Origin of the sequence: Enterococcus sp. DIV1639a (assembly GCF_050530445.1) — a bacterium.
Taxonomy (GTDB): domain Bacteria; phylum Bacillota; class Bacilli; order Lactobacillales; family Enterococcaceae; genus Enterococcus_B; species Enterococcus_B hirae.
The window spans coordinates 2,795,344-2,881,539 of record NZ_CP172886.1; the positions used below are offsets into that span (position 1 = coordinate 2,795,344).

At 37.7% G+C, this 86,196-nt stretch carries 60 protein-coding genes, 9 tRNA genes, 3 rRNA genes and 1 other annotated feature (1 of these 73 only partly in view); of the genes, 12 read left to right on the top strand and 60 right to left on the bottom strand.

Translation table 11 applies throughout. From position 1 onward, the window contains the following. From IGJ32_RS12880 to IGJ32_RS12910, 7 genes are all read right to left on the bottom strand, one after another. On the bottom strand, window positions 1-315 hold the beginning of the coding sequence (locus IGJ32_RS12880; RefSeq protein WP_342081975.1) for a PTS galactitol transporter subunit IIC. It extends 1,032 nt beyond the left edge of the window; only the first 315 of its 1,347 coding nucleotides appear in the window; its start codon is at window positions 313-315; its stop codon lies beyond the left edge, outside the window. 23 nt (window positions 316-338) lie between these two features. After that, the gene (locus tag IGJ32_RS12885) at window positions 339-800 is read right to left on the bottom strand and encodes a PTS sugar transporter subunit IIA (RefSeq protein WP_342081976.1); all 462 of its coding nucleotides are present in this window, start codon (window positions 798-800) and stop codon (window positions 339-341) included. A gap of 1 nt (window position 801) precedes the next feature. Further along, window positions 802-2,745 (bottom strand): BglG family transcription antiterminator, encoded by a 1,944-nt coding sequence (locus IGJ32_RS12890; RefSeq protein ID WP_342081977.1) that lies wholly within the window; start codon window positions 2,743-2,745, stop codon window positions 802-804. Between the two features lie 1,095 nt (window positions 2,746-3,840). Beyond that, window positions 3,841-4,233 (bottom strand): 30S ribosomal protein S9, encoded by a 393-nt coding sequence (rpsI, locus tag IGJ32_RS12895; protein ID WP_002287505.1) that lies wholly within the window; start codon window positions 4,231-4,233, stop codon window positions 3,841-3,843. Between the two features lie 15 nt (window positions 4,234-4,248). Further along, window positions 4,249-4,677 (bottom strand): 50S ribosomal protein L13, encoded by a 429-nt coding sequence (gene rplM / locus IGJ32_RS12900; protein WP_034686358.1) that lies wholly within the window; start codon window positions 4,675-4,677, stop codon window positions 4,249-4,251. 304 nt (window positions 4,678-4,981) lie between these two features. Continuing rightward, window positions 4,982-5,449, bottom strand: a complete 468-nt coding sequence (locus tag IGJ32_RS12905; protein ID WP_010720679.1) for a Dps family protein — start codon at window positions 5,447-5,449, stop codon at window positions 4,982-4,984. A 192-nt stretch (window positions 5,450-5,641) separates the two neighbouring features. Further along, on the bottom strand, window positions 5,642-7,183 hold the full coding sequence (locus tag IGJ32_RS12910) for a gluconokinase (RefSeq protein WP_342081978.1): 1,542 nt from the start codon (window positions 7,181-7,183) through the stop codon (window positions 5,642-5,644). Window positions 7,184-7,255: 72 nt separating this feature from the next. Between IGJ32_RS12910 and IGJ32_RS12915 the strand changes: the two genes are divergently transcribed. Then, complete coding sequence (locus IGJ32_RS12915) at window positions 7,256-7,933, top strand: prepilin peptidase (RefSeq protein WP_342081979.1); 678 nt, start codon at window positions 7,256-7,258, stop codon at window positions 7,931-7,933. A gap of 311 nt (window positions 7,934-8,244) precedes the next feature. Here IGJ32_RS12915 and msrA read toward each other — a convergent pair whose 3' ends face one another. The 4 genes from msrA to IGJ32_RS12935 form a co-directional block, all read right to left on the bottom strand. Further along, window positions 8,245-8,769, bottom strand: coding sequence for a peptide-methionine (S)-S-oxide reductase MsrA (gene msrA, locus IGJ32_RS12920; RefSeq protein WP_010720682.1), 525 nt, complete (start codon window positions 8,767-8,769; stop codon window positions 8,245-8,247). 991 nt (window positions 8,770-9,760) lie between these two features. Continuing rightward, on the bottom strand, window positions 9,761-13,414 hold the full coding sequence (gene rpoC, locus IGJ32_RS12925) for a DNA-directed RNA polymerase subunit beta' (RefSeq protein WP_010720683.1): 3,654 nt from the start codon (window positions 13,412-13,414) through the stop codon (window positions 9,761-9,763). A gap of 79 nt (window positions 13,415-13,493) precedes the next feature. Then, window positions 13,494-17,111: a DNA-directed RNA polymerase subunit beta gene (rpoB, locus tag IGJ32_RS12930; protein WP_010720684.1), complete on the bottom strand. Its 3,618-nt coding sequence runs from the start codon at window positions 17,109-17,111 to the stop codon at window positions 13,494-13,496. A 5-nt stretch (window positions 17,112-17,116) separates the two neighbouring features. Beyond that, window positions 17,117-17,359, bottom strand: a complete 243-nt coding sequence (locus tag IGJ32_RS12935; RefSeq protein ID WP_010720685.1) for a hypothetical protein — start codon at window positions 17,357-17,359, stop codon at window positions 17,117-17,119. A 497-nt stretch (window positions 17,360-17,856) separates the two neighbouring features. Between IGJ32_RS12935 and IGJ32_RS12940 the strand changes: the two genes are divergently transcribed. The 4 genes from IGJ32_RS12940 to birA all read left to right on the top strand — a co-directional run bounded on the left by IGJ32_RS12940 (window position 17,857) and on the right by birA (window position 21,613). Continuing rightward, a complete protein-coding gene (locus IGJ32_RS12940; RefSeq protein ID WP_161652204.1) occupies window positions 17,857-18,825 on the top strand; it encodes an ABC transporter substrate-binding protein in 969 nt (322 codons plus the stop codon). A gap of 18 nt (window positions 18,826-18,843) precedes the next feature. Continuing rightward, window positions 18,844-19,758, top strand: a complete 915-nt coding sequence (locus IGJ32_RS12945) for an ABC transporter permease (RefSeq protein ID WP_096708629.1) — start codon at window positions 18,844-18,846, stop codon at window positions 19,756-19,758. Then, complete coding sequence (locus IGJ32_RS12950; RefSeq protein WP_010720688.1) at window positions 19,751-20,554, top strand: ABC transporter ATP-binding protein; 804 nt, start codon at window positions 19,751-19,753, stop codon at window positions 20,552-20,554. Before IGJ32_RS12945 ends, IGJ32_RS12950 begins: the two co-directional genes overlap by 8 nt. A gap of 96 nt (window positions 20,555-20,650) precedes the next feature. After that, the gene (gene birA / locus IGJ32_RS12955) at window positions 20,651-21,613 is read left to right on the top strand and encodes a bifunctional biotin--[acetyl-CoA-carboxylase] ligase/biotin operon repressor BirA (protein WP_178306291.1); all 963 of its coding nucleotides are present in this window, start codon (window positions 20,651-20,653) and stop codon (window positions 21,611-21,613) included. 537 nt (window positions 21,614-22,150) lie between these two features. Here the strand turns inward: birA and IGJ32_RS12960 are convergent. From IGJ32_RS12960 to IGJ32_RS12980, 5 genes are all read right to left on the bottom strand, one after another. Then, window positions 22,151-22,393: a hypothetical protein gene (locus IGJ32_RS12960; RefSeq protein WP_010737226.1), complete on the bottom strand. Its 243-nt coding sequence runs from the start codon at window positions 22,391-22,393 to the stop codon at window positions 22,151-22,153. A 749-nt stretch (window positions 22,394-23,142) separates the two neighbouring features. Then, entirely contained in the window at window positions 23,143-24,132 is a 990-nt protein-coding gene (locus IGJ32_RS12965) for a polyprenyl synthetase family protein (protein ID WP_010737225.1), read from the bottom strand. A gap of 22 nt (window positions 24,133-24,154) precedes the next feature. After that, the gene (locus IGJ32_RS12970) at window positions 24,155-24,721 is read right to left on the bottom strand and encodes a Gx transporter family protein (protein WP_010720692.1); all 567 of its coding nucleotides are present in this window, start codon (window positions 24,719-24,721) and stop codon (window positions 24,155-24,157) included. A 12-nt stretch (window positions 24,722-24,733) separates the two neighbouring features. After that, window positions 24,734-25,144 carry a NusG domain II-containing protein gene (locus IGJ32_RS12975; protein WP_010737224.1) on the bottom strand — a complete coding sequence of 137 codons (411 nt, stop codon included), beginning with the start codon at window positions 25,142-25,144 and terminating at the stop codon, window positions 24,734-24,736. A 135-nt stretch (window positions 25,145-25,279) separates the two neighbouring features. After that, window positions 25,280-27,217 (bottom strand): NAD(P)/FAD-dependent oxidoreductase, encoded by a 1,938-nt coding sequence (locus tag IGJ32_RS12980; protein ID WP_342081980.1) that lies wholly within the window; start codon window positions 27,215-27,217, stop codon window positions 25,280-25,282. Between the two features lie 300 nt (window positions 27,218-27,517). Between IGJ32_RS12980 and pplA the strand changes: the two genes are divergently transcribed. From pplA to menA, 3 genes are all read left to right on the top strand, one after another. Further along, window positions 27,518-28,447 (top strand): extracellular electron transfer flavoprotein PplA, encoded by a 930-nt coding sequence (gene pplA / locus IGJ32_RS12985; RefSeq protein WP_010720695.1) that lies wholly within the window; start codon window positions 27,518-27,520, stop codon window positions 28,445-28,447. A 175-nt stretch (window positions 28,448-28,622) separates the two neighbouring features. Next, entirely contained in the window at window positions 28,623-29,723 is a 1,101-nt protein-coding gene (locus IGJ32_RS12990; protein WP_010737222.1) for an FAD:protein FMN transferase, read from the top strand. A 12-nt stretch (window positions 29,724-29,735) separates the two neighbouring features. Further along, window positions 29,736-30,689, top strand: coding sequence for a 1,4-dihydroxy-2-naphthoate polyprenyltransferase (gene menA, locus IGJ32_RS12995; protein WP_010720697.1), 954 nt, complete (start codon window positions 29,736-29,738; stop codon window positions 30,687-30,689). A 98-nt stretch (window positions 30,690-30,787) separates the two neighbouring features. On the opposite strand, the gene IGJ32_RS13000 is transcribed toward menA, so the two are convergent. The 11 genes from IGJ32_RS13000 to IGJ32_RS13050 all read right to left on the bottom strand — a co-directional run bounded on the left by IGJ32_RS13000 (window position 30,788) and on the right by IGJ32_RS13050 (window position 48,763). Beyond that, the gene (locus IGJ32_RS13000) at window positions 30,788-31,840 is read right to left on the bottom strand and encodes a hypothetical protein (protein WP_342081981.1); all 1,053 of its coding nucleotides are present in this window, start codon (window positions 31,838-31,840) and stop codon (window positions 30,788-30,790) included. Window positions 31,841-31,873: 33 nt separating this feature from the next. After that, window positions 31,874-32,758: a hypothetical protein gene (locus IGJ32_RS13005; protein ID WP_010737219.1), complete on the bottom strand. Its 885-nt coding sequence runs from the start codon at window positions 32,756-32,758 to the stop codon at window positions 31,874-31,876. Between the two features lie 102 nt (window positions 32,759-32,860). Then, window positions 32,861-35,914 carry a lysozyme family protein gene (locus IGJ32_RS13010; RefSeq protein WP_240190389.1) on the bottom strand — a complete coding sequence of 1,018 codons (3,054 nt, stop codon included), beginning with the start codon at window positions 35,912-35,914 and terminating at the stop codon, window positions 32,861-32,863. Between the two features lie 32 nt (window positions 35,915-35,946). Then, the gene (locus IGJ32_RS13015) at window positions 35,947-38,283 is read right to left on the bottom strand and encodes a VirB4-like conjugal transfer ATPase, CD1110 family (protein WP_010737217.1); all 2,337 of its coding nucleotides are present in this window, start codon (window positions 38,281-38,283) and stop codon (window positions 35,947-35,949) included. Continuing rightward, window positions 38,280-38,642: a PrgI family protein gene (locus tag IGJ32_RS13020; RefSeq protein ID WP_010737216.1), complete on the bottom strand. Its 363-nt coding sequence runs from the start codon at window positions 38,640-38,642 to the stop codon at window positions 38,280-38,282. Before IGJ32_RS13020 ends, IGJ32_RS13015 begins: the two co-directional genes overlap by 4 nt. 11 nt (window positions 38,643-38,653) lie before the next feature. Beyond that, window positions 38,654-39,478 carry a hypothetical protein gene (locus tag IGJ32_RS13025; RefSeq protein WP_373169217.1) on the bottom strand — a complete coding sequence of 275 codons (825 nt, stop codon included), beginning with the start codon at window positions 39,476-39,478 and terminating at the stop codon, window positions 38,654-38,656. 24 nt (window positions 39,479-39,502) lie between these two features. Then, the gene (locus IGJ32_RS13030) at window positions 39,503-39,733 is read right to left on the bottom strand and encodes a hypothetical protein (protein WP_010720705.1); all 231 of its coding nucleotides are present in this window, start codon (window positions 39,731-39,733) and stop codon (window positions 39,503-39,505) included. 473 nt (window positions 39,734-40,206) lie between these two features. Beyond that, window positions 40,207-41,952: a VirD4-like conjugal transfer protein, CD1115 family gene (locus IGJ32_RS13035; protein ID WP_370566299.1), complete on the bottom strand. Its 1,746-nt coding sequence runs from the start codon at window positions 41,950-41,952 to the stop codon at window positions 40,207-40,209. A 160-nt stretch (window positions 41,953-42,112) separates the two neighbouring features. After that, the gene (locus IGJ32_RS13040; RefSeq protein WP_342081982.1) at window positions 42,113-46,678 is read right to left on the bottom strand and encodes a hypothetical protein; all 4,566 of its coding nucleotides are present in this window, start codon (window positions 46,676-46,678) and stop codon (window positions 42,113-42,115) included. Window positions 46,679-46,742: 64 nt separating this feature from the next. Continuing rightward, a complete protein-coding gene (locus tag IGJ32_RS13045; RefSeq protein WP_342081983.1) occupies window positions 46,743-47,219 on the bottom strand; it encodes a hypothetical protein in 477 nt (158 codons plus the stop codon). Window positions 47,220-47,341: 122 nt separating this feature from the next. Continuing rightward, entirely contained in the window at window positions 47,342-48,763 is a 1,422-nt protein-coding gene (locus tag IGJ32_RS13050; RefSeq protein WP_010737210.1) for a helix-turn-helix domain-containing protein, read from the bottom strand. A 371-nt stretch (window positions 48,764-49,134) separates the two neighbouring features. Between IGJ32_RS13050 and IGJ32_RS13055 the strand changes: the two genes are divergently transcribed. Then, window positions 49,135-50,568 carry a helix-turn-helix domain-containing protein gene (locus IGJ32_RS13055; RefSeq protein ID WP_063627736.1) on the top strand — a complete coding sequence of 478 codons (1,434 nt, stop codon included), beginning with the start codon at window positions 49,135-49,137 and terminating at the stop codon, window positions 50,566-50,568. A 108-nt stretch (window positions 50,569-50,676) separates the two neighbouring features. On the opposite strand, the gene gor is transcribed toward IGJ32_RS13055, so the two are convergent. From gor to IGJ32_RS13140, 17 genes are all read right to left on the bottom strand, one after another. Beyond that, entirely contained in the window at window positions 50,677-52,023 is a 1,347-nt protein-coding gene (gene gor, locus IGJ32_RS13060) for a glutathione-disulfide reductase (RefSeq protein ID WP_053765987.1), read from the bottom strand. A 171-nt stretch (window positions 52,024-52,194) separates the two neighbouring features. Beyond that, window positions 52,195-53,436 (bottom strand): peptidase U32 family protein, encoded by a 1,242-nt coding sequence (locus IGJ32_RS13065; protein ID WP_010720714.1) that lies wholly within the window; start codon window positions 53,434-53,436, stop codon window positions 52,195-52,197. An 18-nt stretch (window positions 53,437-53,454) separates the two neighbouring features. Beyond that, window positions 53,455-54,378 carry a peptidase U32 family protein gene (locus IGJ32_RS13070; RefSeq protein ID WP_081128994.1) on the bottom strand — a complete coding sequence of 308 codons (924 nt, stop codon included), beginning with the start codon at window positions 54,376-54,378 and terminating at the stop codon, window positions 53,455-53,457. 193 nt (window positions 54,379-54,571) lie between these two features. Further along, window positions 54,572-57,052, bottom strand: coding sequence for an ATP-dependent Clp protease ATP-binding subunit (locus IGJ32_RS13075; protein WP_010720716.1), 2,481 nt, complete (start codon window positions 57,050-57,052; stop codon window positions 54,572-54,574). 6 nt (window positions 57,053-57,058) lie between these two features. Next, on the bottom strand, window positions 57,059-57,529 hold the full coding sequence (locus IGJ32_RS13080; RefSeq protein WP_034700167.1) for a CtsR family transcriptional regulator: 471 nt from the start codon (window positions 57,527-57,529) through the stop codon (window positions 57,059-57,061). 130 nt (window positions 57,530-57,659) lie between these two features. Next, window positions 57,660-57,733: transfer RNA gene (locus tag IGJ32_RS13085), tRNA-Arg, on the bottom strand. A 59-nt stretch (window positions 57,734-57,792) separates the two neighbouring features. Beyond that, window positions 57,793-57,866, bottom strand: a tRNA-Pro gene (locus IGJ32_RS13090). An 18-nt stretch (window positions 57,867-57,884) separates the two neighbouring features. Beyond that, a tRNA-Arg gene (locus tag IGJ32_RS13095) sits at window positions 57,885-57,958 on the bottom strand. 10 nt (window positions 57,959-57,968) lie between these two features. Further along, window positions 57,969-58,054 (bottom strand) — tRNA-Leu (locus tag IGJ32_RS13100). A 16-nt stretch (window positions 58,055-58,070) separates the two neighbouring features. Further along, window positions 58,071-58,142, bottom strand: a tRNA-Gly gene (locus IGJ32_RS13105). Between the two features lie 10 nt (window positions 58,143-58,152). Then, window positions 58,153-58,225: transfer RNA gene (locus IGJ32_RS13110), tRNA-Thr, on the bottom strand. A gap of 23 nt (window positions 58,226-58,248) precedes the next feature. Further along, window positions 58,249-58,330: transfer RNA gene (locus IGJ32_RS13115), tRNA-Leu, on the bottom strand. 8 nt (window positions 58,331-58,338) lie between these two features. Then, window positions 58,339-58,411, bottom strand: a tRNA-Lys gene (locus IGJ32_RS13120). A 3-nt stretch (window positions 58,412-58,414) separates the two neighbouring features. After that, window positions 58,415-58,487, bottom strand: a tRNA-Val gene (locus IGJ32_RS13125). Window positions 58,488-58,500: 13 nt separating this feature from the next. Continuing rightward, window positions 58,501-58,616: ribosomal RNA gene (gene rrf, locus IGJ32_RS13130) — 5S ribosomal RNA — on the bottom strand. Window positions 58,617-58,708: 92 nt separating this feature from the next. Further along, a 23S ribosomal RNA gene (locus IGJ32_RS13135) occupies window positions 58,709-61,622 on the bottom strand. A 232-nt stretch (window positions 61,623-61,854) separates the two neighbouring features. Next, a 16S ribosomal RNA gene (locus IGJ32_RS13140) occupies window positions 61,855-63,414 on the bottom strand. The 16S, 23S and 5S rRNA genes sit together here with 9 tRNA genes alongside, the layout of an rRNA operon. Window positions 63,415-64,157: 743 nt before the next feature. Here IGJ32_RS13140 and IGJ32_RS13145 point away from each other — a divergent pair. The 3 genes from IGJ32_RS13145 (at window position 64,158) to serS (ending at window position 67,622) form a co-directional block, all read left to right on the top strand. Beyond that, window positions 64,158-64,847, top strand: a complete 690-nt coding sequence (locus tag IGJ32_RS13145) for a response regulator transcription factor (protein ID WP_010736768.1) — start codon at window positions 64,158-64,160, stop codon at window positions 64,845-64,847. Then, complete coding sequence (locus IGJ32_RS13150) at window positions 64,834-66,042, top strand: sensor histidine kinase (protein ID WP_025480278.1); 1,209 nt, start codon at window positions 64,834-64,836, stop codon at window positions 66,040-66,042. Before IGJ32_RS13145 ends, IGJ32_RS13150 begins: the two co-directional genes overlap by 14 nt. A gap of 44 nt (window positions 66,043-66,086) precedes the next feature. After that, window positions 66,087-66,299, top strand: a binding site (T-box leader). A gap of 51 nt (window positions 66,300-66,350) precedes the next feature. Beyond that, window positions 66,351-67,622 carry a serine--tRNA ligase gene (gene serS, locus IGJ32_RS13155; protein WP_010736769.1) on the top strand — a complete coding sequence of 424 codons (1,272 nt, stop codon included), beginning with the start codon at window positions 66,351-66,353 and terminating at the stop codon, window positions 67,620-67,622. A gap of 229 nt (window positions 67,623-67,851) precedes the next feature. Here the strand turns inward: serS and fabF are convergent, their stop codons facing one another. From fabF to rpmH, 16 genes are all read right to left on the bottom strand, one after another. Beyond that, window positions 67,852-69,081 (bottom strand): beta-ketoacyl-ACP synthase II, encoded by a 1,230-nt coding sequence (gene fabF / locus IGJ32_RS13160; protein WP_178306286.1) that lies wholly within the window; start codon window positions 69,079-69,081, stop codon window positions 67,852-67,854. A 416-nt stretch (window positions 69,082-69,497) separates the two neighbouring features. Next, window positions 69,498-70,982, bottom strand: a complete 1,485-nt coding sequence (gene guaB, locus IGJ32_RS13165; RefSeq protein ID WP_010720519.1) for an IMP dehydrogenase — start codon at window positions 70,980-70,982, stop codon at window positions 69,498-69,500. A 320-nt stretch (window positions 70,983-71,302) separates the two neighbouring features. Continuing rightward, window positions 71,303-71,998, bottom strand: coding sequence for a DUF1129 domain-containing protein (locus IGJ32_RS13170; RefSeq protein WP_010720518.1), 696 nt, complete (start codon window positions 71,996-71,998; stop codon window positions 71,303-71,305). Window positions 71,999-72,084: 86 nt separating this feature from the next. Continuing rightward, window positions 72,085-73,185: a redox-regulated ATPase YchF gene (gene ychF / locus IGJ32_RS13175; RefSeq protein WP_010720517.1), complete on the bottom strand. Its 1,101-nt coding sequence runs from the start codon at window positions 73,183-73,185 to the stop codon at window positions 72,085-72,087. A gap of 8 nt (window positions 73,186-73,193) precedes the next feature. Beyond that, complete coding sequence (locus IGJ32_RS13180; RefSeq protein WP_010720516.1) at window positions 73,194-73,385, bottom strand: DUF951 domain-containing protein; 192 nt, start codon at window positions 73,383-73,385, stop codon at window positions 73,194-73,196. Between the two features lie 119 nt (window positions 73,386-73,504). Then, on the bottom strand, window positions 73,505-74,395 hold the full coding sequence (locus IGJ32_RS13185; protein ID WP_010720515.1) for a ParB/RepB/Spo0J family partition protein: 891 nt from the start codon (window positions 74,393-74,395) through the stop codon (window positions 73,505-73,507). Further along, window positions 74,382-75,149: a ParA family protein gene (locus tag IGJ32_RS13190; protein ID WP_010736770.1), complete on the bottom strand. Its 768-nt coding sequence runs from the start codon at window positions 75,147-75,149 to the stop codon at window positions 74,382-74,384. The genes IGJ32_RS13185 and IGJ32_RS13190 overlap by 14 nt, the downstream gene beginning before the upstream one ends. A gap of 11 nt (window positions 75,150-75,160) precedes the next feature. Continuing rightward, window positions 75,161-75,874 (bottom strand): 16S rRNA (guanine(527)-N(7))-methyltransferase RsmG, encoded by a 714-nt coding sequence (rsmG, locus tag IGJ32_RS13195; protein WP_010720513.1) that lies wholly within the window; start codon window positions 75,872-75,874, stop codon window positions 75,161-75,163. 340 nt (window positions 75,875-76,214) lie between these two features. Further along, the gene (locus IGJ32_RS13200; RefSeq protein ID WP_373169119.1) at window positions 76,215-77,246 is read right to left on the bottom strand and encodes an FUSC family protein; all 1,032 of its coding nucleotides are present in this window, start codon (window positions 77,244-77,246) and stop codon (window positions 76,215-76,217) included. A 569-nt stretch (window positions 77,247-77,815) separates the two neighbouring features. Further along, window positions 77,816-79,714 carry a tRNA uridine-5-carboxymethylaminomethyl(34) synthesis enzyme MnmG gene (gene mnmG / locus IGJ32_RS13205; protein ID WP_010720510.1) on the bottom strand — a complete coding sequence of 633 codons (1,899 nt, stop codon included), beginning with the start codon at window positions 79,712-79,714 and terminating at the stop codon, window positions 77,816-77,818. Between the two features lie 15 nt (window positions 79,715-79,729). After that, complete coding sequence (gene mnmE / locus IGJ32_RS13210) at window positions 79,730-81,127, bottom strand: tRNA uridine-5-carboxymethylaminomethyl(34) synthesis GTPase MnmE (protein WP_063627679.1); 1,398 nt, start codon at window positions 81,125-81,127, stop codon at window positions 79,730-79,732. 605 nt (window positions 81,128-81,732) lie between these two features. Continuing rightward, window positions 81,733-83,223 carry a hypothetical protein gene (locus tag IGJ32_RS13215; protein WP_207427312.1) on the bottom strand — a complete coding sequence of 497 codons (1,491 nt, stop codon included), beginning with the start codon at window positions 83,221-83,223 and terminating at the stop codon, window positions 81,733-81,735. A gap of 233 nt (window positions 83,224-83,456) precedes the next feature. Further along, window positions 83,457-84,224: an RNA-binding cell elongation regulator Jag/EloR gene (gene jag / locus IGJ32_RS13220; RefSeq protein WP_053766571.1), complete on the bottom strand. Its 768-nt coding sequence runs from the start codon at window positions 84,222-84,224 to the stop codon at window positions 83,457-83,459. 14 nt (window positions 84,225-84,238) lie between these two features. Beyond that, window positions 84,239-85,060, bottom strand: a complete 822-nt coding sequence (locus IGJ32_RS13225) for a YidC/Oxa1 family membrane protein insertase (protein WP_010720506.1) — start codon at window positions 85,058-85,060, stop codon at window positions 84,239-84,241. Further along, window positions 85,057-85,413, bottom strand: a complete 357-nt coding sequence (rnpA, locus tag IGJ32_RS13230; RefSeq protein WP_010720505.1) for a ribonuclease P protein component — start codon at window positions 85,411-85,413, stop codon at window positions 85,057-85,059. Before rnpA ends, IGJ32_RS13225 begins: the two co-directional genes overlap by 4 nt. 117 nt (window positions 85,414-85,530) lie before the next feature. Continuing rightward, the gene (gene rpmH / locus IGJ32_RS13235; RefSeq protein WP_002293121.1) at window positions 85,531-85,665 is read right to left on the bottom strand and encodes a 50S ribosomal protein L34; all 135 of its coding nucleotides are present in this window, start codon (window positions 85,663-85,665) and stop codon (window positions 85,531-85,533) included. Window positions 85,666-86,196 lie beyond the last annotated feature (531 nt).

Sequence of the window (86,196 nt, forward strand, 5' to 3'; positions counted from 1 at the left end):
GACTACGATAGCTACTGGAATCGCCAAACTACCTAAAACGGTTCCATAAGAAATCGCAGCTGCTGCCGGCCAACCAACGTCAATGGTTGTTAAGTTTAGTCCAAAACGTTCAACCATCGCTTGTGCTGCTGGTCCTAAGCTATTGGTCAATAAATCGATAACTAAATTCAACCCGACAAATCCAACACCAACCGTTAATGCTGAAATAAAAGCCTTACTTGGTTTCGTTCCTAAAATCAAACCAAAAACAAAAATTAAGATTGGCAATACAACGATTGATCCGAGATCAACAAATTTTTGTAATAAATCTAACATAATGCTCCCCCTCAAAATGGTTATTAAACGAATCCTTCTTTTTCAATAATTTGATAATACTCCTCTGTATTATTTACAGCTTGAAGTTTTTGAACCACCTCTTTTTTTTGAAACATCGTAATTAACTTCTGTAACATTTCTAACTGTGCATGTGGTTCTTTCAACGCTAACATGAAGATCAAGCTGACTGAAATTTCCTTATCTGCAGTTCCCATTTCATAAAAAGTTACTGGTGTTTTCAATGACATAAATGCAATTTGAGAATCATTCACGTGTTCTGCATCCGTATGTGGTATAGCAATCCCAACATCATTGATTAATAAGCCAGTAGGAAACACTTCTTCTCTTTTCAGTACATTCTCTGCAAACGAATCCTTCACTAAACCTGTTTGATATAGACAAGTTGCAATAATTGATAAAGCTTCCTTCTGACTCTTTACCTCAGATTGAAATAATGCAATTTTCTTTCCAAAATAACTCGTCATCTTACTTCCTCTTTCCTATAATTTCGTTAATAATCTCATTCCTTGTTTCTTTACTTGCAATACTTTTTATTCTCTCAGGTGAGACAAAGACATCGTAAAGTAGTGCAATCATATTTTTCACTTGAATCATATCTTCTTCTGCAATCGCTAAGAATAAAACAACCCTTATATCCACATCTCCCCAAGTAATTTTGTTTTTTAGAGTGATAATAGAAATTTTTGTTTTGACTACATATTTAGGATTTGCATGTGGGATGGCTACGCCTGATGAAAGTCCGGTAGCTCCTAGTTTTTCTCTTTGAAGTACAACCTCAAGAAAATTATCCTTTACTAATTGTTCTTCTTTATATTTCTCAGTGATGAAAGAAAGTACAGATTCTCTACTATCAAAATCTTGATTCAAGAACATCCAACCATCCTTCAAATATTTCTTTAAAATCGTTTTATCCGGTGCAATGGATGGTAAAAATGTATTGTCTTGTTGATTCAAGGTAAGAAGATGACGATTAATCAATGCAATTTCTTCTTTCGTTGGTAATGGTCGAACATAAATAATCGGCGTTTGATACTCATTTTCCAATTTGACTGTTGAAATAATCAAATCGACACTATCTAAGTTGTAAGCCTGCAACTTTTGAACATCAATCACTTCATAGACTACGGTGCTAGGAGAACTATGACGAATACGCTGAAATAATAATTGCGAAGTTCCCAACCCCGTTGGACAAATAAGAAAAACATGCTTCGTATTCACAATTTTTTCAAAAGCTAACTGAAAATGAATAGTCAAAAAAGTAATTTCATCATCCGTTACTCTGATTCCCATTGCTTTTTCCAATTTTGGAATACAGTAAGTTGTTAGCGTATACATTGTGCTGTATTGTCGAATGATATCCTCTTTTAAAGGATTTTTAATGGTAATCCCCATTTGCAACCGATAAACCATTGGCTCAATATGGGCAAATAGAGATTGAAGCAGCTGACTATCTTGCTCCAAATCCTTCTCAACCAGTGTCGACATATCTTGAATGAATTGTTTGGTGGTCTCCATGATTTGTTGACTATGGGTTGCCAGATTCACAAACGGTCTCACTCCATGTCCCATAAACAACGAACAAATAAAGTAAAGATCATTTATCGTAAAGGAACAATTCAATTCATCTTTGACCCCATTTGAAAAATCTAGTGCCACCATATATAATTCCATTTTCTTTATTTCGACAAACAAAGGATTTTTATTTGTTTGTGAATGGTAGCCATGCTTTACTCGACCAATCAAAGTTAACAACGAAAGTTTGAGTGAATGGACAATATAATTTGTTGGTTGCTGCTTAGACTGTTGGTAAAAATTTTTTACAAAATCATCCACAAACTGAACCATCGCTTGATCAAAAACAAAGTGATATTGACACTTTTCATTCCCTACACCGATGTTTTTTTCAAAATAATTGACAAATGTCCGCTGGATCAACTCTTCAGGTGTTTTTTGTGTGTCTATTACATGATTTGAAGTAATCCTAATCCCAGCTAACCGACAATATTTGATGATTTCCTCATAGTCCTTACGTAAAGTTGCAATACTGACAAAAAACTTTTTTTCAAAATACTCATATCTTTTTTTATCCGTTTTAAAAATTAGATTGGCGAATAAGTACACTCTCCGATAATTTGAACTATACTTTACCTCTGTTGACATAGCTTCTTTACTAGTGATAAATATTTTGGCATCATTTTTTTTAGTTGATGTTCCAATTAGGTAAATCCCAATGCGAGGTTTTTTTTCAATTTTTAACTCAAAACGATTCAAGAACTGTCCAAGCTTCTGAATATCTTGATAAATTGTTTTATTCGAAACATTGAGTTTTTCACTAAAGAAACTTGCTGGTTGAAAATTCTCCTCCTCTAAAAGTAATTCAATTAACTGACTCTCGCGCTTTGATAACATCCATCATCACCTCAGAAAACGTTTTCCTTGTCTATATCATAGAGTTTTTCTCCCTAAAGATAAATACGTAATCTGTTCCACTTTAATGTGGAACAGATTATTATGACCCTATACTTTTTGATGTCAGTAAAACTCACGACAACTTTTTTATGATTCAAAATGAAAAAAGACACCTTCCAAAAATGGAAAGTGCCTTGAAACGATACAATGGACTGGTACCCGATTTCTCTCAAAATCTCCGTCCCATACTGTATTCGTAAGCGAATAAATTCGCAACGACTCCAGCAATTAACGTTTTGAGAACTGTGAAGCTTTAACCTGGTTCTGTGACAAAGATTTTGAAGACGTTGTGAAACCCTATAACAGCAATAGATTGAGCAACTTTTTAACAGGTACGGTTTTAATGGATTTCATCACAATTTAAGACTTTCATACATATAGATGTACCAAAAAATATGTTTAAATTAGAATAAGACTACTTCAATAACAATTCCTTCTACATAAACTTTAAGTTCACTTCCTATAATTTCTCACTGGTTAGATGAGAAAGACAATGACTAATAGCAAGTTGCTTCTAACCCACACATTCGAAGTCGCAACGATTGTAAAAGAAAACCACTCTATTCGCCGTAGAGTGGTTTTTGTGTTCCATTGGTAAAAATTAATATCGCTTCGCACCATCATCATATCAAGAATAATCCAAAAAATCAAATTGTCCTTACTAACTTATTTATTTTATATACTCTTCTGATTTTCTTCAGTGGTTAGATAATTTGTAAAATAATTAAACACTATTTATTGCACTGATAATATTCATTTTATTAAATAGATACTTTAAAAATACTATCTGCGTATACACTTATAGAAGCAAGTAATTACATCTATCATTACTTATATACTCCAAACATTCCTAAGATAACTACTAAATTATCAATCTATCCACTTATGAAAAATTTGAACAATGATTAGCAGAAGTAAAAAACGGAAAATGAATGGCAGGTTTAAAAAAATCATACCCATTTCTATACCTAAAAGTACAAAAAAGACACTCTCCAAAATTTGGAAAGTGTCTGAAACGTTGATATAATAGTAGTCTTAACGTTTTGAGAACTGTGAAGCTTTACGAGCTTTCTTAAGACCTGGTTTTTTACGTTCAACCATACGTGCGTCACGAGTAAGTAAGCCAGCACGTTTAAGAGCTAGACGGAAGTCAGGATCAACTTCTAGCAATGCACGAGCGATACCATGACGGATAGCTCCTGATTGTCCAGCGTAGCCTCCGCCGTTTACGTTAACAAATACGTCATAAGCGCCTTTTGTTTCAGTAACAGCGAAAGGTTGATTGATTACTTCACGCAAGTCAGCATGTGGAATGTATTCTTCAACATCTTTTTTGTTTACAGTAATTTTACCAGTTCCTGGTACTAAACGTACACGAGCAACTGCATTTTTACGACGGCCTGTGCCGATATATTGAACTTGTGCCAATGAAATTCCCTCCTATTAGATTAAGTTTGTAATGTCTAAAACTTCTGGTTGTTGTGCTGCATGTGGATGCTCAGCTCCAGCGTATACATTCAATTTTGTAAATTGTTTGCGGCCTAAAGTATTTTTAGGAAGCATTCCTTTTACAGAAGTTTCGATCAAACGACGAGAATTTTTAGCACGCAATTCACCAGCAGTGATTGATTTCAATCCTCCTGGGTAGTTGCTGTGACGGTAATAAATTTTATCAGTCGCTTTTTTACCTGTTAATTTCACTTTATCTGCATTGATTACGATGACGAAATCGCCAGTGTCCAAATGAGGTGTGAAAGTTGGTTTATTTTTACCACGTAGTACAGATGCAACAACTGTTGAAAGACGTCCCAATGGAACATCAGTTGCGTCTACTACATACCATTTACGTTCTACTTCGCCTGGTTTGGCCATATATGTTGTACGCACGTTAGTTTCCTCCAATTTAAGTTCTGATGTTTGACATACACTTCGAGTTTCCGGGGCTCTTTGTGGGGCAAACAATACCATTTAACATATTACCTGCTAATCCCCTTAATGTCAACGTTTTTTCTTAGCAATCCAAAACTTTCGTTTTTATTGCCCGTATCCTTGTGATGCACTCATTCTTTTTTAGAACGAAGAACGTTTCTTTCTCTTCTAAAATAAAAACTGCAAGGAAAATAACTTCCCTCGCAGTTTTTCTACTATTATATAATATCATCAGCTGATGATCATTTTACGCATCGATTTCTGGAGCTTTTCCTAAATGAGCTTGAATCATCCAGATTCGTTTTTCAGTCGCTGTTTTAAATTCGATAAAAATATCTTGTGTTGGGTCGTCGCCTTCCTCGCCAGCTACTTCAATTCCTTTTTGGTAAAGGTCTGCCAAATAGCGGTAGCCTTTCACAAGAATTTCCAAGCGTTCTGGAATAGTCCGATCCCAATTGCCTACTTCGTCAGGAATATTGGTGTTGTCTGCAAATTCACGTAAGGTTGAATAAGGAGAACCATCTAGTGTGATCAAACGCTCTGAGATTTCATCTAATTGTTCATTCAAGTCATCCATAAATTCATCCATCATTGGGTGCAATGTCAAGAAACCTGGTCCACGCATATACCAATGTGTTTGGTGAACAACAACAGACATTTGACTCAAGTCTGCAACTAATTGATTTAATACTTCTTTTGTTTGTGGAAATTTCATTTTCTTTTCTCCTCCTAACTTTTGTCTACAATAAAAGCATAGTAAACTTTGAGACAAAAGTACAATAAAACCAATTAGTTGAGAACGATTTTCATCCTATCATTTCTTAAAAGACTTTCTATTGCTTTAGCTGTTATCTCAGGATAGCTCTTACACTATTCCTCTCTTATTCCGTCATTCTACTTTTTCATCCTATTTTTCATTCATAGTACTTAAAGTTTGACGTAAATGTGCTAAAGGCTGATAAGTTGCCGCTACTTGTTTTTGTGTTTCAACAAAAATCGGAAAGATTTTTTGATATGTCTCTTTGACCGTTTGTTGAACTGGTACTTGTGAAGCAAGCTGTACTTTTTCTATAGCTTCGCTTAAGTCAGTGATCTTCCCGATACTTTGCCACCCTAAGAAAACGGCTCCTAAAGCGGAGGCTTCAGACACTGCTGGAAAAATGAGAGGATATCCCAAAACATCAGCCATTAATTGGCGAAAGACAGGCGATTGTGAGAATCCGCCTGTAGCCCTGATTTCTGTTAATTGATCTTCTGAACAAACTCCTGTCAAAATCCTTTTTAAATTGAAACAAATCCCTTCTAAAATGGCTCGCATCATTTCTTTTTCCGTGTGGTCTCTTTGCAAACCTAAAAAACTCCCAGAAGCTTCTGCCTCCCATAGAGGAGCTCGTTCTCCTAATAAATAGGGCTGAAAGAGTAATCCGTTCGCTCCTGGTGGGACAAACGTAATTGCTGAGAAAAGGGCATCGTAAGGATTTTCGCCTTGATCAATAGCCGATTGAGTTACTTCTTGCATCAAAGTTTGACTTGCCCAATCAAAAATCCCCGCACCATTACTTGTTGCGCCACCGACTACCCAGTGTGTACGATCCAGTACATAACAGAAGGTTTCCATCTCGGGATGTAGTTGTGGTTTGTCTGTAATAAATCTTAATGCCCCACTGGTTCCGACTGTTAACGCAGCTACCTTTTCGCCAAAAGCTCCCAGTCCTAAATTAGATAGCGGTCCATCTGCACCACCTAAAACAAATGATATATCATTTTCTAATCCTAATATTTCTTGCATTTCTTTTGATAATCCATTAAGTATGGTGGTTGACGGCATCACTGTAGGTAGTTGTTCTTGAGTGATTGATAAGTAATTTAACGCTTCTTCTACCCAGTTGAATTGATGGATATCAAAATAACCTGTGCCTGAAGCTGTACTGTAGTCACAGACTAATTGTCCAAACAAACGGAAAAAGATATATTCTTTTATACTCACATAATACGCCACTTGCTTCGTTAGTTCTGGTTGGGTTTCGTTTAACCAATGGATTTTAACTAGTGGCGTCATTGGATGGATTGGGGTGCCTGTTTGTTGATAAAAGTGAAACCCTAGTTGGCTGTTTTTTAGTTTTTCAGCTTGTGTTTTCGCACGATTATCTGCCCAAGTGATCATACGGGTCAAAGGGTGTTTATTATCATCTAACAGAATCAAACTGTGCATCGCTGATGAAAATGCAATCACTTCTATAGTTGTCGACTTCGGTAACTGTTTGACGACTTCTTTGATTACTGTACATACACCGTGGAAGATCAATTCTGGGTCTTGTTCTGCCATTCCTGGTGCTTCTTGGATCATCGGATTTAGAAAATAAGCTGAAGCGATGACTTCAGCTTGCTCGTTGAATGCCACTGCTTTTGTTTGTGTCGTACCGATATCGACTCCGATCGAAATCTTCATTTTGTCACCTCTACTAAAAATAAATAAAATGGTTGTTATTGGCGTATCTTTCTTTAAAAGGAGGCCCTCGCTATGTTTCTCTATTTTATCATTGGTTGTTGCATTGGTTCGTTCTTATGCTTAGTGGCACAACGCCTGCCACAAGGACACTCTATTATTTACCCACGGTCTCATTGTGTCAACTGTCAGCATGTATTGGCTTGGTATGAACTGGTCCCATTGCTTTCCATCTGTTACCAACGTTTTCGTTGTCGAAACTGTCGCAGCAAGCTTTCACCGATTTATTTTATAGCAGAATGTATCGGTGGTTGTTTATCTGTTTGGCTATTTTATTTTTCACAGCGCCCAGACGGGTTACTTATTTTTTGGTTTTTGTCAGCCTTTTTACTCTCGTTAATGGATAGTTTTTATTTGATGATCGAGGGAAGAACGCTTTATTTTATCTGGTTTATCTTATGGATGACTTGGTTGATCAAAGGAGAATTTCAATGGCTTAGTTTTGCTGTTTTATTCTTGATCAGTTTTTTCCTTACTCGTTACGGGAGTGAATTTTTAGGTTTAGGTGATGTTTTATTACTTTTAAGCTGGAGTGGCGGTCTAACTCTCAATCAACTGATGCAACTCCTCTTTCTTGCTAGTTTATTGGGATTACTTTTTTTCTTTATTTTTCTCTCTCACGATAAAAAATCTAAAAGAGTACCTTTTGTGCCTTTTTTGAGTGTCGCACTTTTTCTCCTTCATGTGTGGTAAATTAGTTGTCTACTTATTGGTTATCAACGGTCTTGATGCGAGCCTTTTAACTGATGATGATTAATAACTTGACGGACTTCGCTTATTTGCCTCATTACGTACGCTTTTGATAGCTTAGTATCTTTTCTGCTTGCTGTCATTCAACAAACGATAATGAACCTTGATTTATAAAAAAATGGATCAACCAGATGGCCGATCCATTGACACTTAGATAACTTTACCTAAAAATTATAAAAACCACTAAATTCACAGCAAGCCAAAGCATGACCAGCTTTTATCCCTAACTGAAATTCTTCAAAATGCAATGTGTCTTATTTTCCAGACCAATGTTTGCGTAAAAAACTCCCTCGTCCAGAGCCTTCTCGGTAAAGATTATAGTGGATTTTATTCTTCTTATAATAGTCTTGATGATACTCCTCAGCGGGATAAAACTCACTTCGGGGTTCGATTTTTGTGACAATCGGACGATCGAATCGACCACTTTCTTGTAGTTGTTTCTTTGATGCTTCAGCGATTTCACGTTCTTCTTCATTGCTATAATAAATGACCGGTCGATAAGAGTCTCCGCGATCAGCAAATTGACCGAAAGCATCCGTTGGGTCTGTTTGTTGCCAGTAGATTTCGACTAACTGTTCATAAGAAACCAGAGACGGATCATACTCGATTTCTACCGCTTCCGTATGACCTGTCGTACCTGTGGTTACTTGTTCATAGGTAGGATTTGGGACATGTCCCCCCGTATAGCCAGAGGTTACCGCTATGATTCCTGGCTGTGTTTCAAAAGGTTTGACCATGCACCAAAAACAACCACCTGCAAAAACTGCTTTTTTCGTCATATAAAATCCCCCTTTGTCTTTCATCATACCTTGATTTATAAAAGGGTGATACTGTTTTGCTTACCTTCGAAACGAATAAACAAAGAATCGATACTCCTATACTTACCTGCTTGCTTTATTAAGGTAGAGTATTGCAGCATTTTCTTTTTTACTAATCTTTCATTGATTTGATTTTTTTATCCATCTATTTAAAAGTATATACAATACTCCTAGGACTTAAACCTAAACGCCATTTATTGTTCTCACATTTTTTACATTTATTGAAAGAAATACTCATTTTACCCCCTCCCGGTATTTTTATCAATTTTCCCTATTTTCATTCTCTTTTGTGGATAACTTTCTTTTTCCTCTCAACTGTTTTTTCCACAAGAGAGAATAAACGGTTTTTCTTTTTCCTTGTGGATAGTTCTTTTATATTATACTTTTCCACAGATTTTGAATTAACAACCGCTAAAATTTTTAACTTCAGGGGGACACGTTATGCCTAAAAAAATAATTTCACTGATAAAATTCAACAAATTTTACCCAGTAAGTCAGTAAAGAATTCTGGTACGCTAGTAGATCAAGACAACCCAAAAAATCTACTTGAAAAATTGATTCTCAATACCACACATCCTTCGTCCTCACATTCCCAACTACAAGAAGAAGTTTTTATACTTCAAGCTCAACAAGCACTCGCATCACTTACTGAAACGTTTGGTTCAAACTCGATTATGTATCGCTTATTATCTGAAAAAATCTCAACCCATCCGCCCCTACATAGCAGTTTCACCTGAACGATGAACAAAAATGATCTAGCAAAGCAACCTTTAGCAAGTTTTGCTAAGCAATTCAATGATTCATGGACCTATTTTTCTAGAAGTACAAAAATAAGAAAAAATGCTCGTCCGTAATGAACAAATTCTCAAATTCGTTTGTTTCTATCAACTTTAGTACGACAAAAAAACAGAGCTAAGATGAATATCTTAGCTCTGTTTGGTGTCATCAGGTATTATTTTGTTTGTTCATTCATTGCATCTTCTGCAGCCATTTGTGCTTCGATGTCTGAAATGCTATAAACATTTTCACTTGCAACACCGACTTCTTTTGGTTCCATGTTACGGTAACGAGCCATACCAGTACCAGCTGGGATGATTTTACCGATGATAACATTTTCTTTCAAACCAAGAAGAGGATCTTTTTTGCCTCGGATCGCAGCATCAGTCAAGACACGAGTTGTTTCTTGGAAGGATGCAGCAGATAAGAAGCTGTTTGTTTCTAATGATGCTTTTGTAATACCTAGTAGGACTGGGCGAGATGTTGCAGGTACGCCTCCAGCTACCAATGTATTGTAGTTTTGGTCTTTGAAGTCAGCAATATCCATCAATGTACCTGGTAAGATATCCGTATCACCTGGATCCATTACACGGACTTTACGTAACATTTGTCGAACCATTACTTCGATATGTTTATCGCCGATTTCTACCCCTTGCATACGGTATACACGTTGTACTTCACGCAGCAAGTAGTTTTCAACTGATAATACATCACGAACTTGTAACAATTGTTTAGGATCGATTGAACCTTCCGTTAATGGTGCACCACGGTGGATCATATCGCCTTCAGCGACTTTCATACGTGCTGTATAAGGAACTGTATACGTACGTGTATCGGTTTTCCCTTTGATTGTTACTTCTTTTGTACGAGTTGAAGCATCTTCTGAGATATCGATGACGTCACCAGTAACTTCGGTGATCACTGCTTGCCCTTTAGGATTACGTGCTTCAAAAATTTCTTGGACACGAGGAAGACCTTGAGTGATATCGTCTCCGGCTACCCCACCGGTATGGAAGGTACGCATTGTCAACTGAGTACCTGGTTCTCCGATTGATTGAGCGGCGATCGTACCAACTGCTTCACCAACTTCAACGTCAGATCCAGTTGCCAAGTTACGTCCATAACAGTGTTTGCAGACACCATGTTTTGTGTTACATGTGAAGACAGAACGGATTGTGACAGTTTCCACACCTGCATCCACGATTTGTTTTGCAATATCTTCTGAAATCAATTGGTTACCAGCGATGATTAATTCGTTCGTTTCTGGATCACGTACTTCTTTACGTGTGTAACGACCGATCAAACGATCTTCTAATGATTCAATGATTTCGTTTCCTTCACGAATCGCTTGGATTTCAAGACCGCGGTCTGTTCCACAATCTTCTTCACGAATAATAACGTCTTGGGCAACGTCAACCAAACGACGAGTCAAGTAACCTGAATCGGCTGTCTTCAAGGCAGTATCGGTCATCCCTTTACGAGCCCCGTGAGTAGAGATAAACATTTCTAAGACAGAAAGTCCTTCACGGAAGTTTGAGATGATCGGTAATTCCATGATTCGACCATTCGGAGCAGCCATCAGTCCACGCATACCAGCAAGCTGAGTAAAGTTGGAGATGTTACCACGGGCTCCAGAGTCAGACATCATGAAGATTGGGTTTTTCGCTTCTAACCCTTCCATCAGTTTTTGTTGGATGCTATCTTTAGCAGCATTCCAAACAGCGATTACTCGTTCATAACGTTCGTCATCAGTAATCAATCCACGACGGAATTGTTTTGTAATTGTTTCAACTTGTTTATGGGCATTTTCGATGATTCCTTGTTTTTCATTCAGTACACTGATATCTGCGATACCTACTGTGATACCAGCATGTGTAGAATGTTTATACCCTAAGTCTTTCATTCGGTCAAGCATCTTAGAAGTTTCAGTTACTTTGAAACGTTTGAAGACTTCCGCAATGATATTTCCTAGATTTTTCTTCTTGAATGGTAAGACTAATTCTTGCTCTTTGATATGCGCAGGAATATCTGTACCTGCTTCAACAAAATATTTATCCGGTGTTTGTACCGTTAAGTTGAAGTCTGTTGGTTCATTCAAGTAAGGGAACTCTGGAGGCATGATCTCATTAAAGATGATCTTACCAACGGTTGTAATCATCGTACGTTCTTTTTGCCAGTCAGTAAATGGTTTTTCACCTAATGAATTAGGGTTCACACCGATACGTGAGTGTAAATGAACGTAGCCGTTACGCCATGCGATCACAGCTTCGTTTTGGTCACGGAAGACCATTCCTTCGCCTTCACGACCTTCTTCTTCCATTGTTAGGTAGTAGTTACCTAAAACCATATCTTGGGAAGGTGTTACAACTGGTTTACCGTCTTTTGGATTCAAGATGTTTTGAGCAGCTAGCATCAACATACGAGCTTCCGCTTGTGCTTCTTCGTTCAATGGTACGTGAACGGCCATTTGGTCTCCATCAAAGTCGGCATTATAAGCTTCACATACAAGTGGGTGCAAACGAATCGCACGACCTTGCACTAAAACAGGTTCAAATGCTTGGATACCAAGTCTGTGTAGCGTAGGTGCCCGGTTAAGTAATACTGGGTGTTCTTTGATTACGTCTTCCAAGACATCCCAAACTTCGTCTTCTTGACGTTCGATTTTACGTTTCGCATTTTTGATGTTAGAAGCTAGTTCACGTTGAACCAATTCACGCATCACAAATGGTTTAAATAGTTCGATCGCCATTTCTTTTGGCAACCCACATTGATACATTTTCAAGAAAGGTCCTACAACGATAACGGAACGGCCTGAATAGTCAACACGTTTACCAAGTAAGTTTTGACGGAAACGACCTTGTTTCCCTTTCAACATGTGAGAAAGAGATTTCAATGGACGGTTACCTGGTCCAGTAACTGGACGGCCACGACGACCATTATCGATCAACGCATCAACAGCTTCTTGTAACATCCGTTTTTCGTTTTGGACGATGATTCCTGGAGCATTCAAATCTAACAAGCGTTTCAAACGGTTATTACGGTTGATTACTCGACGGTAAAGATCATTCAAATCACTTGTTGCAAAACGTCCACCTTCTAATTGCACCATTGGTCGTAAATCTGGTGGAATAACTGGAATAACGTCCATAACCATCCAACTTGGTTCATTTCCTGAAGCACGGAAAGCTTCTAAAATGTCCAAACGGCGGATCGCACGAGTCCGTTTTTGCCCTTGAGCAGATTTCAATTCTTCTTTCAATTCAGCTGCTTCAGCATCTAAATCAACACTGTCTAGTAATTGTTTGATTGCTTCTGCACCCATTGCAGCTTGGAATTCTTGTCCATATTGTTCACGTTTTTCGCGGTATTCACGTTCTGTCAACAATTGTTTTTTCTCTAAGTTGGTATTTCCTGGTTCGATAACCACATATGAAGCAAAATAAATGATTTCTTCTAAGGCACGAGGACTCATGTCTAAAACAAGTCCCATACGAGAAGGAATTCCTTTAAAGTACCAGATATGTGAAACAGGTGCTGCTAATTCAATGTGACCCATACGTTCACGACGAACTTTTGAACGTGTCACTTCAACACCGCATCGGTCACAAACGATTCCTTTATAACGGATACGTTTATATTTTCCGCAGGCACATTCCCAGTCTTTCGTAGGACCAAAAATCCGCTCACAGAACAACCCTTCGCGTTCAGGTTTTAAGGTACGATAGTTAATCGTCTCAGGTTTTTTTACTTCACCATAAGACCAGCTTCTGATTTTTTCGGGAGAAGCCAAACCTATTTGCATACTTTCGAATTTATTTACATCGATCAAAAGGGGTTCCCTCCATTTCGTTTAATGGCAAAACCGCAAGGCGGCTGATCATCGACCGCCTTACAGCTCATAGACCGGATTAGTCTAAGTTATCTTCTGCGGTTTCAAAGTTTTGGATGATATCTTGTCTTTCATCTTCCACTTGTTCAGCAGCTTTCTTTTCTAATTCTTTGGCTGTTTGCTGTTCAGCAAATTTTGTCAAAGCATCTACAGTGATCAAATCATCATCTTCGTCATCCATATCACGGAGTTCGATTTCAGAATCTTTGATATCCAAGACACGCATGTCTAATCCTAGTGATTGTAATTCTTTTACTAATACTCGGAATGATTCTGGTACACCTGGTTTTGGAATTGGTTCGCCTTTGACGATCGCTTCATAAGTTTTCACACGACCAACTACATCATCTGATTTGTATGTCAAGATTTCTTGTAAGGTATAAGCGGCACCGTAAGCTTCCAAAGCCCAAACTTCCATTTCCCCAAAACGTTGTCCACCAAATTGTGCTTTACCACCCAATGGTTGTTGTGTAACCAATGAGTAAGGTCCGATTGAACGAGCATGCAATTTATCATCGACCATGTGAGCAAGTTTGATCATGTACATGACACCGACAGACACTCGGCCGTCAAATGGTTCACCTGTACGTCCGTCATAAAGGATGGTTTTCGCATCGCTGGCCATACCAGCTTCACGAACCGTTTCCCAAACGTCCTCATCACTTGCACCATCAAATACTGGTGTTGCAACATGGATACCTAACTGACGAGCAGCCATCCCTAAATGCAATTCCAATACTTGTCCGATATTCATCCGTGATGGCACCCCTAAAGGATTTAACATGATATCGATTGGTGTTCCATCTGGTAAGAATGGCATATCTTCTTCCGGCATGATACGGGATACAACCCCTTTATTACCATGACGTCCGGCCATCTTATCTCCTTCATGGATTTTACGTTTTTGAACGATATACACACGTACAAGCATGTTTACGCCTGGTGATAATTCATCGCCGGCTTCACGAGTAAAGATTTTTACGTCGTGGACGATCCCGCCACCACCGTGTGGTACACGTAATGAAGTATCACGGACTTCACGAGCTTTTTCACCAAAGATCGCATGTAAAAGACGTTCTTCAGCTGATAATTCGGTTACCCCTTTTGGTGTTACTTTACCAACTAGCAAGTCACCATCTTGGACTTCCGCACCGATACGGATAATACCCATCTCGTCTAGATCTTTCAAAGCATCTTCCCCAACGTTAGGGATTTCACGAGTGATTTCTTCAGGTCCTAATTTTGTATCACGAGCTTCTGATTCATATTCTTCGATGTGGATTGAAGTATAGACATCGTCTTTCACAAGACGACGGCTCATGATGATCGCATCTTCATAGTTGTAACCTTCCCAAGTCATGAAACCAACTAAAACGTTTTGTCCTAGCGCCATTTCACCTTGTTCCATTGAAGGTCCATCTGCTAAAGTATCACCTTTTTCAACTTTTTCGCCTAAATGAACGATTGGGCGTTGGTTGTAGCTTGTTCCTGAGTTTGAACGACGGAATTTTGTTACAGCGTATTTATCTAATGCACCGTTGTCACGACGAACACGAATCTCAGAGGCATCCACAAATTCAACGACCCCATCATGTTTACATAGCAAAGCAGCTCCTGAGTCATGAGCTGATTTATATTCCATACCAGTACCAACCCATGGTGCTTGTGGATTAATCAATGGCACTGCTTGACGCTGCATGTTGGCACCCATCAAGGCACGGTTGGAGTCATCGTTTTCCAAGAAAGGAATACATGCTGTCGCTACCGCAACTACTTGTTTAGGTGATACGTCCATATAATCGACTTTATCGATTGAAACTTCTAAGTTTTCACTTTGCGCACGAGCCATAACAACGTCTTGTGCAAAAGTACCATCTTCATTTAATGGGCTATTTGCTTGGGCAACGATGTAGTGGTCTTCGATGTCAGCTGTTAGATAGTCGATTTGATCCGTTACACGACCAGTTTCACGATCAACACGACGGTAAGGAGTTTCGATAAATCCAAATTTATTAACTTTCGCATAGCTAGATAAACTATTGATCAACCCGATATTTGGTCCTTCAGGCGTTTCAATCGGACACATACGGCCATAGTGAGAATAGTGAACGTCACGAACTTCATAACCAGCTCGGTCACGAGTCAAACCACCAGGTCCTAAGGCTGAAAGACGACGTTTGTGTGTCAATTCCCCAAGTGGGTTCGTTTGATCCATGAACTGAGACAACTGAGAAGAACCGAAGAATTCTTTGATACTTGCAACCACTGGACGGATGTTGATCAATTGTTGTGGTGTCAAAGTTTCTGTATCTTGGATCGACATTCTTTCACGTACGACACGTTCCATCCGAGCTAATCCGATACGGAATTGGTTTTGCAGTAATTCACCGACTGAACGGATACGACGATTTCCTAAGTGGTCGATATCGTCCACGTTGCCGATCCCTTCCATCAAGTTTAAGAAATAACTCATTGATGCGATGATGTCTGCCGGACGAACAGTTTTCACAGCTGATTCTGGATAACCGTTACCGATCACATTCACTTCACGTTCTGGATCTTTTGGTGAAAAGACTTTGATCACTTGAACAGTCATTGGATCAGTCACAACACCATCTTCTGATGGATAGTAAGTCACTGAATTCAATCCATTATCAATGAAAGGTGCTAATGTTTCCATCACTTGGTGAGTCAACACAGTTCCTTTTTCAACGATGATTTCACCAGTTTCTGGATCAACCAATGTTTCTGCTAATGTTAAGTTCAATAGACGTGTTTTCAAGTCTAATTTTTTATTTACTTTATAACGACCAACGTTGGCTAAGTCGTAGCGTTTTGGATCGAAGAAACGAGCATTCAATAAATTCCGAGAACTATCGGCTGTCTTAGGCTCGCCTGGACGTAGACGTTCGTAAACGTCTTTTAATCCTTCTTCTGTTCTTGAATCACTTGCATTTTTGTGCAAGTCTTTTTCAACTGTATTGCGTAACGTTTCACTGTCACCAAAGATTTCAAAGATGGTATCATCTGATCCAAATCCTAGGGCACGAACTAACACAGTCAAAGGAATCTTACGGGTACGATCAATACGTACGTAAGAAATATCTTTTGCATCAGTTTCCATTTCTAACCATGCACCACGGTTCGGGATCACAGTTGAACCGAAACCTTCTTTTCCGTTTTTGTCTACTTTTCCATGGAAGTACACACCAGGTGAACGCACTAACTGAGAAACGATTACCCGTTCTGCTCCGTTGATAATGAATGTTCCTTGTTCAGTCATTAATGGGAAATCACCGAAGAAGACTTCTTGCGCTTTGATTTCACCTGTCTCACGGTTTGTTAGACGTAACGTTACGTGTAATGGTGCAGAGTAATTTGCATCATGTGCGCGTGCTTCTGCTACCGTATACTTAGGTTCTTTCAATTCATAATCCACAAATTCCAAAGATAGATTGCCATTGAAGTCATCAATTGGCAAAATGTCTTCAAACATTTCTCTTAGTCCTTCATCTAGGAACCATTGGTAAGAGTCTGTTTGAATTTCGATCAAATTTGGTAATTCCAACACTTCACTGATTCGTGCGAAACTTCTACGTTCGCGATGTTTTCCGTACTTTACTACGTGTCCAGCCAAGCTCTTCACCCCTCTAAAATGTCATTCAAAAAGACTACCCGATCAATTGTTACAATAATATTAAAAATATTATATTTAGATAACAATAGACATTTTTTGCGGCTTTTAGGCAAAAAAAAACCAAAAATAGAGCATTCTTTTGAAACCATTTCTTCATGCGCTTCTATTTTTGTTTCCTTATTATAAAGCCGAAACGGACAATATTTCGTTTCTGCCTTTACTTCATCAGATAGTTTTTGCAACTTCATATATTACACTCTTTTTTCATAAAAGTCAACACTTCCTGGCGTTTCCCTCCTCTTTTCATCATTTTTTCTTAAACTTTTCTTACTATAATATATCGAATAAACATTCACGGATTTTGAGAATTTTCTGAATGTTCGTCTTGACAATCCCCTTACATCTCCGCTATACTTAGGAAAATTTATTATTTGTGGAGGATTTATTTATGCAAAAACCGAATATACAACTTATCCCGACACAATTGAATAACTTTTACTTTAGCTACTTTAGATAGGTTTGTATTCATGAATTATGGATACAAACACCAAACAACTGGTTTGTATCTATGATGGCTAAAGAACTTTGTATTACGCAAAAGCCACGTAGACATTACGTTAAGTGGCTAAGCGAAAAGTACAAAGTAATCACGATTTCTTACTTACATACTCTTTCGATACTCAATCCATTTAGACGTTTTGTCTAAATGGATTTTTTGTTTTCAAAATTGAAGGAGGAAAAAGAAATGAAAAAAAATTTATTGATCGGATTAGGCGCAACATTATTACTAGCACTTGGTGGATGTGGAACTGCAAATAGTTCCGCAGCAAAATCGGATGACTCGAAAACAATCGGTGTTTTACAACTGGTTCAACACAATTCATTAGATGCTACATATAAAGGGTTCAAAGAAGGGCTGGCAGAAAATGGCTATAAAGAAGGCGACAATTTAACAATCAACTATCAAAATGCGCAAAACAATCAAGACAATCTAAAAAGTATGAGTGAAAAATTAGTGAAAGACCAACCCGACTTATTATTAGGGATTGCAACTCCAGCTGCGCAATCACTCCTTAATGAAACAACTACGATTCCTATTACAGTGACAGCAGTTACCGACTTAGAAAAAGCACACTTAGTTTCTTCTAATGACAAACCTGGTGGAAATGTGACTGGTACAACGGATATGGTACCGATCGAAAAACAAATTGAGCTATTATTACAGATCGTGCCAAAAGCAAAAACGATCGGGATCATGTACAACAACGGGGAAGCAAATTCCAAAATCCAAGGAGACTTAGCCGAGAAAACATTGAAAAAAGCCGGAGTAAAAGTCAAAGTATTGACGGCAAACTCCACCAATGATGTTCAACAAGTGACAAAAAGTTTAGCCAAAGATGTCGACGGTATCTACATCCCAACGGATAATACATTCGCCAGTGCTGCTAGCGTTATCGGTGAAGTAGCCAAAGAAACAAAAACACCGATCGTTGCTGGTTCCGTGGATCAAGTCAAAGAAGGTGGCTTAGCGACTGTTGGGATTGATTATGAAGAATTAGGGCGACAAACAGGCGAAATGGCTGCCAAGATCTTAGATGGCAAAAAACCGAGTGAATTACCGGTTGAATCAGCAGATGATCTTTCCTTATATGTCAATAAAGACATGGCAAAAGCCCTTGGGATCGATCCAACAACAATCAAAGAGACTGAATAATTTTACAGGAGGACAATCATGACTAATTTAATAAGTATCTTTTTATCTTCTGCTTCACAAGGCGTGCTTTGGGCACTGCTGGCAATCGGTGTCTTCCTGACTTTTCGTATCCTGGATATCGCTGATTTAACAGCTGAAGGCAGTTTCCCTTTAGGTGCTGGGATTGCTGCCGTCAGTATCACTAATGGACTTTCCCCAATCGTTGCTTGCCTCTTAGGATTTTTAGGAGGCGCAGCAGCTGGCTTAGTTTCAGGACTGCTTCATACCAAACTTAAAATTCCGGCACTTCTAGCTGGAATCATCACGATGACCGGACTTTATTCGATCACCTCGCGAATCATGGGCGCACCTAATCTTTCATTGTTAGGACAAAAAAACGTCTTTACATGGGCAGAATCACTCGGTGTTTCAAAAGAAAATGCTGTATTGATTGCTGGCTTACTTGTCGCATTGATCGTTGTCACGTTGCTTGTTTTATTTTTACGGACAGAAACGGGGTTGGCGATTCGAGCGACTGGCGATAATTTAGCAATGAGTGAAGCAAACGGCATCAACACCGATACGATGAAAATCATTGGGTATATGATCTCAAATGGCTGTATTGCTCTATCTGGTTCGTTGCTTGCACAAAACAATGGCTTTGCTGATTTAAACTCTGGGATCGGTACGATCGTGATTGGCTTGGCTTCAATCATCATCGCTGAAGTCCTCTTTCGAAACCAACCATTGCTTCTTCGATTATTGACAATTATTTTAGGCGCCGTGATCTATCGTTTTATCTTAGCGTTAGTTTTTGAGTTGAACGTTCAACCAAGCGATTCAAAATTAGCTTCTGCACTTGTTCTGGTTATCTGTTTATCTTTTCCACAAATCCAACAAAAATTAAAGTTACCTAAGCGTACGAAAGCAAAAGGAGGATCTATCAATGACTGATGTTTTAACACTTCAATCTATCCACCATACGTTTGAAAAAGGAACCATCAATGAAAACCATGTGCTAAAAGGAGTTAATCTCTCGTTGAAACAAGGTGATTTCGTAACAATTATTGGCGGAAATGGTGCAGGTAAATCGACACTATTGAACAGTATTGCTGGTTCTTTTCCAGTGGATCAAGGGAAAATTTTATTGAATGGCAAAGATATCACCAAAAAGTCAGTGGTTGCTCGCTCCAAAGAAATCAGTCGTGTCTTTCAAGACCCTAAATTAGGCACTGCTGTCCGATTGACGGTGGAAGAAAATTTAGCACTAGCAATGAAACGTGGTAAAAAACGTGGCTTTTTCCGAGGAGTCAAGCCGCAAGATCGTTCCTTCTTCAAGGAACATCTCGCACGCTTGAATCTTGGGTTAGAAAATCGTTTGACCACTGAAATCGGCTTGCTTTCTGGAGGACAGCGTCAAGCGATCACGTTATTAATGGCTACTTTACAACGTCCTGAATTGATTTTATTAGACGAACATACTGCAGCCCTCGACCCGGCAACTTCAAAAACAGTGATGGAACTAACGGACAAATTAATTAGCGAACAGCATTTGACGGCTTTCATGGTCACCCATGATATGGAAGATGCCATCCGCTACGGAAATCGATTGATCATGCTACACCAAGGGCAAATCGTCGTGGATATCCAACAGGCAGAAAAACAACATTTGACTGTCCCTCAGCTACTAGAAATGTTCAAACAAAATAGTGGCGCTGCATTGAAAGACGACCAAGTACTTTTAAGTTAGCAATCATCTGCTGTCGCTTCCATAACAACTGACAAATTTCTCATTTGTTTTCTGCTTTCTTATTGATACAATACTACATGAAAGGAGTTGCAATGGATGACGACAAAAGACAAAGTACTCCAACTATTAAAAGAATCTCCTGATTTTTTATCAGGTGAAAAAATGGCACAGCAATTACAAGTGTCACGTACCAGTATTTGGAAAGCAATCAAAGAATTAGAAAAAACAGGTTATCATTTTGAGCATCAAGCTAAGGGGTACCGTTATCTTCCTTCTGATGTGTTAGATGCCCAAGAAATTCGCCAAGCATTAGAACCTTGGATACCAGATTTGACGGTGTCGGTACAAGAACGATCAGAATCTACGATGAAAGATGCTAAGCTTGCGGCAACCAAAGAAATCGGACCCGCTCTTTTTATCGCCGATACCCAAGAACAGGCACACGGCCGATTTGGACGCCCTTTTTTTGCAGCCCCTGGACAAGGCATTTATATGAGCTTATTGATCCATCCCAATCAACGATTTGATGAATTGCCCCAATATACAGTTATTGCAGCAAGTGCATGCGTGAAAGCCATTCAAGAATTGACTAAAAAAGATCCTTCGATCAAATGGGTCAATGATCTTTATTTAAATGGAAAAAAAATTAGCGGGATTTTATCTGAAGCAATCAGTGACATGGAAACTGGCGGGATCAGTTCGATCATTATTGGCATTGGTCTAAATTTTTCCATCCCGCAAAAACAGTTTCCTGAAGCCATTCAAAAGAAAGCAACATCTCTTTTCCCTGATGGTCAGAAATCCATCACACGGAATCAATTGATTAGTCAAATTTGGAAAAATTTCTTTCACTATCTTTCAGAACCCACAGACGAATACTTAACACTTTATCGTGAAAAGTCTTTCGTTCTTGGAAAAAAAGTACAATTTACCCAAAAAGGGCAGCATTATACTGGGATTGCTAAAGAAATCGGAGAACATGGAGAGTTGATCGTGCAAGTAGGGGATCAAGCCCTCACTCTTTTTTCTGGCGAAATTAGTTTAACCTCCATTGAGTAAGTCAAAAAGAAAGGGATGGGCAAAAATGCCCATCCCTTTCTTCATCAATGGTGGTTCCTTTTTTATGTGATCTCGCAGAATACTTCATAGCCCCTTCATTTAGCGAGTTGTAAAATGAAGTTGTTATTCTATGTGCTATTGCTGTTCATAACAAAAATGCTACACAATTTTTAAACCTCTATGTGCTTTTTTATACAACTGCAATATCATTGATCTGATGTATCGAATGTTTCAATCAAAAGCCACAGACAAACTTCCACCTATAAAAGGTTTGTTTTTCTGATGCTATTCTGTCATATAAGTATGACTTCTACTTACTATTTGTCGCTTCCCCAATATATAATGTTTCATTAAACGGATTTCCCCAAAATCTTGTTCAATCAAACATGCTGCTTCTTGATCCATACACAACAACACTTTTTCTTTCCCAGCTCTCCTCCTTTTCTCTTTCTGGTTCTATCTTACCTTATTCTTTAAGGTCTGTGTTATTTTGTATGGTATTGCAACATTTTTAATTTTATTATGTACAAAAAGGACTTACAAACACGCTTCTTTGTTTACACGATAAAATTTTAACTGATTAGATGAAAGATATTCTACATTCAGCTTAAATTTTTTGACAACAAGTGTCCTAATTAGAAATTTATCCGCCGTGGTTAACGGTTTTTGACATTCTTTTTCAATATCTTCAAATGAGAAATGATTTTTTTTACTGATCATTCGGGTTAAAATCTTATTTACATCTACTCTGGTTAAATCCGTTGTTAATCGTTTTTTCACTCAACATCTTCCTTTCTAATTGTATTTCTTCACTAGTGAATATAACATATTTTTAGTCTTGGTCCAGAACAATTATTTTCAAAATTAGGAAAGATTGTTTCGCAAAATAGTTGTTTTAATGAATAATACACGTTAAAATTTCTTTTTTTCACTCTTATCTTTTGGATTTGTCATCCAGTTATAAAAAAACCGATTTCCCAAATAGAAAACCGGCTGAATGTTATTTAAAATTCTATTCGTCGTTTCCCCCAAAACTACGAATAGTCAGTTAAAGATTGTAACCTATAGTCTGATCCCTCCTTTTATACAGATAGCGACTTTCTGTGTATACAAAGTCTCACTTATAAGTACATGCCTAAAGTTAAGTAAATTTCAGACTGCAACAGCAAAGTCCTCTGATTTCACTGGCATCTATTATTAGCATACTTTCTTCTCAATACTCTTTGACAACTATTTTTTCTAAAAATAAAAAAAATTGGTAAAATTAAAGAATAAACTTTAGACCGATCTTCCAAATAAAGAAGTAAAGTGATTGAAATAGATCCAATATTTTTCTAAAATAAAAAAGAGACTGAGCCAAAACTTTCCTCAATCTCTTCTGGTATATCTAAAAACGAATAAACGGCGTTCAAGAAGCAATTCCTCAACAATAAGGTTCTCAAGTTCAACCATTACATGCCTACTCTTTTTACTTCTTGATTCTTGAAATAGAATATGCCATTGTAGCGGCTGATTTATGGTATTTTTCTTTAATTTTCCCTATCTAAAATCAACTCAGTAACTGACAAAAGAATCTCACGTGTATCAAAGGCTGTATCAGGGAGCTTACTAATTTCCTTTAAGGCTTTTTTTGTGTAATCTTCCGCTAATTTTTTGGCTTTTGTCACACCATTGACTTCTCTGACAATCTGACGAACACTTTCTGCTTCCTCTTGTGTCAACTCAGTTTTTTTATCCAAGTATGCAATCAATTCTGCTTTTTTATCTGTTTGTAATGCGTAAATCAATGGTAGAGAATACACGCCTTGACGCATATCTTCTAATACTGGTTTACCGATATCGACCGCATCTTTCGTGTAATCCAGGATATCGTCAATGATCTGAAACGCCATCCCGACAGCTAAACCGATTGAACCTGCTTTTCGAGCAAACCGTTCATTCATTCCACTTTCATAAGCTCCGACTGAACAACTTAATTGAAAGAGTTCGGCCGTTTTCCCTGAGATGTTTTCTAAATACTCCGGCACAGTTAAATGATAATTGTAACGGTCGTCCATTTGTCCAAGCTCACCATCTAATACTTTTTCCATACTCCGAGAATTAGATTGTAAGCTCTTTAGCGAATTAGAATAATTTGAAAGTAATTTGAAACAGCAAACAAATAAATAGTCTCCTGCATAAACGGCTACCGTATTCCCAAATCGACCACGTAAATTAGGCTGACCACGTCGAACATCTGCCTCATCAACGATATCATCATGGATCAATGTAGCGGTATGAAGCATTTCGATCGAAGCAGCTAGCGCAATCGCCTTTTCACGATCTTGTTCTGGACCAAATTGAGAAAAGAGCAATTGATAGGCAGGTCTTAGCAGTTTACCTCCCGCATGAATCGTCTCTTTGATTGCTTGTTCGACTGGCTTGTTCTTTAAGCGGACAACATCTTCCATCTTTTTCAACGTCTCGTTTAATTCGTTTTTCAAAGTTGGATACTCACTCCACATTGGATGTAGCTTCATAAAAAAACTCCTTGTATAACCATTATTTTTTCAAAAAAAGCGGTTGCCATTTCTCTTTTTGTTCTTTCTCATAGTCTCTTTGAAAAAGTTGTAATGTACGTACATGTTGCAACAAATAATTGGCTGCAATCCCGATCGCAATTCCAGACAGAATACCTAAGAAAGATAGAATCGGCAGATATAACATGACTGTCCATGATTGAGCAATGAACGAAGCCATCACTAGTTGTCCGACATTATGCATAAAGCCACCTGTTGCACTGATTCCAATAATGCTGACTCGCTTAGGACCTAACTGTTTCACTAACAGCATTCCTACATAGCTGAGTAACGCGCCGCTCATACTATAAAGAAAGGTAGAGATCGTCCCACCTAACAAAGTTGTTAAAAATAGGCGAAGCCATAACAATAAAAAACTATCCCGTTTTTTCATCGTAAAAATCGCTACAATGGTAATCAAATTAGCAAGTCCTAACTTTGCTCCAGGAGCAAATGAAAAAGGATATGGGATCATGTTCTCAATTAATCCAATGATGACTCCTTGCGCCACTAGTAAAGATATATAAATCATTTTTTGTAATTTTGTCATGGTGTGGATAGCCTAATAGATCAGACCATCTTTGTCACTCCCATCTGTTGACCGAACCTCGATCACTAATTTATGAGGCAAGCAAACAATCGTTTCGCCATTCTTAGAAGCCCACCCTCGTCTCACACAAATCTGATCGCCACAATCTGCTTCCTTTATGCGTATCTTGTCGCCATCAACTTCGATTAAATTATAATCACCATGTGGATCTTCATAAGTATACGTATATTTTTTACTCCCAGCTACTAATGGGAAGGTTTTGATTTCATCACCATCAACGCGTAGTACAGCTTCTTTATCAGGAGCTACATTGTCTTGTTGATAACTAAATACGATGATGGGTAAAAAAGAAAGAGCAATCAAAAGAACGATAATGAAAATATCCCAAGGTTTAAGCAAACTTTTCTTGATAAATTCTTTCATCTTTTCGCACGCCTCCTCTTGCTGAACTGTTCTCCAATTTTAGCATGAAACAAAAGAAAGTCCTAGGTTTCCCTAGAACTTTCTTCAATCAGCCATTATTCTCAAATTGTTCAGTTTAAGCTCTAGGCTAATTTTTTATTTTGATCCATATCGGGATTTAGGTCTCCCATACCACCAATTGCCTAGTGTTTTTTGTAACCATGGAATCACCCAGCGATCAAGACCAATTGCACGACCTGAACCGTTCATCAATGCAAAAGCAACAAAGATAAACCAGATGTTTACCCAATAGAACATTCCAGATAAACAGAAAGTAATCACTAAAACAATGGTCGTTGCACTACATAACCAGGTAAATAAACCAGCAATCAAAGCGAGTGCTAAAGCAATTTCAAAGAATACCATGAATTTTTGGAAAAACATTGCTACATCATTATTTGGCATGATTACTTGCATCATTTTCGTGAACCAGTCTGGTGATTTTTCAATCACGGCCATAGGCTGTTCACCATAAGCATAACTTAGACCAAAGTGAGTAGCTTGTGTCGCAGCTTCTCCTGCACCACTGGTTGCTGCACCAGTAGCTGCTGTTGTTGCATCGCCAGCAGCGGAAGCCCCACTTGCTACATCGGTCACATTGTATTCCCAAGTCCAAGGGAACACGCTGTTACCTGTAAACCATGAACCTTCACCAAACCAAGTACCTGGTTTCAACACTTGCCCATCACCAACAATTTTTTTGAAGGCTTCGATAAACCAAACCAGACCATAGAACACTCGTAAAGGCACACTCCATAAGACATTTCCATAACGGGAAGAATGGCCACGTGTCACATTACGATCGTCTTTGATATGGAAGAATTCGTGCATCATGTATTGGAACATATAATAGCCAGAACGAATATCAAAGAAATATTTCAAATTGACGATGTGTTTCATCACAATTGCTAAGAAACCACTTAAATGGATCTTATCAAATAAATTGGCAACGCCCCATTTGGCACCGATCGATACCATGAAACCTTGATAGTTTCCTTTAAACTTATGCTTTTCGCCGCCTTTGATGGCAGCTACGATATTGGCTGCTGCTGTATGACCTGTTTGTTCAGCCGCTTGAACGATTTGTGGCGTTGGTGTTCCAGGAAATTCTTCATAGAAAACCAAGTCTCCGATAATATAGATGTTTTTATCTTCATATCCTTTTGCCTGCATATATTCATTCGCTACCAAACGTTGACCACGAGCGGACTCTAAGCCGAAATCAGCAGCATCAGAAGTTCCTTTGACACCAGCTGTCCAGATCAATGTGTGAGTAGGAATCTGACGACCATCTTTTAACTTGATATGGTCTATCGCTACTTCCACGATTGGTGCATTCAATAGTAGTTCTACTTTATGTTTCTTTAAATAGCGCTCTGCTTTGGCTGCATCATTACGATCCAGCATATTTAAAATCGTCGGCATTGCTTCTACAACCATCAGTGTAATTTCACTTGGGTCTAATTTGTAGTCTTTTGCCAAACGGTTTTTCCAATCAATCAATTCACCAATCATTTCGATTCCGGTGAATCCTGAACCACAGACCACAAACGTCAGCATTGCTTTACGTAACGCATCGTTAGGTTCTAAAGCTGCTTTTGCCACGGTACGTTCAATGTGTTCACGTATTTTAACTGAATCTTCAAATGACCATAAGGTAAAGCCGTTTTCTTTTACTCCAGGAGTCCCAAAGTCATTTGGTTCTCCCCCCATTCCCAAGATCAACTGATCGAATGGGTAAGTGCCTAATTTTGTTTTCACAACTTTTTGTTCTTTATCGATACCAGTGACCGTATCTGTCACTAATTGAACATTTTTTTGTCGAGCAAACAAGTGCTGTAGATCATATTGGATTGCTTCTGGTTCAACCCGTCCACCTGCAACTTCGTGTAATTCTGTCATCATCGTGTGGTACGAATGACGATCAATCAAAGTGATTGTCACATCTTCTTTTTTAAGTTTTTTTGCCAAGTATTTTGTTGCTGATACCCCGGCATAACCTGCACCCACAACGACAATATTTTGCTTTGTCATTGTTCATCCGCTCCTTATTGGTAATCCTTTATTTGAAATGATTAACATTTGTATTAGTTTGCTACCTATTACACAATCTTTATACATTATATAGATGTTATTCCCTTTTGTCTAACTCATTTTCATTATTTTTAAAAATTTGTGGTTAAGCTCTTTTTCACGAAATTTACAGAAAGAAAACGGTTTAAAGATTACACTAGTTATTTGACGAAAACGGTTGACTTATGGCTGATTTTCATTAGAATGTATAATGAATCACAAAGAATATTGTGTACTAAAAAAGGAAACGGTGGGAGTAAAATGAAGAAAAAACGTTTTATTACTGGATTTGCTGTATTAGCTTTTTCAGCTTTAATGTTAGGTGCTTGTGGTGCGGATGATAACGGAAGCTCTAACAGCTCAACAGAAGCTTCAACTGCTAAGACATCAGAAACAAAAACAACTGAAAGCTCAGCACAAATCGTTGCTGGCGGCGAGTTACAAGATGGTACTTATAAATTAGAAGAAAAAAATTACTCTAACGGTTATCGTGCAGTCTTCGAAATGGTTGTCAAAGATGGCAAAATCACTGAATCTAAATATGACAACATCAATGAAAATGGCGAGTCTAAAACCAAAGATACAGAATACAACAAAAACATGGAAGCAAAAGCTGGTACTAGCCCAGAAAAATTCATTCCACAATTGAATGAACAATTAGTCGAAGCACAAAGCGCAAGTGGAGTTGAAGTTGTTACTGGTGCAACTCATTCTTCAGAAAGTTTCCAAAACTATGCACAACAATTGATCCAAGCTGCTCAAGCTGGTAATACTGATACAATTGAAATCAATAACGGTGCAGATCTTCAAGATGGCACATACAAATTAGAAGAGAAAAACTATTCTAATGGTTACCGTGTCCAATTTGAAATGACAGTCGCTGATGGTAAAGTATCTGAATCTAAATTTGACTATGTCGACAAAGACGGCAACTCAAAACAAGACGATGCTGACTACAACAAAAATATGAAAGCAAAAAGTGGTACGTCTCCAGAGACTTACATCCCTGAATTGAACGATGAACTTGTCAAAGCAATGGGCGAAGAAGATGGCTCACCTGCAGATGTTGAAGTTGTTACTGGTGCGACTCACAGCTCACATTCATTTGTAATGTATGCACAACAATTAGTGAATGCTGCTGAAAAAGGCGACACTCAAACAATTCAAGTTGACAATATCGTAACAAAATAAATTTTCTATAATTATCCGTGGAAGAGACGATTGCACAAGTTGTTTCTTTGAGAGCCAAGCCGAGATGTCCAAAATTTTTCTTTGAAAAATTTTTGTGATGTTTCGGCTTATTTCTCAAAGTACACTTTTTGATTTCTCAACAACCGTCCCTTCCACTAATGAAATGAGGAAACACATGTTAAAGAAACGATTACTCTCTTTCGTAGCCTTTTTAAGTTTGTTCACGTTAGCAGCTTGCAGCACAGCGACGAAACAAACGACCTCTGAGAGCAAAACGACCACCAAAATTTTACAAGAACCTTATTCTGATGAACAGTTCTTATTAGGGACTTATGTTCGGATTCGAATCTATGATGAAGGCAAAGAAGCAGCATTAAAACCTGCCTTTGCTCGGGTCAAAGAACTAGGTGATAAAATCACGATCAATCAGGAGGGTTCCGAAATCGACGCAGTGAACCAACAAGCGGGTATCAAGCCAGTAAAGGTTTCTGATGATATCTACACGTTACTAAAACGTGCTTATGAATATAGTCAAGATTCACAAGGTGGTTTTGACATGGCAATCGGTGCTGTTACTCAATTATGGCGTATTGGGTTTGACGATGCGAGAAAACCGGCCCAAGAAGAAATCGATCAAGCATTAAAGCTGGTTGATTACCATAAAATTGAGCTGAACGATAAAGACAAAACTGTTTATCTGAAAGAAAAAGGCATGATCATCGATCTTGGAGCCATTGCTAAAGGCTATATCACAGATGAAGTTGTCAAAGTGTTAAAACAGCAAGGTGTAACGACTGCTATCGTTGACTTAGGTGGAAATGTCTATGTTTTAGGTCATAGCCCACGTGGTGAAGATCAAGACTGGACAGTTGGTATCCAAGATCCGAATCTAGCACGTGGTTCTGTTTTAGGGACGATCAAAGAACGGAACAAAACATTAGTGACTTCTGGCATCTATGAGCGTTATTTAGAAGTAGATGGTAAAAAATATCATCATCTATTTGATCCAGATACTGGTTATCCTTTTGATAATGATATTGCTAGTGTTACAATCATCACAGATAAATCAATTGATGGTGATGGCTTGTCGACAGCTGTCTTTTCAATGGGTGTGAAAAAAGGATTGGAATACGTCGAAAGTGAACTGAATGATGGAACGGAAGCCATTTTTGTTACCAAAGAAAACAAAGTATACGTGACCGATCCGATCAAAGATACTTTCGTTTTGGACAAAGATTCTAAATATACGATGGGCAATCGTTCTGAATTGAAATAAGGAGTATGAACTATGACACTAAAGATCTTTTTAGAAGTAGTAGAACTACGAACAAAGGTGGCTAGTGTATTTCCTTTTGCGATAGGGGTTTTATTCTCTATCGCTTTTTTTCATGAAATACATTGGCTTAATACAGGGTTGTTTTTTATTGGTATGTTGGTTTTTGATTTAGCAACAACAGCAATCAACAACTATATGGACTACCAAAAAGCCCATTCGAAAACTTATAAATACCAAGAAAACGTAATTGGACGAACTGGCATCTCACCAAAACTGATCCAAAAAATGATCCTAGGAATGATTTTCTTTGTCTTACTGATTGGTGTAATCCTAACCGCTAGAACTGGGATTTTATTATTATTGATGGGCGCTACTTGTTGCTTCATTGGCATTTTTTATACCTTTGGGCCCATTCCCTTATCACGAATGCCTTTAGGGGAAATTTTCAGCGGTGTAACAATGGGGTTGGGAATTTTTGCCATGGTCATTTACATCAATACTTACAGTACGAAAGTATTTGATCTGATTCTTTCTTTTCAGACAGGAACCTTCCGTTTAGAAGGAAACATTTGGAGTATCCTGACGATCATCCTAGCTTCACTCCCCTTGATTTTTACGATTGCCAATATCATGTTAGCTAATAACCTACGGGACTTAGAAAGAGATATCGAAAATCATCGCTATACTTTAGTTTTTTATATTGGGCGTCCCATTGGACAATTGTTGTTCCAGTTATTGATGTATGCTTGTTATCTGGTCGTCTTGATTGGACTATTGAGCCATGTCTACCAGTGGCCAATCTTGTTGACTTTTCTCACATTACCAACGATCTATCGTAACTTGCAACAATTCAAACAATCCTTGCCTCACCCCATCAGTTTTAGCTATGCCATCAAAAATATGATCTTGTTCAACAGTAGTTATGCATTGGGCTTACTTTGCAGTATTCTGTTGTCTTATGTTTAGAGATCCATTGATTTTTCAAATAAAAATAAGACCCATGAAGTCAATGAAAAGCTGTGACTTCATGGGTTAATTTTAAGTTATCTTAGAATGCTAATCTTTTACCTTACAGGTGCTTGCAAAAGCTGTCCCTGTAAACCTTTCGTTAGTGTATTGCCGCCGATTGTTCGTTGGTTTTCTGCAGTTAGTCTTGCAGCCTTTGGTATTGCATGTTTCGTAAGATCTGTAAGCTTACTTAGTTCTCCTTTACGAGACATGGTATTACCGACGTCAAGTGCGTTCACTCCCTTTTTAGCATTTTGAGCCTGTATCTTTGCATCTATTAAATGATTTTTATACTCTACTCTTGAAACTGGATCAATCGAACTCTTGAATTTGATATGACTATTGACTCGATCTTCAATTACCTTAGTAGTATCTCTAGTTATGAGGTCTTCTAATGCTAACTTATTAAATGTTTTTAGTGGTCGTTGGAGCAATTCTCTTTGCCTAGCTTCTGGCGTAATACCTCTCGCTTTATCAATCATTCGCCCAACCCAGCCTCTTTTTTTCGGACCGTTTAATTTAAGTAATGGAGAGTTTTGGTTTTTTAGTGCCTCTACTACCGCTGGATTCCCTGCACATAGTTGCGTAACGAAAGCTCTCTGATTAGTTGTATCTTTTAGAGTGGCTTGATAAACTTTTCTTGCATTTGGATCAATCGAACCCAAGAATCTGTTCTCACTTAGGACTTTATCGCGAATGACCTCATTCTCATTCATGAGTGGTTTTAATAGGTTCTTATCAAATTTATGAAGTGGTTGTTGAAGTAGTTTATCTTTCCATTTATTTTGCCTAGCTTCTGGCGTAATACCTCTCACTTTATCAATTATTCGCCCAATCAACCCTCTCTTTTTCGGTTCGATTAATTTAGCTAGTTTAGGATCTGCTTTTATTATTTTTTCTATTTCACTACCGTTTTTTCCTTCACATAGTTGAGTAAGAAAAGCTCGTTGTTGATTCTCTTTCCGTTTATTCCATAATTTTTTCCCAGCTCGACCTGCGCGTATTAGCATTCTTCCAATAAAAAGTGTCGCAGTAACAGCCCATCCTGGCATCTTTTTAAAGAGTCTTTCGGTATAATCTAGTTCTCTTTCCGTTCCCGGTTCCATCATATATTTTCACCTCCTTCTTATTTTTCATCTGAATCAGACATTCTTTTTCGTTGCTTCTTCACGTGTGGTCCCATCTTGAGTGGGAGATACCGCTTCGTATTCTTTCTCGTATATCGTAATCCAATTAAATGAACCAGGGTCACCTCTTAGGGCATATTTCGAGCCTTTTTCTCCAATAGAGAAAGAAACTTCTTCTTTTCTACCGTTATCGTCGATTTTCGTGATGACAAATACTGCACCGTCTTGATCTGGGTTGACGGTGACAACACGATAATCATAAGTGAGCTCATTGACCGTTTTGTCTTCTTCGATTTTTTTCTGGATTAACTTACCGTCTTTAAATTCTAATGTAAATGTTCGATCGGTATTCGTATTTTCCCATGCGCCTTGTTGTAAGACGTCTAACCAAGCTTGTGAAATCACTTGTTGGGCTGCTTCTGCTTGTTCGGTGATTTCTTCTTCCATTTTGACTTTAACTTCTTCATTTGGATAGAAGTAGATTTCTTCTTTATCTTCTTTTAAATAAAAGATTGTACTTCCCATACGTGATTGTAATTTGAGTTTTTTCATGGTTCCTTCTTTATCTTCTAGCACTAAATACCCGTTATCGACTAAGTAATATTTACCAGCTGCTAGCCAAGAAGAAGCACGATAGGTCCCGTCGGTTTTTAATTCTAGTACCATTTCGTCACTTCGATTGGAGTACCATTTACCACTATAAGTAGTGGCACTGTATTCTCCTAATCGTTCCTTACTTTCCGCTGTTTCTTCTGTCTGACCTTTTTTAGTCGTCTCTTCCCGATTGGCTGTGTTTGAGAACAATGAATAGCTTGTCAAACCCAAGACCACAACGAAAAAAACTGTTACCCCTATTAAAAAATTTCTACCTGTTTTGGTTTCTAAAAAATTTTTGATCATATTTTTTCCTAAAAATAAAGATTTTCGTTATTTTTAGGAATTACTCACCACCTTTACTTTTCACGAATTGACTAATGAATCATTAACTAGCTAGTCGAAAGATTAAGGCACCCCATATCCAGAGATTGCTGAATGATCGAGTGTATAGGTTCTTCTTCGAACCATATTTTCTGAATTACCTTCAATTACTTGAATCGTATTTCCACCTGTAAATTCGACGATCCCCACTTGGTCTTTCCCCGTTTTATTACCTTTCCAATCAAAGAAAATCAAATCCCCTGGTTGCGGGATATAGCCTATATCAGTGGCTTTGAATTTATTATTCTTTTTGTACCAATTGAACATATCTAACGGTCTTACAGTATTCGGTACACGACCTTGACTGAGATATCCTGCTTGTTCTGCTACCCAAGTAACAAAGATCGCAGACCATTCCATTCGGCTCTCATAGCCAGCCCACTCCCAATATTTATTGCCATTTAACGTACCGATTTCTTTAGTTGCCACCTCTACCAACTTGCCAGTAGAGTTTGAGAGGTTGTAAGAAATTAAGCGTGCATAGAACATATCACCAAATGCGTAACGCCAGTTATAGCCAAGATCTAAAGCCACGCCCTTATTATAAGAAACAACTTCCCCATTACTTCTTTCTTGCGCATAAGCTTTGCTATGCTCAAATGTATATTTACTATCTGTACGGATCAACTCGTCCAAATAGTCTTCCCCATAATTGTAAGCTTGGATCGCTGCTAAGTTACCTAATTGATACATTTGTGCTTTTCTTATTAAATTTGCAAAATAAGCTACACCTAATTCAATTGACTTTTCTGGGTTGATCGTTTGATTCAAATTTTGTGCTTTCGCAATTCCCATAATATCCGGAACGGTTTCACCATCCCCACCACTTTCTACCCAGATTATGGATAGTATGACATTGGTAAATGATTCAATGTTCTGTTTTTTTGCTTCTGTTACTACTTTTTCTCGCCATTGAACCACTTTTTCAGGTGGATAAATAAGCTCACCTTGCGATTGTTCTCGATCATACTGACTTAATTTCGTACGATTTCCATAAACCAAATTTTCAATAAAAATTGTCGGATTGATTTCTGGATTGCGGTAGAGGAAGATTCGTTTTTCTTTCATGATCATCAATAAATTACCGTCAAATTTGTCACTTGTGTAACCAATCAAATCTCCGCTTTCTAAAGAAGCTCCTTCACGTATGATCGGCGTCACATTAATATAATAAGCTTGGTATTTCCCTGTTTCCGTTTTGATACTTGTTGTCGTTTGCTTTTTCCCATTTAGATCTCGAGCCGTACGCGTACTGATCTCTGTTACCTTCTCGTTTGATGTGGCATAGACAGGCGTTTGTGGTTTCGCATCAATGATTATTTCATCATTCATATTGGCATCGTCCCGACCGCGATAACCATAATTACCAATAACAGAAGCATACGAAACTTTCCCTAAAGGATTATCCATAAAAATCTTATCCTGAAAACGATCGATTTCTAACACAGGATAATATTTATCGATTTCATCTTGTGAGAATGCTGAGATCGTTCCTATCACTTTATTGTTTGAATAGAGTTCGATTTGAGGATCTAAATCAAGAAATTCAGCAATCGTTTGTACTTTGACATTCAGCGTGACGCTGTCTTTGTCTTTTTCTTCTTTATCTTCTTCTTCTTTGTCTTTATCTTTTTCTTCTTTATCTTTTTCTTCTTCAAATTCGACTTTGTATGTAAAAGTGCCATCATGGATTGCGCGAAGTTCATCTTCTACTTTTGCAATCTTAACTGGCTCTTCCTCCATTGGCGAATACTTATCTTTAAACTGGGCATAAAAAGACATATATAATGGAGGACTCATGGATGTTTGGTCTTTTAGTCGTTTCAGATAATTAGGAAGCGCACTATTTTTAATATTATAATTTTCATATTTGGCATTTAAGTAATAGATATAGTTATCCCCATTTGAAGCAAACGAAAATTGTTCCGGATCGGCAACCATTCCATTCACTTCAAAATAAACTTCATCATGTTCTTCAACTAATTGATTGTAACGATTATAAACATCTCTATTTTTAGAGGCATCCAAATAGGAAATATACTCAAATGCTTCAGCGATCGCCATATCTTCTGTTTTCAATGTGAACAAGGCGACAATAAAAGTCCAAATCGCTAAAACAACCGAGATTACCACGAGAATGATCGCCAGTATAACGATAACTATCGCGATGATCAATAGCGCCTTGATTGTAATCACTAAAAAAATCAGCGTAATGAGGATCCCGATAATCGTTAGATCGCCCTTTTCATCTCGCCCACCAAGCATTTTCATAGCCGCTTCTTTTGCTTGCCCTTTTGGTGACAGCTTTTGAGCCATATCTAAAAATTTTGGCGCTGATTTTGCTTTACCTAGAAAATTCTTGAAGAAACCACCCTTTTTACCAACGCCTTTTGTAGGATTTACATAGACAACTTCCGTGTTTTTACCCTTACCAAAAATATTGTACCATTTTTTTTTGGTGGATTTCACTGAATCTTGAGGTGCAAATCCTTTTTGATCTTTGTAAGCAGTGTAGCTGTAAGGGGTACTATCCTTAGAAGAACGAGCAACCAAATTGCCTTTTTTTGTTTCTTCTGCTACTTTTTTTAACTGTTCTTTTTTTAGCTGTTTCTTTTGCACATTCACTTTTGGTTGATCTGTCGACTGTTTTGTTCCCAGGATATTATTCTGACTTTTTGAATCAGCACGTAATTCCTGTCGCACTTTTTTTTGATCATTTTTGCGTTTTAGGCCTAAAACTTTACGGAACCTATTTTTAGCTAATACGACGGTTTTATTTCCAAATTCTTCAACGTCTCGTTTTATTTTTGAAATTTGTTTCTTAGTCAGTTTAATCTTTTGTTTCCCTTGTTTAATGACTCTTTTTAAACGAGATTTTTTTTTAATGATTGGTAGTTTATCATTTTTATGAACGATTATCGTTACTTTAATTGTCTGATTGTTTTTAAGGATCGCTTTTGTTAGTTCTGAACTTTTTTTTTGGTCTTTGATGAGACCTTTGGTTTTTTCTAATCCTGTGCTGATAATACTATTTTGTGATTCCTGCTGTTCGTTATTGGGTTCATTCAAATCGGGCACTGTGACGTATCCTTTCTGATTCCATTTTCGTTTTAGTCTTCACCAGGTTTGGTTGACATCATCTTATACAACTGCGTATCTTTCGGAAAATGATCATAAAAAGGTAAAGTTGTATCGCCAAATACCATCAGTCCATAACCTTCTGGTGAATTCACAACAAATTTTTCTTGTTCTTCTGAGATATCAAATAACCGGACTAATTGTGAACGGTCAGATTTTGCTTGATTGAGCATCATGACGAAATCACTATTTGAAAGCATCCGCCGCGCAAGGTCCGAAAGTAAAAGTGTCTCCACATTCTGTGTAATCCCAGTTGGAATTGCCCCCCACTTTCTGGCACGACTCCATAATTCAAAGAAATAATTTTCAGAATACTCATTTGTAAACAGTAATTGCATTTCGTCGATATACAACCAGGTCCGAACGCCTCTTTCCCGGTTGGTAGTGATCCGATTCCAGACTTGGTCCAACACGATCAACATCCCCATTGTTTTGAGCTGTTTCCCTAAATCTTTGATATCATAAACAACGAGCCGTTTGGTAATATCGACATTTGTTTCAGAGGAGAATACTGACAAACTTCCTTCGATATAAATTTCCAAGTCCGTCCTCAATTGGTGCGCTTCTTCTTCCTCTTGCTCTTGTAAGATGTGGTAGAAATCTACAAAAGTTGGCATCCGATCGCTAACCGTTTCATACGTTCGACGACATACACGGTCGATCAACGTTTTCTGGGTAGAGGTTAGCCCCAATGCGCCGCCAATGATCAAGTCGAACAATGAAATCAAAAACTCCGACTTTAAAACAACCGGGTCACTGTCATCTCCATAGTTTTCGTTGATATCCATTGGATTGATCGTGGTAGCGGAATCACTAGCGATCTTGATAATCTCACCATTGAAATTTTTACCGATAACGGAATACTCACGTTCAGGATCAATAATGATGACTTCATCTTCGGCATCACGCAATAGTACATTTACGATCTCACGCTTCACCGAGAAACTTTTACCAGAACCAGGAGTTCCTAGAACAAATCCATTGGGTGCTTTTAATAATTTCCGGTCAAGAGATAAAATATTCTTTGAAATAGCATTTACGCCATAATATTTCCCATTTTCTTGAATTAGATCTGAAATAGTAAACGGCACAAATATCGCAGTGCTGGCAGTCGTTAGTGTTCGATCCAATGGCAATATATTATTTCCTAAAGGTAAGGTTGCGTTCAGCCCAGCCTCTTGCATAAATTCTAACTCGATGATCTTAAATCCAAATTGTCGACCAATAGAAGATACCTCGTCATGTACTTCTGTTAATTTTTCAACTGTTGGGGCATGGAAATGGATACTTCCAGTCATCGAATAAAGCTTCTGACCCTTGTTCTGTAAATCATCAACTAAATTTTTCGCTTCTGTTAGCGAATAAGTCAAATCATAGGAAAGCATTTCAAAATCGTAGCCGTTTTGTAGGGCTTTTTTCTGTTCATCCACTTTTTGTTGTTCCATAAAAGCTAATTTGGTCTTCACTAAGTCAAATGCTTCATCTTGCTCAAGTGGCTTGATATGTAATGTAATCACCAACTCTTGAGGGATTTCTAACAGTTCAAAAATAAAAGTATCTGCTAGTTCCGATGGATATTCTTGCAAATAAACGGTTTTGGCATAATGATCATCCATTTTCAAGTAGTTTTTGTTTTGTTTCAGTTCAATCACTTCTGGTAGGATATCCTCAATTTCTGGTTCTTCCTTATCGCTTTTTGTTAATAAAATATCAGACAAAATTGTCAACATCTGTTTTTTCTCAAGACGGTTGATCCTACTACCTAATCGACTCGCAAACATTGCAAAGCGATCTACAACCATTTCCAGCTCTTTATGAGCAAGTTTTTCTGTTTGATGTTGCTGGATGAAGGTAAACAAAATCCGTTTCTTATAGCCATTTTTTTCTTCATCCAGTTTTCTGGAAATAACATCATTCATTTCTACGCGATAAGGGTCTAAAAAATCATTCTTTTCTTGGTAGTAGAGAATTGATTGCAATTCACTCAACGGTCGTTTCTTTTTGTAGACAGTTAACTGTAGCTGGGTTTTACTACTTAAAGAATTAAGGAAATCACAATATTGCGAGAAAATCTCAATCTGATTCTCTTCTGATGAAAGCTGATAGTTGATATCTTCTAATTCGACTGTGATGGAGTACGTATTATCATCCAGTTGACAAACACCGCTGGGAAAAATTGATTTAAAGTAAAAAGTATCGCGCAAAAAATCCACATCTTGTGGATTTTTTTTCTGTTGTTTCTTTATATTTTTAGAAGTCTTCTTTAAATTTTTATGATTATTCTTTATTTTTGACTTTAATTTCATCATCGTTCTTGTCCGCCTAATTCTTTACTTTCTGACATGTCTTGCTGACCATCATTCTTTTTTCGTTTCTTTTTTCTAGTTCCTGTCGAAATATGGTATTTAAAAAATTGCTTAACATAAACTTCAAATGATAAGCCATTTCGTTTGAACCATCCAAAAGACACGATTGGAATAGAGGCAATGATCATCAACCAACTGATGATTTCGATTGGCATTTTTAACCATGCAATGAATATCAGTGCGATCGCGACATTTACCCCGCCAGCAATACAAAGACACAATAATTGTTTTAGATTCATTCCTGCTATTACTTTTTCTTTGTATTCTTTGATATCTTTTGGAACTTTTACTTCTATTGCCATATCTCCCCTCCTTATGATGCAGATATTAGTGTTTTGGCCCATCCTTTAGTTTTATTGATGGCTAGTAAGATTCCAATCATATAGATCGTTAATCCTAAAATAATCCCAAACATATTGGTGCCAACGTCTTCCATTATTCTCATGAATAGCATTGGATATGTAACTAAAACCAGGGCGATAAAGGTTGACTGCAACCCCGTGGCGGCAAAATTTTTAAAGAAGCCTTTGGTCATAGCAGAAAATTCTTGGCTTGGCAGAGCCCCCATCGGAATTGGTGCCATCGCGCTAAAAATATAAAGCTCCATAAATCGTAAATAAATCGTTACCTGAATCAACGTCCGTACAACAAGTGACACTAAAAATAGAATGAACATAATTAATAGCACAGCGATTTGTGACCAGAAATCTAGATCATTTACCGCCTGTTCTACTCTTGCTGCTACATTCGCTACAGTTTTTTCGTCACCTACTTGTAAAATTTTATACGTTAAATTAGAAGTAATCACTATGATTCCGTCTAACAAAACTTGGATTTTTAAAATAACCACATAACAAATCGCAAATTTAATAAATGATTTGATGATCATTTCAAACCCAAGCATTGGTGCTCCTCCAGCTCCCTCAACCTTAAGTGAAATTTTTTGAAATTCCAAAAGAATAAAGATGGCTAAAATAGACAATGAAAGCGGAATAACAACTAGTTCCTGTAAATCTACTACTAATTTATATGCATCATACATGTATCCTGATAGATTCTTACTCAGAGTGTATTTTAAATCATCTCCATTCAAATAAAACATGATTTGATTAAAGAGCCACATTATCGCTGATGTCATAAATTAAATCCTGCTTTCAGTGTATTATTGTAAAAGTGAAGAGAAATCAAATTGAGTTGCGAACCAGCCTGCAGCAACTAAAATCAATCCACCACCGACAATTTGCCAAATTCCTTGCTGTAATTGCGGACCATTTTTATCTTTTAATGCACCAGCTAAAATGACCGTTCCCCAAATTAGCCAAAGACCTCCACCTACTAAAGTGAAGTTTGATACTAAACTAAAAACTTTTTCTAATAAAGCTGCATCTTTCATTTAAACATTTCCCCTTTTTTGAGTTATTTATTATTTGTTACTACTTTTAGTATATGGTAATTTTTCAACCGATGTTTGCCAGTTATTTCTAAGTTGAGAAATTTTAGAAACTCCCTCTCTCAAATTTTATAATTGACTAATTTAGTCAATATATGTAAGAGGTCCTTATCAAAAAGCAGACTAGCTGAGAAGAATAGTTACTCTAAAAAATTTTAAAATTCGTTATTTTGGACACAATAGATTGATTCATCTACAAAACTTGGAACATCTATCCATTTTTTTCAAATAAATGCACAGCGCTTAAGAATTGATTCCTGAAAATAAGTCGAAAAATCAAAAATGCTCAAAATAACAAGAAGTCAATTTTGGATTTCCCATGATTTCCGAGTGCCAGACAGTCCTTATATCATCTTCTACTAGTTTCACTCAGCATCATTGACAAGGATTAAATTCCTGATAATTACATATGTATGTTACGTAGTGGAAGGTGTAGAGAGATTACGTTCATACATATATGAGTCTGTCACATCCCCTAATTTTTTATAGTTTTTATGTTTGACAATGTCATATTTTTCAGACAGGAAAGGATTTGCTCCACGTATTTTTAAAATACATTGTTGCCCTTTCAAACTGGCTACTTCATCGGGGTCCATCAAATTACGCCCCAACTTTTGGAAACTTTCATTGAATGATCCATTTGAGCCTTTAGTGACACTGATATTTCTTTGTTCGATCGTTTCTTTACCTAAAAGTTTAGAAATATATTCATGCGTACTTTGTTCCATCCCACCTAAATATAAAAAGACGTCACTCGTACCAATAATGGTTTCCCAAGTGTCTTTATACAACGTTTTTAACTGACTAATATTTTGTAAGATCACATTTGTTGAGATTTCTCGACTTCGAATAACCGAAATAACTTTCTCAAAATCCGGAATTTGACCAATATTGGCAAATTCATCTAGAATACAGCGAACATGACATGGTAAGCGTCCTTTATAAATATTATCTGCTTTGTAGACCAGCATATCAAAGAGCTGTTGGTACATCATACTGGCTAAGAAGTTAAAACTGGTATCTGTATCTGGCAGTAAGATGTACAAAATCGTTTTCCGATCCCCAATGGTGTCCAATTCTAATGTATCTTTAGAGACCAAGTCTTTGATACTAGGAATATCAAACGGAGACAATCTTACCCCTAAACTAACTAAAATACTCTTGGTCGTCTTATCCCCTGATAGTTTGAAAATTTTATATTGCGCAACCGCGAAGTTTGTTGGATCTTTCTCTTCTAACTCATTGAACAGCACGTCTAAAGGACTGACGAATCCAGGAACATTTTCGTCAATATCTGCTAGACGTACCAATTCAATCACATTTCCTAATGTGCGATCTTCTTCAACGACTTCTTGGATCAAATAGCTAAAAATCGCCATTAATAAAGCAGTCTCTGCCTTTTCCCAGAAATCATCGCCACCTTTTTTATCAGGGTTTGAAGTGTTTTTAATCAAATTATTTACGATTTTTAGAATATCGTCTTCCGTTCTTATGTATTTAAATGGATTGTAGTGATGGGTGTCACGCCGATTGATCAAATCAAAGACTTTGATATTGTAACCCGCTTCCTCAAACATTTTTCCTGTTTCCATCAATAACAATCCTTTGGAATCACTGACTACATAGGAAGAATGCATTTGCATCAGATTCGGTTTTACATAAAATCGCGTCTTACCACTACCGGCTCCTCCAACCACAACGACATTTTTGTTACGGTTAAAATTATCTTTACCAGTAATTTTCATTCGTCCTGACAGGGATAAACTCTCTGTTTTAGTCAATATGATATTAAAACTCTTTTTCTTCGCCAAAAATGGTTTGATATCTCGAAATTTCCCCCATTTTGCACTTCCATATTCTTCATTTGGGCGTACTTTTTTTTCATCAAACGTTTTGTATAATACTAGTAATCCATAAGAAAGAACAAAAGCGAGCCCTCCCAGTAATGACTTTACGTTAAATGAGAATTGGAAGGAAAAACTAGCTATTTCATCAACTGCGTGAAGAAAAGATCTAGCTATTTTTTCCACAAATGTTACGGTTGTATTTTGATCAATCGTAAATAAAAAAAATGTACGATTCCCTATATACATTAATGTACTCACCACAACTACGTGGACTACCCATAAAACATATTGAGACTTTTTCAAGTGGTTGTTCATCCCTTTCGTTACTTAATTTGAATATAGCGTTTATGTGATATTATCACTAACGTCCGTAGCCCTCCGAGCGCTGGTGATCATTTTTACTGCTCACTGATGCTCGTCCACTAGATTGTTTTGCATTAGTTGGATTATTCAGCACTCTACTAACAGAATCCCTTTATCTTACTTTGTCAGTTTCTGTCTGTTTATTCAAAGTAGAAATGGAAGATATACTCGTCCGATTTAATTCTTGTTCTTTCGTTTTTTGGCTCGTCTGCGTTTTCTGTTTTTCAGCTGTTTGCTTTTCATTGTCTATCTGAGCCACTCGTGCTACTCGCGTATTAAAATCAGGGGTAAGAGAGTGGTGCTGTCCTAGTTCTTGCACTTTAGCTGAGCGTTCGGTAAATAACTGTTCACGCTTCGCATTTTCTCGATTAGCTAATCGATTTTGCAGGGGTTTCAATAAGTATTTATCAGCAACCCACACACCTAGCAACGTAAAAAGGGCAGGAACTGCTATAGCTGCTACTGAAGCAATAAGTGTACCAGAAATCGCTGGAAGAGCTGCGGTTAACAGTAAAGGTAAGCCGAAAGTAGCTAACCCAACAAATAGGGCGACTCCAATTAACGTTTTCACTTTATTTCTCCATAAACGTTTGGCGAAATTGGTTGTCGTCATCAATGCCGCATTTTTTACTCGAGTAGCAAACGGCAACCGCTGTCCGTTAGCATCCAACCCTTTTTTCAGATTTTGGTTTTCTTCTGATGAACGCTTTTCAGAATGGGCAATATCGAATGTTTCTTTTATTTTCTTTCCGATTGGAACAAAGGTTTTAGCGTTAAGATTACTTAATTTTTCCTTACCAAATTTATATGGTCTAGCCACTACTTTACCGACTGGTTTTAAAGGTCGACCAATTGTTCTAGCTGTCGAGCGCACAGATTTTCCGATGGATTTAAAAGGTCTAGCAATTGTTTTTGATCCTTTTTCTAGCGCTGCCACTGTCTTAGGAAATCTTTCCTTAGCAAATCGCTGGACTCTCTTGGAAGTACGTGGAATGATTTTAGGTACGGCATTTACTAAACGTTGACCGACATAACTACCAATAATCACGCCTCTTAACCAGTTGACTACAGCGGATCCGTGTAATATTTGTGTGCCAGTAGGCATTAGCGGAAGAGCGCCAGCCATCGCACTAAAAAACGCCATCGGTGCAACCCACAGTACTTGTCTTGCTAAAAACAAATAAAATGAAGGGCGGGTCAGCACCTGATACCATTTCTTTTTAAGATCTTTATAAGTAATTTCTTTTAACTCTTCGGCTTTTCCTTTCAATTCTGCCGTATCTTGCTTAACATTTTCGAGTTCCTTAGCTAGCACCTGAGGATCCTTTGGCTGTATCTCTTCTAAAAATTCAGCTAATTTTTTTTCATCGCCAAGAATTGTCTTTAAACCTTCACATAGTGTTTTATTTTTAGTAAGATCGATTTCTATCTTAGATCTTGCTGCTTTAGACTTCTTCGATTGATCAAGGAAAAAATTATTGTACGGTCCATATTTTTTTAATTCTTCATCGTGCTTTATCTTTTGTTCGACAAACGCGACCTGAGATCGTAATCTTTCTACGTATGCTAACTTTAGATCCTCAACCGAAACTGATTTTTTCACACTATCTATTTCATCTAATGTACTGTTGACGTTTTCCGGCATAGAAGTTTGGTTTATGTCACCTTCTGATACTGAACGTAAATCTGTGGAATCCTTTGGTAGTGGAACTTGATTTGTAAGATTATTTATTTCTGAATCGCTATTGGGTGTAGACGGTTGGTCTAAGGAATCTCCTGGTGTTAAAACTTGGTTTGTAAAACTGCTTAATTCTGGAAATTTATTGAGTTCAGCAGTTTGATTTGTAATTTCCTTTGATAAACTAACTTTACCATTAACATAACGCAATTTAACTCTTGGTATAAGAATTCGGTCAAATTGGTCAAAACTGTGACTTGGTATAGACTGTTCCGTCATTACTCCGGGAGCCGAATTTCTACGAACTAACTTGTCATGATTCTTTAAATCTTGAGTTGTAGATAATGATGATAGTACACGTTCTGAATTGGTTAAATTCCGTAACTTTCCAATGTAACGCAATGGAATATCATTTTCAAACCTTTGAAATTTGTCAAATTGTGTATCATCAAATGGTTTTTTCTCTGGATCTAACTCAAAATCTGATAATTTTAAATGCCGTTCATGAAGACTGTCATCATACATGGGTGAAGATGTTTCTCGATCTTCTGAACGTAATGGAGATTCAGATGGCATAGTGAGTTCTGGTGCACTATTTCGGCGACCTTTATCTGTTTGTTCTCTATGTACTTCATGTAATGTGTGACTAACTGATCTAGATCTTGCTATTCTATTTGGTCTACGCTCCTCTTGTTGGCTAAGTCCATGAATAAAATTTGCTTTAGGACCTTTCCGGAGCACGAGGGAGTCTTTTTCTTCTATATTATTAAATTTATGGATTAGATTTTTCACATGGCCAGGGCCAGGTCTATTATTTGCCGAATCCTTTTCTGATGCACTATTTGCGAGACTATTAGTAGCTTGAATTTCAGGCTTAGCTTGCTTTCGCAAATCGTCTTCTGATCGATTGAAAGAATTATTCGTTTGTTGCTTGTTTCCTTGTGGTAGATTACTTACATTTTTATTAGGTGTTTTTACTGATACTGTTTGGTCGGGTTTTGACTCTCCATTCTTTTCAAACGTCGAAACTATTTCTGATACATTACTTAGGCGATTGATAGATTTAGTTTCAGATTCAGGATCAGGTTTTGCTTGATCTCGCAAATCGTCTTCTGATCGATTGAAAGAATTATTCGTTTGCTGCTTATTTCCGTTTGGGTTAGACACTTCTTGTTGGCTATGTCCTTGAGCGAATGTTATTCTAGGACCTTTCTGGAGCTCGGGAGAGGTTTCTTTGTTGCTATTAAATTGATTGATTATACTTTGCACATCGCCACTGACAGGTCTATTATTTGCCGAATCCTTTTCTGATGCACCATTTGAGAGACTATTAGTAGCTTGAATTTCAGGCTTAGCTTGTTTTCGCAAACCAACTTCTGATTCATCGAGAGAATGATTCGTTTGCTGCTCGTTCTCTTTTGATAGATTACTATTACTTAGGTGATTGATAGGTTCAGGTTTTACTTGTTCTCGTAAATCGTCTTCTGATCGATTAAAAGAATTATTCGTTTGCTGCTTATTTCCGTTTGGGTTAGACACTTCTTGTTGGCTATGTCCTTGAGCGAATGTTATTCTAGGACCTTTCTGAAGCTCGTGAGAGTCTTTTTTTTCGCTATTAAATTTATCGATTAGCCCTCGCACATTGCCACTGTAAGGTCTAGCATTTGCCGAATCCTTTTCTGATGCACCATTTGGGAGACTATTAGTAGCTTGAATTTCAGGCTTAGCTTGCTTTCGCAAACCGACTTCTGGTTCATCGAGAGAATGATTCGTTTGCTGCTCGTTCTCTTTTGATAGATTACTATTACTTAGGCGATTGATAGATTTAGGTTCAGGTTCAGGTTTTACTTGATCTCGCAAATCGTCTTCTGATCGATTGAAAGAATTATTCGTTTGCTGCTTGTTTCCTTTTGATAGATTACTTCCATTTTTATTAGGTGTTTTTACTGATACTGTTTGGTCGGGTTTTGACTCTCCATTCTTTTCAAACGCTGCAACCCTTTCTGATACATTCATTTGGTCTTGATTTTGTTCTAATACACTCCCCCTATCCTGTCTTTTTTTCCTCCTTATAGTGCCTGTCTCTACGAGAACTTTTTTCGCCTTGTCCTTTCTGTTTTCTACTTCCTCCCTCGTAATATCAACTGCAGTAGCTTTTGCATACATCTCTTCCAAAGTATCCGTTTTTATTATTTCAAAATTCTCAGTTCTCATGAATTCTTTAACAAGCTTCTTAATTTTATCAACAATCACAGCATCTGTTATTGTTTGGCCTCTAACCTTATCTAGCGCATTTGGCGCATTTGGCGTATTTAGCGTATTTGGCGTATTTGACATCTCTTGCATCATTTTTTGATTTTTCTGACTAACATTATTTAATTCATTTAATTTTTTGTTACAATCTGCTACTTCGTTTCGTTTGTGCTGCTTAAGCCCAGTAAGTTTTTGTTTCGATTGACTGATCTCACTAGCTAATATTTCGGCCAGATCTTTATTCTCAAAGTACTTCGTTTTTTCATCTATTACGATGGCTCCAAGATAATCATTACTTTCATGACTATTATTAGATAAAAAAACGTCCTTTGTTTCTAATTTTTCTATTGTGGCCTTATCCCTTTCATGCTTTACGATCTTCGTTTCTTGTTCCTTTTCTAATACATTAATTTTTTGTTGAAGTTGCTCCCCACTGATTTTTCCCTCGGCGTGTTCGATTCTTGCTTCATACTCAGTTTTTTCACTTTGTAATTCAAACACTTTACGATCCCCAGCCATCCGTCGAAGTACTTCAAATTTAAAGTCATCTAACATATCTTGCACTTTTAAAAGTGCAGTCTTTTCTCCATGATTCTCTTGGATTGACTTTTCACAAAGAGTAAAGACATTTTCTTTTTTGACAGAAAACGACGATGCTTCTTTGATAAACTCTGACTTTAAATTAGATTTATTTTGCCATTCACCGGTTTCGTTCTCCAATATATTCTTTCTTACCAAGTAGTTCATTCCTCCTCCATCCTTCTTGGATCATTCTACTAGATCTATTCTAATTGCATAATAGCGCAATTTATTAAATCTGATGTGCAATTTCACTACGACCGTTGTTTATTTGGAAACCATTTGTTAGACTATTTTTAGTATCTATACTGGTTTTTACTGCTCCCGTAATGGCATCTTTCATACTCTTTTTGTCATCTACTTGTTTATCTGATACACCCACAGAATTTTGTTGTTGCGCTACTAACCAAATTGGTTGTAATTCTGGAACTTGTTCATCTTTAAGTAATGGGACCTTATCTGTTTCTTGGTTTAGGTCTGGTTTTTCTTTGGCTAATAACTTTCTTTCTTGCCGTTTATTCCATTTTTTCTTAAGAACTTTATATCCTTTTCGAAGGTTAACTCCAGTCCATTTTACTCCTATCCAAAGCTTATCCCCAGTCCACTTCGCTACTTCCCAAGTCAATTTTAATAATTTCACAGTCAAAAATCCCAAGCCCCCAAATAGACAACATAAAAGAAACAACATACTACGATCTTCAGAATCCATCACTTTTTCCTCCTTTAAATTTTTTTATTTTTTTGTTTATTTTAATCATACCTGACTTTCTTGCTAGCTCTATCCTATTTTTTCCAAAAAATAAAAAAAGATGGCACTCGTAAAAGTTGTCCTTAGGAAGAATATAAACACGCCTCAAAATTCGACCAAAAAATTGGCGTTGGCACTTTTGAAATTTTTAAAATATCCGCATTGATTCGTTCAAAATTCAGGGAGAGATCTGTTAGTATCAAGTCATATTGATTCAACACCTGGTAATCAATTGAAAAGACATCTTGTTCATAAATATCAATCTGCTTAAAAAAAGGATACTTGTTTAAAATAATATTTTTATAAAGTAAAGCGACACCAATTTCCTGTGTACTTAAAACCAAAATTGACTTTTCTTTCACTTGTGGTTCGATCATATGTACTAATTGATTGGAAGAAATAAGTAATTCCAAAAATAAGTCTTTATGTAATAATTCACTTTTTTCAATAAAGCTCAGTTCTGCAACTTCTAGCGAATGATGATACGCTTGCCAAATCTTAGGATTGTTTTGCATCACTTTTTGATAAAATATATCCGCATAACTGACTTTAAAGATCATTAATTCTTTATAAAAATTGATAAAGTCAGATAAGTAGTCGATTGTCCTTTTACTGACCGATCCTTCAATATTAAGTAAATAATAAAAATGAGTAAGAAAAGTTTCAATTTTCTTAGGCATGATTGTCTGGCGATTAGTATCTGTTGTAAAGAGCAAACCGAAATAGGAACTTAAGACATTTGCTACATTATTTCTAGTTACATTAAACTTATATTTTTGACTCATCAACGTTGTAAAGACTGTATCTTTTTGAATTACTGTTAAAAGCTCAGTGACAACCATTTCTTTATTCTCCAACTCATCTTCCGGTACAAAGTGTTTGTGACCTATACGAATGATCGAAAGAAAAATGTAATACACCGAATAAATAATTTTAGGAGCACTAGCCGTTTTATTTTGTGCTTTGAGACACCTACGTATTAATTGATAGATAGAATCAAAATAAGCAAACTCTTGTATTCGATACATCTCTTTAAACATACATGCAAATAAACGTCTAATTTCCGTTTCATTGCCAACTACCATTAATTTTGCTTGTAAATCGATCTGAATATTTATGGTCTCTGTATAAAAATAATTGTTTATTTTTGACACAATCCTGCGAATACTTGTTTTACTCAAAAATAAAGATTGAGAAATTTCAGTTAGTGTTGGTTCGTATATGACTATGTATTTTAGTATTTTGACATTAATTGAATTATTCAGTATTTTAACAAAAATATCATCTAAATTGACATTGTTCGGTATCGTCAAACTCACTTCTTTGTGATTATTTACCTCAATATGAACAGGAAAATAGGAATCATTGAAGTGTTCAATATCAGCAATTAGTGTTTTATCGGTAATTGTCAGCTTCCTTGCTAGTTTGTTAAGATTGGAAGATCTAGTATTTAACAAATAAAGTAAGGTAACTTGTCTTTCTAATTGCTTTTCAAGTAACCCCATAAGTACAAAACTCCCTTCTATTAAACATCATGTAAGAGTATCGTACAGTCAATTCCTTTAATTTCCCGTATGTTTTTTTCTAGTTTTAGAAATTTAAGTTCTCAAAAATATTTGAATTGTGTTAAAATATAAAATTTAAAAATCCACACATATAGAATATATTTATTTCATTTTTTAAATAACAATAACTAAATACAATAATAACCAATGTAACAAATAACCATGAACGATTTACTATAAAGTTAATAAAAAACAAGTATAGAAATTTATAAAAAAAACACTAACATAACAAAAATATATGATAAAATAATTTATATACCATAAGAGAAAGGTGGGAGGAAGCGATTTCTAAGATTTTGAAATCCAAAATGATGATGAAAGAACTTAATATACTGGAAAAAACTTCAGAAAGACAAGTCAAGTTAGCATTACTTCTGGGTATGTCATCAATTGAGTGCAACACGCTAACAAAGCAATTAAATGTGACAAAAAAAACATTATTAAGTGACATTGTTTTTTTTAACCACACCTATTCACCTGTTGTCGTTAAAATTGATCAGTATCAAATCATAACATTAAAAATGCCTAATGATATGAATCTGGAAGACTTAATCAAAAAAATACTAAATCATTCTACGAACGTTCAAATCTTAAAAACGATTTTTATCAATGAACCTGTTTTGTCAAAACTCGCTGAAACATTATTTTTAAGTGAAACCAGTATTCGGCGAATTATTTTTAAAATCAATGAATATTTTTCTGAAAGAAACTGGCCAATCATGATCAAAGTTGCTTCTCAGTTACAAATTACAGGTGACGAAAGTTTTATACGGCATTTTTTTTGTAGCATGTTTCGTGAAATTTATACCCCGCAGCAACTACCACATTTTGACTATATATTTGACTTGTTACAACGTTATCATAATAAAAACCATACGTTTTCTTCAGTAAGTACATATAAGTTAATTTTAAATAGTTACTATTTTTATACGTCCATTATTCGTATCGGACAACGACACATAATTGATTACCCTTTAAAAAAAGAAACCGAAAGTGAACGATTATTTTTTGACTTATTGACAAAAAGTACCGTTCTTTGTTCGATCATTGAAAAGAAATATAATTTTAGTATTACAAAGTCAAATGTCCATAACCTATTAAGTTCATATAGTCATTTATATTTTTTTAATTCAAAAAATGATGAATTAATGGAGCAAAAGAAATTACAAAATTTAGTTCATAGTTTTTATCATTATATGGGCATAGATATTACCTTATCTCCTAATGACATACAAAGACTAAATGACTTTATCCATTTTAATGAACGATTGCAATCCTTTAAGACGACATACATAGATCTTTTGTCACAAACATTTATCAAAGAATCAGAAAAACTATTATCAGCTTATGAAAAGTCAATCGAACAAGCCGGTTTGACTGAAATCAAAGAAAACCAATTACTTTATGAAGAATTATTTTTAGAACTGATTACATTATCTCCACAATTATTATCAACACTCCTTCCTTATAAAAAACATTTATCCATCGTCATTGTTTCTTATCAGGAAGAACGGATTTTGTCTTTCTATAAACAACTGCTGTTAAAAAAATTTCCGTCGTTATATAAAATTGATATGTATCAAGAAAATATTTTCTCTGTTGATTATGTGAAAATCAATCAATATGACCTAATTTTAACTGATATCGAACTAAATCAAACGAAGATCTCGACTAATATGTTAAAAATATCAAAAATTCCCACTTCTGCTTTTTGGAGCAACCTAAAAGAACTTCTTTATGCATAAGGGAGTTACATCATTGCTCGTTTAACATCGGTATCACAGCATAAAAATATAGTGCGACCTGAAGTTAGTCTAAAAACTAACTTTGGACTCGCACTATAGTTATACTTTCTATCGCATAGTAACAAACTCTTCTGCACCAGTTGGATGGATAGCGACCGTATCATCAAAATCTGCTTTTGTCGCGCCCATTTTAATTGCAACAGCAAAACCTTGTAACATTTCATCGACACCAATACCAATTGCATGTAAGCCAATGATTTTTTCTTCTTCTCCTACGCAAATCAATTTCATCTCACATTTTTGTCGATAGTCATTCAATGCAAAATACATAGGTGTAAATCGTGAACGATAAACTTTGATCTGATCACTTCCATAGGTAGCCAATGCTTCATCTTCTGTTACACCGATCGTTGCAATTGGTGGATGGGTAAATACAACTGTTGGTACTAAGTGATAGTCTAGATAAGAATTTTCTTTCCCATTAAATAGCCGTTCAGATAAACGGCGACCTGCAGCAATTGCCACTGGTGTCAAATCAATTTTACCGATCACATCTCCCACCGCAAAAATATGTGGATCTGTGGTATTTTGATATTTATCAACTTTTATAAAACCACGTTCATCTAATTTTACTTGGGTATTTTCTAATCCTAATTGATCGGTATTAGGCACTCGACCACCTGCGAACAATACACAATCACCAGAGAGTCGTTCACCATTTTCAAATACAACTGTATACTCATTGTCGTTTTTGATGATTTCTTTAGCTATATGTCCAGCGTAAGTTTTGATCCCAGCTTCTTGATACATCTCAACTAAGTTATCAGATAGCATTTTATCAAAAGTTCGTAATGGACGTTCTTTTCGATACGCCCACATTACCTCACTACCTAGCCCGTGTAAAACACCAGAAAGTTCTGCGGCAATATAACCTGCTCCTAAAACAATTGTCCGTTTTGGCAATTCTGTCATCTCAAAGAAGCCATTTGAATCAATTGCATATTCGCCACCAGGGATCGTCATTTTGCTAGGCTTACCACCAGTTGCAATCAGAATTTTTGTTGCTTGATAGGTTTCCCCATTTACTTCCACGGTTTGACTGTCTATAAAGGTAGCATATCCTTTAATTGCATCCACTTGATTACTATCCAAGCCACGTTGATACGCACCATGTAAAAAGTCAATATATTTCTCACGCTTTTCAACTAACTCTCTAAAATCTACTTTTTTTACATCTGCTTGAATCCCATAACTTGAAGCATCTCGTTCCATTGTTTCTAAAATCGTGCTGGCTTGCCACATCACCTTTTTGGGTACACAACCAACATTCACACAAGTCCCACCAAGTTCATTTCCTTCAATTAATAAAACTTTTGCACCGTGCATTCCGGCACGATTCGCAGAGGCGATCCCTCCAGAACCACCACCGACAACTATATAATCATACGTTTTCATGCTATGCCTCCTAATTTAAGAAGATGCTTGCTTTTCTTCTTACTTTGGATAAATTTTCAAGAAAAATTTCTTCTCTACTCTTTTTATCCTTACAAAAAATAAGTTTAACACGTTTAAACAGATAATATAACTTTGATGCTTTATTTTTATTGGATTGATTAGCGTATGCTTTTATTTTCTTTTCCGAATCATATCTCCTGGTTTTACAGGTTGTGTCACTGGCATAGTTAAAATCATCATCGGATTTGGTGCCCGGTCAATGGATTCATCTTCTTCATTGTACATTACCTCAACCGTTTGGCTAAAATGAGTGAATCCTGGACCATAAAATTCGATCTCATCTCCCACAGAAAATAGATTTCGTTGACGGATCGTTGCAATTTTGGTTTTTTCATCATAAGACATTACTTCACCTACAAATTTATAAACAGGGATCTTACGACGTTCCCCAAATAATTGTTCATTTTCTGTTGGTGTATTGTAATAAAATCCTGTAGCAAGTTCCCGTTGTGCCACTTTCCATAACTCATCAATCCACTCTTGCTTGCAGACATAATTTTCAGGGTCTTCCATATAACTGTCGACCGCAGCTTTATAAACATTAGAAACTGTAGATACATAGTGAATTGATTTCATTCTTCCTTCAATCTTAAAGCTATCTACCCCATTTTCAATCAATTCCGGGATATGCTCGATCATCGACATATCTACTGCACTCATTGAAAATTCTTCTTCTATTTCGCCGTTTTCTGTCAGATGATTTCTTTCTTGGCCAAAAGGCATATCAAATAATCCATATTTCCAACGACAAGATTGTGAACAGCCCCCACGATTAGCATCACGCATTGACATGTGATTAGATAAGGTACAACGGCCAGAATAAGAAATACACATCGCACCATGGATAAAGGCTTCAATTTCCACATCCGTATTTTTACGAATCTCAGCCACTTCTTCCATAGAAACTTCACGAGCTAAAACGACACGCTCTAATCCTTCTTCTTTCCAAAATTCAAGAGTTTCAAAGTTAGTGGCAGATGCTTGTGTCGATAAATGGATCGGTAAGCCCGGTGCTTCTGTCGCACATATTTCAATCAGCGCTGGATCTGAAACAATTACGGCAGAAATTCCGACATCACGTAATTGACGGAAAAATTCTCCAGCACCTTCTTCATTTCCTTCATGTGTCACCATATTTGCAGCAACATATACTTTTGCGTTATGTGCTTTTGCAAAAGCTACGCCTTCAGCCATCTCTTCATAGGTAAAGTTACCTGCGCGACTTCTTAGTCCATAAGCATTTCCGCCAATATAGACTGCATCTGCGCCATAATGAATCGCTGTCTTTAATTTTTCAAGTGTCCCAGCTGGAGCTAAGACTTCGGGTCGTTTCAATTTTCTTTTTGTTGTCATTTTTTCTCGTCATACTCCTTACTTGATGGCTTCAGGATCAATATAGAAGAAGCCAGTATCTAATTCACGATTTTGAGGATGTAATTCACTTATCTTTTTGCTTAATTTTTCAGCACTTTCCTCATTCCAAGTACCTGCAAGGATTTGTTCTTTCGCTTCCACAAATGCTTTGGTAATTTTTACAAAATTTTCTCCTGGGGTAAATAAACCATCAAGTTTCCATGTACGGAACTGATGTTGATACAATAACCCTAATTCTTTTGACAGGTTGATGTCATTGCTGGCAAAAATATGGGTCCCATGAGTGTCTTCATAGATGGAATAATGTGTGTCGTCTTTCTTAGGTTCTGAAATAAACAATCCCCGATCACGATCTACTCGCTCTTCTTGTTTGGTAAAATGATAATAATTTTGCAATAAAGGACGTTTTGATTGATGAATGCAAGTAGCACCATACACTAGAATTTCTACCGGAACATTTAGTTTTTCTTCCATGGCTTTCATTTCTTCAAAAGGAACTTCTCTAGCTAAAACAGCTCCAACAGCTCCTCTTTTCGCCCAAAAATTGATTTGTCTAGCACTAGTAACTAACGTTTCTGCATCAAAAATGTAGGGAATACGCCATTCTGGATGTTTCTTCATGGTGTATATGATACCTGTATCACCTACTGTCAGTTGATCTACCCCAATTTCTTTCAGGAATTGTAGATATTCAGGTACTTTTTTCATTTTTTCAGGATGAATAATCCCATTCATCGCAATATTTACTTTTTTACCATATGTGTGCGCCAATTCAACTAATTGACGTTGTTCTTCTCTTGTAAACGACGCAGGTAATCGCAAACCAAATAGTTCCTCGCCAAAATACAAAGTATCTGTTCCTGCTTCAAGTAATTCTTTTGCTTGTTCAAAAGTTTCTACCGTAGTTATGATTTCGATCATCATTTCCTCCTCCTACAACTCCATAATAGTAGCATAGCTTAAAAAAGTTGCCAACACTTCTTACATTTATTGGTGGATTTTTGAATTTAAATTCACAAGAAAAAAAGTTAAAAAAAATAAAAAAGTGAGAGCCTTTTGCCCATAACCTTCAATCGTTATGTGGAACAAAATTCTCTCACTTCTTTTTTAACTCCTATGATTCAACTACATACTTTTTTGGAAGACGTACATTCAAAGTGATTTTTCCTTTGGAGGCTCCCACTGTCACTTGATCGCCTAAATGGATTTCTCCACCTAATAATGCTTCACTTAAGCGATCTTCTATTTCTTTTTGCAACGCTCTTCGTATTGGACGAGCGCCATATTCAGGATCAAAACCAGCTTTTCCGATCACATCTATTGCTGCCGGAGTGATCTTCACTTGGATATCCTGTTCTTTCAAACGTTTGACGATTGCTCGACTCATAATTTGAACAATGGAGTGGATTTCATCCTTGCTTAATGAATGGAAGACAACTGTTTCATCTATCCGGTTCAAGAACTCTGGGCGGAATGTTTTCTTTAATTCTTCTAAAATACGCTTTTGCATGGCTTTATGATCTTTGGTAATGTCTTGGACATTGAAGCCAACGTTTTTTTCTTCTCGAATTTGGGTTGCACCAATATTGGAAGTCATAATCATGATCGTATTTCTAAAATCAACTTTCCGACCTTTAGAGTCTGTTAAATGGCCATCGTCTAGTACTTGTAATAACAGATTAAATACATCTGGATGGGCTTTTTCTACTTCATCTAATAAGATGACAGAGTAGGGCTTTTGTCGAATTTTTTCTGTTAATTGTCCACCTTCATCATACCCAACATAGCCCGGAGGTGACCCAATCAACCGACTCGTACTGTATTTTTCCATAAACTCAGACATATCAACCCGAATCAAGGAGTTTTCATCCCCGAACATCACTTCAGATAAAGCTTTGGCAAGTTCCGTTTTACCAACTCCTGTCGGTCCTAAGAACATAAAGGAGCCAATTGGTCGATTTGGATCTTTTAACCCACTACGAGCCCGACGAATCGCTCGTGATACTGCTTTGACAGCTTCATCTTGTCCAACAACACGTTCATGTAAAAGTGCTTCTAATTCCAATAAACGCTGACTTTCTTTCTTTTCCAGTTGTTGTAATGGAACACCTGTCCATTCAGAAACGACTGTGGCTACATCTTCTTCAGTCACACGATCGGCATAACCATTTTCCTGCTTTTCTTCTAGTATCAATAGTTTTACTAATTTTTTGTGTAATGCTTTTTCTTGTCTTCGCAATTGTGCTGCTATTTCAAAGTCTTGTTTTTGGATTGCTCGTTCTTTTTCTTTGACTAATTGTTCGATTTCCAACTTAATTACTGTAGATTCCGAAAGATCATCTGTTTGATCTAAGCGTACCTTAGCAGCTGACTCATCAATCAAGTCGATCGCTTTGTCAGGTAATTGACGAGAAGTGATATAGCGTACAGAAAGATGAACCGCAGCTCTTATCGCATCATCAGTGATTTCTACACCATGATGCTCTTCATATCTTGAACGAAGACCACGTAAAATCTCTTCTGCTTCTTCAGGTGTCGGTTCATCTACTTGAATTCGAGCAAAGCGGCGTTCAAGGGCAGAATCTTTTTCAATGTACTTTTGATATTCATCTAACGTTGTAGCACCAATCGTCTGTAATTCTCCACGAGCTAAAGCAGGTTTCAAAATATTAGATGCATCAATTGCCCCTTCTGCACCACCGGCACCGATCAAGGTATGCAACTCATCAATGAATAAAATGACTTGACCGTCGTTATAGATTTCGTCAATCACCTTTTTCATACGGTCTTCAAATTCTCCACGGTATTTTGTTCCCGCTACTAAAGACCCCATGTCTAACATCATCAAGCGTTTTTCTTGCATCTCTTCAGGAACTTCACCCATCACGATTTTTTGGGCTAAACCTTCAGCAATCGCTGTCTTACCAACACCAGGTTCCCCTACTAATACAGGATTGTTTTTGGTTCGGCGACTAAGTATTTGAATCAAGCGTTTTACTTCTCTTGAACGCCCAACAACTGGGTCAAGTTTTCCGTCTCTCGCTAACTTCGTCAAATCTCTTGCTAAAGAATCTAACGTTGGAGTACCTTTTACCATTTGACGCTTTTCTTGTGGGTTTTTACGACGGATACTATTATTACGACTATCATTTTTTATGCCCATTTTTTGTTTCAAAGATTGTCGGACTTTCGTTAAACTGATTCCCAAATTGATCATCATCCGAGTAGCCATGATACTTTCATCTCTTAGCATACTCAATAAGATATGTTCCGTTCCCACTTTTTGAGCACCCATTTTTCTTACTTCACTATTTGCCAATGCAAAAATTTGTTTCATGCGTGGCGAATAAGGTAAAAAGGTTCCTTGAGGATATGAAGTCATTGTACCGTAGCCAATCAAATGCTCAATCTCTTCGTAGATGTCTGTTTCAGTTAATCCAACTTCACGTAGTACTTTCCCAGCAATTCCATTCGGTTCAATAACCAATGACAACAAAATATGCTCAGAACTAACAGACTGATGCTTAAACTTTTTTGCTTCATCTTGTGCAATTTCTAATACTAATTGTGCTCTTTGCGTAAAAAGTTCTTCCATTCATCTTCACTTCCCATCTTCATAGCTTAATCGTTCAAGAAATGCTCGAAGAATTCGAGCACGAACATAATCTTCTAGCCCACCATCTACATTCAGTGTATTTTTGGCAATTGCGCTCAGCATTAAATTGCCTTCTTTTTTAGTAACAATTTGATCCTCATATAATTTTTGGATGATTGCAAAAGCATTTTTTTCACTAATCGTTTCATTGAATAGCTGATTCACTTGTTCCAACATATGCCTTTTATCAGAAATTCTTACTTTGGCAATCCGTATGTAGCCACCACCGCCACGTTTACTCTCAACCAAATAACCTCGCTGAATCGTAAAACGAGTATTAATCACATAATTAATTTGAGAAGGTACACAATTAAAGAGGTCGGCCAGTTCAATCCTGCGAATCTCAATCATTTCATTCTTTTCTAAAAACTTTTTTATATATGATTCAATTAAATCCGAGGTATTCTGATGCGCCATCTTACTCATTCCTTTGACTAATATTGACCTTAATTATAGCGAATTTAATATCAGAAAGAAAGAAGAAAGACTTTTCCCTTAGAAATCATTAAAAATATAAAAAAATACGGAATGCAGGATTCCGTATTAACGCGCCCAAGAGGAGTCGAACCCCTAACCTTTTGATCCGTAGTCAAACACTCTATCCAGTTGAGCTATGGGCGCATATTCAGTTCATTTAAATTATAAAATACATTTCTAGAAAAATCAATAAAAATAAAAAATCGGGAAGACAGGATTCGAACCTGCGACCCCTTGGTCCCAAACCAAGTGCTCTACCAAGCTGAGCTACTTCCCGAAAATATAAAAAAGACTACGCGCCCAAGAGGAGTCGAACCCCTAACCTTTTGATCCGTAGTCAAACACTCTATCCAGTTGAGCTATGGGCGCATATTTGTAATGCCGAGGACCGGAATCGAACCGGTACGGTGATCACTCACCGCAGGATTTTAAGTCCTGTGCGTCTGCCAGTTCCGCCACCCCGGCGTTGTTACTTTGGCAAAGCGGAAAACGGGGTTCGAACCCGCGACCCCCACCTTGGCAAGGTGGTGCTCTACCACTGAGCTATTTCCGCGTGTTTATGATGCCGGCTAAAGGACTTGAACCCTCGACCCTCTGATTACAAATCAGATGCTCTACCAACTGAGCTAAGCCGGCATGTCATTAAAAAAATCATATTATGCGGGTGAAGGGACTTGAACCCCCACGCCGTAAGGCGCTAGATCCTAAATCTAGTGCGTCTGCCAATTCCGCCACACCCGCAAAAAATATGAGCCGTACAGGGCTCGAACCTGTGACCCTCTGATTAAAAGTCAGATGCTCTACCAACTGAGCTAACGGCTCATATGGAGGTTAACGGGATCGAACCGCTGACCCTCTGCTTGTAAGGCAGATGCTCTCCCAGCTGAGCTAAACCTCCATGGATAACTTAAGCGTGGCGACGTCCTACTCTCACAAGGGGCAACCCCTCACTACAATCGGCGCTAAGAAGCTTAACTTCTGTGTTCGGCATGGTTACAGGTGTATCCTTCTCGCTATCGCCACCACACTGTGGTGTTATCATTATTGAGTTTGCTTTTGCTCACTCAAAACTGGATTTGAAGTATTTCGTAAACTCTACCGAGTTTTTTCTTTACCAATGTGGTTAAGTCCTCGATCGATTAGTATCAGTCCGCTCCATACATCACTGTACTTCCACTCCTGACCTATCTACCTGATCATCTCTCAGGGATCTTACTTTCTTAAAGAAATGGGAAATCTCATCTTGAGGTGGGCTTCACACTTAGATGCTTTCAGCGTTTATCCCTTCCCTACATAGCTACCCAGCAATGCCCTTGGCAGAACAACTGGTACACCAGCGGTAAGTCCATCCCGGTCCTCTCGTACTAAGGACAGCTCCTCTCAAATTTCCAACGCCCGCGACGGATAGGGACCGAACTGTCTCACGACGTTCTGAACCCAGCTCGCGTGCCGCTTTAATGGGCGAACAGCCCAACCCTTGGGACCGACTACAGCCCCAGGATGCGACGAGCCGACATCGAGGTGCCAAACCTCCCCGTCGATGTGGACTCTTGGGGGAGATAAGCCTGTTATCCCCAGGGTAGCTTTTATCCGTTGAGCGATGGCCCTTCCATGCGGAACCACCGGATCACTAAGCCCGACTTTCGTCCCTGCTCGACTTGTTGGTCTCGCAGTCAAGCTCCCTTCTGCCTTTACACTCTTCGAATGATTTCCAACCATTCTGAGGGAACCTTTGGGCGCCTCCGTTACCTTTTAGGAGGCGACCGCCCCAGTCAAACTGCCCATCTGACACTGTCTCCCACCACGATCAGTGGTGCGGGTTAGAGTGGCCATAACGCAGGGGTAGTATCCCACCAGCGCCTCCATCGAAACTAGCGTTCCGATTTCTACGGCTCCTACCTATCCTGTACATGCGGTACAGACACTCAATATCAAACTACAGTAAAGCTCCATGGGGTCTTTCCGTCCTGTCGCGGGTAACCTGCATCTTCACAGGTACTAAAATTTCACCGAGTCTCTCGTTGAGACAGTGCCCAAATCGTTACGCCTTTCGTGCGGGTCGGAACTTACCCGACAAGGAATTTCGCTACCTTAGGACCGTTATAGTTACGGCCGCCGTTTACTGGGGCTTCAATTCGTACCTTCGCATACGCTAAGCACTCCTCTTAACCTTCCAGCACCGGGCAGGCGTCAGCCCCTATACTTCATCTTACGATTTTGCAGAGACCTGTGTTTTTGATAAACAGTCGCTTGGGCCTATTCACTGCGGCTGATCTTAGATCAGCACCCCTTCTCCCGAAGTTACGGGGTCATTTTGCCGAGTTCCTTAACGAGAGTTCTCTCGCTCACCTTAGGATTCTCTCCTCGACTACCTGTGTCGGTTTGCGGTACGGGTCGTTGTTTTCTCACTAGAAGCTTTTCTCGGCAGTGTGACATCAGGAACTTCGGTACTATTATTTCCCTCCCCATCACAGCTTGTCCGTACAGACAGAAGCATTTGACTCCTATCAAGACTTACTGCTTAGACAGACATTTCCAATCGTCTGCATTCCTTAGCCTCCTGCGTCCCTCCATTGCTCAAACAAAAACAACGAGTACAGGAATATCAACCTGTTGTCCATCGCCTACGCCTGTCGGCCTCGGCTTAGGTCCCGACTAACCCTGGGCGGACGAGCCTTCCCCAGGAAACCTTAGTCATTCGGTGGACAGGATTCTCACCTGTCTTTCGCTACTCATACCGGCATTCTCACTTCTAAGCGCTCCAGCAGTCCTCACGATCTGCCTTCAACGCCCTTAGAACGCTCTCCTACCAATACACCTAAAGGTGTACTCCACAGCTTCGGTAATATGTTTAGCCCCGGTACATTTTCGGCGCAGGGTCACTCGACTAGTGAGCTATTACGCACTCTTTAAATGATGGCTGCTTCTAAGCCAACATCCTAGTTGTCTGTGCAACCCCACATCCTTTTCCACTTAACATATATTTTGGGACCTTAGCTGGTGGTCTGGGCTGTTTCCCTTTCGACTATGGATCTTATCACTCACAGTCTGACTCCCGGATATGAATGAATGGCATTCGGAGTTTATCTGAATTCGGTAACCCGAGATGGGCCCCTAGTCCAAACAGTGCTCTACCTCCATCATTCTCAATTCCGAGGCTAGCCCTAAAGCTATTTCGGAGAGAACCAGCTATCTCCAAGTTCGTTTGGAATTTCTCCGCTACCCACACCTCATCCCCGCACTTTTCAACGTACGTGGGTTCGGTCCTCCAGTGCGTTTTACCGCACCTTCAACCTGGACATGGGTAGATCACATGGTTTCGGGTCTACGACTACATACTCAAACGCCCTATTCAGACTCGCTTTCGCTGCGGCTCCGTCTCTTCAACTTAACCTCGCATGCAATCGTAACTCGCCGGTTCATTCTACAAAAGGCACGCCATCACCCATTAACGGGCTTTGACTTGTTGTAGGCACACGGTTTCAGGTTCTATTTCACTCCCCTTCCGGGGTGCTTTTCACCTTTCCCTCACGGTACTGGTTCACTATCGGTCACTAGGGAGTATTTAGCCTTGGGAGATGGTCCTCCCGGATTCCGACGGAATTCCTCGTGTTCCGCCGTACTCAGGATCCTCCTAGGTGCCTTCCAAATTTCATCTACGGGGTTTTTACCCTCTTTGACTGACTTTTCCAAGTCATTCGACTATCTGAAAGAACTACCATATTGGAGTCCTACAACCCCAATGAGCAAGCTCATTGGTTTGGGCTTTTCCCGTTTCGCTCGCCGCTACTCAGGGAATCGAATTTTCTTTCTCTTCCTGCAGGTACTTAGATGTTTCAGTTCTCTGCGTCTACCTCGAATGCGCTATGTATTCACGCAAACGTAACATCCTATAAAAGATGCTGGGTTCCCCCATTCGGAAATCTCTGGATCATAGCTTACGTACAGCTCCCCAAAGCATATCGGTGTTAGTCCCGTCCTTCATCGGCTCCTAGTGCCAAGGCATCCACCGTGCGCCCTTATTCACTTAACCTTATCAACCTTGCGGTTGGGTTTTGATCTTTCTTCTAGCGATAGAAGTCCGATCAAGAAAATAAGCAATTGAACTTATTAAAAAACTCATTCAACGCGGTGTTCTCGGTTTGTATTACTAATTTACTTCAAATATCCAGTTTTCAATGAACAAAAATATATCTTTGAGAGTAAACCTCTCAAAACTGAACAAAGTGAAAAACAAACAGTGTAGTCTCCGTAATATTCCTTAGAAAGGAGGTGATCCAGCCGCACCTTCCGATACGGCTACCTTGTTACGACTTCACCCCAATCATCTATCCCACCTTAGGCGGCTGGCTCCAAAAGGTTACCTCACCGACTTCGGGTGTTACAAACTCTCGTGGTGTGACGGGCGGTGTGTACAAGGCCCGGGAACGTATTCACCGCGGCGTGCTGATCCGCGATTACTAGCGATTCCGGCTTCATGTAGGCGAGTTGCAGCCTACAATCCGAACTGAGAGAAGCTTTAAGAGATTAGCTTAGCCTCGCGACTTTGCGACTCGTTGTACTTCCCATTGTAGCACGTGTGTAGCCCAGGTCATAAGGGGCATGATGATTTGACGTCATCCCCACCTTCCTCCGGTTTGTCACCGGCAGTCTTGCTAGAGTGCCCAACTAAATGATGGCAACTAACAATAAGGGTTGCGCTCGTTGCGGGACTTAACCCAACATCTCACGACACGAGCTGACGACAACCATGCACCACCTGTCACTTTGCCCCCGAAGGGGAAGCTCTATCTCTAGAGTGGTCAAAGGATGTCAAGACCTGGTAAGGTTCTTCGCGTTGCTTCGAATTAAACCACATGCTCCACCGCTTGTGCGGGCCCCCGTCAATTCCTTTGAGTTTCAACCTTGCGGTCGTACTCCCCAGGCGGAGTGCTTAATGCGTTAGCTGCAGCACTGAAGGGCGGAAACCCTCCAACACTTAGCACTCATCGTTTACGGCGTGGACTACCAGGGTATCTAATCCTGTTTGCTCCCCACGCTTTCGAGCCTCAGCGTCAGTTACAGACCAGAGAGCCGCCTTCGCCACTGGTGTTCCTCCATATATCTACGCATTTCACCGCTACACATGGAATTCCACTCTCCTCTTCTGCACTCAAGTCTCCCAGTTTCCAATGACCCTCCCCGGTTGAGCCGGGGGCTTTCACATCAGACTTAAGAAACCGCCTGCGCTCGCTTTACGCCCAATAAATCCGGACAACGCTTGCCACCTACGTATTACCGCGGCTGCTGGCACGTAGTTAGCCGTGGCTTTCTGGTTAGATACCGTCAAGGGATGAACAGTTACTCTCATCCTTGTTCTTCTCTAACAACAGAGTTTTACGATCCGAAAACCTTCTTCACTCACGCGGCGTTGCTCGGTCAGACTTTCGTCCATTGCCGAAGATTCCCTACTGCTGCCTCCCGTAGGAGTTTGGGCCGTGTCTCAGTCCCAATGTGGCCGATCACCCTCTCAGGTCGGCTATGCATCGTCGCCTTGGTGAGCCGTTACCTCACCAACTAGCTAATGCACCGCGGGTCCATCCATCAGCGACACCCGAAAGCGCCTTTCAAATCAAAACCATGCGGTTTCGATTGTTATACGGTATTAGCACCTGTTTCCAAGTGTTATCCCCTTCTGATGGGCAGGTTACCCACGTGTTACTCACCCGTTCGCCACTCCTCTTTTTCCGGTGGAGCAAGCTCCGGTGGAAAAAGAAGCGTTCGACTTGCATGTATTAGGCACGCCGCCAGCGTTCGTCCTGAGCCAGGATCAAACTCTCATAAAAAGTTCGAACAATCTTACGATTGTTAAGCTCAATTGTTTGCTAGCATATTGCTTGCTTGTTAAAAATGTTTGTTGTCTTGAATCAATCAAGACGCCCTACACATTTGGTTTGTCTTTGCTTTGTTCAGTTTTCAAAGGTCTACTTGATTAAATGCTAATCAGTTGAGATTGCCGTAGCAACTTTTATATTATATCAGAGTGACGTTTATTTGTCAACTCTTTTTTAAAAAGTTTTTTTGACTTCGTTTTTTAGAAGTGTTTCAGCAACTCATTTATCATAACTCGTCGCTTGTTATTTGTCAACAACTTTTTTGAAGTTTTTTTCGATAGAATCAAGCTTCGTAAGCTGTCGTTTTTTTACGACTCAGTTATCTTATCATGGTGCGATCCCTCTGTCAACAGTTTATTTCAACTATTTTCACTAGCGATCTTTGCTCTTTCGAACAAATAATAATATACCAACAGCAAAAATAAAAGTCAATAAGAAAAAAGCTGTTTTATCAACATTTTTAGCGTAATCGATCGTTCTAATCCTATAAGTGAAAAACGTTCGCTTTTAACCTGTTTTTCATTAATGATAGCCTTCTCAGCACTGCGATTGTTCAGTTTTCTATTAATGAGCCACTTCACTTAGCTCTTACCTTCTAAAATTTTCCTTAACAAAGTGTTGCTTTTATCTATTTAGACATTTTTTTGCTAGAATGAATAGTAAATAGTATCATTCTAACTCTGGAGGAACAATCTATGAAAATATTAATTGCTGATGATGATAAAGAAATTGTTGAATTACTAAGTATTTATGTTCACAATGAAGGATATGAAGCTGTTAAGGCTTATGATGGGAAAGAAGCATTATCAAAGATTCGAACGATACCTGATATTGAGTTATTGATTTTGGATATTATGATGCCTGAAATGGATGGCATGCAGGTCGTTAAAGAATTACGAAAGGAATCGCAAATCCCGATTATCATGTTGACAGCAAAAACAACCGATATGGATAAAATTAAAGGGCTTGTTGCTGGTGCTGATGATTATGTTACAAAACCATTTAATCCTTTAGAAGTTATGGCACGCGTAAAATCTTTGCTTCGTCGAACAAAAATGCAAATCACACCGGATCAACCGGATATATTAGAAGTAAACTCTTTGATTATTAACAAAGATTCCCATGAAGTAAAAACAATTGATGGGAAAGAGATTCAGCTTACAGCATTAGAATTTGGGATTCTATACTTATTAGCAAGTCATCCTAATCGTGTGTTCAGTGCAGATGAAATCTTTGAGCGTGTATGGAAACAAGAAAGTATTGTTTCCGCAAAAACTGTTATGGTCCATGTTAGTCATTTGAGAGATAAGATCGAAGAAGCAACTGGTGGAGAAAAAGTCATTCAAACCGTTTGGGGAGTGGGCTATAAAATTGATGCAAGATAAAAAAAGAGGAACAGAAAAACGGCGGCGAATCAATCTAACTTCTAAGGAAATCAGTGAGTTATTAGCAGAAGGTATTATCACCGTGATTCTCCTTCTACTATTAAATGTTGCGATTTTGGTTGTCCTTACTTCAATAATTAGTAGTTCCCCTTCATTGACTAATGCGATTTGGGATTCAAAAAATATTTTTGCTCAACGATTGAATAGTGATTTATTTTGGAACGGCCGAAATTTTCTGATTCCCCTTTTCTTTCTTTTAGATATCGGCGTATTATACTGGCGGTTGATCCGTCGCTACCGACAAATGCAACTACGTCATATTATTAGCGAGCTTCACTATATCGCTAATGGTAATTATGACCATCGAATCCCTTTTGAATTAACAGGTGATCTTAGTCGTGTAGTAACAAGCATTAATGGTTTAGTCGATAGTACAGTAGCTGCGATCGAAGATGAACGGAAAATTGAAAAATCAAAAGATGAATTGATTACTAATGTGAGTCACGATATCCGTACCCCTTTAACCTCTATTATTGGTTACTTAGGATTAATCGAAGATGGCCAGTATCAAACAAAAGAGGATCTTTTGAAGTATACCCATACAGCTTATATCAAAGCAAAACAAATGAAATTACTAGTGGATGATCTTTTTGAGTATACTAAAGTCAGACAACCAGCTGTTCCGGTCAATTTTTCGGCTTTTGATCTGATCCAGCTAATTGAACAACTAGCTGCTGATTTTGAATTAGAAGCATCAAAAAAGCATATCCAAATCCTTGTATCATCACAGGTTCCATCATTAACTATGGATGGGGACACTGAAAAACTAGTTCGTGTCTTTAATAATTTACTGACGAATGCTTTAAAATACGGCAAAGGCGCTACAAAAATTGTCATTGAAGTCGAAAAAGTTGGCTCAGAAGTCGTTGCGACAGTAAAAAACAATGGAGCTATGATTCCTCGAGAATCAATTGATAATCTTTTTGACCGCTTTTACCGAGTAGAAGAGTCTCGTTCACAAGAAACCGGTGGGACAGGTTTAGGTTTAGCCATTGCTCAAAGTATCGTTGCTTTACATGGTGGTTATATTTATGCTAAATCTGATAAACACTGGACTTCATTCATCATGCATCTTCCAATAAAAAGAAATGAAAAATTACCAATCAAAAGTCAGGAACATATTGACGAAAATTAAAATATCCGATATTCTTATTACAATCATTTCTATATATCATATCTATATAGCACAGAACCCAGTACATTTTATTTTTTTCAAGAGAGCTGATGGATGGTGTAAATCAGCAAAAAATAAGTTGGAAGTTCCAGTTCTTTGATGTGTACCTTTCGAAATAAGAAAGGTCGGTAAAACAGCCGTTATCTGTTAACAAGAGCAGCATATTTATATGTTGAACTCGGGTGGTACCGCGAATGTCAGACCGATTCGTCCCAAGATAATTGAGGGATGGATTGGTCTTTTTTTATTATATTTAAGGAGGAATTGCAATGTTAGATGTAAAAATGATGCGTCAAAATTTTGATTATGTTCAAGAAAAATTAATGACTCGTGGGGTCAAAAAAGAAACCTTAGCTGAATTTATGGAATTAGATGAAAGTCGTCGAAAATTACTTGTTAAAACGGAAGAATTAAAAAAATATCGTAATGATGTTTCAGCAGAAATTGCACAATTAAAACGGAACAAAGAAGATGCAACAGCTAAAATCAATGAAATGAAAGAAGTTGGGGGCAACATTAAAGCCCTTGATGAAGAAGTAGCGCAAGTAGATGAAAAGTTACATCAAATTGCGACTACCCTACCAAATTTACCAGATGATTCTGTACCTGTTGGAAAAGACGAAGAGGACAACGTGGAAGTTCGTCGTTGGAACACGCCTCGTAATTTTTCATTTGAACCGAAACCACATTGGGAAATCGCTGAAAACTTAGGTATCTTAGACTTTGAAAGAGGGGCAAAAGTTTCTGGAAGTCGTTTTGTTTACTATAAAGGATTAGGTGCTCGCTTAGAACGTGCCGTTTATAACTTTATGCTAGATCAACACATCTATGAACATGACTATACAGAAATGATTACTCCTTATATCGTAAATAGTCGGGCTATGTTCGGAACTGGGCAATTTCCTAAGTTTAAAGAAGATGTTTTCCAATTAGAAGATACAGATTTGACATTGATCCCAACAGCGGAAGTTCCATTAACAAACTATTACAACGATGAGATCTTAGATGGACAAGATTTACCGATTTATTTCACTGCTCTTAGTCCCGCATTTCGTTCGGAAGCAGGGAGTGCCGGCCGTGATACTCGAGGATTGATTCGTTTACACCAATTTAATAAAGTAGAAATGGTCAAATTCTCTGATGCAGAACATTCTTATGATGAGCTAGAAAAAATGACAGCCGATGCTGAAGATATTCTACAAAAATTACATTTACCTTACCGTGTAGTAGCATTATCTACTGGAGATATGGGCTTCTCTGCTGCCAAAACATATGACTTAGAAGTATGGATCCCTGCACAAGAAACATATCGTGAAATCAGCTCATGTTCAAACTGTGAAGATTTCCAAGCACGACGCGCAATGATCCGTTACCGTGATGCAGACGGAAAAATCCACTATGCTCATACACTGAATGGTTCAGGACTTGCAGTCGGCCGAACTGTCGCAGCGATTCTTGAAAACTACCAAAATGAAGATGGATCAGTGACTGTTCCAGAAGTATTAGTTCCTTACATGGGAAATTTAAAAGTGATAAAGTAGACCACCTTGTCTTATTTATATAAAGAGGTCATGAAATAAGCGGTCAGCTCCTCGCTTATTGTTGAGGAGTTGCTTATTGAACGCCGTTTATTCGTTTTTAGAGATACTAGAAGAGCCTGAGACAAGTTTTGTCCCAGGCTCACTAATCTTAATATGTTTATTTTCTTTTTAAAAAGGACTATTGCCCCACTCTCTTCTTGTTCAGAAGTTCTGTAATTTACCGGCTTTTTTATAATTTTCTTATAATTATAGAGGTATTATGCCCACCAAAGCCAAAACCATTTGAAAGAATAATATTTGCTTGATGATGAATTTTATTATTGGGAATATAATTCAAATCACAATCTTCATCGGGTTCTGTCAGGTTAATAGTTGGTGGTAAAATATTATACTCCATCGCTTTCAAGCTAATCACTGCTTCAATGCCTCCTGCTGCACCTAATAGATGTCCTGTTGAGGACTTTGTAGAGCTAATCAATAATTGTTCAGCATGCTTTCCAAAAACCTTTTTGATTGCTCGACTTTCACTAATATCTCCAACTTTAGTACCTGTTGCATGCGCATTTATATAATCAATTTCATTCGCACTAATTTTCCCCATTTCAAGTGCTTTTTGGATGGCACGACTGGCTCCTTCTGAATGAGGTGTAGTCATATGATAAGCATCTGAAGTCATCCCGTATCCGATAATTTCACCTAAAATTTTCGCTCCTCGTGATCTTGCATGTTCGAATTCTTCTAAAAAAACGATCCCAGCTCCTTCTGACATGACAAAGCCATCCCTATTTTTGTCAAAAGGTTTCGAAGCTAAATTCGGTTGCTCATTCCTCGTAGATAAAGCTTGCATTTGGTTGTACCCAGCAAAAGCAATAGGTACAATCGAAGCTTCTGCTCCACCTGCAAGTATTGCTTCACTTAGCCCATATTTAATTCTAAGAAATGCTTCTCCTATCGCTTGATTTCCCGAAGCACAAGCTGAAATAGGACACAAAGTCACATCTTTAAATCCAGTCTTAATTGATACGAAACCTCCCGCTATATTGCCTATTGACTTAGGAACTACTAAAGGAGAAACACGATTACTTCCTTTCTTTTCCATAATGTTTTGATTTTCAATTAAAGAGTGAATACCACCTATTCCTGTACCAATCATAACGCCACATTTTTCCAAATCAAAATCCTTATGATCAAAACCCGCTTCAGATAGCGCTTGCATAGAACTGATTACTGAAAAATGAGTGAAACGATCTGTTCTCTTGATCTCTTTTTGATTAAGATACTGGTCAATCGCATAATCAGAAATAACTCCACCAATCCTTGTTTCTAAATTACTAAATTCCTCTGCTTCTATTTTTTTTATCCCAGAAATACCATTACTCACATTTGTCCATAACTCTTCTGCATTTTTTCCAGAAGAAGAGATAGTTCCCCTTCCAGTTATAACTACTCTTTTTATCATCTTATAAACTCCTTACTATCATAAAATAACAAAATATAAATATAACTCAGATATATTCTAACATATTAAAAAATCTTAACTATATAGTAATTTAACTAAAAAAAACAAAAATTTGTTATTAAAACATAATTTTTTTAATAAATTTATCGTAAAAAATGCTTATTAGCTCCTTAACCGCTCAACTTCACAGTGGTTTAAATTTATACAACAGCGGCTTAGTGGTCACTCTTATTTGGATATTGAGCAAAAACAACATAGTCAGACGAAAAAAAGTCATCAATCTTAAAATTTAGAAAAACAAATTTTAAGATTGACGACTTTTTTACTTTAAAAACAATGCTCTAAGTATTCTACTTATTTCGAATATTCACTTGACTCCTAAAGCAGAATATGTTGAGTCTTTTTCCCTTAATTGATTAAGATTCTACTGAATAGTTAGGTGCTTCTTTTGTGATTTGGACATCATGTGGATGGGATTCTTTCAACCCATTGCCACTCATTTGGATGAATTGTGCTTCGTCACGCAATTGTTTCAAGTTGCCTGCCCCAACATAACCCATACCAGATTTTAATCCACCGATCATTTGGAAGATAATATCCGCAACGCTTCCTTTGTAGGCCACACGTCCTTCGATTCCTTCTGGTACTAATTTATTCGCTTCATTGACGCTACCTTGGAAATAACGATCTTTTGAACCTTTTTCCATTGCGCCCAATGAACCCATACCACGATAAGTTTTAAAACGTCGGCCTTGGAAAATCTCAAATTCACCTGGAGATTCATCTGTACCGGCCAACATACTACCTAACATGACGGCATGTCCTCCAGCAGCTAATGCTTTGACGATATCACCTGAATATTTGATTCCGCCATCAGCAATAATTGCTTTGCCATATTGTCGTGCGACAGAAGCAGCATCATAAATTGCTGTTAATTGTGGTACACCTACACCGGCAACCACACGTGTTGTACAAATTGATCCTGGTCCGATACCGACTTTTACGACATCCACACCCGCATCATATAATGCTTTTGTTGCTTCCGCTGTCGCTACGTTACCGGCAATCAAAGTAGCATCTTTAAAGGTAGAACGAATTTCTTGGATTTTACGAATCACTCCAGCACTATGACCATGTGCTGTATCAATAACGATCGCATCTGCTCCTGCTTCCAACAAGGCACCTGCACGCTCAAATGTATCACTTGTAACACCGACAGCAGCAGCTACAAGTAGACGTCCATGTTCATCTTTGGCAGCATTCGGAAATTCAATTACTTTTTCAATATCTTTGATTGTGATCAATCCACTTAAACAACCATCATTGTCAACGATTGGTAATTTTTCAATTTTATGTTTTTGCAATATTTTTTCTGCGTCTTTTAGAGAAGTACCGACTGGGGCTGTTACTAAGTTTTCTTTGGTCATCACATCATTGATTTCCATATGATAATCAGTTACAAAGCGCATGTCACGGTTCGTAATAATACCAACAAGTTTTCTGTTTTCTAAAGTCTCAACGATCGGTACACCGCTAATTCGATATTTGCTCATCAATTCTTCTGCATCTGCTACAAGATGTTGCGGTGTTAAGAAAAATGGATCAATGATCACACCACTTTCAGAACGTTTGACTTTGCGCACTTCGTCTGCTTGTTGACTAATTGTCATATTTTTATGAATAACACCTAATCCACCTTGTCTAGCCATCGCAATAGCCATCTTACTATCAGTTACAGTGTCCATACTTGCACTGATGATCGGGATATTCAACTTAATATTTTTTGCTAATTGTACACTCATATCCACTTCGTTTGGTAACACGTGACTTTCTGCTGGTATCAGTAAGACATCATCGAAAGTAAACCCTTTTTTCGTGAACTTTGTTTCCCAGTTGGACATTTTTAGTACCACTCCTCTAGTTTTTAGTTTATCTATTAAAATAATCGATTTTTTCTATTAAGTCAACCGTCTTCCCATAATCCGGACTGTTTCTAAGAATATCCTTATTATAAGCGTTTCCATCACAAGTCATATATGGTTAATAACGAGAAACTCTTTTAAGAGAAGCTACTGATTAAATTTACCAAGTTTCTCAAATTTTTGTTCTTTCTGTTTTAACCATTTCTCCATAAAAAATAAGAGACCACTATTCAAAACAAACAACTGTTTCAAATAATGATCCCTCATCATTGATATACATCGAATCGTTCTTTAACGAATTATCTTCTAGGTACAGATAAACTTCCAACGATTCCATATTTTTTCTTCATGTAATAACGCAAAGCTAGTGCAGCAGCCCCAATAATGATGATAACTACTGGATCTAACAACGGATTCAGTACTGGAGGAAGAAGTGTGGTAGCGGAAAAGGCAACCACCCAGACCAATGTAGTTCCAGTTAAGATCAACAATGTTTTACCCATACCTGGCTTTTTACTACGATCTGCTCCCGGATACTCATATTGATAAATGTATTTATACATCAGGTAAAATACCCAACCACCAACAGCTGATCCAAAGACCAAAGTTGTGATTCCATAAGCTGGCGTTGTTCCACGTGAAAACAATCCGGTAATAGCAATCATGATACTCAACAAACCTAATAACAGGAATGTATTGTCTAGCCACATCAATAGTGGTTTAGAATTTACCTTTGCTTCAACTGGTTTGTTGATAATTGCTTCAGTTCTTTCAGAGACAGTTCCAAATAATTGTCTGGCTGTTTTTCCACCTTTTTGTTCAGACACTAAGGTTGGAAGGATGTCATGAAGTGCTTTTACCTTTTCCTCTTCGGATAGATTAGCTGCTTCTAAAGATTTTTTTAAGTCAAAAATATATTGTTGGTTTCTTTTAGTTAATTTTTCTTCTAATTGATTGTTTTCTTTTACAATTTCACGTAATTGTTCTGATTCCATGATCTAAATAGTCCTCCTTAGCCGCTACTTTAACGGTTGTCACAAAAGACATTCTAACATACTATACGTATCGTTTGATAGCCCTTTTATACATTAAAACGGAATAACATAACGTCGCCATCTTGGACTACATAGTCTTTACCTTCTAGACGAACACGGCCAGCTTCTTTGGCAGCATGCATATTTCCATAATGATCTAGATCTTCAAAAGAAACAGTTTCCGCACGGATAAATCCACGCTCAAAGTCTGAATGGATAATCCCAGCTGCTTGAGGTGCTTTGATGCCTTTTTTAAATGTCCAAGCCCGAACTTCTTGTTCTCCTGCTGTAAAGTACGTAGCTAATCCTAGCAAATCATAAGCTGCACGAATTAATTGATCTAATCCAGACTCTTCAATTCCTAAAGCTTCTAAGAATTCTGCTTTATCTTCTTCGTCTAGTTCAGCAATTTCTTCCTCTGCACGTGCGCTGACTACGATAACTTCTGCATTTTCTTCGGCAGCAAAATTACGTACAGCTTGAACGTAGTGATTCGTATCGCTATCTGCTACTTCATCTTCTGCAACGTTTGCTACATATAAGATTGGTTTGGTAGTCAATAAAAACAATGATTTAACGATTTTTTGTTCTTCGTCCGTAAATTCGATAGAGCGAGCTGAACGGCCTTCTTCTAAGACTGGCTTGATTTTATCTAAAACAGCTAATTCAGCAACTGCATCTTTGTCTTTCGTTTTTGCGATTTTTGCTACTCGAGTATAGCGTTTAGTGATCGATTCCAGATCTGCCAATACTAATTCTAGATTGATCGTATCAATATCCGCTAATGGGTCAACTCGTCCTTCAACATGTGTGATGTTGTCATCATCGAAACAACGGACCACATGACAAATCGCATCAACTTGGCGGATATGACTTAGAAATTGATTTCCCAAGCCTTCCCCTTTACTTGCACCTTTAACGATTCCTGCAATATCCGTAAATTCAAATGTTGTTGGCACGGTTTTTTTAGGATGAACAAGTTCAGTTAAGCGTTGTAAACGCCAATCGGGAACTTCTACCATTCCTACATTCGGATCAATGGTTGCAAAAGGATAGTTCGCTGCTTCTGCTCCAGCTTTGGTGATTGCGTTAAATAAAGTTGATTTACCAACATTGGGTAATCCAACAATTCCAGCAGTTAATGCCATAGATTTATTCACTCTTTCTCTGCATTTTTTTCAAGTACTTTTTTTAATTTTTTCTCAAATTCTCGACGAGTCATCATAACGATGTGCCCGCAATTGACGCATTTGATTTTGATGTCCGCTCCCATGCGGATGATTTCCCAACGGTTGGTCTGACAAGCATGAGGTTTTTTCATTTCAACAATATCATGTAAGTCGTACATAAAAGTCCCCTCCTTTAGTCATTTCTCTTAAGAACGGTTCCCACGTCTTTTTGATATTCATATAGTGATCGTAAAAATTAAGGTTGATTGGTCTGAATTGAACGCTTCTTTCCTATTACTTATTCTTCATCGAATTGAATATTAAGGATATCAAGGATTCTTGTCAAATCATTTTGCGAAAGGTACTCAATTTCAATCTTTCCTTTACCGTCTTTTTCTTGGATAGCAACACTTGTACCAAACTTATCCATCAAGCGGTCTTCACTTTCACGTATATAATAAGGCTTTTCTTTTGCTAGTCGAGGGATTTTCTTTTTTTCTTTCCCATCGTTTTGATTTAATTGCGAAACAATTTGTTCCAACTGACGAACCGTTAGATTTTCCATAACTGCTCGATTCGCTAATTTTAGAATTAAACTTTTGTTTTTTAGACCTAATAAGGTACGAGCTTGTCCCATCGATAATCGTTGATCTTGGACCATTTCCTTCACTAAATCAGGTAACGTTAACAGACGGAGATAGTTTGCGATATATGGACGACTTTTACCTAAGCGTTTCGCCACTTCTGCTTGCGTAAGTTTAAGATTTTTCATCAGCATATCATAGGCTTCAGCTTCTTCTAATGGATTCAAGTCTTCACGTTGCAAGTTTTCCAAAACAGCGACTTGCATCATTGCTTCTTCATCAAAGTCACGAACAATTGCAGGGATGGTCGCTTTTTCTGCTAACTTAGAAGCTCGGAAACGACGTTCACCAGCAATGATTTCATATCCTTTTACTGCCGAACGACGGACGATAATCGGTTGAAACACGCCTGATTGCTCAATGGAGTTTGCCAATTCTTGAAGCGAGACTTCTTCAAATGTTTTACGTGGTTGATAAGGGTTAGGGCGTAATTCGTTTAGTGGTAATTGCACAACTGTTTCATCTTCAACATCCACAGTTTCTAAATTCTCTAAATCTTGAAATAACGCATCGATCCCTCGTCCTAATCCTTTACTTTTCTTCACGGTTAACCACTTCCTTTGCCAATGCTTGGTAAACTTCAGCTCCTCTAGAACGTGGATCATAATCAATGATCGGCATTCCATGACTTGGTGCTTCTGAAAGACGAATATTTCTTGGAATAATCGTTTCATAGACCTTCTCACGGAAATACTTTCGGACTTCTTCCACGACTTCATTTCCTAAGTTCGTACGTGCATCATACATTGTAAGTAAGACGCCTTCAATCTCCAATTCTGGATTGAAATGCTTTTGAACTAAACGAACTGTATTGAGTAATTGACTCAATCCTTCCAATGCATAATATTCACATTGCACTGGGATCAGAATAGAATCGCTAGCTGTAAATGAATTAATAGTCAAATGACCTAATGAAGGTGGGCAATCAATCAGAATATAATCATATTGATCGTTCACTTCGGCTAAAGAACCTTTCAAGCGAGACTCTCTGGCCATCATTGAAGTTAATTCGATTTCTGCTCCTGCTAATTGAAGAGTGGCAGGCACAATACTCAAATTTTCATGTTCGGTAACAAGAGTTGCTTCGGCAATCGGTAGCTCATTGACTAAGACATCATAAATATCTTGAGTAACATCTGGTTTTCGAATACCGACACCACTTGTGGCATTGCCTTGTGCATCCATATCCACTAACAAGACTCTTTTACCAAGACTAGCTAAGCAAGCACCTAAGTTAACAGTGGTCGTCGTTTTACCTACGCCACCTTTTTGGTTTGCAACAGATATTATTTGTGCCATCTCTTCTCCTCCTACTTGATTGGTTGCTTATTTGGCATACCAGGTTTTCTTGGGTATTTTTTTGGGGTGACTTTCTTCTTTTGGATTACCAAAATATGTCGCTTGTCAGATATTTTCGGTAATTCTATCGCATCTTCTTTGATAAACTTTCCCCCTAAGATTGCGATCGCATGCTTGGCTTCTATTAGTTCTTCTTCGCTTTTTGCAGCTTTCAGCGCATAAAAGTATCCTTCTTGTTTCACTAGAGGCAAACATAGTTCTGCTAAAACATTCAATCTTGCCACAGCGCGAGCAGTCACTAAGTCAAATGAAGCTCGGAATTGAGGATTTTGACCAAATGTCTCGGCACGATCGTGATGAAGTGCCGCTGTGATACCAAGTTCTTTTGTTAATTCCGTTAAGAAGTTGATTCGTTTATTCAGTGAATCAACGATCGTGATCTGTAAGTTAGGAAACGCAATTTTCAGTGGGATACTCGGAAAACCTGCGCCTGAACCTACGTCACAAAGTGAAAGAGGCTGAGAAAAGTCCACCTCAAAAGCTAACGTTAATGAATCATAGAAATGCTTCAAATAAACGTCATTTTTTTCCGTGATGGCTGTTAAATTCATTTTTTCGTTCCACTCAACTAACCACTGATAGTAACGTTCAAATTGACTCATTTGTTGATCAGATAAATGGATGTCTTTATCTGCCAATGCTTGACGAAATTCTTCTGGTGTCATAATTAATCCTTTCATTGTGAAACAGCAATTGTTTCACGAAATCTCTTTTTACTTTAACGCAAAATGAACCGAGTTGCAATCTTTCTACCGGTAAATTTATAGGAGGTTTTAAAAAATTAAAAAGGAAGCACTAGGAAGTACACATCCTTCTATATGTAAGTAATTAAAAATAATAAATGCCTTAACTAGGTTATCTCTAATTTTTAACGCTAGTTGATTTTTTATTCAAATTTAAACAAAAAATGAACACATATCAAATGTATGGGTTAAAAAAATCAGCTCGTCTTTGATCCTCACTTCAAAAACGAACTGGCTTTTTTTTTGTATATAATTTTACTTATTATTTTGTCTCTAATTTTCTTCGCACAACATTGAGATAGTGCTGTAACCCAACGGTCATGACCCATGCAGCACCTAAACCAATAAAACTTCCGATAACGATTCCCAAAAAGCGATATTCGATCAAGGATATCAAGTATGCCCCACGAATTAGTGTCGATAACATCAGTGCCATCGGATTAAGAAAAATGTTGGCAACCGCATAATTTCTAGCAACCAAAAATTGTGAGATACCGTAAAGAAAAGTGATCAGAAAAATCGTTTGTAACTGAGTAAATGGTACAAAGGATAAAACAGCCGACACACATAAGCCCCCCATGGAACCAATCAAATATTGTACTTGCCGATGTTTCATTGCATCCAAATTCTCAGCTAAAAGAATAGAAGCACAAGAAAGAGTTAACCAGTAAGGATTGTGCAACTGCAATCCGTGACTAATATAGACGGAAAGAAATAAAGCAACACTGTAGAAAACAGAATCAATAATCACTAACGGTTCTTCTTGGAATCTCTCTTTTAAAGAGATTTGTTCAATGACTTGTTCTGGACGTGAATCAAGTAACTTGGTGATAACTGCAGCGATCAATGAAAACATGATCCCCATGAAAAAATAAAGAGAAACCATTGGCAAATGATCAATCGGTAACTGCATACTTGTTCCCATCGCCGAAAGCATCGCAAAAAATAAGCCACCTGGTTTTGAAATATGGAACAACCGCAAAATAAACCGGCTGGCAAAAGCCACTACAGCTACAGCAAAAGGTTCCAACCATAAAACATAGGTTGATAACATTCCTAATACAAAGGCAAATAAAAGTCCACAACCAATGAAAAACATGCGCTTAATTAAATGTTTCATGGGTATATTTTGATAATAGAAAAAAGTAAAGATCCCTAATGAAGAAAAACTTGAAATCAAGAAATTCTGGTTTATGTATCCTAACCATAGTACGATAAAAATCAATAGCATAAGGTTCATGATACGAAATGGGTTATCTTGAATCTTATTAAAACGAAAATAAGTTTTGAACAACCAATCGCTCCTTTCTTCTATCTTTATTTAGATGTTGAGGCTCCAATGTTTCGCTCTCGTTTCTATCAACATCATTTAGTATAACAACAATTTCTTTATTTTTCATAAAAAATTAAGTGGGGGTTGAGACAAAAGTGTTTAACATCGAGAAATAAGAAAGAATTTCCAGAAATTGACAGAAAACACAAACACTAGTTTTTGCTGTTGATTGTTACCTACTTGATGCTTCTCAAATTTTTGGCTCAATCTATAAATAGGAGGGACTCGAGAATTACGAGGTAATTTCCTATCAATTCTAGCTCAACCTATCCAATTGAATTGTGTCCTGAAAAAAGTAGATTTACGCCATCAAAAAATGGACAAAAAGCAAAATACTTCCTATCCATTGATGGTGCTAAGATTTCTCTTTACTGGTATCGTTGCTAAAAAGACGAAAAAACTATCTTCTAGAGATTCCAACAGGAGTATCTAGCTCTAAGAAATAAGCCGGAGAATCCAAAAATAGTTCCTCCTATTTTTGGAAATCTTCGGCTAATTTTCCAATGGAGCTACTTCTGGAACACCGTGAATCAGAGGTTTTCCACTTTCGCAATCTTCCCTTGTTCGATGTAGACCATCAAAATACTTAGATCAGCGGGGTTTACACCACTGATACGGCTAGCTTGAGCAATGGTTTCTGGTTGGATTTTTTGTAGTTTTTGTTTTGCTTCTGTAGCCAATCCATTAATTGCTGCGTAGTCGATATTTTCTGGTATTTTTTTGGCTTCCATTCGTTTTAATTTTTCTACTTTTTCAAGTGCTTTTTTAATGTATCCTTCGTACTTGATCTGAATTTCAACTTGTTCAATTTCTTTCGCTGTCAATGCTTCATTTTCCGGAATAAACAACATTAAATCGCTGTAGCTAATTTCAGGTCGCTTCAAAAAGTCACTCGCTAAAACCCCGTCTTTTAATGGCGCAGCATTGATAGTTGCCAAAAATGCTTGGACTTCTTCTGTCGGTTTGATCCGGACAGTCATCAAACGTTTAATTTCTGCTTCAACAGCAGCTTTCTTTTTCAGATAAGCTTGGTATTGGTCTTCTTTGACTAAACCTACTTGGTGTCCCATCTCCGTCAAACGTAGATCTGCATTGTCATGACGCAATAATAAACGATATTCAGCACGTGAAGTGAGCAAGCGATAAGGTTCATTGGTTCCTTTAGTCACTAGGTCATCAATCATAACACCAATATAACCGTCACTGCGTTTGATGATCAAAGGCTCTTTTCCTTGGACTTTGAGCGCTGCATTGATTCCAGCAATCAGCCCTTGGCCCGCTGCTTCTTCATAACCACTAGTCCCATTCGTTTGACCTGCAGTATAAAGGTTTTCGATGACTTTCGTTTCGAGCGTTGGACGTAATTGATGGGGTTCGACAACGTCATATTCGATCGCATATCCCGTACGCATCATTTCAACTTTTTCCAGTCCTGCGATAGAGTGTAGCATATCCACTTGGACATCTTCTGGTAATGAAGTCGATAATCCTTGAACGTATACTTCTTCCGTATGCAAGCCTTCTGGTTCTAAAAACAATTGATGTCTTGGTTTATCTGCAAAACGTACGATCTTATCTTCAATCGATGGACAATAGCGAGCGCCCACACCTTCAACGATTCCAGTAAACATCGGTGCACGATGCAAGTTATCACGTATGATTTTATGAGTCGTTTCACCGGTATAAGTCAACCAGCAAGATTCTTGTTCTAAGTTGTACGCACTATCTGGCGTGCTAAAACTAAAATGATTTGGTTCTTTATCGCCAGGTTGCTCTTCAGTCACTGAATAATCAATCGTACTTGATTTAACCCGAGGAGGTGTTCCTGTTTTGAAACGATCAATCGCAAAACCTAATTCTTTTAGATTATTAGCTAATCCAACAGAAGGCTGTGAATTATTTGGTCCAGATGAATACTTCAATTCTCCAATGATGATCTCGCCTCGTAAAGCTGTACCAGCAGTAATAACAACAGCTTTTGCTTGGTAGCAAGCGCCAGTTGATGTCACCACACCTCGACAAACACCCTCTTCGACGATTAATTCTTCGACGATTCCTTGACGCAACGTCAAATTAGGTTCTTTTTCTATTGTGTGCTTCATTTCTGCGGAATAAGCATGCTTGTCTGCTTGCGCTCTTAAAGCACGCACAGCAGGCCCTTTTCCTGTGTTTAACATTCTCATTTGAATGTACGTTTTATCGATATTTTTACCCATTTCGCCACCAAGAGCATCGATTTCTCTCACTACGACACCTTTTGCTGGTCCTCCGACTGAAGGGTTACATGGCATGAACGCTACCATGTCTAGGTTGATAGTTAGTAATAACGTTTTTGAGCCCATTCTGGCTGCAGCCAACGCTGCTTCTGAACCAGCATGTCCTGCCCCTACAACGATGACGTCATAAGTATCTGCTTGATAATGATTCAAGTACATTTCCTCCTTTTATTTTCCTAAACAGAATTGACTGAATAATTGAGTGATTAATTCATCTTGTACACTGTCTCCAACGACTTCCCCTAAGTAGTCCCAACAGCGTGTCATATCGATTTGAACAAGATCTACAGGCATCCCTGCTTCAATCCCAGCAACTACTTCTGCTAATGAAATTGATGCTTTTTCAAGTAGAGCAATATGTCTGGTATTTGATACATACGTAGCATCTCTTTCACCGGTTTGCCCACCAAAGAATAAGTCAGCGATAGCTGTTTCTAATTGATCTAAACCATCATTTTTAGCCACAGAAACGGCAAACACCGGTTCATCTTCTAACCACTGATCAAGTTCTTCTTTTTCTAACTTTTGCGGCAAATCTGTTTTATTTAAAAGTACAATCCGTTTCAAACCCTTAGTGGCTTCTAAAAGCTGCTCGTCTTCTCTGGTCAGTGGCTCACTTTGATTCAAAACCAATAAAATCAAATCCGATTCAGATAATGCTTTTCGACTTCTTTCTACACCGATCTGTTCCACGAGATCTTCTGTTTCGCGGATTCCAGCTGTATCAATTAATTTCAATGGTACACCACGAACGTTCACGTATTCTTCAATGACATCTCGTGTCGTTCCAGCAATATCTGTTACAATTGCTTTTTCTTCTCGCAATAAGTGATTCAACAAGCTTGATTTTCCGACATTTGGACGACCAATGATAGCTGTACTTAATCCTTCACGCAAGACTTTTCCTTGTTTCGATGTAGCAAGTAAAGCTTGGATCCTTTGTTGGATCATCGTCGCTTTTTCAAGCAATAATCGTGTAGTCAATTCTTCCACATCATCGTATTCAGGATAATCGATATTGACTTCTACTTGTGCTAATGTTTCTAAGATCTCTTGTCTTAATGAACGAATCAACGAAGAAAGATTGCCATCTAATTGATTTAAAGCTAAGCCCATTGCTTTGTCCGTTTTCGCCCGAATTAAATCCATCACGGCTTCTGCTTGAGAAAGATCTACACGACCATTTAAGAAAGCTCTTTTTGTAAATTCTCCAGGTTCAGCTAGTCTTGCTCCTTCTCGTAATAGCAGTTGTAAAATTTGATTTACGACTACGATCCCACCATGACAATTGATTTCAACGACATCTTCACGAGTAAATGTTTTAGGTGCTAACATAACAGAAACCATCACTTCATCAATGATCTGTTCATTCTTCGGATCAGTAATATGCCCATAATGAATCGTATGACTAGGTACTTCCAATAAGCTTTTCTTGCCACAACGATAGACTTTATCTGCTAAAGCTACCGCTTGGTCTCCACTAAGTCGAACAATACTGATCGCTCCTTCTCCTGGTGGGGTAGAAATTGCAGCAATCGTATCAAATTCTAAAGTAATTTCAGCCATTTTTTCACTCCCTTTTTAATTTTACGCACAAAAAAAGTGCCCACTTCACCCTTTACAATAAATGGTGAACTTCGCACTTTGACTGCTTGTCCATGATTAAATTCTGAACATAGGTTATCATATTTAGTTACAAGACACAAGTATTGAAAATAGAGAACTCTGACAACTTCTTCTTTTTTACAATATCGTAAAAATTTTTTCATTTATACATTCATTCTGATTTGAGGATATTGTACATTCTTTTTATTTCATCCTTTGTATCGTGGCGTTCCTTTTCACGACTATTCAACATAAAAAATAGCCATTCAAAACAAATCGCTATCTCATCTCAGTTCTACAAAAAAACACACGAAGGCTAACCTCCATGTGCTTTTTCTATCAAAGTAAGACTACTTAAGCATCGTATACTCCGATAAGAATGATTTCTAATAAAATATACTTTGTTTAAAAAAGTTTGTCAATGTGATTCCTAAAAAGAACCACGCATATCAACCATTAAATTTTGTTTTTCTCAATATAACTGATCTTCTATGTATGATTGAATGAATTTTCAACTATAGGATAAAACGACATTTATTTTATCCCTATTCATGCAGGATTTACCTCTATCTTTCTAATCCAGAACTTGATATTTCCAATCCAGAGTTTGGTCTTTCTGCTTTTTTCTTTTTTGAAAATTTTTTAATTATAGTATTAATTCTTTTCTTAGCTTTAGGACTAACTTTAGTACTCAATTTTGATTCATTTTTATTTAAAGCAGCAACTTTTCTCAGGTATTCTTCACCCGTTAGTCTATTATGTAACTCTTTTTTTACATCTTCCTGATTTATAAGAAACTGTTTTGTATACACGTCTCCAACTTTTTTTCCAGCTTCATTTACAACATCTATTAACAACTCTTTTTTTACTATTTTCATGCTTGGCGTCTCTTGCGCCAATTCTTTTTTATTTTTAAGAAAAAACGCGTAATTCTGATCAAGTAAATCACTATAACTCTGGTTCTTGACCTCATCTTTAGCAACTTTTAGTAGCATTTCATCCATACCCTCAATTTGTTTACATTGATCATACTCTTTGTCTTTAATAATTGCCTTAGTTTTATAACCTAGTGTATATTTGAATGCTAATCCTACATTTTTTACACCACATGCCCCTGTCATTTGTGACCTTGAAACATAATTTTCAAGCTTACATTCTGATGCATGATGATGAAGTTCTTTTAACGGATATTCTGTTGACTTATGCACAAACAAAAAACTTTTATCACGAAGCACGCTTCCCAAGCTTGCACCCTCTTTTCGAGAGAAACTGAACAAATCTCGCCATGTAGGAGCATGTCTTCCTATACGAACAGCTTTTGAAATAGCTTCTATATTTTTCTTTGATTCTTCAAACTCATATACATAGATTGATTTTAATTGTTTGGTATCCAGATCTACCCACAATTTTTCTACTTCTGCAAAACTATCTAGAAATTCTGCTTTATCCTGCTTACTAATACCATCCCAAATGTCAAATTTCTCTTTATCGGAAAAATCATTCCAGTCTTCCCAGTGATAAAACGACGCTATTTTATTTAAATGCTCAAGAGAAATTTTTCCATCAACATTTGGCGCTTCATTAGGTACAAGTTGACCTCCTTTATTACAAACGCGCACTTTAATTTTATCGTCTTCTTTTTGAATAAGCAGACTGACACTATGCCCATCTCCTGTTCTCCGACTATATATGATTGGTATAATTAAAAAACTATCCGGATCATTATTTACCAAGTCTTTCATGCATGGCTTAAAATATTTGTTATCGTAACTACATCCTATACTACCGTATAAAGAGTTCATTAAGTTCTCTCGGTCTCTACCATTTTTTGTGAACTTTTCAGGATTGTTTTCAACCACTTTTTTATGCAAATACATATACTCTATAAGGCTATCATATTTTACTCCAGCTTCATTCCCTACCTTATTAGAAGTCCAATTCCATCTTTTATTAAAGGAATGCACCATTTCTGCAAGATACTTTTTTTCATTTTTTGCATATTTTTCACGAGCTTTTTCGATATCTTTTATCATTTTTTTTCTTTTTTTCTCTTCCATTTTTCCCTTCCTTTTCCCCCAGTCGTATTCACAGTAACATAGATTATTTTGGAGAAAGAAACTTTTTTTTAGAAAACAGAGAAAAAAAGATTTCTTGCAAAACACAACAAAAATAAAGTAGCGAAAAAGGAATCAGTTTACTTTTTCACTACTTCATTGATTTAAACTTCTCTTATTTATCAAGCATTATTTCATTAACAAGCATTTGTTAATGAAGCAAACTCTTTTAGTGTTTATAATCGTTTTTTTACAGGTTCTACTACTAGATAACGATAAGGCTCGTCTCCTTCAGAATGAGTTTTCACATATTCATTCTTGCTTAATGCCGCATGGATTTGTTTTCTCTCAAATGCCGGCATTGGTTCTAAGAAGACTGGTTGACCGGATTTAATTGCTTTTTCGGCAGTACGATCTGCTAAGCGTTGAATGATTTCTTGTCTTTTTTCACGATAATTACCAACGTTTACTACTACAGATAGTTTATTTTTAGCAATACGGTGAATGAAAACTTGGGCTAAATACTGCAACGCATTTAATGTTTTGCCGTGTTTGCCAATTAAAATCCCTTGTTTTTGTGTATCTAATTGAAAAACGACGGTATTTGCTTCGCGGGTCATTTTTACTAAAGCTGGCGCATCTAATTGCTTGGTAATATCCGTGAGATAGACTGCTAATTCCGTTAAAGCTGCTTCATCGCCTAATTCACTGGTTTCTACTTCTTCTGGTTGGTCTTCTGTAAAGACTTCAATGGTTTCAGTTTCTTCTATCGTTTTTTCTAAAGGTTCTTCTAAAACTTCTTCTACCGTTTCTTCAATTGCTTCTGAAACAGTTTCACTAATTGAAGGTTCAATCTTAAGACGAGCATTCTTACGCCCGATCCCCAGAAATCCTTTCTTACCTTCATCTAGTATCTCAATTTCAACTTGCTCTTTATCCAATCCTAAATCGTTTAAACCAAGTTGGATTGCTTCATCAATTGTCGCAGCTTCATAAATCGGCATTAGCATTCCCTCCCTTATTTTTTACGTTTTTTCTTCGGACTCATGGCTTTTTTCAACGCACGTTCTTTTTCACGAATACGTTGAGCTTCTTCTTCTCGCTCTTTTCTAATCTTAAATGGATTATTGATTAGTAATGTTTGAACGACTTGGAAAGCATTAGATATTACCCAATATAATGAAAGACCACTTGCTAAGTTGACCCCCATAACTAAGATCATCACAGGCATCACAAAATTCATGATCTTCATTGATGCATTTGATTCAATTTGACTCATGCTACTTAAATACGTACTTGCAAAAGTAAATACCGCAGCAAGGATCGGTAAAATAAAGGTTGGATCTGCTGTTCCTAGATTTAACCATAAAAAGTTTCCTTGTTTTAATTCAGGCACACGTGAAATCGATTGCCATAACGCCATCAAAATCGGCATTTGTACTAATAACGGTAAACAACCAGCATATGGGTTCACATTATTTTCCGCATATAAACGTTGTTGCGCTTCACGTAACTTACTTTGTGTCTCAGGATCTTTTGAACTATATTCTTGTTGTAGTGCTTTTAATTTTGGTTGAAGTTCTTGGGTTTTTCGCATACTCTTGGTTTGAAAATGCATCAACGGCATCAAGATCACACGAATGATCAAAGTGAATAAAATAATCCCAATCCCTGCATTTCCAAATGACAATGCCTTGATCGCTTCTGCAAAATAATAAACGATGTAGCGATCCCAAATTCCTGTGCTTTGTGCACTTACTTCTCCAGTTCCACAACCGGATAAGACAACGACTAGACTGATAATGCCTGCCATCAAAAGTAAACGTTTGTATTTCTTCACTTACTCTTTTCCTCTCTATCGATTATTTTTGCAAGTTTTAAGACATGGACTAGATTGGAACGAATCTCATCGTAAGTTAGTCCCTTGACACTTGGTCTTGCAATCACGATAAAATCCAATTCCGGATCGATCTGTTCTTTTACAGAATAGACCGCCGCACGAATCTTACGTTTTACCTCATTGCGACATACTGCATTGCCCACTTTTTTACCTACTGAAAGCCCGACACGAAAATGTGGCTGGTCTTTTTTTTCTAAGCGGTAAACGACAAATTTACGATTAGCAAATGACGTTCCTGTATGGAATACGTTTTGAAACTCTCGTTCTTTTTTGACTCGATACGCTTTTCTCATTCGTTTTCTTTCCTTTTCTATCTTTCACTTACGTCCATAATCATAACATATTTCTCTTTATTCTTTCAGCTTTTCCCTAAAAAAGGGCATAAAAAAAACCACTGAAACCCCAGTGGCTTAAGCTGAAAGAACTTTTCTTCCTTTACGGCGACGGCTTGCTAAAACACGACGGCCATTTTTAGTACTCATACGTTTACGGAATCCGTGAACTTTTTGACGTTTACGTTTATTTGGTTGGTATGTTCTTTTCATGTATTCCACCTCCAAAATTTCTTATCTACTGTTAAAACACAGACATACTTTGATAGTATAACGACAATCAAGGTAATTTGTCAATATAAAATGAAAGGAAACTTCTGGATTTATGCATTCTATTTTTCCACAGTTTAGTTTTTTTTCGTGTGATTTGTTTGTGGAAAAAGTTATACACAAGATTTATCCACAATTATTTTTTAGGGTTTTTTACACAGAATAAACACCTGTAAAAAAAGTAATCCACAAACAGTCATTTATCTGTGAATTGAATACTTAACTCCTTGATAAACAAAGATTTTTTATCCACAACCTACCTGGGATTTCTGTCTTTAAAACACACTTATCCACCTGTTGATTAGTGATGTGGATAAGTGTTTTTCCTCGTTGTGATTTTTTTGTTTTTTTCTCTCTTAATTTTGTGGATAATCTCAAATAAAAAATTTTTTCTGCTCTTTCTGTGGAAAACTATATGAAAAAATGATAAATTAGTACTAGTTATTCACTTTTTAATGAAGGAGGAAGCCTTAT

Coding starts and splice junctions, on each gene's coding strand:
- pplA (WP_010720695.1), top strand. CDS start 27,518: ATGAAGAAAAAACGTTTTATTACTGGATTTGCTGTATTAGCTTTTTCA.
- IGJ32_RS13215 (WP_207427312.1), bottom strand. CDS start 83,223: ATGGAAGAGAAAAAAAGAAAAAAAATGATAAAAGATATCGAAAAAGCT.
- IGJ32_RS12965 (WP_010737225.1), bottom strand. CDS start 24,132: ATGAAGCTACATCCAATGTGGAGTGAGTATCCAACTTTGAAAAACGAA.
- IGJ32_RS13035 (WP_370566299.1), bottom strand. CDS start 41,952: ATGAACAACCACTTGAAAAAGTCTCAATATGTTTTATGGGTAGTCCAC.
- rpmH (WP_002293121.1), bottom strand. CDS start 85,665: ATGAAAAGAACATACCAACCAAATAAACGTAAACGTCAAAAAGTTCAC.
- guaB (WP_010720519.1), bottom strand. CDS start 70,982: ATGTCCAACTGGGAAACAAAGTTCACGAAAAAAGGGTTTACTTTCGAT.
- birA (WP_178306291.1), top strand. CDS start 20,651: ATGACGACAAAAGACAAAGTACTCCAACTATTAAAAGAATCTCCTGAT.
- IGJ32_RS12940 (WP_161652204.1), top strand. CDS start 17,857: ATGAAAAAAAATTTATTGATCGGATTAGGCGCAACATTATTACTAGCA.
- IGJ32_RS12910 (WP_342081978.1), bottom strand. CDS start 7,183: ATGAAGATTTCGATCGGAGTCGATATCGGTACGACACAAACAAAAGCA.
- fabF (WP_178306286.1), bottom strand. CDS start 69,081: ATGATAAAAAGAGTAGTTATAACTGGAAGGGGAACTATCTCTTCTTCT.
- IGJ32_RS13065 (WP_010720714.1), bottom strand. CDS start 53,436: ATGACAACAAAAAGAAAATTGAAACGACCCGAAGTCTTAGCTCCAGCT.
- IGJ32_RS13190 (WP_010736770.1), bottom strand. CDS start 75,149: ATGGCACAAATAATATCTGTTGCAAACCAAAAAGGTGGCGTAGGTAAA.
- IGJ32_RS12885 (WP_342081976.1), bottom strand. CDS start 800: ATGACGAGTTATTTTGGAAAGAAAATTGCATTATTTCAATCTGAGGTA.
- rplM (WP_034686358.1), bottom strand. CDS start 4,677: ATGGCCAAACCAGGCGAAGTAGAACGTAAATGGTATGTAGTAGACGCA.
- IGJ32_RS13030 (WP_010720705.1), bottom strand. CDS start 39,733: ATGAAAGATGCAGCTTTATTAGAAAAAGTTTTTAGTTTAGTATCAAAC.
- rnpA (WP_010720505.1), bottom strand. CDS start 85,413: ATGAGAAAAGCGTATCGAGTCAAAAAAGAACGAGAGTTTCAAAACGTA.
- IGJ32_RS12975 (WP_010737224.1), bottom strand. CDS start 25,144: ATGAAAGAATTTATCAAGAAAAGTTTGCTTAAACCTTGGGATATTTTC.
- IGJ32_RS13015 (WP_010737217.1), bottom strand. CDS start 38,283: ATGATGAAATTAAAGTCAAAAATAAAGAATAATCATAAAAATTTAAAG.
- gor (WP_053765987.1), bottom strand. CDS start 52,023: ATGAAAACGTATGATTATATAGTTGTCGGTGGTGGTTCTGGAGGGATC.
- IGJ32_RS12990 (WP_010737222.1), top strand. CDS start 28,623: ATGTTAAAGAAACGATTACTCTCTTTCGTAGCCTTTTTAAGTTTGTTC.
- IGJ32_RS12945 (WP_096708629.1), top strand. CDS start 18,844: ATGACTAATTTAATAAGTATCTTTTTATCTTCTGCTTCACAAGGCGTG.
- IGJ32_RS13180 (WP_010720516.1), bottom strand. CDS start 73,385: ATGTACGACTTACATGATATTGTTGAAATGAAAAAACCTCATGCTTGT.
- IGJ32_RS12915 (WP_342081979.1), top strand. CDS start 7,256: ATGTTTCTCTATTTTATCATTGGTTGTTGCATTGGTTCGTTCTTATGC.
- IGJ32_RS13020 (WP_010737216.1), bottom strand. CDS start 38,642: ATGGCAATAGAAGTAAAAGTTCCAAAAGATATCAAAGAATACAAAGAA.
- mnmE (WP_063627679.1), bottom strand. CDS start 81,127: ATGGCTGAAATTACTTTAGAATTTGATACGATTGCTGCAATTTCTACC.
- IGJ32_RS13145 (WP_010736768.1), top strand. CDS start 64,158: ATGAAAATATTAATTGCTGATGATGATAAAGAAATTGTTGAATTACTA.
- IGJ32_RS13005 (WP_010737219.1), bottom strand. CDS start 32,758: ATGATCAAAAATTTTTTAGAAACCAAAACAGGTAGAAATTTTTTAATA.
- rsmG (WP_010720513.1), bottom strand. CDS start 75,874: ATGACACCAGAAGAATTTCGTCAAGCATTGGCAGATAAAGACATCCAT.
- serS (WP_010736769.1), top strand. CDS start 66,351: ATGTTAGATGTAAAAATGATGCGTCAAAATTTTGATTATGTTCAAGAA.
- IGJ32_RS13075 (WP_010720716.1), bottom strand. CDS start 57,052: ATGGAAGAACTTTTTACGCAAAGAGCACAATTAGTATTAGAAATTGCA.
- IGJ32_RS13055 (WP_063627736.1), top strand. CDS start 49,135: ATGATGAAAGAACTTAATATACTGGAAAAAACTTCAGAAAGACAAGTC.
- IGJ32_RS12970 (WP_010720692.1), bottom strand. CDS start 24,721: ATGACAAAATTACAAAAAATGATTTATATATCTTTACTAGTGGCGCAA.
- IGJ32_RS12890 (WP_342081977.1), bottom strand. CDS start 2,745: ATGTTATCAAAGCGCGAGAGTCAGTTAATTGAATTACTTTTAGAGGAG.
- IGJ32_RS13050 (WP_010737210.1), bottom strand. CDS start 48,763: ATGGGGTTACTTGAAAAGCAATTAGAAAGACAAGTTACCTTACTTTAT.
- msrA (WP_010720682.1), bottom strand. CDS start 8,769: ATGACGAAAAAAGCAGTTTTTGCAGGTGGTTGTTTTTGGTGCATGGTC.
- ychF (WP_010720517.1), bottom strand. CDS start 73,185: ATGGCATTAACTGCTGGAATTGTTGGATTACCCAATGTTGGTAAATCA.
- IGJ32_RS12905 (WP_010720679.1), bottom strand. CDS start 5,449: ATGAAATTTCCACAAACAAAAGAAGTATTAAATCAATTAGTTGCAGAC.
- menA (WP_010720697.1), top strand. CDS start 29,736: ATGACACTAAAGATCTTTTTAGAAGTAGTAGAACTACGAACAAAGGTG.
- IGJ32_RS13070 (WP_081128994.1), bottom strand. CDS start 54,378: ATGATCGAAATCATAACTACGGTAGAAACTTTTGAACAAGCAAAAGAA.
- IGJ32_RS13045 (WP_342081983.1), bottom strand. CDS start 47,219: ATGGATTCTGAAGATCGTAGTATGTTGTTTCTTTTATGTTGTCTATTT.
- IGJ32_RS13170 (WP_010720518.1), bottom strand. CDS start 71,998: ATGGAATCAGAACAATTACGTGAAATTGTAAAAGAAAACAATCAATTA.
- IGJ32_RS13025 (WP_373169217.1), bottom strand. CDS start 39,478: ATGACATCAGCGATAATGTGGCTCTTTAATCAAATCATGTTTTATTTG.
- IGJ32_RS13000 (WP_342081981.1), bottom strand. CDS start 31,840: ATGATGGAACCGGGAACGGAAAGAGAACTAGATTATACCGAAAGACTC.
- jag (WP_053766571.1), bottom strand. CDS start 84,224: ATGCCGATTTATGAAGCTGCGACAATTGATGAAGCAATCCAACTTGGT.
- IGJ32_RS12980 (WP_342081980.1), bottom strand. CDS start 27,217: ATGACAAAGCAAAATATTGTCGTTGTGGGTGCAGGTTATGCCGGGGTA.
- IGJ32_RS13080 (WP_034700167.1), bottom strand. CDS start 57,529: ATGGCGCATCAGAATACCTCGGATTTAATTGAATCATATATAAAAAAG.
- IGJ32_RS12950 (WP_010720688.1), top strand. CDS start 19,751: ATGACTGATGTTTTAACACTTCAATCTATCCACCATACGTTTGAAAAA.
- IGJ32_RS12935 (WP_010720685.1), bottom strand. CDS start 17,359: ATGAAGTTGCAAAAACTATCTGATGAAGTAAAGGCAGAAACGAAATAT.
- IGJ32_RS13040 (WP_342081982.1), bottom strand. CDS start 46,678: ATGAACTACTTGGTAAGAAAGAATATATTGGAGAACGAAACCGGTGAA.